Genomic DNA, 115,343 nt, shown 5'->3' with positions numbered 1-115,343 from the left:
TATCAAAAATCAAATTACACTTGAAAATGAATATATAATCACACAAGAAATGTATAATGAAAACTTAAAAAATAGCACTAATATTGTTATTCAAACACAATGATAATTTAATAAAATACAAAACATACATAGGAGGTATTAATGGATAAATTAGCAATATATCATAAAGATCAATCTAATTACTCTTTTGCTTTATCTAATAAACAAGTTGTATTAAGACTTAGAGTTAGTAAAAAAGATAGCTTTGATTATATAAAAGCTATATATGGTCTGAAATATGGTTATCAAGTTGAACAAAAAGAAATAGATATGTCAGTTAAATACACTGATAAATATTTTAACTATTATGAAGTGTTAATTGATATAGATGATGTTAGATTTGTATATATATTCAAACTAAAAATAAATAATGAAATTTATTATTACTCAGAAGAAGGATTAACAAAAGAATATGACTTTTCTAAAGCGTTTTATAGTCATTTTCAAATACCTTACATCCATAATATAGATACAATAGATAAAATAGATTGAGTAACTAAATCTATTTTCTATCAAATATTTGTAGATAGATTTAATATGGGTTCTGATAAATTAAATAAAGATTATATAAACCTAAATTGAGGAGATATTCCAAAAGGTCAGTATGATTATGCTGGTGGAGATTTAAAAGGTATTATAGAAAAACTAGATTATTTAAAAGATTTAGGAATAACATCACTTTATTTAACACCTATATTTTCAGCTAATACTAATCATAAATATGACACAGTAGATTTTTATAAAATAGATGAACAATTTGGTGACAAAAAAATATTTAAAAAATTAGTTGATGAGTGTCATAAAAGAGATATGAAAATAGTTTTAGATATGGTTTTTAATCACGGTAGTGATGAATCAAAAGAATTTAAACATGTTCTAAAACATAAAAAGAAAAGTAAATACTTTGATTATTTCATGATAAATGGTGATGAAGTAGATCAAGAAAAAATTAATTACGAAGTGTTTGCTCATTGTTCATATCATCCTAAATTTAATACAGAGAATAAAAAAGTACGTAAATATCTAATTAAAGTAGCGAAATATTATAAAAACAAGTTTAATATTGATGGAGTAAGATTAGATGTTTCTGATGAAGTTAGTCTTAACTTTTGATTCCATTTTAGAGAACAGTTGAAAAAAATTGATAAAAACTTCTTTATCTTTGGTGAAAACTGACATGATGCTCATAAATTTCTACAAGGTGATAAGTTTGACTCTATAATGAATTATTCTGTTACAAAAGCAATATTAGATCTTTTAGCATATAACAATTTAGATAGCGAGAATTTTGTTTATAGATTAAATGAACTAGTAGTAAGAAACACAACTAATGTAAATTTAATGATGATAAACCTAATTGATTCTCATGATACTAATAGATTTATAACTGATGTTGATGGTGATGTAGATAAATTACTATTAGCTTTATCTATAATATTTATATATATTGGAGTTCCTATGCTATATTATGGAACTGAAATTAAACTTGATGGTGGATATGACCCATTAAATAGAAAATGTTTTAATTGAGACCAAGTTAATAAAGACGAAAAATATACTTCTATATTAAAACAACTAATTAATTTAAAACATAATCAAGATTCATTAATTAAAGGTGATATTCAAATAGAATATAAAGACAATTTAATACATATAACTAGAACATATAATGATGAAAAAATAAAACTAATTATTAACTACAACAATACAGATATCAATTATATTAGTAAAGATTTAATTCTATCTAATAATTATCATGATAATATATTAAAACACAAAGGATTTATTATAGAAAAATAAAACACAAGATGTACATACAACCTTTAGGAAGTATGTACATTTTTTATGTTTATTGGTATTAGATATTAACGTGGGTTATTAAACAAAATTAACCTTTAAATTTTTAATTAAAACTTTATTGAAAAATTAACTATACAGAATTTTATTTACAATTTCTAAATTTATTTTTACTTTTTTCATTTCAATTCAATCGTTACTAATTCCATCGATTTTGATCTTTTTATACTGCTTAAACATTTTTATAATTTCACAATAAGTTTTAAACATCAGAGCACCTGATTTTTCAAACTTATTTTTACGGTTGCTATAGGCATGACTTTTTTCTCTTTATATAGTGCTTTAGCTACTATAATTTTTTAATTATTATTTTGTTTATTTTTTTGATTGTCTTTTTTGTCTGTTTTTAGTTGCTTTTTATACGTTATATTTTATGTAAAAACTAGATTTTGTCTTTGACTATTTAATAAATTCAATTAAAAAAATAACGTTTTAATAATTTCTATAGTGCTTTTATTAGAAACTTTTTACTGGTAAATAGATTTTTTTATAAACTTATAGAATAATATAATTGTTCACACTTATCAAGTGTTGATTTTAAATATCAAAAATAGCAAAAATTAGAAAGGTTTGCATTAATAATATGAAAAAAATACTATCATTGCTTTCTACATTAGCTGTTATTGGTGGTTCAACATTAACTGTTATGTCATGTAAAGGACGTGCTGCTAATGAAATTTATGTACAAACCAATCAAAAATGAATGCCAATGTATAAAAAAGCTGCAGAAGCTGTTAATAAATCTTTTGAACAAAGAGGATATGATTGAAAAATTAGATTAAAAGAAATTGATTTTTTCCAAGAAAAAGATTTAATCGATCAAAGAGGGGTTAAAGATAAAGGGATTTCAGATATCTTTACTTTCCCTTTAGATCAATATCCTAAATATGTTAACCAAAACACTTTAAAAGACTTAACTGAATATATTAAAAATGATTTAGTTAAAACTAAAGAAGATTCAGAACGTTTTGGATTAGAAATTGATAAATCAAAACAAGGAATTGAAGGAATTAAAGTAAAAGATAACGTAAACTCTTGAACATCTGCACGTGTTACTAATTTAGAAGGAAAAGAAATTTATGGTATGATTCCTATGTCAGTTGAAAACTTATTATGAGTTTTTAACAAAGATCGTGTAGGAGTTGAAAAAGAATCTGATGGACAAGGTAATTCATTCAGTTATTTAGTTGGTTCTGAAGTTGATAAAGTAAGTAATTTAGATAAATGAGGAAAAGAAGGGGTTCCAGAAAAAGCTCAAGGAAAACCAAAAGCAAGTATTGAAAATTTAGCTAAATTAAACCTAAATCAAAAAAACAACTATGAGTTTGAAGATGGTAAAGAAAGAGAAGATACTTCAAAAGGTGCACCTTTAGTTTATATGGACGCTGGTAATGCATTCTACGGAGGAACTTTCTTAAATTCTATTTTAAATAATAGAGAAGAAGAAATAAAAGAATTAAAAGCCGATTTCGCAACACCAGGAATGGTTTGAATTAATAAAGGTGCGAAAGCAAATACAACAACAAAAGCTGATTTTGATTCAATTTGAGAAAACAAAAAATTTGAAGCCGACTTTAATGAAGCTACAGATACAATCGTTGACTTTGTAAAATCATTCGGTAAACATATTGAAACAATTTATGGTGGTGCTAGTGGTCAAATTGGACAAATTATTGAAGATGCTCTAAAAGACGGAACAACAGCTATGTCTTTAATTGGTCCTTGAGAAGTTTCATCTAAATTAGAAATTATGAAAAAAGCTGAAAAAAATGCTGGTTCAACAAATTATGGATTTGCTTCAATAGGTGATATAACATTTGGATCACAAAATAGAAAATTAACAGGATTTGCTGGTGGATTTGGTCGAGGTGTGAAATCTACAATTGCAAATAGAGTTTCAAAATCAGAAAAAGATGGATCAGAACTTTCAAAAACACAAGCCGCTGTTGAATTTATAAACGAAATTTCTAAGGAAGAATATGCAACAGAATTAGCATTTGCTGATGGAAAAATCAGTGCTTATAAAAAAGTTGCTGATAATATAGTAAAAGAATTAGAAGAAGGAAAAAATGTTAAACCTGCATCAGGAAGTAGAACACAAACTGATGTTGATGCAGAAAAAGAAAATAGAAAATTAATTGGAGGTGCATATAAAGCTATTATAGATGGTTATGGAAAAACTGGTAAAAATGCCGATGTAGCCCCAAGAGCAAATAACGAATTATTTGGTATTTACTGAGGATCTTATGCAACAGCGTTTGGTTCAACATTCAACAAAAAACAAAATAGAGAAGGCGAAAAATTCCACCAAATTTTCAGAAGTACATATAAACAAGAAAAAGACAGATATAGATTCCATTAATAATAACCAAAACTAAAAAATAATAATTATTTACTGCCAACATAGTGTGTTGGTAGTTTTTAACAAGAGGTAAAAAATGGATACTCAACAAATATTTGGTAATAAAACTAATATTAATAAATGAAATGCATACTTTTTATTATTAATTTCTATGATTTTTGTGGCTATACTTAGTGCAACTATGTTAATTGACTATAATTTTATAGTTGTTAAAAAACAAAATTTACCAGAAGAGGCATTGAAAGACCCTTATATGTATTTTTTAAAAATTTGGATGTTTAGATATTTATTAAATGTGCTATTTATCATAATCTTTGTTGTGTACACATTATTTGCAATAAACAGATTGCGTGTAGGTTATGTTTATGTAGGATTGTGAATTATTGTTTGATTTGGATTTGCATTCGGTGAGTTGATATTAACAAAAAGAGCATCATATCTAAGCATAACAAGCATTGTATTATTTGTTTTAGTTTTAATTAGTTTCTATTTTATCGTTAAAGATATTTCAGAAATTAAAAAAAGCATAAGATATCAAAAAATGAAAAAAAGACAATATAAATTTTAGAAAGTGAGGTTAATATGAATAATGTAGAATTTTATAAATCTTTAAAAACCAAAGAAGAAGTTTTTACAGAATTACAAAAAATTAGTTATGTTGATTTTGAAAAAATGTTTGAAGAATTAGACCAAACTTCTAAAAATTTAGATAATTCAGTGTATACATTTACTAATAAAGAACTAGCTAAAATCTTTTTAGAATTTGCAAAAGAAAACATTCATCACAATATGCATGCAAAATTAAAAGAAAAATTTGCTTTATATTTACATAAAGATGAAAATAATAAATTTGTATTTGATGTTAAAGCTATCGAAGAAAGTTTTATTAATAAAGATGAAAAATACATTCACGATATGTTCAAATTCAGATCACGTATTGAACTAAGTGAAATAATTTATAGAACCAGACAACAAGAATTAAAAAATTTAAAAACTAGAATGAATAAACAATATGTTAAATATTTAGAGTTTTTAAATAAATTTGTTTACACATACAAAAAGAAATTCATATCAATCACATACAAAATAGCAAGAAGAAAAGTGAGAGAATTGCGTTTATTATTTAGTACTAACGATTATTCATACTATGTTAAATCACATAATAAAAACGCAACAGTATTTGAGCAAGAGAAAAATGAAATTTCTCTAAAAATCAAAAAAGAATTAAATTAAATTAAACATTTAAAAGGAATAGAAAAAGCAAAAGCTACCAGCGAAATATATAAACAAGGAATCGATTATAGTTATGATTGAGAAGTTAAATCATTAAATTTTGCTGCTAAAGAAAAATATTTAATCAAAAAAGATGAAATTGATTTAGAATTTATTCCTTTAGTTAAACAAGCAAAAGAAAAATATCAAGAAATATCAAAAGAAAAAAACAAACATAATGAAATTACTAAAAAACTTCTTCAACAAGAAAAAGAGTCTTATCAAACTGATTTACAATTTGCAACAACTAAAAGTGAAAAGAAAAATCTGAAATTAGAACATAAACAAAACAAAAAAGAAATCAAAACAAGAAATGCTGTTAAACAAGCAAAAGACAATTGAACTTATTTAAAACACAGTTTTAAAACAGAAAAAACTAAAAATAAGTTAGAGTATGTCGCAGAAATTGAAAACATAAAAAATAATTTACCAATCGAATACCCAGTATGAAAAGAAATTCTTTCTATTGCATTTGGTTGATTCCCTGGAGTTGGACCATTGATTAATGGTCAATATAAAAAAGCGCTGCTAATGTTTGCTGCACTGCCAATATTAATATCATTTATATTATATTCATTTGGAGTTGGAAACATTGAAGGGAAAGGTTTATTAGGATTAGTTGATTTTGGTGCTAGTGTTCACGATAGTGATGGACGTTTCTATCTAGTTGAAGGTATTATTGCACTTATTCTTACTTTTGGAACATGTCTTGCAATTCTTTCTACATGAATTGATTCAAGAAGTAACGCTAAAAAAATGAGAATAGGTGCAAGATCAAGTACTTTTAGTCAAACAAGAACATTCTTAAAATCACACGGAATTCCATACATCTTATCATTACCTGCTATTATAGGAATGATGTTTATTGTACTTGTTCCAATTATTTCAACAGTAATTATTGCATTCACTAATTATGGTAAAGGAAACGATCCAGGACGTCCTGGTCAAATCATCCAATGAGTTGGATTTGAAAACTTTAAATCTATTTTCGGAGGAGAATATTTCCCATCGTTCAAATACGTTATGGGATGAACATTTACATGAGTTATCTTTACTACAGTTTCAGTTATTGCAGTAGGTTCATTATTTGCATTACTAGTTAATCATGATAGATTAAAAGGAAAACGTATTTTCAGATTAATATTTTTATTACCTTGAGCTGTTCCATCGTTTATTATGGTGATGGTATTTGCGATCTTACTTTCAAGTGCGGATTTTAACAGATTCACACAAAGATGGATTGGAGTTAGTGGATGAACTTCAGAACAAACTCAAGCACGTATTGTTCTGATAATGCTACAAACATGATTAGGACACTCATACATGTTCTTATTAATTACTGGTGTTTTACAAGGTATATCAAAAGACTTATATGATTCATCAACAATCGATGGTGCTTCAAGATGAAAACAATTAATGAGAATTACAATCCCGCTAATTCTTGCTCAAGTTGCTCCGTTACTAGTCGGTCAATTTGTTTTCAACTTCGGTAACTTTGGTATTATTTATCTATTTGGAGCAAACGCTCAGGCTTTAAACCCTGCAGATAATAAACCATATCCAGGACAACCTGGTATAACAGATATTTTAATTTCATTCGTGTTTAAAATAGCAACACACCCAGATAGATATACTTATGGTATTGCTGCTTCATTTATTATAGTTTCATCATTTGTTGTTGTTGGAATCTCAGCAAATGGATTTAGAAGAATGAATGCTTTCAAAAATTAGGAGGTAAAATTAATGGCTATAAAAATTCAAGTTAAAAAAGAAGATGTAGTAGATAAATCTATACAATTTTCTAATCTTTTAAAACCAGTTAAAAAATACGATATATCAAATTTCAAAAGATCTGGTTATTCAGCTATTATAAGAACAACGCTTCTAAATCATGAAACTATTAAAAACACAAATAAAGTAAAAGATTATCAGCAATTTATAAAAAGTAATTACATTTTCGGGAATATCGTTGATGTTTATACAAAATTTACTGATGATAAAAAATTAATCGAAGGTTTATTATTATCATTAATTTCAAATGCATTTTCAACATTTAATGATAAAAATAATTTTGATGTTTTTGTCGGAAATCAAAACATGAACGAAGTAATTAAAGAAACTATTGATGAAGAGTTAATTAAAGAAATTGAAAATTATGCAAAAAAACAATCTATAAAAGATTTTAAACATTTTGGATTTAAAAATTTAGATACATATGAATTTATTTCTAATTGAAAAAAAATTAATGCTATTATTGTTTGTTATTTCAAAAAGATTAATCTTGAAGAATTAGGAAGAATTTTAGCTAGTGAATTCTTATTAACTTATGAAACACATAAAGAAGTAAAAGACTTTGTTTCTATCAATTTAATTGAGCATGAAAATCTATCAGAAGATTTCTCATTTAATAAAATCAATTCATTACTAGAAGAAGTTTTTGATGAAATGAGCAATCAAAATATTGATAGTTTAACAGTTCAAGAAATAATCATTTTATTACTAAAAAAATCATTAACTTACCAAATCGAAAATGGTGATAAAAAATGATGAACTAAAATAATCGACAACAGAAAATCAAAAGAAAAATTTAGATTATACTGTAGTGAAGAAATTAACGAAAAAATCGCAAGTGAATTGCGTATGTTAACTAATCCTCAACTTTTAGGTGAAGTTCAAGATAAAAAAAGTGAACAAAAGAAAAAATTTAATCATTACAATGTTTTAAAAATTAATAACAAAAATTACAAAATAGATCCTGAAGGATTAAAAAACGCTAAAACAATTTTTAAAACCAAAGATCTTATTGATTTCCAAGCTAGTTTAACTGAAACATACTTTAGATCTAAACACCTGAATTTCAATAAATATCATAATCATTTATTAATTGTAAAATTATCTACTTTAGCATATCTTTACCCATTAAAAAATAAAGATAAAAATATCAATTTTGATAAAGCTAGAGAAGTATTTGAAACATTAATATTAAAAACAGCAAGCCAAATTTCTGCTGAATTTACTATTTTATTAGAAAATATAATTTCAAGCGATCAAAAATTAAAAAACGATTTTTTTGAAAGCAAGGAAATAGATAAATTAGGACGTTATAAATATTGATCAAAATATGTTGCAATAACTAAAGTGATATATGAGAATTTAAACTTAAACACAAGAATAATAGAAGCAAGTGTTATATACGAAATTCTTAAAAATGAAGTATTCGCTTATGAAACTATGAAAAAATCTAATTCATTATTCAGTAATTGCGAAGTTTCATACAATGATATTTCAAAATATCAAAACGACTTATTATTTGTAATTGAACAAGAACTTAAAAAAGAAAAAAATAATGCTTATGTTAAATATGTTAGATTTTTAACTGAAACATTTGGAAAACTTTATCTATCAGATAAACCTCCATTAAATCTTTATGGAAAAATTGGTCTAGTATTTACTTACTTAGTATTAATTGCATGAGCATTAATAATTATTGTTCCAGTACTTCAAGTTGTTTCTCAAGCGTTTAACTATTACTCATCAAATGAATCAAGTTCAAGTGCAGGAAAAATCGGAACAATTGGTAGATTTGACTTTAAACAATTTGCATTTAGTGCTGCTAACTTTAGTTATTTATTTACTGAAACTAAATTTAAATTCTGAGTAGTAAATTCATTAGTTATAGCAATTATTACAATGCTAGCTATGGTATTGGTAACCGCTATGGTTGGATATGCATTCTCTCGTTTTAGATTTAAAGGTAAAAGAGTTAGTTTAATGACTGTTATGTTGATTCAAATGATACCAACCGTTTCAAGTTTTATTGTGTTTTATGTAATGTTCCAATTACTACATGAAAAATTCAAAATTCCAGGTCAATTAATGTTGGTATTTATTTATGTTGGTGGTGGAATTCCTGGAAACGTATTTATTCTTAAAGGATTCCTAGACAACATTTCAACAGATATAGATGATGCTGCTAAAATTGATGGATGTAGTATTTGAATGGTATTTACTAGAGTAATCATTCCATTAGCTAAACCTATGTTATCAGTTATTGCTTTATGATCATTTATTGGACCATTCGGTGATGTTCTATTACCAAAATTATTACTAGATGATCCTGAAGATTGAACAATGGCTACAGGATTAAACAGTTTACTAAATCAATCAGGAGTAATTGCGCAAGGTGCATTCGCTGCTGGTTCATTACTTGTTGCCGTTCCTATTAGTACACTATTTATAATGCTTCAAGGAAATATTACAAGCGGATTATCAGGAGGAGTAAAAGGTTAATATGAAAGTTGAATTAAGAAATATATCAAAAAAATACGAAGGTAACTCATTTTACACACTTGAAAACATTGATTTAACTATTGATGATAATGACTTTTGTGTAATTTTAGGACCATCTGGATGTGGTAAAACCACATTACTAAGAATTATTGCAGGTCTAAACTCAATTACAAAAGGTGACTTATTATTTGATGGAGTTAAAGTAAACAACCTTTTACCAAAAGATCGTGATATAGCTATGGTATTCCAAAGCTATGCTTTATACCCTCACTATAATGTTTATAAAAACCTAGCCTTTGGTTTAGAGATGAAAAAAGAGAAAAAAGAAATCATCAACCATAGAGTTAGAGGAGCTGCAAAATTATTAAATATTGAAAAATATTTATTCAAAAAACCTAGAGAATTATCAGGAGGGCAACAACAACGTGTTGCTTTAGGGCGTGCGATTGTTAGAAAGCCTAAGTTATTCTTAATGGATGAGCCATTATCAAACTTAGATGCTAAACTAAGAGAATCAATGAGAACTGAATTAGTTTCAATTCATAGAATTTTAGGAACAACTACAATTTATGTTACTCACGATCAATTAGAAGCTATGACTATGGCTACAAAAATTGTTTTAATGAACAACCAAGTTATTCAACAAGTTGGTAAACCAGAAGAATTCTATAATAAACCAAATAACTTATTCGTAGCAAAATTCATTGGTACACCAACAATGAAAGTTTTAGAAGGTAGACTTAAAGGACAAAGCTTCGTTTGTGATACTAAAGACTACAAAGTTAAGTTAACAAAAGAAGAAGTAGAGTTAATTAAAAAAGAAGGAACAGACAGATTATATTTAGGAGTCAGAAGTGAAGATGCAACTATCGTTGATTATGATGATCCAAAAGCTAATGTTCAAGGAACAGTTATTAACTCTGAGTTATTAGGTATGAACAAACAAATTACTTGTGAGATTGAACCATCAAATAATTTTATTATTACAGCAGCAAAAGATGTTTCTATTTCAATTGACAGTAAAGTTGGAATACAAATTAACAGATATCATTTATTCAATGGTATTACTGAAAAACGTATTGGATAATTTAACAATTTAAAAAAAGACATACTTTTTACTAGATATAATAATCTATAAGTATGTCTTTTTGAGTAAAAAATTAAAAATAAAATTTCAAATTATAATATTTAAATTTAAAATCTAATTATAGATATTAGATAGGTGAAGAAATGAATACAAAAATTGATGTAAATATTAAAAGATTATTTGAAGTAGACGAATGAAAATTAACTGAAAATAAACTACCTGAAGATGGTTTTGATTTCAGATTAAGTGAATCAATTACATCATTAGGAAATGAATATCTAGGAATGAGAGGAAATTTTGAAGAAACTTATTCTGGAGATACTCACAAAGGTTGTTATATTGGTGGATTATGATATCCAGATAAAACAATTGTTGGATGATGAAAAAATGGTTATCCAAAATACTTTGGTAAAGTAATTAATGCCGTTAACTTTTTAGGTTTAAATGTTGTTGTTGATGGAGTTGAATTAGATTTATTCAAACAAAAACCAACATCTTACAGCAGAACTTTAGACTTAAAACAAGGTATTTTAACTAGAAAATTCACAACAGTTGTTAATAATAAAAATATTAAAGTTGACGCAGAACGTTTTGTTTCAATTGCAAATAAAGAATTAACTGCTGTTAAATACTCAATTACTAGTGATCAAGATATGACTTTAGATTTAACTAGTTATATTGATGGAGATGTAATTAACCGTGATTCAAACTATAACACTAAATTCTGAACTCATTTAGACTCAAAAGCTACTGATAATTCTCAATTAGTAGTTTCAAAAATGATTGAAAATAACTATGGAATTGAACGTTTTAGTTATGCAAGTTTAGCAGTTAATAACTTTAATTTAACTCCTAGTAAAATTACTAGTGATCAATGCAATTTATATGCAAAAACTTCATATAAATTTGATTTAAAAGCTAATGAAACATTAACTATTTATAAGATGATTTCAACTGTTCATTCACTATATTATAGTGAAGAAGAACTAGCAGTTAAAGCTGGTGAAGTTTCATGTGAAATCAATAAATTAAGTTATGAAGAATTAAAACAAAAACACGTTGAATTATGAGCTAAACGTTGAGAATCTTGTGATGTTAAAATTATCGGATCAGATTTAGATCAACAAGCAATAAGATTTAACTTATTCCAATTATTCTGTACTTATTATGGAAACGATGATCGTTTAAATATTGGTCCTAAAGGATTTACTGGTGAAAAATATGGTGGAGCAACTTATTGAGATACAGAAGCTTACTGTTTACCTTTATACTTAAAAGCTTCAGATCCAAAAATCAGCCGAAACCTATTAAAATACCGTCACAATCATTTACCAAAAGCTATCGAAAATGCTCAATCATTAGGATTTAAAGGTGCATTATATCCAATGGTTACATTCAATGGTGTTGAATGTCATAACGAATGAGAAATTACATTTGAAGAAATTCATAGAAATGCCGCTATGGTTTATGCTATTTATAATTACACTAACTACACAGGTGATTATGAATACATTAAAGAACTTGGAATGGATGTAATGGTTGAAATCGCAAGATTCTGAGCAGATAGAGTACATTATCATTCAATTAAAGATAAATACTTTATTCACGGAGTAACTGGACCAAATGAATATGAAAACAACGTTAATAACAACTGATTAACTAACTTAATGGCTAGATGAGTATTAACTTATACTTTAGAAATGTTAGACAAATTACAATTAGATAAATCAAGATGAAATTTATCAGTTGATGAATTAAACAAGTGACAAGACATTATTAACAAAATGTACTTACCATATGATGAAAATCTAAAAGTGTTTGTTCAACACGATACTTTCTTAGATAAAGAATTAAAACACAAAGATTTATTAAGTAAAGATGAAAGACCTTTAAATAAAAACTGAAGTTGAGATAGAATTCTAAGAAGTGTTTATATTAAACAAGCTGACGTTTTACAAGGAATTTACTATCTATGAGATCAATTCACTAGAGAAGAAATAATTAGAAACTTTGAATTCTATGAACAATTTACAGTTCATGAATCAAGTTTAAGTCCATGTATTCACTCAATTATTGCTTCAAGAGTTGATTTAATGGATAAAGCTTATGAATTCTACAACCGTACAGCTAGATTAGATTTAGATAACTACAACAATGATACTGATGATGGATTACACATTACAAGTATGACAGGAAGTTATTTAGCTATTATTGAAGGATTTGGTGGAATGATTATTAGAGATGGTGTTCCTCACTTCTCACCAAAACTTCCACAACAATGACAAGGATATGAATTTAACGTTAACTTTAGATCACGTATTTTAAAAGTTAAACGCACTAAAACTGAAACTATAATTACACTAGTTTCAGGAGAAGCTTTAAAAATTAATGTATTTGATAAAGAATATCAATTAGAATCAGAAATTAAAATAGGAGCTTAGATGAATAATTATTGATGAAAAAATACTGTAGTTTACGAAATGTATCTTCAATCATTTAAAGATTCAAATAATGATGGTATTGGAGATTTAAATGGAGCTATAGAAAAATTAGAGTACTTAAAAAATCTTGGAGTTGGAGCTATTTGATTAACTCCAATCTACAAATCACCACTTGTTGATAATGGATATGACATTTCTGATTACAAAGATATTAATCCTATTTATGGTGATTTAGATAAATTTAAAGAATTTGTTGATAAAGCAAATTCATTAGATATTAAGATTGTTATGGATCTAGTTTTAAATCATACTTCAGATCAACATGAATGATTTAAACAAGCAAGAAGTTCAAAAGATAATCCTTACAGAGATTATTACATTTGAAGAGATGAACCATCTGATATTAATTCAGTTTTCGGAGGAAGTGCTTGAGAGTATGATGAAACTACAAATCAATACTACTTCCACTTATTTGCAAAAGAACAACCTGATTTAAACTGAGAAAATCCTAAAGTTAGAGAAGAAATTGCAAAAACAGTTAAATGATGATGTGATTTTGGTATCAAAGGATTTAGATTAGATGCAATTGATTTAATTGGTAAAGAAGTAGATAAAAAAATTCTAAACAATGGACCAAATCTACATAAATATCTTTACGATTTAAGAGCTAACAGTTGAAAAACAAGTGATGTTATGACTGTTGGTGAATGTTGAGGAGCAACACTTGATCAAGCAATACAATTTTCAAATGATGAAAACAAAGAGTTTTCAATGGTATTTAACTTTGAACCAATTTTAAGGTTCTTTAGCCAAGAACATAAATTTAAAAAAACACCCGTTGACTTTGTTAAATTCAAGAAAATCTTTGAAAAATGACAACAAGGATTATTCAATAAAGGTTGATCTGGATTATTTTTAACAAATCACGATATGCCTAGAATGGTTTCAAGATTTGGAAATGATAAAGAATACAGAATCGAATCATCAAAATCAATTTCAACAGCAATTTATTTAATGCAAGGAACTCCATTTATTCACCAAGGTGATGAAATTGGAATGACTAATGTAAATTGAACTGATTTAAATAAATATAGAGATGTTGAAATTCTAAACACTTATCAAACTGATGTTTTAGGTAAGAAAAACATTACTCATGATGAATTTATAGAAGGTGTTTTAGAAGTTGGAAGAGATCATTCAAGAACTCCAATTCAATGAGATGATTCAGAATTTGCTGGATTTAGTAAAACAAGACCTTGAATTGATGTAAATGATAATTATAAAGAAGTTAATGCAAAAAATGATTTAGCTAACCCTAATGGAATTTACAACTTCTTAAAATCATTAATCTCATTTAGAAGTAAAAGTCAATTTGCTGAAATTATTAACAATGGTTGATTTGAATTAATCAAAGCTGATGATCAAAACATATTTGCTTATTCAAGAACTTATGAAAATAAAACTATTAAAATTATTTCAAACTGAAGTGAAAACATAGTTGATATAAGTGATATAGTTAATAAAAATGATGATATTTTATTGAACACAGAATCATCATTTGATGATATGAAATTACAACCTTGACAATCAATTGTTGTAAAACAAAACTAATAACAAATCTCTGAAAATTTTCAGAGATTTTTATTTACACTTTAAAGATGTATTTTTTAATTAGAAATTGTAAAATAAATATTATATTAAAGGAGAGAAAGTATGGATTTTTCACATAAAGCAATAGAAAAGAAATGACAAAAATTCTGAAAAGATAATAATATTTATAAAACTACAAATAATAAAGATAAAAAATCATATGTTTTAGATATGTTCCCTTATCCAAGTGGTGCTGGATTACACGTTGGTCACGTTAAAGGTTATACTGCAACTGATGTTTTTGCACGTTTTAGAAGAATGCAAGGTTATGATGTATTACACCCAATTGGTTGAGATGCTTTTGGTTTACCAGCTGAACAATATGCTTTAAAAACTGGAAATGATCCTAGAGAATTTACTTTAAAAAATATTGATAACTTTAGAGTTCAATTACAAAAAATGGGATTTAGTTATGATTTTGATAAAGAAGTTAACACAGCAGATCCTAACTACTATAAAATAACTCAATGAATTTTTAAAAAGTTATATGAAAATAATTTAGCTGAAAATAGAGATATTGAAGTTAATTGATGTCAAGAACTAGGAACAGTATTAGCTAATGATGAAATCATAGAAAAAGATGGAGTCATGGTAAGTGAACGTGGTGAACACCCTGTTACTAAGAAAAAAATGCGTCAATGAGTTTTAAAAATTACTGATTATGCTGAAAAATTATTACAAGGTTTAGATGAATTAGATTGACCTCAATCAGTAAAAGATTTACAAAAAAATTGAATAGGTAAATCAGAAGGTGCTGAAATTATTTTCAAATCAAATGATATCGATATTCCAGTTTTTACAACACGTGCAGATACTATTTATGGAGTTAGTTATATTGTTTTAGCTCCTGAAAATGAATTAGTTTTAAAATTAACTACAGATGATAAATTAGAAGAAGTTAAAAAGTATATTGAATTAACAGCTTCAAAATCTGAAATTGATCGTAAAGATGAATCTAGACCAAAAACTGGAGTTTTTGTTGGAAGTTATGCAATAAATCCTGTTAATAATCAACCTGTTCAAATTTGAATTAGTGATTATGTATTGAATGATTATGGAACTGGAGCTGTTATGGCTGTTCCTGCTCATGATAAAAGAGATTGAGATTTTGCAACCACATTTAATTTACCAATTAAATTTGTTATTAAAGCTAAAGATGAATCTAAAGCATTTGTTGGTGAAGGGATTCATATTAACTCTGAAATCTTAGATGGATTAGATAGAATTCAAGCATTAGAAGTAATTTATAAATATATAGAAGAAAATAATTTAGGTACTAAAAAAGTTAATTACAAATTAAGAGATTGATTATTTTCAAGACAACGTTTTTATGGTGAACCATTCCCTGTTTTATATACAGAAAATCAAGAAATAGTTTTAGTTGAAGATGATAATCTACCAGTTACTCTACCTAAAACTGAATACATTAAACCAACAGGAACTGGTGAAAGCCCATTAGCTAATGTTGATAAATGAGTTAATGTTGAAAATGATGGTGTTAAATATAGAAGAGAAACTAATACTATGCCTCAATCTGCTGGATCAAGTTGATATTTCATTGCGTATGTTTTAACTAATATGTCAAATGATTTAATTGATATAAATTCAGAAGAAGCTTGAAAAAGATTAGAAAAATGATTACCTGTCGATCTTTACATAGGTGGACAAGAACACGCTGTAGGTCACTTATTATATGCAAGATTCTGAACACATTTCTTATATGATATAGGTGTTTGTCCTGTTAAAGAACCGTTTAAAAACTTATTTAACCAAGGTATGATTTTAGGACCTGATGGTAGAAAAATGTCTAAATCATGAGGTAATGTAATTAATCCTGATGATGTAATTGATACACATGGAGCGGACGCTTTAAGATTATATGAAATGTTTATGGGACCATTAGATGCTTCTCTTCCTTGAAGTTTTGATGGATTAGATGCTAGTTTAAAATGATTAAATCGTTGTTATAGAATGATTAATAAAGTTGAATTTTCAGATACAAATAATTCTAATTTAGATTTTGTTTATAATGATGTAGTTAAAAAAGTAACTGAAATGATCAGTTCATTAAAATTCAATACTGCAATTAGTCAATTAATGGTTTTAGTAAATGCGATTTATAAAGAAAAAGAAGGAACAGTATATAAACCTTATGTTGAAGGGTTTGTAAAAATGTTAAGTTTATTTGCTCCTCACTTAGCTGAAGAATTATGAGAAAAATTAGGACACAATTCAAGTATCACAACTCAACAATGACCAAGTTATGATTCATCTAAATTAGTTAAAAATACAGTTGTAGTGGCAATTCAAGTTAACGGAAAACTTCGTAGTACTGTAGAAGTTGAAAAAAATACCGATAAAGAAACTCTACTTAAATTAGCTAAAACTGATGAAAATGTTATGAAATTTATCGATGGTCATCAAATTGTAAAAGAAATTGTTGTAGTTGATAAAATTGTAAATATTGTTGTTAAGTAAAAGGTTATAAAAACCTTTTTTTCTTTTCCAAAATTATATAATTTAATATAGAAAGGAAAAACAAATTATGAGAAAGACTGTCAAATTAACAATTTTATTATTAGTAGTTGCAGTGATATATTTCGGTTATTCAGCATGAATTGATAGTGTTGCTATTTATGCGATTAGAAATACCGATCCTAATGATCCTACAAAATCATTCTGATCATCAATGACAAGTTCTCCAGCTTGAATTGCTCAATGAAAAGCTATTTTAGAAGCTAGATTTACTGAGTTAGGTAAAAACGAACTTGTTGAAAGAGTTAAAACTTTCAATGGTTCTACTGCTTGAAGTGCTTGAACAGATGTAATTGCTCAAAGTGGTTATAGATTAACTGGATTCATGGCACCAGATTCGCTACTATATACTTTACTAAGTCCTTTCAAACTTATTTTAGTTGGGGGGGTATTTGCAATGTTTATCCCTCTATTAAAACAACTTTTATTTAACACTATTATAGGAATTAAGGCGTACATTAAAAATCGTGATATGAACGTTTTATTTAACTATAGTAAAACTATTGATTATGTTAAAGATTTAAAAACTAAAATTGAAGCAAACGATTTTGAAGGTGTTAAATCAGCTTATCTAAGTTATTCAGGATTAGCTTTTAAACCGATGTTTCTAACCAATTTAATGAATGAAATATATAAAAAATTAATTAAATTTGGCGACATTTCAATATTTGCAAGTGGATGTGATTCAGTATTAGAATCAATAAATGAAATGTACACTAAAGAAAAAAGAAGAGCTATGAACAATGGTCGTGGAGATGAGATGTTTTATGATATTAAACGTGGATTCGAGTACTCATCACATAGTTCTAAATACTTTGTTAAATACTATGAAGCAATGTCTAAAAATAATAAAGATTTAGGATGAAGAATCTTTAGTATTGAAATATCAAGATTCCCATTATTCTTATTATTTTCAGCTTTACCTTCAGCTTTATTATCTGGTATTTTAAGTACAGTAATTTTAAAATCTATAACTTCTCCATTATCTGCTAGTGTAGTTACACTAATAACTTTTGGATCATTTGTTCTTCCTTGAGTTTTATTTGCAATTCTATTACATTGATTCTATGCAATTTTAAAAACTGAATATAAAATAAATAAACGTTTATTATTCAAACCTGCATTAGTTTGTTATTCACTATTATTACTAGCAGCAATTACTGTAACTGCTGGATGTATTGGTATAGCTCAAGTTGGAAATATTGCTGAACCATATACTGCAGTGTTAATGACAAAATGATTCGGTGCTTTAGCTTATCTAGTTTTAACTACATGCTTAGTAATGTATGTTCTAGCAACTTTAGTTGATAATCATAGAAAAGGTAAAGAATTAAAATTAAATGTAATTATTAGTAACATCATATTACCATTGTTTATTTGAGTAATAACAACAGGAGCTAACTTCTTTGCTATTTTTGCAACAACAATTGCAGAAGATATTACTAATTGAATTTCAGGAACTAATATTTTAATTATGGTTCTATTCTGAATTTATCTATTTACATCTAATTTCTTAATTAATAACCTAATTACTAATAAAACAGCTAAAAGATTAAGTCAAACTAAAATTATAGAAACAGCAAAAACAAGAAAAACTAAAAAACAAACAACACAAGAATAATTGGTCATAAGCCAATTATTTTTTTTAATATTTTAAGATATTTTTTAAAATTAAATTTTTAAATTTTTTATAATTTTTTACAGGAGGGCGTTGAGATATATGAATACATTTGCAAACATTATTGAAAAGAAAAAACATAATATTAAATTAACACAAGATGAAATCAATTGACTTATAAAAGGTTATGTTGATGGATCTATTACAGATTATCAAATGGCTGCATTTTGCATGGCTACTTATTTTACTGATATGAATGATTTAGAAACTTCACATCTAACAAAATCTTATATTGAATCAGGATCACAATATGATTTAAGTTCAGTCAAAGGATTTAAAGCTGATAAACACTCAACTGGTGGAGTTGGAGATAAAACTAGTTTAGTTTATGCTCCACTTGTAGCAAGTTATGGTATTAATATTTGTAAACTAACAGGAAGAGGATTAGGTAAAACTGGTGGAACTGCTGATAAATTAGAATCATTTCCTGGTTGAAAATGCGAATTAGAAAACGATGAATTTACAGGTGTAATTAATAAAACAGGATTAAGTATTATTTGTCAATCTGATGATGTTGTTCCTGCTGATAAAAAAATCTATGCACTACGTGATGTTACTGGAACAATTGATTCAATGCCATTAATTACAGCTTCAATTATGAGTAAAAAACTTGTTGTTGAAAACGATGGATTAGTTTTAGATGTTAAAGTCGGAAACGGTGCGTTTATGACTAACTTAGATGATGCTATTGATCTTTCTAATAGAATGATTGATGTAGCTAAAAATTATAATAGAAAAATTGGTGTCATTCTTTCAAATATGGAATGTCCACTAGGAAAAGCAATTGGTAATGCTATTGAAGTTAAAGAAGCTTGAGATACACTTAACGGAAAAGGACCAAAAGACTTTGTTGAATTAATTACTACAATTGTTGGTGTAACACTATTACAAGCTAAAATGTTTAACACTTTAGAAGAAGCTAAAGCTGATGTTTATAAAAAACTTCAATCAGGAGAAGCTGCACATTATTTTAAAGACTTTGTTATCGCTCAAGGTGGAGACTGATCTGTTTTAGAAAATTATGATAAAGTATTTAAATGTAAAAATAAACTTGAAATCAAAGCAACAAAAAGTGGTTATGTAAAATACACAAGAGCTGAAGAATTAGGTTTAATTTCAGTTCAACTAGGAGCTGGACGTGCTAAAAAAACCGATACTATTGATCACGCTGCTGGAATTTATTTAGATAAAGAATATGGTGATCAAGTTAATGTTGGTGATGTAGTTATGACTTTATATACTAATAAAGACATAAATCCATTGTGAGAAAAAGAAGTATTAAAAACTTTTGAAGTAGTTGAATCTCAACCTACAAAACAAGTTATTTTCAAAATCATTTCAGATGATGTTAAATAATAGAAAAAACACAAGCAATCAAAGCTTGTGTTTTTATAATGGTAAATCTTTTTTGATATAAACAATTGATGAAATAGAATAACAAATAACACTAATAGAAGATAAAACAATAAAATTATAAATAAATTTAGAAACGTCTTTTGATTCTATTTTAGTGTAATCAAATAGTGAAAATAATGTTAAATATTTAAGGTTTTTAAGTAGTTTAAGATTTTCAGCATCAGTTTTTGAAACAACTGAAGAAGTAATATAAAGAGTGTAAAATAAAACAATTAATATAGAACTAAAAAGCAGTGTAAGCGATGATTTATTAAATATAGAACTAAACATAAAACATATTGATCCAACTGAAGATAAAAATAATCAATAACCTAAACATTGCAGTGTTCAACTTGCTGAGTTTATATAAGTTGATTTTTTAATAAGTATAAAAATAAAAACTATTAAAAAATTAATAAATACATAACTAGTAATACAAAATATGAAATAAGTCATTTTATTTAAAATTATTTTTAACCTAGATAATTTTGTTGATAATGTATAAGTTAAATATCCTCTATCAATTGGTCTTGTGTTTAACACGTTAGGAACAACAACAAAAAATATTGAAATAGCAACAATGCTTAAACCAGCTATATTTGAAAAAAATAAAAGTTGAATAGTTGAAACAGAATCATCAATATTTTTATTAAATATCAATATTAAAAAGTTAATTAAAAATATAAAAGGTAAAATTAAAAATCAAAATGATTTTGTAGATCTAAAAGAATCTTTTCATAATTGAAGATTAAACATTGTTTTCAACCTCATTTCTTTTATAAAAATTCAAGAAATATTTTTCAAGTGAAAAAGGTATTTCTTTCAACATTTCAATTTCATAATTTTTTAATTGTTCAAAAAAGTTATTAACATCACTTGTTGGAACAATATATAACACTTTATTATCGTTAACTTCTTTTAAAAATTTAGATTCTAAAATCTGATTATTTTTAAAACTAATTTCATATCTTCTATCACTTATTTGTTTTAAATTTTCTAAATCAATATCAGCTATGATTTTTCCTGATTTAATAATTGCAACTTTATTACAAGTTTTTTCAACTTCTTCAAATATGTGTGAACTTAATAAAATAGTTGCACCATTATTTTTACATTCTAAAACTAAATTAATAAATTTATTTTTCATTAAAGGATCTAATCCAGTTGTCGGTTCATCTAAAATAAGTAATTTAGGATTATGCATAAAAGCAATTACTAGAGCAACTTTTTGTTTCATACCTTTACTCATTTTTTTAATTTTAATATTTGGATTAAATTCAAAATAATTAATTAGTTTTTCAACATAATCTCAATTAGTTTGATTTCTTAATTTAAAGATTTGTTTAATAAAATTTAATCCATTAACATATTCTGGTAAATTAATTTCTCCAGGAATATAACCAACTTCCGATTGAATTAAATGAGATTGTTTTCAAGCATCTTTATTCATAATATTAACTGAACCTTTTAAAGGTTTAATATATCCCATCATATGTCTAATTGTTGTAGATTTACCACTACCATTTGGTCCTAAATAACCATAAACATCACCTTGTTTAACAACTAAATTAATATCAAAAATACCATATCCTGATTTAAACTTTTTAGTTAAATTATTTATTCTAATAATTTCTTGATTCATTTAACGTCCTCCTATCTAGTTATCTAGTTTAATATTAAATGATAATATAATATTATAATGTTAAATAAATTATATGTTTATATTGACATTAAACATAGTTTTTTAGATAATATATTAGTCACGGCGTCGGTGGTGAAGTGGTTAACACATCAGGTTGTGGCTCTGACATTCGCGGGTTCGATTCCCGTTCGACGCCCCATTTAGAAAATAATAACAACACTTAGGTGTTGTTTTTTTATTTTTTCCTAATACTTTAATAGAGGTGAGAATATGAATATAGTTCATAAAGAAATTGAAGTATCAAATAGACAAATTATTGCAAAGCCAGATTATTGTTGTGATGTAATATTTTCTAAGAAAAAATATCAAATTAAAAATGATGAGTTTTATAAGTTAAATCTAATCATATCTAAAAACTATAAAACTAAAAGAAATTTAGATTTTATATCTAATACGTTAAACAACTTTAAATATAAAATAGGTTATAAATTAGATAATCAAGAAATTGAATTATTTAATAATTTTAAAAATCCAATTAAATATCAAGTAAATGATGATAAAAAAGAATTTATTGAAATTCAATTACCAGTAAAAATATTTAATAAAGATGTGATTGATTTAATTTTTAGTTGTGAGTTTGAAGCAGATCATAAAGTTCAAAAATTTACTAGTGATATTAAATTAGATACCTTAGCTAGTGATAGTAAAGATATTTATCAAAATAATTTAATTAACTATTATAAAAATTATGATAAATATTCTAATAAAACAAATACAACTTTTAATCTTTTAAATTACCAATTAAAATACATTATTAATAAATTTACTGTTAATAAAATATATGATAAATTAATGAAATTTAATTATGCTTTTAAAGTTAATTTAGATAGAGAATTAAACAATAATTCAGAAGTTAACAAACTTATTAATGATGTTATGAGTCAACAAACTAAAAACTATTTTAAAATTGAAAATTTAAAACTAAATGATCACGTTAAAGCAAATAAAGAATATAAACAATTACCTGAACTATCAGTTGGACATGATGCTGTTTATTTTGTAAATAAATTAGAGACTAATTCAGATCAAGATTTAGTAATTGAAAATAATAATCAAGCTAGAGGTTTTATTTTTAATCCTGAACTTACAAATAAATTAGCTTTTGATTTTAAAATTTTTAACGATACTTTTTCAGTTCAAACTAAAGTTAAAGATATCGATATTATAAGAGTTAATCAAATGAAAATTAAAAATCCTACCGTTCAACATTATGAATTTTCAAAAGAATTCTTTTCAAGTTTAAACTTAATTGAAGATGAAAAATTAGAAAGAGAGATAGATAAATATGAAGTTGAGTAAAAGATTAAGAATTTCAATATCTACAGCATTAATTGCTTCTTGTATTGCTTCAACTTCAGCTTCAATTTATTTTTCTAAAGTTTTTACAGTAAATAATAACTTAGTTGAAAACTACCAACATATTAATCAACCAATTATTAATAAAAGCCATATTAATAAATTATTAACAGATCAAAACCAATTAAATATTAATAATTTTAAAGTAACGTTTTTAAATGAATTAAAAAAACAAAATAAAGATTTAAAAGTTTTAGATGATTTAGTTAGCTTTACATATAATAAAACTGAAGTTTGTGTGAATTATAAAAACTATAAATGGTTCTATAAAATTGTATATAATTAAAATAGAAAGACATTAATTGGTGATTATATGAACATTTATGATGAAATTGTTAAAAAACTAAAAAGTAAAGGTGCAAAAGGAAGTATTAACATTAACTCTGAATTTAAAAAAATGGGTCTTGATTCTTTAGATTTGATGGATTTAATTGTTGAGTTAGAAGATAAATTAGATATTAGAATTGATGATGATGCATTATTAAGCATTAAAACTGTTTCTGATTTATTAAATGTAATTGAAGAGTTGAAAAAGTAATGATAAATTTAAACCAAACTCAAAAAGAAAAGTACGAAAAAATAATTAAAAAATTCAAAAATAAAAAGATTAGATTAACTGAAGTTAGAACTGCAATTATTAAATTGTTAATAACTTCAGAGCATCTAACAATTCAAGATATAATAACAAGTTTAAATCAAGAACTTGGTAATATAAATGTTATGAGTGTTTATAACACAATGGATTTGTTGTTAAGTGAACATATAATTTTTGCTAACACTTTTAATGGTAAAACAATTTGATATGAAATTGCTACAGAAAAATCTGTACATTTAAAATGTGATAATTGTTTAAAAGTAATTCATTTAACTGATAAACAAACTGATGATTATAACTTTTTAGAGTTATTAGAATTATGCCAAGCAAACAAAATACAACTTGATCACTTCAAAATCGAAGGTCATGGCTATTGTAATGATTGTTTAAAAAAACCAATTAATAGTTTATAATTTATATTTAGTTAGTTAGATAGGAACAAAACGTATGGTTGTTAAGGTAATTTTTAATGTTTTTAGAGTTATAGCTTGAATTCTTTTCTGTTTAGTTTTACTTGTTATTGGAATAGCACTTTTAGGTTTTACAACTAAAACTGATTATGTGCTTTCACTACCTACAATATTAAAAGAGTCAGATTGAATGTTTTTTATAGATTCAGCTAAAGAAGCTTTAGCCGGAAAATCAATTATGGATATTTGATCTCTAGATTTTGAATTATTAAATCAGAAAATAGGAGCGGTATTAATTTTTTACATATTACCAATATTTAACATAATTTATATAGCACTATGATTTACTTCTGCATTCTTATCATCAAAGAAAGAAGAAAAACAAAAGAATAAAAAAGAAAAAAAACAAATAGAAGAAGTAGAAGATTAATTTAAATTGAAATTGAATGGAGTTTAATTTGTTATGAAATTAAAAAAAATTTGAGCACCAATATCATTTCTAATTACAGCTGTTCCTATTGGATATGCAATAGTATCAACCGATGTTTTAAATATGCCTTTATTTCCTGCTGTCTCAACACCTGATAGTCATGATCGTGAATATAATAGAGCGATAGTTACTGAAAGGTTTAATAACGTAAAAAGCATAGTTGAAGATATTCTAAAAGATATCGACGACAATGAAAAATTGAAAAAAAAGATTCCACAAGAAGCGATTAATTGATTTAAAAATAATAAAGATATAATTGAAAAAATAGATGAAAAAATACCAAATTTAGATGACAATGTTTTAAGAAGTATAAGATCATTGTCTGATATAGTTTTTGAACAAGATATTTTTACATTCATAAGAGACGAGAAAAAAATAAGTAAACTAGTTGATGATGTTAAAGCGATTTTAGATAGAAATGGTATAAAAATAGATGGAATATTACCAAATGCACCATCTGGAAGCACACCTTCTACAACATAGATATAAGAAACACCTGATATTTATTAAAATGAAAACTAAAATATTGAAAATAAAATAAAGTTTCTTTATAATAAATAAGGTAATCTTATAGGGGCATAGTTCAGTTGGTAGAACATCGGTCTTCAAAACCGAGTGTCACGAGTTCGAGTCTTGTTGCCCCTGCCATATAGAAAAAAACAATCACACTATGTGTGATTTTTATTAGGAGAGTAGTTCAACGGTAGAACATCGGTCTCCAAAACCGAGTGCTGAGGGTTCGATTCCTTTCTCTCCTGCCAACGATAAGAGAAAATTAAAAGCTGGTTGTAAAAAACCAGCTTTTATTTATTTTTTAATAGCAATAAATGCAATAGTATCAATTCCTGCATGAACAGTGTAAATATTCGGAACAACATCATAACTAAATTCGATTTTAGCTTCATCTAATGTTTTTTTGACTATGCTAAATGTTTTTTCATTTGTTAGAGGAGTTTTTAAAACAAATAATTCAAATTCAGAATCGTTATATTTATCTTTTAAATTTTTTATAACCCTTTCAGTTAAACTTGAATAAGTTCTACCGAACGCTTCTTTTTTAGGTTCTTTTCCTCAAACCATTAATAATTTAGTTTTTAAAATGTTTAACACACTTGTTAATATTCCAAGAGCTCTTCCTCCGCTTAACAATCTTTTTAAATCTCCAGGAATAATTGAAACATAAACTCGAGATTTGTTTTTGTCAATGAATTTTATTGCTTCAGTTGGAGTTTTAATTTCATTGTTTTGAATAGCTTTACTTAATTCAAGAGCTATTAAACTAATACCTTGTGCAGCTAAATCAGCGTTTTCATAAACTGTAACTTTGTCTGTGAATTTTTCATCATTACTTACTAATAATGCAGTTTGTAACATAGAAGATAAGTTTTTAGTGATCGGAATGTGAATGATGTGATCATATTCTTCTAACATTTTGCTATATTTTTGTTCTAGCTCACCTGGACTAGCTTGACTAGTTTTTATATTTTCACCATTATCAACTCTTTTTAAAATATTGTTTTTAGTAACACCGGATTCAGAATCTAAAATTTCACTATTGTCTGGCATAACTATATGTAATGGTAATAAATCAATGTTTGTGTCTTTTAATTTTGATGCATCATAAATGGATGAACTATCTATTAAAATTCCTATTTTCATAATATGTTTCACCTACTTTTTTCACGCAACTAAAGCAATAGTTTCTTTTCCTGTATGTGCAGCAATAACATTTGTTAGTTCAGATTTAATTCTAATTTCTAAATCATATTCTTTTATTATTTCTTCAATTGAACATAAACATTCGTTATCCATTTTTGAATATGAAATATCAATATGTTTTAAGTCTTGAATCTCATCTTTTAATAGCTCTAAAGCAGTTGATATAGCTTTTTTAAATGTTCTTGCTGTAGTTTCTTTGTCGATACTTCCATCATATCTTAAAATTGGAGTTATCTTTAACATTTTAGCAATTGCAGCGGCCGCAGGTTTAATTCTTCCACCCTTTTTTAAAGTTTCTAAATTTTTTGGTATTATAAATGCAATAAAATCATTTGAAGCTTGCTCTACTAGTTGTTGAATTTCTGATCCAGTTTTTCCTTGATTAATTCATTCTGATACTTTTCTTATCATTTCTTGTAAAACTACACTGACTGATTTTGTATCGCAAACAAATACTTTATCTTTATATTTGTCTTCAGTTTGACTTAGCATTTTAAAAGTGTTAAATTGACCACTTAATTGACTTGAGATAGGTAAAAATACAATTTGATCATATTGTTCTAATAAGTTATCTCAAATTTTAAACATATCACCAGGTGCACTTTGACTAGTTTTTAGTGTTTGATTTTCTAATAGTTCGTAAAAATAATCCTTTGTTAAACTTTCGTTATCATAAAAAGTTTGACCATCTTCTGTTGTGATCATCAAAGGAATTACGTATAAATTTTCATATTTTGAAACTCTTCCATCAAAAGAAGAATCTGTAAGAATTGCTACTTTAATCTTACATCACCTTTTCTATACATATTTATTTAAATTATATAAATTGGTATAATTAAAATCAATTAGATAGGGGAATTATTTATAATGAATAGTTTAAAATTTGGGGTCTTTTATAACAAACAATTTGATACATTATTAGTTAGTTTTTCAGACAAACCAGCAACTGATACAGAAATTATCAATAACGTTGTTGTTTTAAAAAATAAAAATCAAGTAGTTGGTGTAAATATCTTTGAAGTTTCAAAAGATATACAAATCAAAGATTCATTTTGTTCTGAAAAACAAGAAGTAGTTGAATATGTAGAAAACGTTTTAAAAGACATTTATCCGGTTAAACAAGAAAAACAATTTTTAATAGGTAAAATATTAAGTTGTAAGGCTATAGAAGGTACTCACCTTCATTTATGTGAAGTTGATATAAAACAAGAAGTGCTTCAAATTGTTTGTGGTGCTTCTAATGCTAGAAAAGGTTTAGCCGTTGTTGTTGCAACTTCAGGAAGTTGAATGCCTAATGGATCACTAATAACTGAAGGAAAAGTTAAAGGAATAGATTCTTTTGGTATGTTATGTAGTGCAAGAGAATTAAAATTAGAAAAAGAAAGTCAAGGTATCATTGAACTAGGTTCTGAATATTCAAACAAGATAGGTCAGAGTTTTTGAGGTGTTTATTATGATGAACAAAAACAAGTTTAAATTTGATCAAAAAGTTAAAGAAAAATATTATGTAGCTGACTATTTTAAAAAAACAATTCAAATCATGGAAGAATTTGAATTGAAACAAAGAATAACTATGCAATTTTTCCAAAGAAACGATAATGTAGTTTTATGTGGAATTAAAGAAGTTTTAGATCTATTAGAATTTGTGTGTCCTAATTATAACGATTTAGAAATTTGATCATTAAATGATGGAGATATCATTAATTCAAAAGAACCGGTTTTAAGAATAACTGGTCTATATAAAGATTTTGGTTGATTAGAAGGAATGATTGATGGTATTTTATCTAGAAATACTTCAATTGCAACTAATTCTAAAAAAGTTATTCAAGCTGCAAAAAATAAAACAGTAGTTAGTATGTTAGATAGAGCAGATAGTTATGAAACTTTAGCAAGTGACGGTTATGCTTGTTATATTGGTGGATTTAGACATTTTGTAACTCAAGCCGCTTTAGAATATATAGATGATGAAAATGTTAAACAACCTTTAGGTACAATGCCTCATGCTTTAATTCAAGCTTTTAATGGTGATACTTTAAAAGCTGCCCAAGCTTTTTATAAAACTTTTCCAAATAACAATTTAACAGTTTTAATCGATTATAATAATGATTGTGTTAATACAGCAATTGAAGTAGGAAATTATTTTAAAGATAAATTATATGCTGTTAGAATAGACACTTCTTTAGCACTTGTTGATAAATATTTACAAGAAAATAAAGATAAATATCCAAAAGATGCAAAATTAAATGGAGTATCACTTCAATTAGTTCAAGAAGTTAGAAATGCATTAGATAAAGTTGGATGTAATCATACTAAAATAATTGTTTCTTCAGGATTTACAGCAGAAAAAATTAGTGAATTTGAATCTTTAAATGCTCCTGTTGATATTTATGGAGTAGGTAGTGCTCTATCTGAAATAAATATTAACTTTACTGGAGATGCAGTTTTAGTTGACGGAAAAGAACAAGCTAAATTTGGTAGAAAATACATTGAAAATCCAAGATTAAAAAAAGTTAAGTAGGAGAACAAATGAAAAATAATATTATTAATGAATTAACTTGAAGAGGATTAGTAAAACAAATAACAAATCAAGAAAAAATTATATCAGCACAAAATAATAACGATTTTGTTTATTGTGGTTTTGATCCTACTGCCGATTCTTTACATGTGGGACATTTAATGATGATTGTTACTTTAAAAAGATTTGGTCTAGCTGGTTTTCAACCAATTGCTTTAATTGGTGGAGCAACAGGAATGATCGGTGATCCTTCTTTTAAATCTGCTGAAAGAGTTTTACAAACTGATGAACAAGTTAATCAAAATATTAAAGCTATTAGTAAACAATTACAAAGAATTATTCCTAATGTTACTTTTGTAAATAATGCAGATTGATTAAAATCTATTAGTTTAATTGATTTTTTAAGAGATGTTGGAAAACATTTTAATATAAGTTATTTATTAGCAAAAGAATCAATTGCAACAAGAATTCAAACAGGATTATCAGTAACAGAATTTTCATATACTATGTTACAAGCTTATGATTTTTATCATTTATATACAAATAATAATTGTACTGTTCAAATTGGTGGATCTGATCAATGAGGAAATATAACAAGTGGTATTGATTTTATTGCTGATAAAATTGGTCGTGATAATAGTAAAGCTTCAGGATTTACAATTCCATTATTAACAAAATCAGATGGTAAAAAATTTGGTAAAACTGAATCAGGAGCAGTTTGATTAGATGCTAATAAAACTAGTGAGTATGATTTTTACCAATTCTGGTTCAATCAAGCTGATGAAGATTGTGAAAAAATGTTAAAATTCTTAACTTTCTTAAGTGAAGATGAAATTAATGATTTAATTGCAAATCATAAACAAGAACCTTTTAAACGTGTTATGCAAAAAGCATTAGCAACTGAAATTACAAAATTTGTTCATGGTCAAGAAGGATTAGAAAAAGCTATTAAATTAACTGATGCATTTTTTAAAGGAGATTTATTTTCTTTAACAGATGATCTTTTAAAAATGGCTATAGTTTCATTACCAAGTGTTGAACTAGAAAAATCAACAAAAATTATAGATGCACTAGTTTCAGTTTCAGCATCAAGTTCAAAACGTGAAGCAAGAGAATTTATTAATTCAAAAGCAATTTATGTAAACGGAGAACTAGTAGTTGATGAAAATCAATTACTAAGTGATTTTAAAACTGTTGAAGAAAAATACCTTTTAATCAAAAGAGGTAAAAGAAAATATTTCTCAGTAATATTAAAGTAAAAAAGAATACAAAAAAATCATAGGTTAAACCTATGATTTTTATTTTTCTATCTTTCTTCTACAATTTGTGTTGTACTTCCAATATTTGCCATTTTGTTTTGGCGTTGTAAAACGAAATGTAGAATAATTCCTGAAAGTAATCCTATAGCCGCAAATCCTAAAACAACAGCAAGAATTAATTGATTACCATATGTATCGGCTACAACTTTAGTATTAGTTAAATCTTTACCATTTGGATTTATTATGAATTCGATTATGTTACCCTCTGCATCTTCTCTAACTCGCATGTGGTGTTTTGCTTCGATAGCTGATCTTATTTGTTTAAAGAATGCATCTGGAGTGAAGGCAATAACACTAACGATGTTAACAGCTGCGGCATAGTTATCATTTTGAACTTTTAAGTCTGTTCCAATTGGAGATCATCTAATTGTAACAACAGCTCAAGTTACAGCTCCCATTAATATTAAGTTAAATGCAGCAGCAACTTGTAAAATGATAACAGAAGCACTGTTTCTATCTAATTTTGATGGATCTTTTATATTATCTCCTGTGAATACTGGTAATAAAATACCAACTGAAATAAGGATCATACCAATAAATAGTCCACCACAGATTAATGGAATGTATGATTTTCTAGTATCTGCTCATTTTCCGAATCATCCTGATATTAAGAAACGCATTGCGTAAGTTCTAAAAATACCAATGATCATAACAATGATAGCTGGAATTCAGAATACGTTACTTAAGTAGTTAACGTATGAACTTAATCCCATTTGTAACATATAAACTCCTAAAACTAGAAGAGATAATAGGATTATAGTTTTTTGTTTTAATACGTTAACAAGAGCTTTAACAGAGAATGATAAAGGTTCTTGAACTTTAGGTTCTTTAATAAAGAATATTGCAAGAATAGCAGAAGTTAAAATAATTCCTGCGTAAATAGAAATTAATATTAGGAAAGCAACGGCAACCCCGTTTTCTCCACCAATTTTTCCTAAAAGACTGCTTTTTTGTAAGAAGACTAATAGTGTTCCAAATAACGCAATTAATAAACCTGTTAAACCGTTAATCATTCCTTGGATACCATTGTTTTTTCCAACTTGTTTTTCTTGTAATTCAGCTGGAAGTCCTTCGGTATTAACGTTTTTAACTAATTTTCATAATGGAGCTCAGAATAATGCAGTTGTTGCAAATGCGAATCCAGCAAAGATAATACATAATTGAGTTAACATCATGTTTCTTGCTGCTCCTGTTAGAACTGTTAAATGTCCATTTCCTGTCATCATAGGAATGAATGGTAGAATAACATATCAAACCCCTAAAATACCAGTAATAACAACTCCGGCAACAACTAGAGATTTAGCTCTAAATTTGTCTCCAAATCAAGCACCAAGTATATAACAAGGCATTGCTACATATCCATACACAGCACCAGCTTGTGAGTAGTCTGCAGGAACTAATTTAAAGTTGGCGTTCATGTTAGGAATATAGTTTTCCATGTAGAATGGAATAGCGAAAATTGCAACGTCAGCGATAGCTAATATAAATAAAACAAAGTTACGTTTAAAAAACATTGGAATGTCTTTTATTGTTGTAAACACTTTATTTGATTTACTATTATCCATGTACACAACTTCCTTTCTATTTGTTTGTTCAAATTAAATTAACGTTTTGTCATATTTATTTTGAAGGTATTAAATGAAAATTTAATACAACTTTATATTATCACATATTGAAATTAATTTCTAAACCATAGTGTCTGTAACAACTTATCACTGTGTATCTAATGTATATACTAGATAAGAGTTTTATATAACAATCTTAAAATACTTACAAAAATGCAAATCTAAATTTATAAGTTTTAACCCTTGTTTTTTTATGCTTAAAGTGGGAAACATAAAAAAAGCAGGACATTGTCCTGCTTTTACTATTTATTAATTATTTTTTAATTAAACGGTTGTATCATTCAACGATGAATGCTTCGTTGATTTCAGCATTTAATTCTTTTCTTTCTGGTAATCTTACAAATTCACCTTTAACGTTGTTTTTGTCAACTTTAACAAATTCAACTGTTGATTCATTGTTTTGTAATGCTTCAAGAACTTTTTCATTTTTCTTAGTAGCTTCTTTAACTTCAACTACATCTCCAACTTTTAATTGGTATGAAGGAATATCAATTTTTTTACCATTTACTAAGATGTGACCGTGATTTACTAATTGTCTTGCACCTTGTCTTGTCATTGCAAATCCTAATCTGTAAACGATGTTGTCTAATCTTGATTCTAATAATACTAAGAAGTTTGTCCCTAGGATTCCTTGTAATTTTTTAGCTTTAGCAAAAGTGTTTCTGAATTGTCTTTCGCTTAATCCATACATGAATTTAACTTTTTGTTTTTCTTGTAATTGTTGTCCGTAACCAGATAATTTGATTTTAGCTTTATCTTTTCCATGTTGACCTGGAGTAGTTACTCTTTTTTTACCTTTTGAAAATTCTTTACCAGTTTCAAGAATTGAGAAACCAAATCTACGAGCTTTTTTGAATGTTGACCCTGTATATCTTGACATATCTAATTCTCCTTTTTATATGGTTATTAAAAAATATTTTGAACAGTTCCTAAACTAACCAGTCTATTAATTCGCTCTTACTGCTAAGAGTTACTACTTTTATTTAATATAGACAGAATTTAATCTATAACTGAATGCAGAATATAGTTAAATAACTTTTATATTATAAACTTTTTTTAAAGATATTCAACTCGTTTGGAAATAAACGATCAAATATAGTGTCCAAAATTTAATATATATAACTAAGTTTAAAAAAATACATATATAACCCGAGTTTTGCAGTTGTTGTGCTAAAGTAAAAAGTACAACAACTTTTTAAGTGCTATTTAAATCTTATAGAATTCAAAATTTTATCAAATTCAACGTCTGTCATTAGCGATTTTATCGTGTTTGTTTTTTCAAATAGTTGCGATAAAAGTTTAAAATCTTCAACAGTTTGTGAACTATCATTAATTATTTTTGTAGTTGAATAATCCTTTCCACTTTGATCTTGTTTTATTTCAAAACCTTGTTTTTCATCGTTTTTGTAAACATAAACAATTCCACCACTTATGTTACTGCAAGAGCACATATTAAGTGCTTCAATAATTCTTTCTACACTAAGTTTTCCGTTTAATTTATGAAAAATTATTCTAAGTATAACCAGTGAAACATAACATATTAAAATGTGAGCATTTATGTGTTCTTTGGTTCTAACAAACATCGGTCTTGTTGCTAGATCGTTTTTGTTATTCTAAAAGCATCTTCTATTTTTGATAATCCGTGGTATAAATCACGGATTTTTTGTGATCATATTCAAGTTCTGAAGTCACAATACAAGAATAACCTGCAAATTTTAGATCTTTTTCTATTTTTTCTACATCAATTACAAGTTGTTTTTATCAGCTATTTCACCTGTTATTGATGAATAATTTTGTGTTGCTATATATTTTGTGTAGCTATGTGTAAGATTAGCAACCCCATATTTAATTGCATTTTGTGCTTTTAGCACTTTTTCGTTAATTTTTCTAATATCTCTTCTTGCTCTTTTTCCATCTCATCAAATTAAAACTTTTTGTTTAACTGTAACTTTTTTGTTATTTTCATCAAAATAAGTAAATGGTTCGATAAATTCTTGGTATTTGTAGTCTGAAGAAACTGTTTTATACAATGATTCATCAAACATTTTTCTTGGTATTTTTTACCTTTTTACCTTTTAGAATTTGTGAAAATAAGTAACCATCACCATTTTTAACGATAGATTTTATGTTTTCTTGACAGTTTATTCCTTTATCGGCAACTATTACAGTTCGTTCTAAGTTATAGCTACTTTTTACTTCATTTAAAATAGGTAAAAGAGTTTTTGAATCTGAAGTATTTCCTGGAAAAATCTTATAGCTTATTGGAATTCCATTCGAATCCATCATAAGTCCCAACTGAACAATTGGATCAACAACATGTTCTTTACTAACTCCACGTTTTAATAAACCTGTAATTTTTTGTATTGTTTTTCTGTATTACCGTCTTTAATTGAAATCATTTGTTGATCATTTATGATTTTTTATTAGTTTCAAGTGGAAAAACTTCTTCATAAACATCTGCATCTTCAAAGTCTTTTTCAAAATAAAAATTTGTTGAATCAAAGAATGTTTCAACTGCATTTCTTCCTATTTTTGATGAAATAACCTTATTTAAATGTTTTTGAAGTTCATCTGAGTGCTTATCAATGTAATCTAAGCACCTGTAAACAGCATAAATAGAAAAATTAAGTTCTTTATTATAAAAGGATTCTATCTTTTATATGTAGATCTCTTAGACGCTGGTGACATTATTCTTTGCAGAACTAAAAACTTGAAAATTTCATTTATAGAATATGTTGTTTTGTAGTTTAAGCTAGCAAAAAAATCATCTAATTCCAAGAATTGATATACTGCTTCTAAATATTTGTAACCAAAATTATATGAACTTGAACTTGGATCATCTAAAAATGATTTATCTTTAATTTCACTAAAAGTTATTCTAGGTATCTTAAGTGCGTTTTTGTTAAACTCTTCAACCTCTTTTATGAATTTATCTTGATCTAGTTGATCTTCTAGATATCCAAAACTTTTAACGATTTCTTGTTTAACTTTTCCGTCTTTGTCTCGATATCCTCTAACAACTCTAAAATATGTCTTAACGGTTCCGTCTTTAAATTTTATCTCATCTCGTTTTATCATAATATCTCCTATAAATATTTTAGCATAACTTTGGAAAAAGTAAATAGGCATAAGAAAAAGATGAAAAAGCCCTTAAAATCTGAACTTTTCATCTTTTTATTTATTTGTTAGCACAACAACTGCAAAACTCGGGTATAACTGAATGCAGAATATAGTTAAATAACTTTTATATTATAAACTTTTTTAAAGATATTCAACTCGTTTGGAAATAAACGATCAAATATAGTGTCCAAAATTTAATATATATAACTAAGTTTAAAAAATACATATATAATAGAATAATAAAATAAAAATCAATAAAAGAGAACGAGGATAATGATGATACATATTAAAAAGAAGAAAAATAAGACACTACTTTTATTAATAATTGGTCTTGTTAGTTCTTCAACTGTTTTATCTGCAATTGTATATAACGCTGTTTCTGATGGATCTATTGCAAAAATTACTTCAACAATTGGTCAAACTGATGCTGAATTACAACCAGTTAATGGTAATGTTAATGTCAATGTTGCTGCTAGAGATACTAATATTGATAAAATTATAAAAGAAGAGTTAGTAAAACCAGAACCAACTAGAAAAGAAGAAACTGAAACAGTTCCAACTCCAGAAGTTCCAAGAGTAGTTGAAAATGAAACTAAACCTAAACCAGAAATTAAACCAGGAGAATATGAAACAACAATTGAAATTGCAGGAACATCAGTAAGAGCTGTTGTTAGCGGTAAACCAACTTTTACTCCAACTACATATGATACAACTAATGGTATTGCTAATCCTAGCGGTTATACAAATGTTACAGTTGAAAGAATCGTTAGTGTTAATGTAACTCAAGAACTAAGAGACGCTGTTAGAAATCAAGCCTTAAATGCACAAGGTACTGGATTGTTAAATGATAGTGCTTTTAAAGTTATTACTGATACTTTTGCTAGAAATGAAGGATCTGAAACTGCTGGAGCAATTTTAAGAAATAATAAAGATACTTGAGAGAATTTAGTTCAAAGATTTGGTAAATTATTTGATTCTCCAAATGTAAAAAAATTCTTAAAAGATGATGCTCAAAAAATATATGATCAAATGATAGCAACATTCAAAACTAAAGAAGCCAAATATGCATGATTATTAGCTAATTTAGATAGTACAAAATTTACAACAATTGGATCAAGAGCTGAAGCTTATTTAAAAGAAGGTTTAGCTTTAGATCCTAGAAATGCATATATTAATGAAGATGGAGTAATTGATTCTTATGGATATAACATTCCAGATAGATATAACACTGTAACTAGCCGAATTACTAGAGACAATCTTGAAAGAAGGGTTTTTAATTACAACTCACCATACACAAGATCTGCTGAAGATGTTAGAAACGGTACTTATCCTGGATGAACAAAAGGAAAAATTGATGTAAATACCGATCCAACATTTAATAAATATAATATTGAATCAAATTCAGGAATAAACATTTTTGAACTAACAAGAAATCCAAAAATCGAAGGTTTATTAAATAATGGTTATGTTGTTGAAGTTGATGCTGCTAATACTAAAGCATATCAAAGAATAGAAAGCCTAATTAAAGAATTACAAAAAGATGGTGTTGAAATTACTTCATATAGAATTTTTAACATGGGAAGAGATGATGGTGGTCAACCATTTAGACATATTTTAAGAGCTCTTCCTGAGAACTTACCACAGCTAGAATTATTCTTTTCAGATAGACAAACAAATACCTCAAGTTTAATAGCTTTAGAACATAAAAAAATTAAAGAATTATCATTATATACAACAGGAAACTCATTAAGAGATAGTTGATCATTTAACCCTTGATCTTTAAGAAATACTTCATTTATAAACACTTTAGACTACAATGTAAGTGCAGATTATGCTAGAGGATTAGAAATTGCTACAAGAATTACATTTGATACAATCGCTTTTGATGAAGAAGATTATAGTAATATAAACGATTTTAGAAGAATTAATCTAGGATTAAGAATGGTGTATTATGCTAGAAATAATGAACCATTCTTCCAAGGAAGACATGGATCAGGACTAAATCCAGATCAACAACAAGGTGATAATAGTTATCCAACTGGTTTAGATTTTAGCCGAGTTACAAAAATAAAATCTTTAAGAGGTTTAGAATTCCATGATTCACAAAATTCTACTAACAAAGCAAGATTAATTAAAAGATTAACTTTATTTAATAACCAAGAAGCATTTGAAATTTCAACAGACGAATTAAATAACGCTAACTTACAACACTTAGATACTAGTAATCCTTTTGAAAAACCTAAGATAATGTTTAGCAATGGTGCTGGAACAACAAAAATAGAAATAAAAGGAACTGATAAATTAGAACGTTCTGGTTTAGATAATTTAGCAAAATATTTTGAATATAATGAAATCTTAAAATCAAGAAAACAAATTGTAGTAGACCCTAGTGCTACTGGTTTAATACAACAGTTAAAAGAATTTGGTTATGATGTTATAACTGAAGATTACAGTTTCAGTTAATTGTTTTTGAAAAGAAAGGAAATTAAATATGAAGTTACTAAATAAACTATTAGTGTTAACAGGTGTATCATCAGTAGTTGTTCCCAGTTTATTAGTTGTTTCATGTAATAAAGTTGTTGATAGTTCAGTAAATTCTGAACTAACAAATGAACAAATTAACGATTTTATAAATTCAATAAATTCAGAACAAAAATTAAAAGAAGTTACTGATATTAGTTTTAAAACAAAATTTGGATCAGAAAAAACTTTATCACAAACACTTCCTAGTGAAGTTGAAGAAAGTCCATCAAGTTTAAAAATTACTTTTAAAGAAGCTAAGTATAATGAAAACATAGTCGTTTCTGTTAAAAGTGCAAAAACAGAAAAAAATGCTTCAACAAACATTTCAAATACAAAAGGTGAAGTTACTATATTTATTGAATTTTTAAATAGAAAAGAAAATAAATCTCAAAATAAAAAAATGCTTCTAACAGGTTTAATGAGAAACAGTGGATTTGATCACAACAATAGACAAGAAACAGATCCCACCGCTTCTTTTGGTGGAAGAGAAGAATTAAAAAAATATGATAAAGCAGATCAAAAACAACGCTTTAATATTGATAATGAAAAATACATAAAAATACTTGAATCTATGTATACTCAAGGTTTAAGTAAAAATGTTGATATTAAAAAAGAGTTTGGTTTAGATTTATCAGATGAACAAATCGAAGAATTTAATAAATTAGCTGAAGAAGTTAGTTTTGATAGCTATTACAATTCAGCATTAAAAGGATTCACACTTCCTGTTTTCGAAGGCAATAAAAAGAAATTAAAAATTAATGATCGATCTGAAGTTAATAAAGGACCTTCTTTTACTGATTCACTTGGTTCAGATCATGTTAAATCACACGGTTTAGCTAGAACATTAATAAATCAAACTTATAAAACAATGGCTGAACAAACATTTCAAGTTAAATTTACATATAAAAAAGATTTTAGTGTTGAGATTGCAAACTTAAAGAAAAATATAGAAATAATTCGTTCTTGAGATGATGATAAACTTAACGATTTTATAAACGGTGAAGTTAGAAAACTAGAACTTCAATATAATTTTGAAATTCAAAAATTACAACAAGAAATTAATTCTATAGATAGTAAAGAAAAAGCAAGAATAGCAGAAAAACAAAAAGAACTACAAGATCTAAAAAATAAACTTGAAAAAGAAAAAAATGAAATACTTGCTCACACAAAAATTTCATTAATCAAATTACAAAAAGATGAATTAGATAAACTAATTAAAAAAAGAGATGATGGTAAAGAATTTGCTAATGAATCTGGAACAATGTGAATAATGGATTATCAATTAGATAATACCAATAGTCCAACAACATTTTATTTTGGAACAAACTCTCACGTTGCAAAAGCTATAACAGATAATTTAACAAGAGTATCAATTACTAGAATTAAAGATTCTGTACAAGTTGGTCAAACTCTTAAATTAAATTCTTTTGATCCAAACTTTGAAACTTTTACTTTTGAAATAAATGATCAAAATAGAAATTCTGTATCAGCAATTTTCCATGCAACAGATTTTATTGATAAAAAACCAGCTGATTATTTAGTTAAACAACAAGCAGAAAAATACAAAGATGCAGGATTTTTTGCAGATTTTGCAGTAGTTGAATTTGATTTTAATAGTTTATTAAATAATAGTCATTTCACTGCATTTAGTGCTAGAAAAGAAATTGATCAATATAAAACTTTAGATGCCAAAAAACTATCGGCAATAATTACAAACAATTATGCAACAAAAGGGAATTATATTAAATTTAAGTCCGATTCATATTTAACAGACTATGAAAAAGTTGATAGACCTATTTTAGTTAAAGATAGAAACGATAAAGAAAAACTTAATAAATTAGAAAATATCTATGTTTTAGGATATCCAACTTCAGAAAGTGATTATTATTTAAGACAACATTTAGATGATGATCAAATAAGTGAAAAGAAAAATGATTTTTCACTTTGAACAAATTCTGATAGTAAATATTTTGATTCAGTTTCTAAACAAGAAGGATCCAGCGGTCGTTATTCAGAAGAAGAATTATCAAGAGGTAATTTCTTATCATATCAAATTGGTTATCGTTCGTTTACAAATAAACCAGGATTAACTGATGCATTTTTAGCAGCTCATAGAGTAGGAAATGAACTTTACACACTTACTTTAGATGGAAAAACAAAACAATATTTCAACTTTGGATTGGAATTAATGCCAAGATTTTATTCTCCTGCTGGAGGAGCATCTGGATCTAGTGTTAGAAATAAAAATAATGAATTAATTGCAGTTTATCACGCATCAAATGGTAGTGCAAAAACCGGGTTAGCAACTATGTTTAGATCACCAGGATATAACTATAAAGGACTATTTGGAGAATATAATTTACCTGAATATGATCTAATTTATGGTAGCGGACAAAATCAAATTAATTCATACAGACATGCATTAGAAAAGAAATTTAAAGACAGCAACATAAAAACAAAATTATTTGAAAATGGATTCAGTATAAACAATATACCTGATAATTTTAAATTTGATAAAAAAACTAACTAAAATAAATAACAAAGGTGATAAAGCAAAAGTTTATTACCTTTTTGTATAAGGAGCAAAAATGATACAAAACTCTATCAAATTAACTGATAGTAAAAGTTATGGAGAAATAACTAATTTAGTATTAGAAAAAGATAAAAATAAAATTATAACGTTCTATAAATTTATATCATTAATATTTTTTTCTACTACGTTTATTTTATTGTTATTTTTAATTAATAAAACAGTCTTTTATAGTAAAGATTTACTCTCTATAGCTTTTAACTTTTCAACAGATAAATTTAAAGAAATAAACTGAACATTTTTATTAAGATTATTTACTTTAAGTTTTTATACTTATATGGTTTTAAAAAGCTTATTTAAATATTTATCAAAATAAAAATTATATAAAAATATATGCAATATGATTTGTACTATATTTATCAATTTCATTATTTGGATTTATTATGTTTTTGCATTTAAAGATATTACTAATTTCTATAAAACATACACTCTTTTATACAGTTTAATCGCTTTATTAATAATTGATATTTCTTATCAATTATTTAACTTTTTTACTAAGAGAAAAACAAATCCTTTAATTTATTCAAATAAAAAATTATTAGTAATAAATATATTATCAAGAGTTATTTTAGTTAGTTTAGTATTAGTATTTTTCACTTTATGAATTCAAGCAGCATCTAAAACAGGATCATTAATTATTAATAATTTATTTTATAATTCAATTTATAAAATCTTTAAATTTAAAAGCTTATTAAACTTCATGATTATTGTTTTTAGTTTCTTAGTTTTAATGATATTGTTAGTTGGATTAAATATTTATTTAGTTTATTCAATAATTTATAAACAATTAAATATAAGTAATTTAAAAAATAGATTTGATTTTTATTTAGTATGTTTAAGTGTTGTTGTTATTTGATTTATAAGCTTAACAGTTTTAAAAATAAAACCAACTCATAATAGATTTAGTGATGATGAATCTTTAGATTATTTAAATTTATTATTTTCAGTATTTAATATCTTAATATTTATGATTTTTATGTATTTACACTTTTTAAAAAACATAAAATAGTAAACAATAAATTATTAAATAATAATTATTTAATTAGTTTTTATGAATTATTTGAACTATGTTTATGATTTCAAATTTTTTAACAGATCAAGTATTAGTTTCTTTAATTAATTTGATAGTTAATATCGTTTTAACAGTTATTAGTTTTAAATTGTATTATATAAAAATAAATTTAATAGTTATTCTAATTTATTACTAATAGTTATTAATATCAACATATTATTTATTGTTGGATTAATTTATGGATTAAATCACATATTATTAGCAAATCAAAATAGATCTTTATATATCTTAAATAGTAGTTTAAATATTAATCAGATCATTTCATTAACTATACTTTTAATACAAACAATTTATTATCTTTATTATTTAATTAGTTCAACAATTTTAATAAATCAAATTAAAAAGATTAACATATAGTTTAAGGAGTAATTATGAGAAAAAATGATAAAAATTTAATTATAAACTTAGAAACATTTGATGTATTTAATTTGTTTAAAAAAACTAAAGCTTCACAAAACTATATTAGTTATAAAAAATTAATAGCTAGTGTTTTATTAGAATCTAATTTAGGATTTAATTCTGATCAATATCTTGAATTTGAAAAAATGACAAATAAAGCATTAGAAAATAAATTTGATTTGTTATTAAAAGATTTTGTAATTTCATTTAATGTTGATCTTAAATACGGTTTAAATATTTTAGTTCCAATTTTAACTGATAAAGAATCAACAAATAATGAAGCAATTAGTTTTATAAATAGCAGTGATGAAAAATTAAATAACTTTTTAAATGTATTTAACTTATATATTTCTAAATTAATTAATGATGATAAATGTCTTGAAATTTTTCCTGAAATTATTGTTTATAGATCAAAAAATACTACTTCATTAAAAATACTTTTTAATGAAAAATATTTAGTTATTAGAGGTAGTTAATGGATTTAAAAAAAGTTGAAAGTAAGTTAAATAATTTTAAAAAAATTCAATCAAAAGTTATTAATGATAAAAACATTCTACAAATTGAAATTATTAAACAAAACAGTTTACTAACTCATTATTTAGATAATGCATTATTAAATCAATACTTAATATTATCAATTAAACAACAATATCAAATTAAAAATAATTTAATAAGTTCTACATCTAAAACTAAAAATAAGTTTAAAAACTTTTTAATAAAACCTAAACAACTATGAATTTATTTAACTGAAGAACAAAAATATCAAACAGATTCTTATTCAAGATATGAAAATCATATTTTAAATAATACTAAAAATAAAAATATAGACTTTATAACAATAGGAAAACGAGCACTTGAGTTTTGTTTAGATAATAAATTAAATGCTATTTATAATTTAGATTTACATGAATCTGATTTGTCTTATAAATTAACTGAAATAATTAAGTTATTATTTAGTCAAAAAAATTATCAATCACTTTGTTTTGTAATTAACTCAAATAAAAATAAAACAAATCAATTTACAATTTTACCTTTATCTGAATTTGATATAACAGCATTAAGTGAAAAACAATTTGATCATGATTCAATAGATATTTCTAAATTTAGAATTTATCCAGATATTGATACTTATTTAGAAATTCAAGTAGATAATTTTATTAAAAATTCAATTGAATCATTATTAGTTGAATCATCATTTTATAAAGCAAAAAATGAATTGATTAGAATTAATAAAATCATTAATGAAGTTGATGAAGAAATTCATAATTTAAATAAAAAAGTTACTAGAATCAAACGAGAAAAAGAAATTGAAGAATTAGTTTTATTAGCTAGTGCAAATAAACATTTTTTCAAAAAGGAGTAGTATGTTTAATCTATCAATTAATTTTATAGAAAATAAAAAAACTATTAATTTTAACAATGTATCAGTTTCTTTTAATGTCGATCAACAACAAGAGTGAATTGAATTATCTAATAACTTTTTAGTAGGATATGAAATTATTTTATTAAGAATTTATGATTATAAAACTAGAGATTATAAGTTCTTATTTTGTAAAAATGCTCATATTATAGTTAAAAATAATCACATAACTGTTAATGCTTTTTCATCAGACGAATTTTATATTCAAAACAAATTAAAGAAACAAAATGATAGTTTATTAAAGCAAGTCAATAAAAAAATATCAGCACTACTAGCAATTGAAAAAATCGGATTAGATATAGAAAAAATATTTGAACTTAAGAAATTAAAACAAAAACAATATGTTTTAAAAATGATTAAAGAGTTAAGTTTAAAAAAGGAGAATTATGAAGAAATTTAAGCCAAAATTCATCTTATTATTTAACATAACTTTATTTTCAATAATAACTCCTATTTGTTTATCTTTGATAAATCAAAATAAAGTAGTTAATAAAAATATTCTTTCTTTATATCAAAAAGATCCAACTAGTGAAAACTTAACCGATAGTTCAACAACAAATGAAACTAATCCAAAACCTGATGCACCTAAAAAACCTGAAGTTGACAAATCATTTAATACTTTTAAAAATACTTTAGATAACAAGTTAAAAGAAGAATTATCAAAAATATTTGATAAAATTCAAAAGTTTATTAATGATGAATTAGAAAAAGATAAAGACAAATTAAAAGAAGAATCTAAAACTGAAGAATATACAGCAAATATAGAAAAAAGAGTATATTTAAATTCATTAAAAAAACTTTATGTTAGTTCTAAAAAAGATGACTTTATATCAGATCCATCTCAATTTGGATTTCATATAACTTTTCCTTACATTTTAGCTGTTAAAAAAGAACATAATACAGGAACAGTAATTTTTAATAATAAGAAATACGAGAACGTTAGATTAAGTTTAGATGATGCTTATGATTATTCAAAAATTATAGATAAAAAATTAAAAGAAGAAGTTATAAAAAATAAAGATCAAATTGTTAATACTATAAGTTCACACATTTTTAATGTTGAGTTAGATGAATATTTTAAAAAATTTGATAAAGAAGTAATTGGTATGATTTTTAATGAAAAAGAATTACCAAAACTTGGACAAGATTTTATTTTAGAACCAATTAAAAATGAAGATAATGATGAAATTTATGTTGGATCTGCAAAAATTTTAGATAAACATAAATCTTGAAAAGATTATGTTATTAACAAAATAAAACCTAAATTTATTGATTTTGATTTAACTAAAAATCAAGAATATAAAGACAAGAACGAATCAGAACCAACCCCAGCAACAACTCCAACTATTCCCGATCCATTAAAACCAGTTGTTCCAAATGATAAAAGACCAAGTAATATTAATCCAACTCAACTAATCCAAGCACTTCCAAAATTAAAACCATATGTAAGTTATAAATATGCAAACACCAATTCAATTAGTGAGATTATTAATAGATTTGAATCAGAAAATAATCAAGAAAATAAGAAAAACTTTTTCTTTTTTAAAAATCCAATTAATACAAGATTTGAATATACTGTTGAATCAAAAGCACAATCAACTTCATCAGACAGTCAATTTGTAACTGTTAAAATAAGAGATCTATTAAATGAAGCTAAATTTAGAACTTATCAAACAGAAATCATTAATCCAAATAAAAATGTAAAATATAGCTTCTTATTAGAAAAACAAAATAAAGAGATTAGTAAAACATTTTTAAAACTATATAAAGCACTAATGTTAGATGAAAAACTAAACTATAAAACTATAGGTCATGGAGATTTGCAATCATCTGTTCTAGGTTTTGTTGAAAGCGCGAATAAAATAATTAATGATCAAAATTTTAACAACTTGTGATCTAAAGTTCTAAACAATTATTACAATTCAATTGATACTAATCAAATTAATAATCCACATTATAATCCAAAAGCAATTTGGTCAAGCTCAAGAATTTTAATTGATAAAATTTTAAGTTCTTTAATATCATCTAATTTAAATAACCAACCTGTGTTTCATAGTTTATCTAATGCATTTTTAGTTTTAAAATCAGATTTAGATCAATTTACAACTCACACTGCTTCTAGAGAAAAATTTCTTCAAAAGGCTAAAAAATACAACATTAATCTTAAATATGTAGATAATGTTTTTATAAATTTTGATAAATCTAACACTAGATTAATATCTACTGCAAATGACAAGTTTAAAAACTTTAATACAATAAAATGATTTGATGATTATATAAAGAATGTTAAAGATAGTAGAGAATATGTTGAAATAATTAAAATTTTATTAGCTCCAGTTGATTTACAACCAAACTCAAAAGAGTATGAAGAATTTAATAAATATTATCAATTAGCAATACAAAAAAATAAAGATGAACAAAAAATTTTAAATAATTATTCATTAATAATAGGAATTAGTTTGTTAGTATTAAGTACTTTATTTTTAATAACAAATACTTATATATACCTACATAAAAACAAAAATAAAAAGCAATTAAAATCAACATTTATCATTTTAACAATACTTAGTTTAAGCGTTACATTAATTTCAATTATCTTGATATTAGTAGGAGTGAAAGGATAAAAATATGAACACAAAAATAAACAAAAATGTTTCAAATATCAATCCAAAAATTGTAGCTATTTATGATTATATTGTTCAAGTTGAAGGAAAATTTGATTACTGTCAACAACAAGTTTTTACCTCAGTAAAAAATAAAGAAGTTAGATTATTTTTAATTAGTGCTTCAGAAAATTTTGCATATCTACTAGCTAACTTAGAAGGTCAAAAATTATCTATTGGTGATGAAATAGAATTATCAGATCAATCAGATGAAGTATTTACTAGTAAACAACATTTTAATAAAGTAATTGATATTTATGGAAATGCAATTTTACCTACTAATGAAGTTATTAAAAAAGATAAAAACGATGCTTCAAGTAAAATATTTAAAGTAAATCAAGATTTAATGAGAGTTCAAAGATTAAATGAACAACTTTATACTGGATTAACTGTGATTGATTTATTGATTCCTATAGGAAAAGGCCAACGTGAATTAATTATTGGTGATCGTCAAACAGGAAAAACACATATAGCATTAAATACAGTAATTAATCAATCTCAAAAAGGTGTTAAATGTGTTTATGTTGCAATTGGTCAAAAAAGAGAAACTATTTCAAGAATTTACAATACTTTAGAAAAACACGATGCTTTAAAAAATACTATTATTATTGATGCTCCTGCAACTAGTGCATATGAACAATATCTAGCTCCTTATATTGGAATGGCTCATGCTGAAAATATCTCACTTACTGATGATGTGTTAATTATTTTTGATGATTTAACAAAACATGCCAATATTTTTAGAGAAATAGCATTACTAAGTAACCGACCAGTAGGAAAAGAAGCAATGCCAGGAGATATGTTTTTTGCTCATTCTCAATTATTAGAACGTGCTGGATCATTTAAAAATACAAAAACAATTACAGCACTACCTATTATTCAAACAACAGATAATGATTTAACTAGTTTAGTTGCATCAAATGTGATTTCAATTACTGATGGACAAATTGTTACAAGTAGTAAGTTATTTTCTCAAGGAGTACTTCCTGCTATTGATATTGACTTTTCAGTTTCAAGAACTGGAAGTAGTGTACAAAATAAATCAATGACAAAAATTGCTAGCGATATCGGTAAAACTTATAGAAAATATAAGCGCCAATTAAAACTCGCTTCATTAGATTATAAGTTAAATGATCAAGTTGCTGATTTGATGTATAAAGGAAAAATGATAGATAAACTATTTTTACAAAAAGGATATTTATTATACACTTACAATTTCATTTTAATGATGAGCAAAATCATTCAATGATCATTAATTAAAACTGTTAAAGATGAACAAAAAGCATTATTATTTTTAGATTATTTTATTAATAATCACAACGAAGGACAAAGACAATTTGAACTTATTAAATCAAGTGATCAGTATGATGAAGAAATGACAAGAAACTATTTCTTATTTGTATTAAAACAATATTCTGATTATTTAGATTTAAATTGAGATATAGAAAATGATTATGATTTTTTAGAAATAGATAAATTATTCTTAGAAAAAGCTGCACAGAAATTAGGTGATAAATAATGGATGGAAAAATTATTAGTATATCAGGAGATGTTATAGATATCGAATTTGATTCTAAACATTTACCTTTAGTTAATCACTTACTAACAACTCATAATAACACTACATACTTACTAGTTAAAAGCATTATTAGTAATACTCATATTAGAGCGATTGTTATTTATTCATCTAGATCAATTTCAATAAGTGATGTAGTTAAAAACACAAATAAAAGTTTTATGGTTCCAGTTGGAGATAAAGCAAAAAATAATATTTATAGTTTTTCAGGAATTTCATTAAATAATGAGAACAATAAAGATGTTGATTTAATTGAAATGAATTCAATTATTAATAATAAAAGACAGATAAATGTTGAAAATGAATTTATTGAAACAGGAATTAAAGCAATTGATTTTTTCATACCTATTTTTAAAGGATTTAAATTAGGTATTTTTGGTGGGGCTGGTGTTGGTAAAACAGTTCTTATGAAAGAGATTATTTTTAATGTAAATAATAGATATAAAAATACTTCAAATATTTTTATTGGTTCAGGAGAACGTTCTAGAGAAGCGATTGAACTTTATGATGAATTAGTTCAATCTGATCTTATGAAAAATTCAACAATGTACATTTCAAAAATGAATGAATCTCCTGGAGCTAGAATGTCAATTGTACCAATTGGAGTAACTGCTGCTGAATATTTAAGAGATTATAAAAAAGAAGATGTTTTACTATTTATAGATAATATTTATCGTTTTATTCAAGCAGAAAATGAAGTTAGTGCAACACTTGGTAAAAAACCTTCGATTGGAGGTTATCAATCTACATTAGAAAGTGATGTAGCAAATATCCAAGATCGTTTATTTAAAAATCAAAATGCATCAATCACTTCATTTCAAACAGTGTTTTTACCGATGGATGATTTAAGTGATCCTTCAGCTGTTGCAGTTTTTAATCATTTAGATTCAAATTTAGTTTTATCAAGAGATCAAGTTGCAAAAAATATTCTTCCTGCTTTTGATCCATTAGCAAGTTCATCAAGTTCATTAGATGAATCACTTATTGGAAAAAGACATTTTGAAGCTATTTTAGAAGTTAAAAAAATCTTAAAAGCATATAAAGATTTAGAAGATGTAATTCTAATTTTAGGATTTGATGAACTAGATGCTGAAAATAAAATTATTGTTAAAAAAGCTTTACAATTAGAAAATTTCTTCACTCAAAACTTCTTTATGACTGAACATTTTACAAAAAGTCCTGGTCAATATGTACCATTAAAAGATACTATTGAAAGTGTTATAAGAATATTAGAGGGTAAATATATAAAACAAAGTCCAGAAATATTTGCTTATATTGGTTCAGCTTTAGAATTAAAAACTGATGAAGAATTAGGGTTATAAAACTATTAAAAAAAGACTCAAATCAAATGAGTCTTTTTATTATGTATTACATTTTTTCTAGTCTTTTTAAAAGAGCAACAAACTCTTTATCGCTAGCTATTCTTTTCGATACTCTTTCAACTTGTTCTGAAAGTTCTTCTTCAGAAATTGAATCTCACGAAACAAATCTACTATTGTATTTATTTTCTTTCATTAGTTGTCACTCTTTATATATTAATGATAATGTTTTAAGATTCTAAATAAATAGTTATTCTTGAATATATTCACTCTTTAACCTCTTTATGACCGACTTTATTTTGTTGTAGCATTTTAACAAAATTTTCCAATTCCTTTTCAACAGTTTGATAGTATGAATGTTTAGAAAAGTTGAAATCATCAGAAAAATAGAAATGCTGGGTACGAAATCCGGACTTTTTTAAGCGGTAGGCTGTCTTGTATATTCAACAGGTGTTAGTCCGCTTAGTTTTAAGCTAATTCTTATTATTTAAACGTGTTATTTAATAGTGATATAATAAAAAAAACAAGTCAACTAATGTTGTTCTTGAGTTTTTGTTGTAGGTAAAAAGAAATTATTGAGCAAATATCTATGACAACTTATAATAAAATCTATGAGAGATTACTCAAATAAGGAGTCGCAATGAAATATAATGTAAAAGATAATCTATTCAAGGCTATTAATAATGAATGATTAGAAACAGCTAAAATTCCATCAGATCGCTCTTCAATAAGTGAATTTGATGAACTAGAAATTCGCAATGAAAAAATAGTTACACGTATAGCAAAGAAAATTTTACAACAAAACAAGACAAACAAATTAAGTGATGTTAACTTAATTAATTTTGCCAATTTCTACAAATTAACAAGTGATATTGAAAAAAGAAACGAGTTAGGTGTAAGTCCACTAAAGCCTTATTTTGATGAAATTTTGAATCTTTCATCACTAAAAGAGCTACAAGACAACTATGTGAAATTTATGTTAAGAGGCTATGAGTTACCTATTAGTTTTGGTGTTTTTTTAGACTTTTTAGATCCATCAATCCAGACTCTTTATGCAAGTATTGCTAATCATATTCTTCCTGACAAAAGTCACTATGATACAAAAGAACAAAAAGCAGTGTTTCTAAAATCATTTAAAGCAATGGCTAGAAAGTTATTAACACTATTTATTAAAGACACTTATGAAATTAATAAAATCATTCACAAAGCTTTAAAGTTTGACGAAATTATTGCTAAATACTCACTAACTTCGCTACAAAAAGTTCGTTATACTGAACTTTATAAACCTTATGATTACAAAAAAATTGTTGCTAAGACCAAGTATTTTAATATTGCTAGCATAGTAAGTAAAGTAATTAATGATGAAGTTGATAAAATAATTTTTTCAGATGATAATTTTGCATTAAATATTGATAAAATCTTAAACGAAAAAAACTTTGAATTAATTAGAGCTTGAATGCTTATTAAATTAGTTTTAACTTTTGCACCATATCTAGATGAAAAAACTCGTACTTTAGCATCTAAATATTCGCTATTTGTAAGTGGTCAAGACAAGGTTGAAAATAAAAATAAACATGCCTTAAATTTAGCATTAAAATTCTTTTCTATGCCAATAGGTGTATATTTTGGTAAAAAACAATTAGGTGCAAAAGCTAAAAGTGATGTTGAAAAAATGGTTAAACATATGATTGAAATATACAAAAAAAGATTGCAAAAAAACACCTGATTGAGTCAAAATACAATCGATAAAGCAATTTTAAAATTGAATACTTTAAATGCACATATTGGATATCCTACTGAATTAAGACCTTATTATAGTGAACTAACAACATCATCAAATTCATTGATTGAAAATGTTTTAAAATTTAATGAAATATTACATAAATACAACTTAAATCAATATAAACAACCAATTAATAAAAACTATTGAATTATGACCCCATACCAAGTTAATGCCTACTACCACCCAATGTACAACCACATTGTTTTTCCAGCTGGAATATTACAAGGTGCCTTCTATTCAATTAAACATACAACCTCAGAAAATTATGGTGGTATTGGAGCTATAATTGCTCATGAAATTTCACATGCATTTGACAATAATGGTGCTAATTTTGATGAAAAAGGTTGTTTAAAAATGTGATGAACACAAGAGGATTTTGCTAAATTTACCAATAAAATCAAAGCAATGATTGATCTTTTTGACGATGTTGAAACTGATTATGGTAAATGCAATGGTCGACTAACTGTTAGTGAAAATATTGCTGATGCTGGTGGTGTAAGTTGTGCATTAGAAGCTGCTAAAAGAGAACCTGACTATAGTGCTGAAAAATTCTTCATTAATTGAGCAAAAGCTTGAAAAGCTAAATTTAAACCTGAACGTGCTAAACGTTTACTAGAACAAGACCCACATGCACCTGCTGAATTAAGAGCTAACATCCAGGCAGCTAATAATGAAGAGTTTGTTAAAGCTTTCAACATTCAACCAGAAGACAAAATGTATATTTCTCCTAAAAAAAGAGTTAAAATTTGATAATAAAAACAGATCTATGTTTCTTTTTAATATTAAAGTCAGAAATGTTTTTTGATTTTAAAAAGCTGTATGAAAACAAACTTTCAACCAATTAAAAAATGAAATCAAATAATTTATTAAATGATATAACAATAAAAAAATTAAAACATTTAAAACAAAAACACCTAACAGATGTGAAGCACTTATATAAAAAACCAACACAACTATTTTGTCTTAAAAATTGTCTTAAAAATCTTAGTTTTTTTATTTGACTTAGTAATTTTTCAACCATTACTATGACTTCAAATATTTAAGTAGGTATTTACTTTTTATAGTTAAGAGCTTTTGTTAAAATTTGATTTTAAAGTACGGTTTTATTTTTTACTAGTTTAATGTTTGCTAAAGTAAGTAAGAATCAAATGCTATCAACAACTATCGTTATGAACAGTATTCATCCTGTTTATCAATCCAAACTATTAAAAGTATTGACAATAGTATTGATAAAAGTACCAATAAACCAACTTTTATCAATACAAATACAAAAAGTATTGATAAAAAAGACTCAAATGAGTCTTTTTTTATGTATTACATCTTTTCTAGTCTTTTTAAAAGAGCAACAAACTCTTTATCGCTAGATATTCTTTTCGATACTCTTTCAACTTGTTCTGAAAGTTCTTCTTCAGATATTGAATCTCATGAAACAAATCTACTATTGTATTTATTTTCTTTCGTTAGTTGTCACTCTTTTTTTATATATTAATGATAATGTTTTAAGATTCTAAATAAATAGTTATTCTTGAATATATTCACTCTTTAATTTCTTTATGACCGACTTTATTTTGCTGTAGCATTTTAACTAACAAAATTTGCCAGTTCCTTTTCAACAGTTTGATGGTAAAAATGTTTAGAAAAATTGAAATCATCAGAAAAATAGAAATAATACCCAAAGTTTGTTAGTAGTTGAATTAACAACATTAAAGCAGTTCTTTTATTTCCATCAATAAAATAATAACCAGTTAAAACTTTAATAAAAATTTCAGTGACAAAATCAAATACATCATAATTATCAGATTCATAGCTGTATTTAAATATAGTTGAATTTATCCCACTTAACAAACTTCATTTGGAAGTAAAGACTATTACTTTTTGAAAAGAAAATCTCATTAAGCTCTTTCATAGATCGTCTGTATACATCACCAATAAAGCTACAAAACTTTTCATTAAATTCTAAAACTAAAAAAATAAAGTCAAATGATATTTTATTATTTTTCTTAGTTAGCATATAAAAATTATCTTTATCATAGAAAATATTTTTATTATTAGAAATAACAAAATAATCTATACTCTTTTCTGTTATTAAATCAAAATTAAAATCGTTGTTCTTTAACTGATTATATGTTTTATTTGTTATACAAATTCTTATAGGAATACTTTTCATTTAAACACTACGCTTTTATCTTTTGAGTTAATATTATTATAATATTCATAGTTTATATTTGTATGCGAGGACAATTAAAACTTAATTGTTTAACAAAACCAACTTTTAACTATTATCAATAATTTAACAAGTAAACGGATTGTTTTAGATAACTTAAAAGTTAATAAAGAAGCACTTACTCAAAAACAAGAAATCATCAACAAAACAAGTTCAATCAACACTTTAAATTGAAAAAAGATAACATCATAAAAACTAGCAAAAAAATAACCAACTTAGTAAAATTCTAAACTCTAACATAATCATCAACAACTTTATTTTCACTTATCTTATTACCTAGTCTATTTTGGTATAACTTAATTTAGAGTAAAAGGGGCAAAAGCAATGTAAATAATCATAAATCCTATATTTTTTTATTTCAAATAGAATTATTGAACTTATTTCATATGTTGCTTTTGGAGTAGGTTTTCTCCTACGTTTTCCATTTAAGCATAAAAATAAAAGGTTGAAACTTACAAGCTAAAACTCATAAGTTAATTGTTATTCAGTTTTTAAAACTTCTAAAAGAGTGTGATAAGGAATGACCATTTTATTATCTTCTTTTCTATAGTGTATTATATTAAAATAGGACATTTTTACTATTATTTTTAGTGAATGATCGAATATTATTTAGTGAATAATTTTGTTTATTTTTATATTTTTTATAATAAAAAATAGAGTTTGGAAACTCTATTTTAAAATTTTTCGATTTTTATCATAGATGACTGTAAAATCTTTCTTTTCAACCTTTTTATACCATTTTATATAGTGTATTTTATGAAATTATTTAATTAATATTTTTTTCAATAGGTTCTAACAATTACCAGATGCTCTTATATAAATAGGATTTCTTTGGTTTTCTCCTTCATTTGCAGTAAGTCCAGTATATCTATCACGAATTACTTTTGGCAAATTAGCTTCTCAATAAGGTTGTCTTCAATTTCCAGAAGCTGGGTTTACAAAGTTAGTTGTATCAGCTCTACATAAATCTCAATGGACAATAGATTCATTAAAACTTTGAGCTTGTGAAAACATAAAACTAGCATCTTCAACATTAGAAACATCTCAATTTGATATGTCTCGGTTAAAAGCTGATGTATTTTGAAATGTACCTGACATATCTTTTATATTTGAAGTATCTCATTTTTCCATATTTGTTATTCTGACAGTGTGCTCATCGAAGTAAAGCATTTCTCTTAAGCTAGTAATAAACCAAGGTAGTCTTTCTGGAACGGTGCGTATAGAACTATCAAATACAATTTTTACACGTGTTTGACCTTTTATTCTTTCTTTTTATAACCAAATTTTTTAAAACACCATTTTGTATAACTGGATTAGGTCTTTCTTCTGGATTAATTTCTCCTACTTCTAAATTTAGCTTTAAATGATTATATTGTTCAGCTTCCATATTTAAAAAATCGGTATTTGAAACTTTGCTATTTAAATTTGAGATATTACTTAGTTTAAATTTTAAATCTTTAAACGTTTTATTTATTACTTTATTAAAACGGTTTACTACACTTTTCTCCTGCATAAATAGTATCTTTCATGTTATCATTTCAAAGTTCAGTAATTTTTATTCCAAGTAATTTATTTAAAGCGTCATTTTCTCTTTTTGTGGATTAATTCTAGGTCTTAACTCTCTAATTTCTCTTTCTAATCTTGTTTCTTCACCAACTAATGAACTTATTTGTGTATTAACTTGGGAATGAGTTTCTCTTAGAGACTCTATACTAGATTCTATTTGACCAATTTTGCTTTTTTCAGCATCTATTTTTTCTTTAATGTTGTTCGCTTCTAGAATATAACCATCTATTGCGTCTTGGATCTTTTTTGTTCACTAAGTAAGGTTTTATGATGATCTAATAATCCATTTAATTTTTCTTGCAACTTATCTTTTCTAGATATAAGTTGTTCTAATTGAGAAGATACACGCAAATGTTCTGCTTCAATCCCTTCTTTTTCTTGTTTTAATTTAGGAATTTGTTGTTGTATTGATGATATATCTTCATCTAGCTGGCTTTTTCTGCGTTCTAATATAAATATTATTTGTTTCAAATTCGCATCATGTGTATGCAATGATGCAATTGACGCACTCAGCATATCTCTTTCTGATTCAATGATCTTAATTTGTTGTTCTAAATTAGATATGCTTTGTTTTTGTTCTGATAATTTTGTTAAAAGTTTTTACTTTCTTTTTAATTTCTTTTACTTTTGAATCGATGCTGGTAATTAATCCGTTAAAATTATTAATCTTTTCAGTGATTGTTTGATTAGAATCTTGTTTTAAATATGCAAAAGAACTTATATTTGGTATGAAAATCGATGATGGTATAAAAATCGTGCTTAAAGCAATTAATTTATATAATTTCATAAAACCACCCTCCTTATTAATTAGCAAGTTCAATGATCACTAGGCATCTCGTATTCATTCTAGATTAGCTCCACCATCCGAACCATCCTCACCTTTTAATCTATCAAAACCACCAGGTGTTATTCCTGAAGTAAATCTATTTCGAACAATTTGTGGCGTATTATTACTCCAATAAGGTTCTGTTCAATTACCTGATTTAATAGTTACAAAAGCAAAAGTTTTTACATCTCCTACAACATTTCATTTTGAGATATTTTGTCTAAAACCTTGTGCACCTGCAAAAGTTCTACGCATAAATCTCACATTTGAAACGTTTCAATTACCAATTGGATGATTAAATTTTGTAGCAAGTCTAAATGTATAGTTCATAACTATTATGTTTGAAACATCTCATTTTTCCAGATTTTTTATAGAAGAGAATTTATTTCTAAGAAATGCAGAATCTAGAGATTGAATAAACCAAGGTAAATACTCAGGCACTTCATTGACATCAGTTAATGGTTCATATATAGAAATTAAATTTTCTCCTCCTTGAAGTCCTTGCGTACCACTGTTAATTCCATCTTGTAAAAATTTTTTCTATAACCTATTTCAACTAATTTATTACCTTCTATCTTATGAGGTCTACTTTCAGGGTAAATAAAATCTATATCTAAATCTAAATTGATTATTTGAAGATTTTGTATTCCTGTTTGTATTGTAAGATCATCAACTACTATTTTAAATTTTCCAACACTAACTCTTTCTTTAGATTCACTTCGTTCTCTCAATTTAAAATTTGAAATTGATAAGTTTTTTTGTGTTTCAATGTTAAAACGAGATAGAATATCAAAATAAGTATCAAGTGCTCAAATAGTTTTTTTGGTAGTTTTTTCTCAAACTTCATTTACCATTTTTGAAAAAACAGTAACATAATTTTTATTCATTTCTTGTTGTCAAGCAAAATCTCTTTTTAAGTTGTTAAGCGTTCTTGTTAAACTAGGTATTATTTCTTCTTTTAATTCTTTATGTCTGTCTTGTATATTTTCTAAGTCCTTTTCTAAAGCAGCTTGTTCTTTTTGCTTTTCTTTAACTTGACTTTCAATATCAGATAATTCAGTTCTAATTCTATTAAGGTTTGCTAATTCTCTAGGTGCGTCAATTCTCCTTTTATCTCCGTTACTATTGTTTAAATTAATATTTGTTACTTCTTGTTTAGATATAGCAGAAGTTAAATCTCCTATTTCGCTATTTATACCATTTATTTGTTGTTTTAATTGATTAATAAGGTCTCTTTTTTCTTGGTTTTCTTTTACTAAGTTTCCATGTTCTTCATTAAGATCTTTAATTTGAGATTCTAAAACATTTATTTGCAATTGATATTCTAATAAACCTGTACTACTACCAGCTCTTTGTAGACTTAAATCATTCAAAGTTTCTTTCAATGAATCTCTTTGAGTTGTAAGTTGTGTAAGTGATTGATTAAATTCCTTAATTTTAGTTTCATTAGATTGATATTGTCGAGTTAGTGATTCTGTTTTTTCTTTAAGAGTTTTTATCTTTTCTTTTACTTGTGAAATACTTGTTTCTAATTGTTGTTTAATATCTTGTGTATTTGATTGGTTATTTGATGATTCATAATTATTTTTATTAATTTAGAAGTAGTAATAATTGGTACTGTAACAAAACTTCCTATTAAAATAATAGACAAAGAAAATCATTTAAATAGTTTCATATATTATCCTTTCTTTACTTAAAAAATACAATCACTTTCATAAGAAGAGAGTAGGACAAAGTTATTAGACTCCCTAAGGGATAGACCCCTAGGGGGTCTATTTTTTCAAAAAGGAGTATTTATGAAAAGAGGAAAGCAACTAAGTGTAAGTGAGTGGTTAGAAGTATTTAAGCACTACAAAGAATATTTATCTCAAAATATTACTAAAAAGAATTTTGTTATATTTATAGCAAAATTAGAAATTCTGAAAATTATTTACTTTCAGAAGAAGCCTTCTGATATTTATCTAGAAAATATAAAGATTATAATTTAGGTATGGAACTAAAAGAATCACAAACAGGAAAAGCACCTAAAAAGGTAAAGGATCAGGTAGACCTAGAAAGAACAAAGAAGAATATGATAAACAAAGAAACGAAGTGATTAAAGAGATTGATCACGAAGTTTTAGAATGGTTAATAACAGACCTTTTAAAGAAGATATTTTAAAGAAAAATAAGGTTGACAATCTAGATGAACTGATAGAAAAAATTAAGAAAAAATTTGGAGAAAATATTTCTAACAAGGAAATAATGAAAATTCTTGGAATACCTAAATCAACTTTTTACTACAAAATCAAGAAACAATCAAAAGATAAGAAAGAAGCTGTTATAGAACACGCAGAAATAATTAGAGAAGCTTTTGCAAAACAAAACGGAAGATATGGTAGAGAAAGGCTATCAGCATATATTTTCAAGACATATGGCATTATTATTAACCCTAGAACACTAGGAAGAGCAATGAATAAATTAGGTCTTTTCTGTCACGTAAGAACAACGTGCAAGAAAAAGCGTGAATCAAAAAATACTAACGTGTATTATCCAAATATTGCTAATAGAGATTATAATGGACTACAAAACGATATTTATGCAAGTGATGTTAGTTACATTCCTGCTCCAATAGATGTAGAAGGAAGACATGTTTATTTATCTATCGTAATTCATCACAAAACAAAGAAAATTGTTAGTTATAATTTATCCATATATAACGACACTAATTTAATTATGACTCACATTAGAAAAACAAAATTTCCTAAAAACTTTATTATTCACACAGACCATGGTGTAACATATTCATCGAATGAATATCTTGAGTATATAAAGCAACGAGGTGGAGTGGTGTCAATGTCAAGAATAGGTAACTCTCTAGACAATAGAGAAGCTGAATATTTCTTTTCAATTTTAAAATCAGAAATGTTTTATAACTTTGAAAAGAAAGTAAAGAAATGACTTTTAGTGAACTAAAAGAATGTATTAAAAATTTCATTGAGTGATATAACAATGAAAGAATATTAAAAAATTCAAATGAAAAACACCTCAAGAACTATGAGGTGTGTATAATAAACATAACTATTTAGTCTAATAATTTTGTCCCGGTTTCGAAGAGAGTTTAACTGTGTGATTAATACTTCATAATTTTTCATAAATTAATTGTAGTTATTGATAAAAAATAACTTAAAATTTTAATTGTATTTAAAAGAAATCTTATTTAAACTGTATAAATACACAACAGATGGTATATAAAAAAATGTATATAATCATGCTTTTATATTTTGTATCTCTAGTGTTCTTAAATTATGTAATTTATCTTTTAAATTCTAGATTAGAATTACAAAATAAAAATAGAATTACTGAACATAAACGTTAATAAAGACGTTAAAGAAATTGATGTATTTTATTATCCTCTTTTCTATAGTGTATAAAATAGCATATTTTACTATTATTTTTTAGTGAATAATTTTGTTTATTTTTATATTTTTTATAATAAAAAAATAGAGTTTCTTCTTTAAACTCTATTTTAAAATTTTTAGGTTTTAGCATAAATGGCTGTAAAATCCTTTTTTAACCTTTTTACACCATTTTATATAGTGTATTTATGAAATTATTTAATTAATAATTTTTCAATAGGTTCTAACAATTACCAGATGGTCTTATATAAATAATAGTTCCTTGGTTGTTTATTTCTCCTTCATTTCTAGTAAATCTATGATGAATTACTGTTGGTAAATTAATACTTCAATAAGGATCATTTCAATTTGCAGATCTTGGGGTTACAAAGTTTAATGTATTAGCTCTGCATAAATCTCAATGTGAAATATCTTGTCTAAAACTTTGAGCTCGGCGAAACATATTAGTAACATCTTCAACATTCGAAACATCTCAATTTGATATGTCTTGGTTAAAAGCTCTTGCACCTTCAAAGGCACTTGACATATCTTTTACATTTGAAGTATCTCATTTTTCCATATTTGTTATTTTGACAGTGTGCTGATTCAAGTAAAGCATGTCTCTTAAGCTAGTAATAAACCAAGGTAGTCTTTCTGGAACGGTGTGTATAGAATTATCGAATACAATTCTTATATATGATTTACCATTTATTTCTTCTTTTATATAACCGAATTGTTTTAAAACACCATTTTCTACAACCGGTTTAGCTCTTTCTTCTGGATGAATTTCTCCTACTTTTAAATTTAGCTTTAAGACAATTTTATTATTTTGTTCAATTCCCATAGTTAAAAAATCAGTGTTTGAAACCTTGCTATTTAAATTTGAGATATCACTTAGTTTAGATTTTAAACCTTTACTATTTCCTTTACTATTTATTACTTTATTAAAACGGTTTACTACACTTTGATATGTTTCTCCAGCTCAAATAGTATCTTTCATGTTATCGTTTCAAAGTTCAGTAATTTTTCCTACAAGTAATTTATTCAAAGGACCATTATCTCTTTCTAGTTCATTAATTCTAGGTATTAAATCTCTAATTTCTCTTTCTAATCTTGTTTCTTCACTAACTAATGAACTTATTTGTGTATTAACTTGGGAATGAGTTTCTCTTAGAGACTCTATAGTAGATTGTATTTTACCAATTTTAATTTTTTCATCGTTTATTTGTTCATTAATATTGTTCGCTTCTTGAATATAAGAGTCTATTGTTTTTTGGATATCTTGTTGTTCATCAAGTAAGGTTTGATGATGCCTTAATAATCCATCAAATTCTTCTTGTAAATCTTTTTTTCTAGATCTAAGTTGTACTAATTGAGAAGATACACCCGAATGTTCTTTTTCAATTCCTTCTTTTTCTTGTCTTAATTTAGCAATTTGTTGTTTTATTGATGATATATCTTCATCTAGCTGGCTTTTTCTGCGTTCTAATATAAATATTATTCGTTTCCGATTTGCATCATGCGTATGCAATGATGCAATTGACGCACTCAGCATATCTCTTTCTGATTCAATGATCTTAATTTGTTGTTCTAAATTAGATATGCTTTGTTTTTGTTCTGATAATTTTGTTAAAAGTTTTTTACTTTCTTTTTCAATTTCTTTTACTTTTGAATCGATGTTGGTTATTAATCCGTTAAAATTATTAATCTTTTCAGTGATTGTTCGACTAGAATCTTGTTTTAAATATGAAAAAGAACTTATAGTTGGTATGAAAATCGATGATGGTATAAAAACTGTGCTTAAAGCAATTAATTTATATAATTTCATAAAACCGCCCTCCTTATTAATTAGCAAGTTCAATGATCATTAGGCATCTTTATCTATTATTCATTCTAGACCAGCTCCACCATCCGAACCATCCTCACCTTTGAATGGGTCAAAACCACCAGGTGTTATTCCTGAAGTAAATCTATTTCGAACAATTTGTGGCAGATTATTATCCCAATAAGGATTGTTTCAATTACCTGATTTAATAGTTACAAAAGCAAAAGTTTTTACATGTTCTACAACATTTCATTTTGAGATATTTCGTCTAAAACCTTGTGCACCTGCAAAAGTTCTACGCATAAATCTCACATTTGAAACGTTTCAATTACCAATTGGATGATTAAATTTTGTAGCAAGTCTAAATGTATAGTTCATAACTATTATGTTTGAAACATCTCATTTTTCCAGATTTTTTATAGAAGAGAATTTATTTCTAAGAAATGCAGAATCTAGAGATTGAATAAACCAAGGTAAATACTCAGGCACTTCATTTACATCAGGTAATGGGTCATATATAGAAATTAAATTTTCTCCGCCTCCAAGTCCCGCATTGCCAATTCCATCTTTTAAAAATCTTTTTCTATAACCTATTTCAACTAATTTATTACCTTCTATCTTATGAGGTCTACTTTCAGGGTAAATAAAATCTATATCTAAATCTAAATTGATTATTTGAAGATTTTGTATTCCTGTTTGTATTGTAAGATCATCAACTACTATTTTAAATTTTCCAACACTAACTCTTTCTTTAGATTCACTTGGTTCTCTCAATTTAAAATTTGAAATTGATAAGTTTTTTTGTGTTTCAATGTTAAAACGAGATAGAATATCCCTATAAGCATCAAGTGCTCAAATAGTTTTTTTAGTAGTTTTTTCTCAAACTTCATTTACCATTTTTGAAAAAACAGTAACATAATTTTTATTCATTTCTTGTTGTTGATCAAAATCTCTTTTTAAGTTGTTAAATCTTGTTGTTAAATTAGGTATTATTTCTTCTTTTAATTTTTTATGCCTGTCTTCTACTTCTTTTAAGTTCTTTTCTAAATCAGCTTGTTCTTTTTCCTTATTTTTAACTTGACGTTCAATATCAGATAATTCAGTTCTAATTCTATTAAGTTTTGCTAATTCTCTAGGTGCGTCAATTCTCCTTTTATCTCCGTTACTATTGTTTAAATTAATATTTGTTACTTCTTGTTTAGATATAGCAGAAGTTAAATCTCCTATTTCGCTATTTATACCATTTATTTGTTGTTTTAATTGATTAATAAGGTCTCTTTTTTCTTGGTTTTCTTTTACTAATTTACCACGTTCTTGAGTAAAATTTTCAAGTTTAGATTCTAAACTATCTAGTTCTAATTTATATGTTATTAAACCTTGATTCCTATTAGTATTTTGTAGCAATAAATCATCTAAAGTTTCTTTCAATGAATCTCTTTGAGTTGTAAGTTGTGTAAGTGATTGATTAAATTCATTAATTTTAGTTTCATTAGATTGATATTGTTGAGTTAGTGATTCTGTTTTTTCTTTAAGAGTTTTTATCTTTTCTTTTACTTGTGAAATACTTGTTTCTAATTGTTGTTTAATATCTTGTGGATCTGATTGATTATTTGATTCATGATTATTTTTTACTATTTTAGAAGTAGTAATAATTGGTACTGTAACAAAACTTCCTATTAAAATAACAGATAAAGAAAATCATTTAAATAGTTTCATATTTATTTATCCTTTCTTTACTTAAAAAAATACAATCACTTTTATAAAAATTGTACTCGCAAAAAAAAAAAAAAAGACTTGAAAAAAGTCTAAACGTGTGATTAATACTTCATAATCTTTCATAAATTAATTGTAGTTATTGATAAAAAAACTAGAACCGTATGTTAAGAACGAAGTTAATAATTACTGGAAATAACTTTATTTCTACTTATCTTAATAGCTAGTCTATTTTGGTATAATTTAATTTAGAAAAAGGGAGCAAAAGCAATGGAAATGATCATAAATCCTATATTTGTTTTTAGTTCAAATAGAATTATTGAACTTATTTCATATGTTGCTTTTGGAATAGGTTTTTTTGGTTTACTTATTAGTTTATCTATGTTGATAATTTATAAAAATATTATTAGTAAAGCTTTTAAAACAACAAATATTATTGAAAGAATTTTAAAACACCCACTACCTAATCGTTTAAATAGAATGAATTTTATTGTTCAAAATTCTAGTAATGAAAATTTAAAACAAGATATTGAAATATGAAAAGTAAAATACTATGAAATTTATAAAATTCAACTACCTGAATTAATTGAAAATGTAAGTCAATATTTCGGTGTCAATAAATGAAGTTTTAAATCAAAAAGATTTCCTTCTATAAAAAATTTACATAGAGCAAATAAACTTTTAGAAGTATCTAAAAACTTAGAATTAAATGTTAGAGATATATATTATGAAACTCAAAAAGTAACTGAAGTTGAGTTTTTATTAAGAGATACTAAAATTATTATTCAAGAAACTGCTAATGAAATTTTTGATTTTGTAGATCTAAAAAAAGAACAAAATGAATTAAAAGTTAACGTGTCAATTATTGAAGAGTATAAACAAATAATTAATAAAAAAATTACTATTTGTGATTATTATATTAAGATAGGTAAGTTTGAAGAAGCGTTTAGAAAAATCATTAATTTATCTGAAGGAATTTCTAGATTTATTAAGTTTATTGATAAAACTCACAGAATGGCTATGTCATTAGAAAAAAATGGTGCTTTATATCAGAAATTAGAAGAAATTAATAAACAATTAATTTTTAAAAATGATAAAGATCATAAACTTGAAGATATAAATAATAATTTTAAAGAACATAAAGAAAAAATATTACAGTTTATATATAATGGAAAAATTGATTCAGCAACAAATCAATATCAACAATTATTTAGTGATATTGATAGATTAAGTTCTTATTTAAAATTTGAAGATAAAGTTTTTATATTCTTTGAAAATAATATTGGAAAAATTCAAAACATTATAAAAGAATTTGAAAACGAAAGTAAAAAAATAGAACAATTAATTCTTTTAAATACTTCATTAAAAAACAACATTGATATAGCTAAAGAAAAATACTATGCTATTAAACCTTTTATTGATTCGATTAATGATGAATATAAAATTATTTGTTCTAAATTTATTAAGTTTAAATATTCAATAAAAGCTTATTCAGTGTTATATAAATGTGCTTATCAAATAAAAAATATTTTAACTAGATTAGAAAGTTATTATAATGACTTTATAGAAATTTATTCTATTTTAAGAACTAAAGATTCATTCTTAGAAGAAGTCGAATCAAAACTAGATAACATTAGAACTACATTATTGTGTACTGAATCAATTATTTACAGACATGGTGATATTAAAAACTTACAACAATATAAAAATAAAATTAAATCTAGATATCAAGATTTAGAAGATATTGAAAAGAAAAATAAATTCATTTTATCTTCACCAGATAATTTTGATGCATTATTAAAAAAATTAGATGTTCAATTAAGAAAAACAATTTATATTAAACACAATGTTATTGATGAAGTTATGTTAGATAAATTAGCTCAGTATGTTGTGACTTACGCTAATCGTTATTTAGATTATAAAAACAATTCTAATAAGAAAATAAATGAAATAATGAATGCTTATGAGTTAAAAGATTATAAAAGAACTATTGAATTAGGTATAGATTTATTTAAAGAAAATAAAATTTAAGAATTAGGAGAAAACATGAAACACATTTTAATAAGATATGGTGAATTAACATTAAAAGGAAATAACAGATTCAGATTCGTTGATAAGTTAATTTCTAACATTAAATTTAAATTAAAAAGATTTAATAAAGATGATATTGAATATATTAAAGATAATAATTCTTTAATATTAAAAGTTAATGATGAAATTTCAAATGATGTTTTAGAAGAATTAAAAACTGTTTTTGGAATTTATTCATTATCAGTTATTCAACACACAAAAAAAGATCTTGAAGATATTAAAAATGCTATTTTAAAAATAGTTGAACAATCTAATGCAAAAACCTTTAAATTAGAAGCAACTAGAAAAGATAAATCTTTTGAGCTAACAAGTATTGAAATTAAACAAAAATTAGCTCCAGAAATTTTAAAAGCTTGTTCTAATTTATCTGTTGATGTACATAATCCCGATTTAAAAGTAGAAGTTGTAATTAAAAAAGATCACGCTGAAGTTTTTGATAATAGAATTAGTGGTTTAAAAGGATTACCAGTTGGAATTAGTGGTAAAGGTTTAAGTTTATTAAGTGGTGGAATTGATTCACCTGTTGCTTCATTTTTAACTTTAAAAAGAGGTATGCATATTGATTTTATACACTTTATGACTCCACCTCACACTTCAGCTGAAGCATTAAAAAAAGTTTTTGATTTAGCTAAAAAATTATCTAGATATAATTCATCAACTTTCAGATTATATGTTTGTGATTTTGCTTTAATGTTACAAGAATTACAACATATTCCTGAAGAAAGTTATAAGATAACTATTATGAGAAGAATGTTTATGAGAATAGCAAACGCTATTGCTGATAAATACAATTATAAAGCTCTAATTACAGGTGAAAGCTTAGGACAAGTTGCTAGTCAGACTATTGAAAGTATGGATGTAATAAACAGAACAAGTTTAATACCTATTTTAAGACCAGTTATTACATATGATAAAGAAGAAATTATTGAAATTTCTAAGTTTATTGATACATATGAAACTTCAATTCTTCCATTTGATGATGTATGTAGTATGTTTGTGCCAAAACAACCTGTTACAAAACCTAGACTTCACACAGCGATCGCTCAAGAAGATGCTATTTTATGACCTGAACTTTTAGAAGAAACAATTCAAAACCATATAACTGAATTTGTATTCAAAAATGGAGAAGTTGTAGAAAATAAAGAATAAAAATTAAAACAAAGGAGATAAATCATGAATTTTACACCACTGTTTACAGTTAAAAGTGAATATAATTTTTTAGATTCATTAATTAAAATTGATGATTACATTTCTTTTGTTAAAAAGCATGACTTTGATTATGCTTTTTATTGTGAAAAAAACACTATGTTTGGTGTTGCTGAATTTATTAAAAAATCTCAAAAAAATAATATTAAACCAATTGTTGGATTAAACATAGATTTTGACGATCAAACTAGATTATGTATTTATGCAAAAAATAGATTAGGTTATCAAATTATTTGTCATATATCTAGTTTTTTACATGACGGTTTTACTCATTCTGATCAAGATATTAAAAATTATATTTATCAAAATATAAATACCAATGTTGTAGTTATAGCTAAATTTACTGATCAAGAATTTAAAACTAATTTAAAAATAATTTTAAATGATGATTTGTATGATGCTGATGAATTGAAATTATACTTAGAACCAATTAATTATTTAGATCCTGATCAAAAAGATGTTTATAAAATTTTAACTGCAATAAGAGAAACTAAAACTCTTGATGAAATAAACATTAATTCTTTTAATTGTTATCCTGATATAACTTTTTTAGAACAAAATAATTATAAAGTAAGTATTGAAATACTTTCAAAAGTAAGTTTTGATCTTTTTGACAATGATACAAAATATTTAATAAAATACAAAACACCAGATAATATTTCAAGTAATGAATTTTTAAAACAAAGATGTGAATTATCTTTAAAAGCATTTATTAAATATAACCAAAAAAATAATCAACAAATTAATGCAAAAGAGTATTTTAAAAGATTAGAATATGAACTAAATGTCATAAAAAATATGGGATTTAGTGATTATTTTTTAGTAGTTGCTGATTATGTTAATTTCGCTAAAAAACAAGATATTATGGTCGGTCCCGGACGTGGTAGTGCTGCAGGTAGTTTAATTAGTTTTTTATTAAGAATTACTGATGTTGACCCCTTAAAATATGATCTATTGTTTGAAAGATTTTTAAATCCTGAACGTCAAACTCTTCCTGATATTGATGTAGATTTTCAAGATAATAGACGTGAAGAAGTTCTAGAATATTTATTTGAAAAATATGGAAAATACAATGTTGCAACAATTACAACTTATCAAACAATTGGTTATAAGATGGCTTGAAGAGATGTATGTAGAGTTTTTAAAATTGAAATGAATATTGTAAATAAAATATCTAAACTTTTAGATCATGATAAAGATATTAATTTTTTAGATTTTGTAAATGAAAACAAAATACTAAAAGATTATTATCAAGATGAAAATTTCAAAACTATTTTTGATGCTATGAATATGATTGTTGGATTACCTAGACAATCTGGAACTCACGCTGCTGGAGTTATTTTATCTGATGTTGATTTAAGGCAAATTGCTCCAATTAAGATCGGTTATAATGGTATTTTTCAAACTCAATATGATATGAGTTATTTAGAAGAAATAGGTTTAATTAAAATGGATATTTTAGGTTTAAAAAATCTAACAACATTACAAGAAATTAAACATTTAATACAAAAAAATTACAATATTAATGTTAAATTAAACCAAATTCCGTTAAATAATTGAAAAACATTTAATCTTTTACAAAAAGGACATACTTCAGGTATATTTCAATTAGAATCTAAAGGAATGACTGATCTAATAGTTAAGATGAAAGTTGACTCTATATCGAGTATCTCTGATGCTTCTGCTTTATATAGACCAGGACCTCAAGAAATGATACCTCAATATTTATCTAATAAAAAATTACCTAATCTTAAAGTTATCGATGATAGTGTTTATGATATTTTAAAATCAACTTATGGAGTTATTGTTTATCAAGAACAAGTTATGCAAATGCTTAAAAAAATCGCCAATTTTTCACTAGCAAAAGCTGATATTGTAAGAAGAGCTATGAGTAAGAAAAATGCTGATTATATGCATCAAGCAAGAGAAGAATTTGTTAATAATGCAATAAAACTAAATAACTTATCACCAAATAAAGCTAATTTAATTTGAAACTGAATTGATAAATTTTCTAACTATGGATTTAATAAATCTCACTCAATTTCATATTCTTATGTGAGTTATTGATTAGCATATTTTAAAGCTAATTATACTTGTGAATTTTACAGTAGTTTATTAAGTGGAGTGATTGGAAGTGAATTAAAAACACACCAATATATTAAAGAGTTAAATGAATATAATATTAAGATAAATAAACCGATTATTTTAAATACTTCACTAACTTATCAAATAAGAAATAAACAAATTTATATGCCACTAACTACAATTAAAGGAATAGGTATAGAAATTGTTAAAAAAATATCACAAGCAAAAAAAGAAAATAAAGAGATGTTTAAAGATATCAATAGTTTTGTTTTAGCTATGATTAATCAAAAAATATCAATAAGTACAATTCAAATTTTAATTAAAGCTGGAGCATTAGATAATTTGTGAAACTTAAATAAACAAACTATGTTAAAAAATTTAGATATTATTTATAATCAAGCAGTTGCTTTTAAAGATTTAAAAAATATAAGTGATGAAGAAAAAGTTATTCTAATTGATTATGATGAATTTGATGATGAAACATTAGCTATGTTTGAAAAAGAATTGTATGGATTTTTCATTGATTCAAATCCTATTTTAAAAATTAAAAACTCTAATTTAAAATACAACCCTGTTGATATTTCAAAATTAACAGTAAATCAAAATCAAATTATTGTTGGATTTATTTCAAACATTAAAGAAATTAAAGATAAGAATAATAATACAATGGCATTTATTTCAATATTTGATAGTACTTCAGAAGTTGATGTGACTATTTTTGCAAATGATTATGAGCAAGTTAAAGATAAACTTATTGTTAATAAAGCTTATATTATTGAAATTCAACCTAACACAAGACAAAATAAAATATCAGCAAAATTTGTAAAACTAATTAAACAAATCTAAGGAGAAAATTATGAAAAAAATATTAATAATAGACGGTAACTCATTATTATTTAGAGCATATTATGCAACGGCATATTCATCAAGTCCAATTATGAGAACAACAAGTGGAACACCTACAAATGCAGTTTATTCTTTTATAAATATGATGTTATCTGTTTTAAACTCGCGAGGTCCTTATGATTGTTTATTTATCGCTTTTGATAAAGGTAAAAAAACTTTCAGACATGAAATGTTAAAAGATTATAAAGCAGGAAGACAAAAAACACCTGAAGAGTTAATAAAACAATTACCAATAATTAGAGAGTTTTTAACTTCTGCAAACATTTGTTGATTTGAAAGAGATGATGTTGAAGCCGATGATATAGTTGGAACTATTGCAAAAGTTGCTGAACAAAAATTTGATGAAGTTAGTGTTGAAATATTAAGTAGTGATAAAGATATGTATCAACTAATTAGTAATAAAACTGTGTGTGTTGTACCAAAACAAGGTATTGTAAATCCAGATGTAATTAATGAACAAGAACTATTTAAATTATGAGAAGTTTTACCAAAACAAGTTCCAGATTTAAAAGCTATTATGGGAGATAGTTCAGATAATTTAAAAGGTGTTAATGGAATTGGTCATAAAGGAGCAAGCAAACTAATAAATACATACGGTAGTTTAGAAAATATTTATAATAATATAAATGAAATTAAAGGAGCAACAAAAACTAAATTAGAAAACGATCAAGATTCAGCTTTTTTATGCAAGAGATTAGCAACAATTAAAACTGATGTTAATATTGAAGAGCTTGAATTTGATCCAATAAATTTAGATCCAAAAAATATTAAAAGATTCTTAACTAAATATGAAATGTTTTCTTTAATGAATAAATTCGATTTTATTTGTGATCTTAATAAAGAAAATGAAACTAAAGAAGAAAAACCTAATATCACTATTTTAAAAAAATGATCTAAAGAATATAGTGATGAGAAAAATTATATTTATGTTGAATCACTAGAAGAAAACTATCATTTAGATAATATGATTGGAATTGGTATTTCTAATAGTAAAGGAAATTTTTATATTGATTTTAAAAAACAAGTTCAACAATTGAGTATTTTTGATGATCTAGTTGATGGTTTAATTGATGCTGAATTAGAAAAATTCTTAAAAGATGATAAGTTAGAAAAAATCACATATGATATTAAAAAAACAACTTATTTATTAAAAAATCATGGTTATGATGTTTATGTAACTGATTTTAGTTTTGATTTTATGGTTGCTTGTTATTCATTAAATGCTTTTGCTAAATCAGAATTAGAACATCAAATTAAAATGATCGATCTAAAAATATATTTAGAAAGTAAAGAAGATATTTTCGGAAAAGGTGTTAAGAAAAATCCAAATATTGATTTAGACAAAAAATCTGAATATATTACTAAAAAAGCGATTATTTTAAAAAATAATTTCGATAAATTAATCGATCAATTAAAACAAACTAATACATTAGATCTTTACTACAAATTAGATCATTTATTAATTGAAGTATTATATGTTGCTGAACGTCAAGGAATTTATATTGATAAAAAAGAATTAAAAACTCAAACTCAAAACATTTTAGTTAAACTTCAAAACATTGAAAATGATATGAAAGAAATTTTAAATGACATTATAGATGATGATTTTAATTTTGCTTCTCCAAAACAAGTTCAAGAATTATTATTTGATAAACTTAATCTTCCAAACCTAGATAAAAATGCTACATCAAAAGATGTTTTAGAAAAATTACAAGCTTATCATCCTATTGTTAATCTATTAATTGAACATAGAAAATTTCACAAATTATATACAACCTATTTAAAAGGTTTTGAAAAATTTATTTATGATGATAATAAGATTCACACAATTTTTAATCATACTTTAACAAATACTGGAAGATTAAGTTCAGCTTATCCTAATATTCAAAATATTTCTATTCAAGATGAAGATCAAAAACAAGTAAGAAAAATATTTACAACTTCAAGTGATAAAACATTTTTAAGCTTTGATTATTCTCAAATTGAACTAAGAGTTTTAGCTCAAATGTCAAAAGAACAAGTTTTAATTGATACTTTTAATGCTAATAAAGATATTCACGATCAAGCTGCTAGATTAATTTTTAATATATCAAAAGATCAAAAAGTATCACCTGAACAAAGAAGAATGGCTAAAGTATTTAATTTTGGTATTTTATATGGTTTAACTGATTATGGTTTAGCAAATGATTTAAATGTTGATGTTAAAACTGCAAAACAAATGATAGAAGACTACTATAAGTCATTTCCTGGATTATTACAATTTAAACAAGATCAAATTTCAAAAGCAAAAGAAAATAAATACTCTTCAACATTAACAAATAGAAAAAGACATCTTTTAGAATTAGAATCTAAACAATATTTAGTTAGAAAATTTGGAGAAAGAATTGCTGTTAATATGCCAATTCAAGGAACGGCTTCAGATATTTTAAAAGTAGCTATGATATCTATTTTTAAAGAATTAAAATCAAATAATTTAAAAACTATTATGATCGGTCAAATTCACGATGAAATCATTTTAGAAGTTCCTTTAAATGAATTAGATCAAGTTAAACAAATTGTAGTTGATAAAATGAGTTCAGCTTTAGTTGATATGATTAAATGATTAAATATTGATGATGAAGCGATTATTAATTTAGAAGTTTCACAATCTCAAGCAAATACTTGATATGGATTAAAATAGGAGTTTATATGCCAGAATTACCAGAAGTTAGTACAGTTGTAAAAGTTATCAAACCAAAAATTACAAACAAAATAATTAAAGATGCAAACATATTTTCAGAAAAAATTATCAAAACTAAATCAGCATTTGATTTTAAAAATCTAGTTAAAAATCAAAAAATAAATAAAGTTTTTAATAAAGCAAAATATATCGTTATCCAACTAGATGATTATGTAATTATTTCTCATTTAAGAATGACTGGAAAATGAGTAGTTGAACAACAAAACAATTATAGTTATAAACAATCTTGATTAAGAGCTGAAATTTTATTAGATGATGATATGCTCTTTAGATTTTATGATGCTAGAGGTTTTGGAACTTTAGATATTTATAATAAAGATAATTATTTAGTTGAATCTAAATTAGATAAACTAGGACCAGTTCCATTAAATGGACAAACAACTGTTGAGTATTTATATTCAAAAACAAAAAATAGTAATAAAGCAATTAAAACTTTATTATTAGATCAAAATATAATTGCGGGATTAGGTAATATTTATGTAAATGAAGTTTTATTTTTATCAAAAATTCTACCAGATAAAACTTCTAAGTTATTATCAAAAGAACAAATAAAAGATATAATATACAATGCTGAACAAGTTTTACAAAAAGCTATTGAAATGAATGGAACTACAATTAATGATTTTGAATCTTTACCAGGAGTTAAAGGTCAATATCAAAACGAATTAAAAGTACATTTACAAAATAATAAAAATTGCAAAGTATGTGGATCAAAAATTTTAAAAATTCAAGTAAATCAAAGAGGAACATACTATTGTAATAACTGTCAAAAATAACTGTTGTTGAAAAGTGGAAAACATATAATAAACACTATGTTAAATAGTTATTTTTAATCATGTTATAAAATGAAAATAACATTGAAAAATATTTAAATCTTTTAAAAATATTTTAAGGTTAAAACATATTAATATTATTAATATAAAGGCATTAGGGGGATTATTATGGAAGTTTTAAAAAAAGGCTTTAAATATTCAGTAGATACTCCGCCGATTCTAGATGCTGAAGAATACAAAACCTTAACATGTTTATATCAACCATTAATTGGAGCTAAAACAGTTAGTTTATTTTTGACATTGATTCAAGAACATATGATCACTTCTAAATTAAAAAATCAAGGATTAGACGAAGAAAGGTTATGTAGCATTACTCAAATGACTCATAAAGAAATTGTTGATGCTTTAGATATTTTAAACGCATTAAATCTTGTTAGAGTTTATGTTAAAAAAGATCAATCAAAACTAGTTAAATTTCAAATAATTTCTCCTTTAAAAAGTAAAGACTTTTTTAATAATGAATATTTAAATAATTTATTAGAAAAAACTTTAGATGAACAAAATTATGAAATTACTAAGTTTATGTTAAAAGGTGTTAATAAAATTAATCAAGATGAATTTGAAGAAGTTCATATTGATTTTGCTGATATTATTGATTATTCTTTTATGAATGATTCTAAAAAATATAAAACAAGCTTAAAAGTTAATTCATCAAATTGTGAAAAATTAAAAGAAGTTTTAGATTTAAATTATATTGATACTAAATTAAAAGAACAAAATATTAATATAGATCTATGTTCTGAAAATCTTGCAAAAATACTTGTTGATGTTTTAATTATTAAAAAATTAACTGAAAATGAAGTAATTTTATTAATTAATAATTCATATGATTTTGATAAAAAATCAATTGATTTAATCTTACTTGAAAGAGAATTAATTTCTTTAGTTACAAGTGAAAAACAAAAAAATAAAACTAATACTAAAAAAACTAAAAACCAACAAAACATGATTCAAATCATTGATAACATGCATTGAAATGATTATTGTAAAGCTAAGTATAAAATTGATCTATCAGATTGAGCTCATGCTATTGATAATATTAAAAACACATACAAATTTAATGATGGAATTATTAATTGTTTAATTGATTTTAGTTATAAAAAAAATAATGGATCTATTGTAGTTAAATATATTCAAAAAATAGCTAAAACTTTATATGAAAAAAATATAAAAAGCACTGAAAAAACAATGACTTACTTGAAAAAGATCAAAAATAGTTCTAGTCAAGTTGATAAAACAATTCAAACAAACGATCTATTAGAATCTAATTTAACAAATGATTTTTTAAATGAACAATTATCTCAAAATACAACTATTTTCGAAGAACTTGAAGCACTTTTATAGGAGAATAATATGCAACTAGAAAAATATAAGAATAATAAAAAAATAAATAGTTTAATCATTGAATCGCAAAAAAGTCAAACACCTATCACTGATGAAGTGCTTTTAAAAAATCAAGATATATTAGATGATTTTTTATTATTTTATAAAGAGTGCGATATTAACAAAGAATGTGTGCAAAATCCTAAGGGTAATCAAGTAAATATTGTTTTTGAAAATGGTCGTTTTTATATTCAAAATACCGCTTGTGTTCATAAACTTCAACAACAAGAATTAGATAAAATTATAAACAATTATTTATATACTGATTTTGATGTTAAAGATTTTTCTATAGTTGCAAAAGATTATTATTTTAGTGAATTAACAAATCAAGAATTTAATTTATTAACTAATAATGAAAAAAAAGAAAAAGCAAAGATTTTAAAATACGCTTTAGAAAATCAAAAAAAAGGTAATTATAAAGGTATTTATTTATATGGTGCTCCTGGAGTTGGTAAAACTTATATTTTTAAAATCCTAGCCAATACTTTTGCATCTAAAGATTATAAAGTTGTGTTTTGTACATTAAGATCAGTTATTGATAAAGTAAGAAGATCTTTTAATGCAACAAGTAAAAAAGGAATAGAAATCGTTGAAAATTTAAAAAATGTTGATGTGTTATTTTTAGATGATATTGGTGGAGAAAACTTATCATCTTGATCACGCGATGACTTTTTATTTGAAGTATTAAACTATAGAATGGAAAATAAAAAAATGACATTCTTTACTTCTAATTTTTCAATTAAACAACTAAAAGAAAACTTAAGAATTAAAACTACTAATAAAAAGTACGCTGATAATATAGATCCATCAGTTGAAGATATTAAAATTGAAAGAATTGTTTCAAGAATTAAAACACTAGCATTCGAAAAAGAAATTAAATGAAAAGTTAAGAGAAATTCTCAATAACTTTTCTTTTTTTATTAAAAACAAAAATCAAGCAAGTGCTTGATTTTATAAAAGTATTCAATCATCTTTTGAAAACATAGGATCTTGTTTATTGATTCGATCATAATATAGTTTTCCAATATTATGTTCCATTTCATGTTGAAACACTATTGCATGATACCCTCTTAAAGTTAAAGTCAGATATTGTTTAGTTAATCAATCATAACCTTCAACAACTATTTTATAAGATCTAGGTACAATTCCAGTGTGATCTTGATCGACACTTAAACAACCTTCTCCATCTTTTAAAGCTACAATTTGAGATGATTTTGAAATAAGTTTTGTATTAATCATTGCATATTCTTCAATATCATCTTCATCTCAATTAAATCTAACATAAAACATATCAATATTTGATCCGATTTGAGGGGCAGCCAATCCAACTGCTGGTCTTAAATAATCATCTGAATCTTTTTTATTTTCATTTTCATCTTGACTAACTACAACAAAATCAATTAATTTTTTCATAACTAATTCTTCTTCTTGAGTTAGATTTGTAGGATCCTTAATTTGTTTACAAGTATTTCTAATCACTTCTTTATTTGTATCTTTAAACAATCAAGAATTTGAAGGCCTATCGTTTTGTAATAAATCCTTTTTAATATCCATATTTACACCTCATTTATTCATATTATAGCAAACTAGTATTTGTTATAATATTATAAATTATCTATAGGAGAATAAGTATGCATATAATAGCTGGTAAGTATAAAAAGATGAAGCTAAAAACTTTAGATTCTCGCCAAACGCGACCAACGCTTACAAGAATAAAAGAAGATATGTTTAACATTTTAAATAACTATTTTATTTTTGAAAATAAAACTAGTTTAGATTTATTTGCAGGTAGTGGATCGTTGTCAATTGAAGCTTTAAGCTGAGGTGTGAGATATGCTATAATCAATGACAATAGCAAGCACGCAATTGAGATAATAAAACAAAATTTATCTAGAATTGATAAATCAGATTATGTGTTATATCAAAATGATTATCTACAGCTTTTAGAACTATTAAAAGTAATGAATCAAAAAGTTGATCTAGTGTTTTTAGACCCACCGTTTGCTCATGAAAATTACATGGATTATTATTATGAAATTATTAATTATTTAATAGATAACAATATTTTAAATCCTTGAGCAATTATAGTTTGTGAAGCTGGTGAAAAATTAGATTTAGAGAAATTATCTAAACTAGAATTATTACGTTTTAAAGATTGCAAAAATAAATTTTTATACTTTTTAAGATGAGGAGAAGAGTAGAATTATGGCTAGTAAAAAAGGCAAAATGATTATTATTTCAGGACCAAGTGGAGTTGGTAAAGGTTCAGTAAATTCAGTATTATTAAACAATCCAGATTTAAAATTAAAATATTCAGTTTCAATGACAACACGTGAACCTAGAGTTGGTGAAGTTGATGGAGTTAATTACTTTTTTGTTACTAAAGAAGAATTTGCAACAGCAATTGTTAATAATGAATTAATTGAATATGCTCAATTTGTTGGTAATTCTTATGGAACACCTAGAAAATATGTTGAACAAGAACTAGAAAAAGGTTATAACGTAATTTTAGAAATTGAAGTAGATGGAGCTACTCAAGTTTTAAATAAAGAAGGAAACACTTTATCAATATTTTTAATGCCTCCAACATTAAATGATTTAGCTCAAAGAATTAGAGGAAGACAAACTGAAACTGAAGATAAAGTTAAAGCAAGACTAGATAAAGCTTTATTAGAAATTCCTTTAAAACACAACTATCAGTATGTAATTGAAAATGATAGTGTTGATAATGCTGTTGCTAAAATTACTGATGTTTTACACTTAGAAGGATTAACTAATATTAAAGGTCCTACAGTTTATGAAAGATTAGAAAAAATAGTTGAAGAAATTGTAAAAGAAAATTACATGTATTTTGTAAACAACTGAGAAACAAACGTTAAATTACTTGCAAGAAATGAAAAAGAAAAACAAGAAGCTAAAAAATTTGACGCAGAAAAATATTTAATCAAACTTTTAACTCGTAAGGTTTATCATAAAGTTTTAGGTCATGGAGATTTTTCTAAATTATTAGATAAAGAATTTGTTGATTTTAAAATTCAAAAATTAATGTTTAAGATTAATTTCTTTAGTATCGAACAAAAACACCACAATGATGAATTCTAGACAAATAGCTTTTAATATTTTAAAAAAAGTTTTTATTAATAAATCTTATTCTAATATTTTATTGAACTCTTTATCAAATCAAACTAATATTTCTAAACAAGATAAAGATCTAGTTTTTAATATTGTTCATGGAGTTATTTCTAATCAAATTTATTTAAAACATATTACTGATAAATTAATTGATAGTAAGAAAACTAATAAAGAAATTCAAATACTTTTATGACTTTCAATTTATCAATTTATTTTTTTAGATGCAATTCCTAATTATGCAATAGTTAATGAATCAGTTGAAATGGCTAAAAAAATAAATCGTAAAACTTCAGGTTTTGTAAATGCTGTTTTAAATAAGTTTAGTAGAAACATCACTGAGTTTAGCAATGTTAGTTTAAAAAATAAAGATTTAGAATTATGTATTAAAAATTCTTTTCCATATAATTTGTATTTAATGTTAAAACAACAATACGATAAAGATATTTTAGATCAAATTGTAGTTGATAATATTACAATTCCTAGAATTTATTTTAGAGTGAACACTTTAAAAATTTCAACTGATGAGTTTTTTAATAAGTATAAAGATGAGTTTAATTTAGAAAAAACTGATGTTAGTGATTGTTTGATTTCTAACAAGTCAATTGTAAATACTGAAATGTATAAAAACGGTTTAATCACTATTCAAGATAAAGCTTCAATTTTAGTTGCAAATATTTTAAATCCTAGCTTAAATTCCAATGTATTAGATATGTGCTCTGCTCCTGGTGGAAAACTTACTCATATTAGCAGTATTTTACAAAATACAGGTAGTGTTATTGGTAATGAAATTAGTGAAAATAAATTAAGTTTAATTAAAGATAATATTAAACGTTTAGGATGTAATAATATTGAACTAATCAATATGGATGGTCGAGATATTAGTAAACAAGAATTTTTTGATTATATTTTATTAGATGCTCCTTGTTCAGGATTTGGAGTTTTTAAAAGAAAGCCTGAAATTAAACTAAATTTAGATTTTAATCAATTAAAAGCTACTGTTAAACTTCAAGAACAATTACTTGAAAATGCTTATAAAAATTTAAAAGTTAACGGTGAAATGGTTTATTCTACTTGTACAATTAATAAACAAGAAAATGATAATCAAATTAATAAGTTTTTAAATAAACACAAAGATATGATTAAGATTTTTGAACAACAAATTTTTGGTTTTGAATCAAACACTGATGGATTTTATATATGTAAAATGAAAAAGGTGAAGTAATGAAAACTTTTAAAAGTATTGAACTTTTTGCTGGTGCTGGAGGTTTGGCTTTAGGATTAGAACAAGCTGGATTTGAACACATTGCATTAGTAGAATTTGATAAATACGCTGCAGAAACATTGAAGTTTAATAGACCAAATTGAAATGTAATTTGTGAAGATATACAACAAGTTTCAACACGTGATTTAGAAAAAGAATTTAATATTAAAGCTAAAGAATTAGATTTATTATCAGGTGGTGCTCCTTGTCAAAGTTTTAGTTATGCCGGAAAAAGATTAGGTCTTGAAGATACAAGAGGAACAATGTTTTATCATTATGCAACTTTTTTAAATAAGTTAAAACCTAAAATGTTTTTATTTGAAAATGTTAAAGGATTGTTAACTCATAATAAAGGTGAAACTTTTAAAACTATTATCGATATTTTTTCACAACAAGGTTATCAAGTTAGTTATCAAGTTTTAAATGCTTTAGATTATCAAGTGGCTCAAAAAAGAGAAAGACTAATAGTTGTTGGTATTAGAAATGATTTAACAAATCATGTAAAATTTGAATTTCCTAAAAAGAATGAAAATCGACACTTAGTTTTAAGAGATATTTTAAAAGATGTACCAAAAAGTGAATGTGCAAAATATTCAAAAGAAAAACAAGAAATATTTAAATTAGTACCTGCTGGTGGTTGTTGAAGAGATATTGACGAAAAAATTGCTAAAACATATATGAAGAGTTGTTGATATATGGAAGGCGGACGAACAGGTATTTTAAGAAGATTAAGTTTAGATGAACCTGGACTAACAGTTTTAACAACACCACAAATGAAACAAACAGAAAGATGTCACCCCATAGAAGTAAGACCGTTTAGCGTAAGAGAAAACGCTAGAATACAGTCTTTTCCTGATGATTGAATTTTTAAAGGATCAATAGCTAATCAATACAAGCAAGTAGGAAACGCTGTACCTTGTAACTTAGCTAAATATGTAGGAATCAGTATCATAAACTCTTTAAAAGGAGATTGTGAAAATGGATAATGAATTTAATCTAAATTTTATAAGTCAAAAAGATTTTGAAAAACATGTAATAGATACTATCAAACAATATAAGTCTTCATTGAAATCTATTAACTTAAAAAGATTCAATAAAAATCTTATTGATCCGATTAAACTTATTTTTGATAAAAATGTTTTTAATAAGGAATTTGAAGAAATTATAAAATTAGAAATTTCTAGACAAAGAGATAAAACCAATAACAATATAATAGGTTATTTTCATCAAAATATTTTTAAGTATATTAAAAATTGTAAAGTTCCTGTTCAAGGATGAGATGTAATTTTTAAAGATGATGATTATACTTATTATGTTGAAATGAAAAACAAACATAATACAATGAATAGTTCTTCAGCGGCAGAAGTTTATATGAAAATGCAAAATCATTTATTAAATAATAAAAAAGAAGACAATATTATTTGTGCTTTAGTTGAAGTTATTGCTAAAAGATCACAAAATATACCATGAGTTATGAAAATTGATAATCAAAAAATGATTGGTAATAAACAATTGAAAAGAATATCTATAGATAAATTTTATGAAATTATCACAAAAGATAAACACTCATTTAAAAACTTATGTTTGCAACTTTCAAAAACATTAGAAAAACTTGTTAGTCAAAACGATAATATTAAAGTTGAAAAAGATAGCGTATTTGAAGAATTAAAAGAAATTGATAATGATATAGTTATCTCATTATATAAACTAGCGTTTGCTACATATGAAGGATTTGATTTTTAAATATTATTAAAAAATTATCATTTAAAGGGTAATTTTTTTTATTTTTTATCTAACACTTTAATGAGAGGTGTAAATATAAACATGAAATTCTTATTACCATTACTTTTAACAACTAGTCAAATAGTTCCAACTTCAATAAATTACAGTACTAATCAAAATATCAAAATTGAATCTGAAAAAAATAGTTTTGAGTTTGTTGAAAAATTAGATCACAAAAAAACGGTTTTATTTGATGAAAATGCTAGAGTTGATGAAAACACATACAAATACAACAAAGAATGACTAAGAAATAGAAGCTTGCTAAAAGACTTCTTTTTAAAACATTTTACTTTTAAAATATCTGATAAATTTTTAAATTATCTAAACGATGGATTAAATATGAAAATATCATTTGATATTGATGTCGAAAGACATTATATATATCAATATAAAGATAAAAAAATTCAAAAACAAACTAAAAAAGTTGTATGTAATTTTTTAGATGAATTTAGTTTTAGATGTGAAAATCAAAAAGAATATGAAGGAATTGTACGTATGGACTTTTTAAAAGATCCAAAAGATGTCAGAAGTATAAGTTCTGCTTTTTATGACTTTAATACGCAATGAAAATGTGGTTATGATAAAAATCTAAAACTTTTAAATATTTATGAAGCAATGGATTTTGAAGTTTATAAAAATTGAGAATGAAATCATAGCAATTTTCCAGTTCCACCATTTTCACAATTAAAATATTCAGTTAAAGAAGTGAAATATGAGTTTTTAATTCCTAAAACTGTTTTAAATTCGATTAAAACAATCCCTTATCAAATAAAAGATTATAAAAATATCGATCAACTTGAATATCTTGTAGCAGATCTTGAAAATGAATTTAAAAAACAATTACAAAAAACAAATAAAAATTATTTAGATAAAATTAACAATATTTTTACTACTTGAAAATTAACAGATTTTTCAAAAAGAGAATTTGGTAAATTCAAATGAAGTGATAAAAGTGAAATTATTATAGAAATTCCTATTAGTAAAAAATATGAAAAAGATTTTAAAAATCTATACTTAAAATTACCAATCATTCAAAGAATTGATATAGGTAACTTAATTGAAATTAATGAGTTAAATATTAAAAAGAAGATATTAAAAACATTAAAAATTTCATACCAAATCTAGCGTTTTGATTAAATACTGCTTTAGATTATAAAATTGAAAAAGATCAGTTAATACTTACTGTAAAAGATAATTTCAAAACTAAATTTTATGGAGAGAAAATAATTAAACTTAACATAACTGAAACAAAACCGATTAATTATTCAAATCCAAATCAAAATACAAATAATCCTCAAATAAATAACTACAAAAAACCAAGAAGTAAAAATCTATATTCTCAACATAAAACTTTAATAACAAATCCATATCTTTACATGACAATATCTTTAGTTTTAGCGCTTGTTATATGTAGTCTGTACTTTTTAAAAGATAAAAAAGAAAATATGAAAGACTAAAGAATCTAGATAAGAAAGTAAATGAAGTATTTTGTTTAACTCAGTATAAATTCTATTGTAAATACATGTCTACATTACAAAAATAATAGTAAAGACAATAGACATAGTAGTATATAATCTGACTATCGTATAGTTGAATTTGCTCATGATTAAAATTTTTTTAAAATTAGCGATTATTATATTGTTGGTTATGGTTTTGATTGCGATGAAATATACCATACATAGCTTTATATGAACCAAGTAAAATTAATAATTTACACAAAAAAAGATTGGTAATAACTACCAATCTTTTTTATTATCATTATTCTTATAAAGCCATAGCGATTAATCCAACAACAACGGCTGCTGAAATTGGTGCTGCTACTGGAATTCATGAGTATTTTCAATCTGAACTTCCTTTTGCTTTACATGGTAATAATGCATGAACGATTCTAGGTCCTAAGTCACGAGCTGGGTTAATAGCGTATCCAGTTGTTCCTCCAAGAGATAGACCTATTGAAAATACTGCTAATCCTACTGCTAATGGACCATATGAACTAAATGCAGTTTTTCCTACTCCAATAATTGCGAATAATAATACTGCAGTTCCAACAAATTCCATTAAGAAGTTTAATGAAATTGATTTTTGAGTAGCTCCAGTTGAGTGAATTGCTAAAAATCTAGTTTGGAAATCTTCGTCTTGTTTTGTTAATTTAATGTGGTTTAAGTGTAAAACGTCAACAACAATTTGTCCTAACATAGCTCCGATTAATTGAACTATTAGAACTACAAAGAATAATCCTGCTCCATTAAATCCTGATTTAATACCTGCAAATTCTCAACTTTTTGATGAAATTGCACTCATAACTGTTACTGCTGGGTTTAAATGAGCAACTCCTCCAAGAGCACTTGAAATCATAGCTGCAACAAACACAGCAAATCCTCATCCTGCAGTAATTGAAATTCAACCTGCATTTTGACCTTTTGTACCTTTTAAAACAACGTTAGCTACAATACCATTACCTAAAATAATTAAAAGCATTGTACCAAATAACTCTGTTAATATAACACTTTGCGATGTCATATAACTACCTCCTATTCAATTTCTGTTGTTCAACTAAATGTTCTTTGAACTGCAACTTTTCAACCTTTAATTAGTTTTTCAACTTCTTGTTTACTAATTTCTGGTGTTAATTCGAAGTCAACTTTATAAGTTTGTTTAATTTCTTCGATATCTTTTCAGTAACCTACAGCTAATCCTGCCATAAATGCTGCTCCCATAGCTGTTGTTTCAACATTAGTTGGTTTAATTACTTTAGATTGACTAATGTTTGATTGGAATTGCATCATAAATTTATTGTTTGCAGCTCCTCCGTCAACTTTAAAGATTTCGATAGTTTTTTTCATATCTTTTCCCATTGCTTCAACAACGTCGTTTGCTTGATAAGCAATAGCTTCTAATGTTGCTCTTACAATGTGTTCACGTCTTGTTCCTCTATCTAATCCAAAAATAGCTCCACGTGAGTATGAATCTCAGTATGGTGAACCTAATCCAGTAAATGATGGTACAACATAAACTCTTCTATCATCTTTTACTTGACCTGCATATCATTCTGTTTCAATAGCGTTGTAAATAATTCTTAAGTTATCTCTTAATCATTGAACAGCAGCTCCAGCAATCATTACTGAACCTTCTAGTGCATAATACACTTTATCTTTAAATGAATAAGCAACAGTTGTTAATAATCCGTGATTTGATTTAACTATTTCTTCACCTGTGTTAGTTAGAATGAAACATCCTGTTCCATAAGTTACTTTTACTTGACCTTTTTCAACACATAATTGACCGAATAGTGCTGATTGTTGATCTCCGATTGATGAAGCAATTCTGATTTGGTGTTCATCACCTTTTGAGAATAATCCTTTGAATGTTAACCCATAAACTTCACTTGTTGATTTAATTTCTGGAAGTATGTTTTTTGGAATATCAAATAATTTTAATAATTCATCATCTCATGTATTTGTTTTAATGTTGTATAATAATGTTCTTTGAGCATTTGTATGATCAGTTACAAATACTTCTCCACCTGTTAATCTGTAAATTAATCAAGTGTTAATTGTTCCGAACATTAATTTTCCTTCTTCAGCTAATTTTCTAGCATTTTCAACATTATCTAAAATTCATTTTACTTTAGTTGCAGAAAAGTAAGGATTAATAATTAAACCCGATCTTTCTTTTACCATATCAACATCTTCTTGGCTAAATGTTTGGCAATAGTCAGCAGTTCTTTGATCTTGTCAAACAATTGCATTATAAATTGGTAAACCAGTTTCTTTATTTCAAACTACAACAGTTTCACGTTGGTTAGTGATACCGATAGCTTCAATTTGTTCTGGTGAAATATTTGATTTATTTAAAACTTGAATTAATGTTGAACGTTGAGTATTTCAAATTTCAATTGCATCATGTTCTACTCACCCTTCTTTTGGAAAGTATTGAGTAAATTCAGCTTGTTCAACAGCTATAATTTCACCTTTTTTATTAGTTATTAAAGATCTGGCACTAGTTGTACCTTCATCTAGTGTTAATATGTATTTTTCCATGTTATTTCCTCCTATTAGTTTCATGGAAGAATTGCTTCTTCTTTTGGATTTCAGTCTGTTCTAACTTCAAGATTAGTAAATGCATCTTTTACTAAGTCACACACCATATCAGCAATTGCTGGACAGCTTGCAATCGCTGGCGATTTTGTTCCTGCTACATTGATAAATGATTTGTCATCTTTTGCAGGTTTAATTCAAAAGTCATTTGTTGAAGGTTCGATAGGACGTGATCCAGCATACACTGTACAAGTTTTTGTCATATCTATATTTGGAATTAATTGTTGGCCAATTGCTCCTATTTTGTCATACATTTCAGGAGTTACTAATAAAGTATCTTCTTTAGCAACATTATCTTCGGCAGTTGGTCCTACCATTATTCTACCATCTAACATAGGAGCCACGATAACTCCTTTACCATGAATTGTTGGAACCATGAATATAACCGAATTTACAATACCTGCTTGAGATTTATCTAAAATTCTATATTCACCACGTCTTGTTACTAAATTAAATTCATCATATCCTGCTAGTTTAGAAATTACATCAGCATAATGACCAGACGCATTAACAACAACTTTAGCTGTGATTATTTCATCTTTGCTTGTAGTTATTTTGAAAAGATCATTTTCTTTTTTGATATCTAAAACTTTTGAATTAACTCTTAGATCAACACCATTTTTAATAGCATTTCTCATTAAAGTTTTAGTTAAAACAACAGGATCAATTGCAATAGAAGAATTACATACTAAAGCTCCAATTGTATTTTTACTTACATTAGGTTCGCGCTTATGTAGTTCTTCAGCATCAATCACTTCTAGTTCACTAGGATCTAATCCATTGATTAATCCACGTTCATATAGCATGTGAACATGTTTCATTTCTTCTTCATTAAAAGCAACAACAGTTGAATTAATTCTTAAATAAGGAAAATCCATTTCTCTAATTCAATCTTCATAACGTTTTTTACCTAAAACATTTAACTTAGCGTTTAAAGTTTCAGGACGTGGATCGAATCCACCATGAACAAGCCCAGAGTTATGACCACTAGTTTCTAAAGCAAGTCTAGGGTTTTGCTCTAATACAACTATTTTTTTATTGTATTTTGCAAGTTCTCTACTAATAGCAGATCCGATAATTCCTCCACCAATTATACATATATCTGTTTTAATTTCTTTCATATGATTTCTCCCTTACAAATATATTGTAAATAAAAAAACTATTTTTTTGTGAGTTTAACCAGTAGCTTATAACATTAAACAAAATAAATACAAAAATAAAAAAACTAAACAATAACTGTTTAGTTTAATAATTAATCTATTATTTTAAAGATATCTTTAACTGATTTTTTCTTAGATTTTTTAGCTTTTTTCTGTTTTTCTAATTCTTCTTCTTTAAGTTGTTTAATATCTTTTTTAGTTAATTTTTTTAAAGCATATTTCATTTTTTCGTGTTCTCATTTATTTAAATTTTCTTGAACAGTTTTTTGAACAAATCTAGTTAGATCTTCAGTTTTTAATGAAATATGTTTTGAAGGTAAAATAGGTTTTCCAAAAACAACTTTAATCTCAACTCTTTTTGGTCTATCTTTTGCAAATACTTGATAAGAGTTGATAATTGAAACAGGAATAATTGGTGCATGTGCCATTTGAGCAACTTTTAATGAAGCAGGATGGAATTCATTCATTTCTTGAGATTGACTTCTTGTTCCTTCAGGGAAAATTACTAATGATCTTTTGTAATCTACAACTAATTCTCTAGCTTCTTTAAATGCTTCTAATGCACTTCTAGGACTGTTTCTATCTAAAGGAATACAATCAATTAATCTTACAAAGTTTTTGAACTTTTTATCAGTTCATAATTCTTTTTTTGCAATAAATGCTAATGGTTGTTGTTTTGAGAAATTATTAATTGCAAGTAAAATTGCAGGATCAATATTTGATTGATGGTTAACTGCTAAAACAACACCTTTATCTAATCAGTTTTCAATTCCTTCAACTTTTATATCAACATCTAAAACATATAATAATTTGTTTACTGCTTTTTTAACTCATGTGTAGCAATATTCTTCAGTATAAGTGTCAGGATATTTTCTATTTTTTCTAACAATTTTTGAAGCTTTTCTTTTTATATTTAATAAAGGTGCTCACATGTAAAGCATTTTTCATTTATTTAAATGTAAATAATCTTTTTTCTTTTCTTTTACCACAACAGTTGGAGTTTGTTGATTTTCAACAACATTAGTTGTTGTTTCAATTTTAGTTTCAACAACTTGTTCAACTTTTTTTGGTGCTGATTCAACAACTTTTTTATCTACAGATTTAGCTATACTTGATTTTGGTTTTGTTGTTTTAGTGCTACTTGATTTTGGTTTTGTCGAACTTTTAGTTGTACTAGATTTTTTTGTTGTAGCTTTTGTAGTTGTTTTTTTAACTTCAGTTTTAGTTGAACTAGTTTTTTTTGCAGGTGCTTTTTTAGCTGCAGTTGACTTAGTTTTAGTTGAAGTACTTTTAGTAGTTTTTTTAGTTTCTTGCATTATTTTCTAACTCATCTTTCTATATAAAATTCTTCATAATCTTCTTGAGAAATTTTATCAAATTTATTCACATCAAGATCACGCATAAAAGTATCACCTTGATAATCTTTTTTAATAATTGATCTAATTATTTCATCTGCTGAATCTAAGAATAATTCATAAATAATTTTACCACCAATTACAAATATTTCATTTTCTTGATTTTTAGCATATTTTTCAATTATAGGATCAACGCTATTTATAATAATCAAATTATCAAATTCTTTTTCTAAATCTTTATATTTATCAACATTATTTGTAAGAACATAATTTAAACGATTTTTTAAAGGTTTATAGTTTAAAGAAGCAAATGTTTTTCTACCCATTACTAAATCTTTTTTTGTTGTAGTTCTTCTGAAATGTTGCATTTCTTCTTTAATATCTCAAGGTAAAGAATTATTGTTTCCAATAACTCCATTTTTAGTTTGTGCTCATATTAATTTAATCATCAACTCTTACCGCCATTCCTACTGAATATTTTTTTTCATGAGAAATTGATATTGATATATTTTTTAATCCTTCATTTAAAATAACAGGTTTTGAATTTATATAATTTATATCTATTTTATTCATACTAATAGGATCATCTAAACTTTTTATAATAGCTTCTTTAACAGCTCAACGTCCTGAAACAAATTCTCTTTGTTCAGCTTTAGTTTTAGTTTTAAATATCTTAATTTCATTTTCAGATAATATTTTACAAATAAAATTATCATTTAATTTAATTCTTTTATTTTCAACAATATCTATTCCTATTTTCATTAATTCACCACACTCTATTAGTAAAATAAAAACAATCTGTTGATTGTTAAAAGCTTTAATTACATAGATATTATAATATAGAAATATTATTGGTAAATAAAAATCAGGTAATCTCCTGATTTTTAATTTATTTTAACTTCTAATTCAATATCTGGTAATTGTTCATATTCTATTTTAGCTGCATCAAGCATTCTTCTTGCAGCAACATATTCTTTTTGATCGTGATATTTATCTAAAGAATAATATACTTTTTTAATTCCTGCTTGAATAATTATTTTTGTACATTCATTGCAAGGAAATAAAGTAACATATAAATCACAATCAGTTAAATTAGTTCTAGCACTTACAATCGCATTAACTTCAGCATGAGCAACATAAGCATATTTTAGATCAATTCACTCAGCACCTTGGCGTTGTCATGGAAATTCATCATCACTAACTCCTCTTGGAAAACCATTATAACCTGTTGACATAATTTGATTTAATTTATTAACAACAATAGCTCCAACTTGAGTTGAAGGATCTTTACTTCTCATAGCACTAGCTTTAGCAATTAACATAAAGTATTGTTTTCATGTTAAATAATTTTGACGTTTTGACATATTAAAATCCTGTTATTCAATTACCAGCGGTATTAAAGCTTCCTTCTCATCCAATTTTATTAGTAATAGAGTTTACAAATTCTGTACTAAATCATTTATTTTTAATGTAAAAAGATAAAGCGTTTAAAATGTTAGCATCAACAGCTGTTGTAAATTTTGTAATCATTATAAATACAATTGGAATAGTAATAATTGATATTATTAATCCTACTTGAATCATTTCGATTCATTTTCATTCTTTAACTTGAGTTTTTAATAAACCTGTAAAACAAGTTCCTAAAACCATACCAACTCCAGTGATTAATAATGAACTTAACCCACTTCCATATAGTAATGAAAATAAAACTATCATTATAATGTATTTTCAAGCTTTAGATTGACTGAACTTAGCTACAGGAGTATTTTTACCTGATGCATCTGTTAATAAAATTCCTAAAAAGATTCCGATAGTACTTATAATTCCACCTGTATAAGTTGCTGGTAAAACACAACTTGCAAATAATCCTAATACTAAGTAACTTAAAAATGAACTAACAGCAAATGATCAAGTTTTTCCTATTGAAATTTCACACATTTTAGAAGCGTTGAAAAACATTGATCCTAAAATAATTAAAAGAAGAACACTTAAAAATGGAGATCCAATTTGTTGCATAGGAGCAAATCCATAAGTAAAGACTCTTCATCATTGTCCACCTAAAATTGTTAGATTTCAGTTAGTTGCACCAAACGCTAATGAAAGAGTGTTTGGATTAATTTGAGCATCTTTTAATAAATAAGGAGCAAAAAGTTGAATTGATCCTGGAAGTAAAACTAAAAGAATTAAAACGATTCAAGAAAATGTAATTTTATTTGATTTAATACTTTGAATAAATTTATTAAGACTTTTTAAATTTTCTTCAAAACTATTTTGTTCATTTAACTCTTCTTTTATTTCTTGTTGTTGGTGTTGATTAAAATTTAATAAATCACTTTTTTCAAAAAATGGTTCTAAATTGTCTTTTAAATTTTCTATTGATGAGTATAAAATCTTTTTATTTTCTTGTTCAATAAGATCGTTATTTGCATTTTCATCAACAACTATCATAAAAATTTGCACAGGTTTATTAACTGCTTTTTGCATTTTTTGAACAACATAATCTAATTCTTTATCGGCACTAATACTTCTATCAAAATTAATAACAACTATTTGGAATTTATTTGAAGAATTATATAAATAACTTATATTAGAATTTACTTTTGATTTTAATAATTTAGCATTGTAATTTTTAATAAAGAAATTTTCTAAAATCTTTTTATTTTCATTCATCTTAAACACCTCCTAATTCTTTAATTTTATCATTAAATTCTTTAGGTAGCTCTGCAATTACTTCAATTCGTTTATTTGTGATTGGATGATTAAATGATAATTTGTATGCGTGAAGATATTGTCCAAAATCAGTAGTTTTTTCACTTAATCGACCATAAACAGGATCGTTTATAATCGGGTGTTTAATAAAGTTAAAATGTACTCTGATTTGATGTGTTCGTCCAGTTTCAATATTACATTTAATTAAAGTTGCATTATCAAAACGTTGGATGACTTCAAAATTTGTTTTAGCATGTTTTGAATTTTTAATTGTAACTGCCATTTTTTTTCTATCATTTTCATGTCTTCCAATAGGAGCATCAATAATACCTTTATTTTTAGCAATTACACCTCAAACTAAAGCATAATATTCTTTATAAATTTCATGATTAGTTAACATTTCAGTTAGTCTTTTATGAGCTTTGTCATTTTTAGCAATAATTAATAATCCTGTAGTTTGTTTATCTATTCTATGCACTATTCCTGGTCTTAATTCACCATTAATTGATGAAAGTTCAACTCCACTTCCAAGTAAAGCATTAACAATAGTATTATCAAAATTACCAGCACCTGGATGAACTACAATATTGTTTTGTTTATTAATAATTAAAATATCATCATCTTGATAAACAATATCTAAAGGAATGTTTTGAGCAACAATATCAGTTGGTTTAGGATCATCAATATTAATAATTATTTCTGTATTTGGTTTTACAACAAAATTATTAGCATTAATTATTTCACCATCAACAATAACATTACCTTCTTTAATTAATTTTTGAATATATGATCTAGAAAAATCTCTATCAGATAACAGTTCAACTAAAAGTTTATCTAATCTAGTTGATATTTCATTAGAATTTAAAATTATTTGTTGCATTCTTCTTCACCTTTTTGTTTTTTAAATTTAGTTTTAATAAATTCGATAAATTCTATTACTATAACTAAAGCACTAACTCCAATTCCAACATTAACTCATAAATCAGCTAAGTTAAAAATATAACTAGCTTTAACTCAAGATATATCTCATACTAAAAAGTCAATAACTCCACCAGGTTTTGAATTTTCATTTAAAGGAGCTCATGATCTAGCAATTAAATTAGCAAAACTTCCAGATAAAATAAACACTAAAGCAATCAATCATTTTTTATTATTTAAAAATATGAAAAAGATTATTAATAAGAAAGTTATTATACTAGCTATTGAAATTACTAAGTATTGTTTGTCTTCTAATCCACCATAAGCCATACCTAAATTAATTGTATATTTAAGTTTTATAAATCCTGGAATTAGTTTAGCTTCTTGACCTAGTTCAAATTTGTTTGCAACGATAATTTTAGTTATTAGATCAGATCCTATTAGAAAAATCAAAATAGGAGCACAAACAAAAAGTTTATATTTTCATTCAAAATTATATTGTTTTAATTTAACTTTTCATTCTAGAATTTTATCTTTAAATATCATATTTTCTCCACTATAAACTTTTAACTACTTTGTCACATTCTAAACAAATTTCATCATCAATTAAATTATCAAATATTTGTCAACATCTTTGGCATTTCATACCTTGTTTTTGTTCAACTTTAATTTCACTTAAATTACAGCTAATAAATTCATTATTAGTTTGATCAACAAAATTAATTGAATTTACAATAAAGATTTGAGCTAGATCTTTTTGATCTGATAAATGTTTAAATTCATCATTTAGTTTAATTGTTACAATAGCTTCAAAACCTTTGTTGATTGTTTTATTTTCTCTTGCAATTTCTAATGCTTTATTTACATCATCACGTAAATTCATTAGACTTTCTCATTTGCTAATAAATTCTTGGTTTTGATCAAATTTTTGCTCTCTATTATTTAATAAGTGAACTGATAATTGTTTATCTGAAATGTTTAATGATTGGTATGCTTCTTCAATTGTATGAACTAAAATAGGACGTAAAACATCAATTAAGCATCATAATTGTTCATATAAAACAGTTTGAACTTGTCTTCTTCTTTTTGAATTTTTAGCATGAATATATAAAATATCTTTAATGAAATCTAAATAGAATGATGATAGGTTTTTAGTTACATAATTCATTGTTAAATTATAAACTTGGTTAAATTGTAAGTTTTGATAAAAATCATTTGCTTTATCTTTAAATTGAGTTAAGTTAGCTAAACTGTATTTATCAACTTCTTCTAAATCATTTTGATAATCTTTTAATGGATCAAAATCATGTAAATTAGCTAAAATAAATCTAATTGTGTTACGGATTTTTCTATATGATTCACTAATTTGTTTAATAATTTCAGGACCAATTTTTTGATCATCAGTAAAATCAGTTGAACTTACTCATAATCTTAAAATATCAGCACCTAGATCATTTGAAAATTGAATTGGATCAACACCGTTTCCTAATGACTTAGACATTTTGTTTCCTTTTTCATCAGTTGTCATACCGTGAGAAACTAATTTTTTATAAGGAGATTTTGACATATAAATAGTTGAGTTAATCATTGAAGCATTAAATCATCCTCTGTATTGATCATTTCCTTCTAAATACATATCAAATGGTAGATCTAATTCTTTAAATCTTTCAATCATAGCAATTGCACTTGATCCCGAATCAAATCAAACATCTAAAATATCTTTTTCTTTTTTCAAGTTTTTATTTTTGTATTCATCAGGTAAGAAAATATCAGCATCATCATTGAATCAAGCATGAGTTCCTAATTCATCAATTTTATTAATTGCATATTGTAAAATTTCATTATTTAAAACTAAATTATCATTTTGATCATAAAATGCAACAATTGGAACTCCTCATAATCTTTGTCTTGAAATAGTTCAATCTGTTCTTTCTTCTAAAACTTGATATAGACGTCTTTTTGCTCATTTTGGATGAGTTTCAATTTCATTAACATTTTTTAAAATTTCATCTTTAACTGGTGCTAAATTAACAAATCATTGTAATGTACATCTATAAATAACTGGTTTTTTAGTTCTTCAGTCATGAGGATATGAGTGAGTTACAAATTTTAGTTTTAATAAGTTGTTTTTATTTGCTAATCTTGTTGTGATGATTTTGTTTGTATCATCATAAAACATACCAACTAATTCAGGATCTAAATGATTAATTTCTTCAGTAAATTTACCTTGATTATTAATTGGAGCAAATGGTTCGATTTTGTGTTGTTTTACAATTAAATAATCATCTTCACCAAATCCACCAGCAATATGAACCATACCAGTTCCAGATTCACTAGTTACGTGATGACCTAAAACAACTTTACTAATTTTTTGATCATATAAAGGATGAACGTATTGTGTATCAACTAAATATGAACCATCAACTTCATTTAAAACACTAACATTTTCTCATCCAATTTCTTGACTTGCTTTTTCAACTAATTCTGAAGCTATAACAAATTTTCTATCATCATTTTCAGGTTTAACAACACTATATTTAATATTTTCTCCAACTGCGATTAATTGGTTTGAAGGTAAAGTTCAAGGTGTTGTTGTTCAAATCACTAGTTTAGTTTCTGAATCAAATTTATCAGAATTTACAATATCACAAGCTACATAAACAGTTGGTGATTTAACATCTTTATATTCAATTTCAGAATCTGCTAATGCTGATTCACTTGATGGAGATCAGTAAATTGGTTTTAATGCTTTATAAATTAATCCTTTTTCATACATTTTTTGAAATAATCTTAATTCACTCATTTCAAAATCATGAGTTAAAGTAACATATTTAACATCATAATCAGTAAACATACCTAAACGTTTAAATTGACTTGCTTGATTTTTAACTTGATCTAAAGCATATTTTTCACATAATTTTCTAAACTCAATTTTATCCATACTTTTACGATCAACACCAGTTTTAGTAACAGCAGTTTCGATAGGTAGACCATGAGTATCTCATCCCATAATAAAAGGAGCATAATAACCTGTTGCATTTTTAAATCTAATGATGATATCTTTTAAAGTTTTATTTAATGCATGACCAATGTGTAGATCTCCATTCGCATATGGTGGACCATCATGTAAAACAAATTTAGGTAGATCTTTGTTTAGTTGCATTTTTTTGTCATAAATTTTATTTTCTTCTCAGAATTTTTCAAAAACAGGTTCTTTATCTTTTAAACCAGCTCTCATATCAAAAGAAGTTTGTCCAATTAATAATGTATCTTTGAATTTATTAGCCATAAATATAATCCTTTCTTAAAAATAAAAATCGCCCTATCTAAGGAGCGATTAAACCGCGGTGCCATCCTAATTAAATCATAAAATATACTATGATCCATCTCTGTTGGTATTAACGGTTCCACCGCGAAATTCTACTAAGCTGAATGCCGTTCTTTTTCGGTAAGAAAAAGTGATATTTTATAAAACACTTTACTAATTCACACCACACATTAGCTCTCTGAAAAAGTTAATTTTATAAAACTTGTCTTTTAATTTTATTTATTTTATTCTATATTATTTTAATTGTTTTTTCCACTATTTTCATGACTTCTAACAAATTTCAAGCTTCTAGCTATGTAATCATTTTCAAATTCAATAATTGATTTTGTATGATGAACACCTTGATCATAAATTGTTACTTTATTTTCATTAGCTTGTTCAATATTATTTTTAATCTTACACATTCTAACACTATCTAAATAATTAGTAACTTTATCATATCTGTTGTGGAAATATAAAACTGGTATGTATTTATTTGAAGTTTGAATTAACTCTCTAAAGTTTAAATCACTTAAATTAACTTTATATTCTTGTTTATAAACTTTTAAAATATCTTTTAAAATATCATTTCCTAAACCTTGTAAAAACTTAGGAGTATTATTAGTAACCATTTTTTTTAATAAATGTTTAACTGACATATAAGATGAATCTGAGATCGCTCATTTAATGTTTGCTTTTTTAATTAAATCAGGTTCAGTTAATAAAAAGTAATTAATTGTAAATGCACCCATACTAGTTCCAACTAATCCTAATGTTGAAACGTTATATTTTTGAATTAATCACTTAATAATAGTGATTAAATCACCTTTTTCTTGATAACCTCAAGTAGTAACTTTTCCTTCGCTTACACCATGATTTCTAAAATCAAAAGTAATGATGTTATAACCTAATTGACGATAGTGTCATAATAAATATAAAACCTCTACTCTATTAGAATTATAACCATGAACACCAACAACTCATTTATCAGATTGTTTTGAATTTAATCATATACTTCCAGCAATTCTAGTTCCGTCAAATGAATTAGTAAAAAAATTAATAGTTGGAGTTTTATATTCTTTAATTTTTAATTTTTTATTTGAATTTCTATTTGTTGGATTTAATCAAGAAAAAGCTTTAATAGGATTGAAATTAACTGAAAATCCATCTTCTCTTTTATAAATAGTTTTTGAGAATTTAGAATTTCACATCGTTATCATCGCTAAAGCAATACTTGAATATTGACTAGTTATCTCTTTTTTCATCTTTTTATAACTTTCTATTTTCTATATATTTAATTATAAAATACAAACTTAATATCATATTATTTTAATTTGTAATTGATTTAAGTCTTTTTATAAAATCATAAACTTTATTAATTTCTGTTTTATTGTAAGCATATTCTTGTTTAAAGTTAGGATTATATCTTTTTAAAATACTTTTATAAGCTTTTTTAATATTTTTAGTTTTTGATAAAGTACTGATTTCTAATAAAGCATAAGATTGATTTACTATATTAAATTTCTTTGAAAAAATTTTCTTTTTAGAACGTTTTTTGATTGTTAGATCAGCTTGATAAATATCAATTTTTAATTGTTTAATTAAGTTTAAAGTTTGTTCTAATAAAGTATCATTAATCTTTTTAATTTCATCTTCCACATCACATGAAATATTTTTAATAGCACATGAAATTTCATTTTTTAAAATATTTTCAACAAAATCGTTTACCATTAATTCTCTAAAGATAGTTCAATATTGTTTATAGTATTTAGATAAAAATAAAACACTTTCTTTGTTATATTCTAAATTTAGTTCATCAAAAGCAAATAATAATAATTTTTCACAATGTAAAAAGTTTAATAATAATTGATTTTCACTAGATTTTAAATTATTAATAAGTTTTTCAGTAGAAGTAAAACGAACTTTTGCATTTTCTAAAAATTTTTTAGTTTCTTTGTATTCACCAAAAAATGGAATTCGGTTAAAGTTTTCATAATAATCGTATTCTTTTATTAAAATGATTGTTTTATTATCAATGATTCAACTTCTTCTATTTTGAATAAAAATTTTATCAATTTCACTATTTGATTCTTTTGTTTTTTGATCTTTTCTATTTAATAGGTATCTAAACACAACAACAAATGTGAAAAACAAAATCCAAATCACTAAAAGCGATATTAAAAATACAATCATCATGTCGTTTTTCTCCTGTATAAATAAAATTATAATAAAAAGTTCTCATATTTGAGAACTTTTGAAATTAATTAGTTTCTTTAGCTATAACACTAACTCTAGTACGGTTTTTTCCGAATCTTTCGTATTTAACGATTCCTGAAGTTAAAGCAAATAGAGTGTCATCTCCACCACGTCCTACGTTGTTACCTGGGTGGATTTTTGTTCCTCTTTGTCTAAAAATAATTGAACCAGCGTTAGTAAATTGTCCGTCTGATTTTTTAGCACCTAAACGTTTTGATTCAGAGTCACGTCCGTTTTTAGTTGACCCTACTCCCTTTTTAGAAGCAAAGAACTGTAAACCTAATAAGAAACGCATATTCATATTAACTTACCTCCTTAAACTGTGTATTTTTAGGATATTGAGTTGTTATTGTATGAATTTGTATTTTTAACATATTCAACATAGTTTGTAGATATTTATCATTTAAGTCAAGTGCTTGAATAATAACTTCATTATCTAAAACTTCCAACCTCACCTTGTCACGATAATTAATATCAAGTGCATTTAAAGCACCACTAACAATTCCTGTAATTGCAGCACACACAAGATCTTGACCATAAGGTCCGGCATTTGCATGACCACTTATATTAAATTGTTCGATATTTTTATCATTATATTTAATTACTATCTTTATCATAATTATTTAGTAGTAATTTCATCAATTTTTACTTTTGTAAAAGGTTGTCTGTGACCGTAAATTTTATTAACGTTTTTCTTTGGATGATATCTAACAACACGGATTTTTTTACCTTTTCCTTGTTTTACGATAGTTCCTGAAACTTTAGCTCCAGCGATTGTTGGGTTACCAACTGTTCCATCGATCATTAATACTTGATCAAATACAACTTTTGCATCAACTTCACCTTCGATTTTTTCGATGAAGATTTCTTGTCCTGGTTCAACTTTAATTTGTTTTCCACCAGTTTTAATGATTGCAAACATCTTTCTTCCTCCAGTCTAGACTCGCCTCTGTATGTGAGTGTGAACTTCTTTTAAGACATACAAAAAGAGCGGTTGAAACTTTTTTCAACATAAAGATATTACTACATATAATTAATCATTTCAATATATGATTACAATTTAAGAAAGTTTTGTTTTCTAATTAAGTTTTTAAAAAGTGTTAAAGCTAAATTAAACTAAAAAATTCCTTGATCGTCAAATGAGTATTGAGCAATTGAATCAACACTATAATCACCAAAATTATTTGGAATAGCAATTTTTTGCACGCTTTTACCTGATCCTAATTCTAAAACAGGATAACGAGATTGCATAGAATCATATTTTAATTTTTCTATTTGATAATCAATTTTTTTAGTATTATCTACTTTTATTAAATTGTTTCCAAATTTAAATTCAGCTTTAGCTGGATTTGATGCCATAACAAACATTGATACAACTGTTGATGATATAGTATCAAACAGACCAATATAACTATTAGAAACACTTGTAACAAGTTTTGCAGCACCCTCTAAAAGAGCACCAGTAATATTTAAACCAGCTCCAGCAATAATTTCTTTTGTATTTTCTATTTTTATTTCTTTCATTCATATTTACCTCCTATTAATGTATTAGGAAGTTTTATTTAAAATGTACATGTTATATAACTCATTTTTTGATTTATTTGTTTTTTGACTAATTATCTCACAAGCTTTTTTTAACTTAATATCATTTAAATTCATTTCATCATCAATTAATTTAATAATTTCTTGATCTGAATAATCATTATTTATTAATTTTTGATTCTGTTTATCAATTACAATTACAAATTCACCTTTACTAATAAATTCATCTGAATTAACATAGTCATTAATTTCACTAATTGATCCATAAATAATTTCTTCGTTAATTTTAGTTAGTTCTCTAGCTATAACTATTTTATGATTTGAATCTAATATTTCATTTAAACATTCAACAGTTTGTTTGATTCTGTGAACTGATTCATAAAAACTAATGACAGTATCATTATAATTATTAATTAAATTAGTTAATTCTTTAATTTTTGATTGTTTATTTTTATTTTCAATAAAACCATAAAAGTAATTTGTTTTACTATTAAAACCACTACAAATTAAAGCATGAATATAAGCTGAACCTGTTCCAATTGCAGTAATATTACAATTTATATTTAACTGTTTTAATTGATTAATTAAATATCCTGCTGGATCACTTATAATAGGAACTCCTGCATCACTTATAATAGCTAGACTTTTATTTTGATTAACTAGATCTATTATTTGATTAATTCTTTGATCTTCATTGTACATGTGAAAAGAAATTAAGTTATTTGAAATATTATATTTATCTAATAAAACTTTACTAGTTCTAGTATCTTCACAAAATATAAAATCAACATTTTGTAATGTTTGTAAACTTCTTTTATTAATATCATCTAAATTACCTATTGGAGTTGTTATTAAATAAATTGTAGGTTTATTATTTTTAAAAGTTTTTTGTAAAATCATAATTTCTCCTTATAAACTATTTTAATTTTAACTTAAGATTGTTATAAATAGATTTGAGTTTATTTTATTTTAGAATAATACGTCTTATATTAAAATAAAACCATTTAGATAAAAGGAGAAGAAAATGAATAGTACACAAATTTTATTAATAGTTTTAATAGCTTTATTAATAATTGCATTATCAGGTATTGTAGTTTTATTAATTAAAAATAAAAATCAAACTTATCCAGTTCAAGATCAAAGTCAATTAACTAATAAAATACAACAAATTATTACTGATCTAACAGCTAAAACAGCAGCTGATAAAGAAAAATTTGAAAATCTAACAAAAACAGTTGGTGAACAAAAAACTGATTTAACAAATTCAGTAAATCAACAAAAAAATGAATTAAAAGATTCTGTTGATAAACAAAAACAAGAACTAACTGAATCAATTAATCAACAAAAATCAGAGTTAAAAAAATCAATAGAGTTATTAAATGAACAATTTAAAATCTTAAATAATACAGCTATTGAAAGTAAAACTAAACTAGAACAAGTAAATAAAGATATTAATGCTTCTTCTGATAAAATAGCTGATATTTCTGCTATTTTTAAAAATAGTAAAACAAGAGGAAATATTGGTGAATATACACTAGAATGAATACTAACTAATATTTTAGGTGATGAATCAGTTGATGGAATTTGACAAAGAGAATATCAATATAAAAACGGTAGTGAAAAACCTAGAATTGATGCAATTATTAGAACTGGAATTAATGATAAAAAAATTGCAATTGATTCAAAATTCCCATTACAAAAAACTGATATTTTACTTTCAAGTGAAAAAGAAACTTATGAATATAAACAAGCTCAAAAAGAATTTAAAGACTCAATTAATCAAAAAATTAAAGATCTTTCAAGTAAATATATTAACAAACAAGAAGGAGTTGATAGTGTTATTATGTACATTCCTTCTGAAGTGATTTTTGAATTAATTATTAATGATTTTAGAGATGTTTATAAATCAGCTTTAGATAAAAGAATTTGAATAACTTCACCAACTACTTTACCAGTAATGTTACACGCTCAACAAATCGCTATTAAAGATTATAAAATTTCAAAAAATATTGATGAAATTCAAAAAACTATGAATTTAATTTTAAAAGATCTAGAACGTTGAGATAAAAGAAATACTATTTTAAAAAAAGCTTATGATAAATATGTTAAAGATACAAATGAAGCATTCGAAGATTTAGAAACTTCTAAAAATAAAATTATTAGTAACATTGAAAATATCAATAAAGTAAAAATAACAACTGAAAATGATTTATCTACAGAAGATATTAAAGCAGACTACAAAAGTCTGTTTTTTTATTTGTTAATTGTTATTTCTGACTTTTTATATCGTTTACTTGTCTTTTATTAGATTTATCTCATATATATTAGATAAGCAAAAAGTGTGGAAATACACGCAAATTGCTTGTGTAAATAAAAAGTAGTATAATATAGGCGAGCAAAAAGTGTGGAAATACACGCAAATTGCTTGTGTTTGGAGTGAATTATATGAGTATAGATATAAAAAGAGATTTTTATCTTAATAAGTTAATATCTAAAATGCATAATAAAAGAATAAAAGTTATTACAGGAATTAGAAGATGTGGTAAATCTTATCTACTTTTTAATACGTTTTATAATTATTTAAAATCAAATCAAGTAAGAGAAGATCAAATAATTTCTATTTCTTTTGAAAATATTAAAAATAAAAAATACACTAATCCAATAACTTTATATGAATATATTTCTAGTCAAATAGTTGATGAAAATACTAAGTACTATATTTTAATTGATGAAATACAAATGTGTGAAGAAATTGATAATCCATATGTAGAAAATAGTAGTTATAAAATAACTTTTGTCGATACTTTATTAAGTTTTTATAATAAAGAAAATATTGATGTTTATGTAACTGGAAGTAATTCTAAAATGTTATCAACTGATGTTTTAACTCAATTTAGAGATAGAGCTGACGAGATTTATATTTCACCTTTATCTTATGATGAAATCATTCCATTATATGAAAACAAATATCTAGCTTTAGAAGAATATATGATTTATGGTGGTTTACCTTATGTATATTCTTTAAAAACTCATCAAGAAAAAAGTAAATATTTAAAAGATCTTTTTAAAGCAACTTATATAAAAGATATTATAGAAAGAAATAAAATAATGAACGATTCTCATGTTTTAGATTCTCTTTTAGATTTTATTTCTTCAGTTATTGGTTCACTTACAAATCCAACAAGACTAACAAATATGTTGATTTCAAATAAAAAGATAAATATTTCTCATTCAACAGTTTTTAAATATTTAAATTATTTTGAAGAATCTTTTTTAATTTCTTCATGTAAAAGATATGACATTAAAGGACAAAGAGCTATTGATTCTCCTTTAAAATATTATTTTTCAGATATAGGTTTAAGAAATGCTAGATTAAATTTTAGAGATGATGATAAAGGTTTTATTCAAGAAAATATAATATATAATGAACTAATTAAAAGAGGTTATGAAGTAAATGTGGGTGTTGTTAATTATGAATACAACGAAAATAACGTAAGAAAAAGATCTCAACTAGAAGTTGATTTTGTTGTTAATATCGCTCATCAAAGATACTATATTCAATCAGCATTAAATATAGGCACTGCTGAAAAAAGAGAACAAGAAATATCATCATTAAAAAGAATAAATGATTCTTTTAAAAAAATAGTAATTGTTTATGAAGATATTATTCCAAGACATGATGAAAACGGAATTTTATATATAGGTTTAAAACAATTTTTATTGGAAAAAGATGTTTTAAAATTAATCTAGACAAGCAAAAAGTGTGGAAATACACAAAAAATGCTTGCGATCATCAAGTTATAATATAATGATTAAAAAATAAAAATAAAAATTGACAGTAATTTCTGTCAATTTTTTATTTTTTAACAACAATGTATCTATTATTTAACTCCTGGTTTATCTAATAGTTTAAACATATTGTATTTGTAAACTTCAACACCTGGTTGATCGAAAGGGTTAACATCTAATAGATATCCACTCATTGCAACAGCTAATTCAAAGAAGTAAACTAAGTATCCAAATTGTTCATCATCCATTTTTTCAAATTCTAAAATAATGTTTGGCATTTGTCCTGTTACTGCATGAGCTTGAACTACTCCTTTTAAAGCAGTTTGGTTAATTTCATGTAAACTTTTTCCTACTAAGTAGTTTAATCCATCATAGTTATCTTTATCAGGTAAAATGTCAATATCTTTAACTGGTTTATTAATTTTAATAACAGTTTCAAACATAACATTTCTAGGACCTTGTTGAACTCATTGTCCTAATGAGTGAAGATCTGTTGAAAATACCATTGATGTTGGGTATAAGGCTTTGAATTCTTTTCCTTCTGATTCACCAAATAATTGTTTTCATCATTCAGCTATCATTTGTAATTGTAATTCATAAGTAACTAATGCTTCAGTTCTGTAACCTTGGTTGTATAAGTAATTTCTTACAAAAGCATATTTGTAAGCTTCATTTGAAGAATCGTTTGCAACTAAATCAGCTTTTGCTTTTCTAGCTCCTTTAAAGATATTATCTGTATTAATTCCAGCAACTAATAATCCAAAAATACCAACAGGAGTTAAAACTGAGAATCTTCCACCAATGTCATCTGGAATAACAAAAGTTTCATATCCTTTTTCATCAGCTAATTTTTTTAATGCTCCTTTTTGTTTATCAGTAACTGCAACGATTAATTCTTTTGATTTTTCAATTCCAACTTTATTTACTAGTTCTTGTTCTAAAATTCTAAATGCAACTCCTGGTTCAGTAGTTGTTCCTGATTTTGAAATTACACAAATTCCGAAGTTTTTATCTTTTAAATATTCAACTAATTGAGCTGTATAAGTTGAACTCATAGTGTGTCCTGCGTAAACAACTTCAACTTTGTCTTTGTGTTTTAATCCACGAATCATTTCATCAGCTGCACGCATTCCTAAATATGATCCACCAATCCCAATGATTACTAATGTATCAATTTTGCTACGTAGTTCACCAGCAACTTGTTTCATTTTTTCATATTCAGCTTTGTCATAATTTTCTGGTCAATCCAATCAACCTAAAAAATCGTTTCCTTTTCCAGTTTTGTTAACAATCATTTCATGAACTTGCTTGATTTTATCTTCATCAACAATTTTATTAAAATCTAAGCCAGCATAATCTAAGTTTACTTTAATCATGTTCTACTTGCCTTTCTTTTATCTTCATCGTATTACTACACTATTTAATTATAGATACATTTTTCTGTAATTATAATATCTAATTTAACATCATGTTCATCTTTTAAAATATCATCACTTATTAGTTGTTGATCAAAACTTAACCCTACTTTTAAATAGTTATTTTTATTTAAATTAAAGAACTTATCATAAAAACCTTTACCCATACCAATACGGTTTAAATTTTTATCAAACCCTACTAGAGGAGTAAAAATACAATCTATATCACTACTATTTATTGTTTGATCACTACTAGGTTCATAAATATTAAATTTATTTAAACTATTATGATCGTGATCTAAATATCTAATCATTTCCATATCATTGTTTTGTAAAACTTTAGGAACAAAAACTTTAATATTATTTAAAAAACAATAATCAATAATTTTTCTAGTTTCAACTTCATATTTAGTAGAAAGATAAATGCAAATATTTTTAAAGTTATGATTTTTAATAAATTCAATAACTTGATTAGTAATAATTAAATTACTACTCTCTATATATGTATTAGAAAAATTTTTTCTTTTTTCTAACATAATTTTTCTTAATTGTAATTTATTCATAATCTTTTAATATTTCTATTAAACCATTAATAGGTAAACTAGCACATAATATTCTATTTTTTTGTTTATGTATATTTTTAAATACTACTAGTTCATTTAAATCATTAATATTAGTTAAATCACCATTATCAATTAGATCTTTATATTTATAAATAATATCTAGACTTTCAGTAATAGTTTTATCTTTAATTTGATTAATTAATATATCAGTTGAACTGGTTGCAACAACACAAGCACTTCCTGTAAATCTAATAGATTTAATAATATTTGATTCAATTAATACTTGTATAGTTAGTTGATCTGCACATGTATTTGATTTTAATAATTTAGTAATAGCGTTAGGATTATCTAATAAAGTTTTATTATCTGAATTAGTAAAATGCTTCATTAATATTTGTCTTAATAAACTATCGTTATTAATATCTATCATAACTAAAATAAAGCATCTAAGAATTTATCAGCATTTTTTAAAGCATCTACTAATTTATCAACATCAGTTTTAGTATTATAAACTCCAAAAGTTATTCTAACAGTGATTTCAGTTCCAATTACATCAGCTAATCTTCTAACACAATGCGCTCCAGCTCTTGAAGCTATATCATATTTAATATCTAAAAAGTGAGCTATATCTTGAGGGTTAATATTTCTAACATTAAATATTAATAAAGGAGAATAATTATTAATATTATAAAAAGTAATATATTTATCTAGATCGTTTAATTTGATTTGTTCTATTAAATATTTTTTTAAACTATGTTCATGTTCAGCAATTTTATCAACATTTAAACTAGTAATAAATTTAATTGCTTGGTTAAATGCTACTATTCCTGAAATATTAGGTGTTCCTGCTTCTAATTTATTAGGTAAACTTGCTAGTTTATAATCTTTAAAATCTTTTGAAATTTCTAAACTCATTCCTCCACCATAAAAAATAGGTTCTAGTTGATCTAATAAGTGATATTTACCATATAAAACACCAACTCCAAAAGGTCCATACATTTTATGTGATGCTATTGCTAGAAAATCAACATCTCAATCAACTACATCAATTTTAGCGTGAGCTGCTGATTGAGCTGCATCAACTACAACTATTACATCATCTTTTATGCTTCTAATTTTTTTAATAATAGCTTTAATATCATTTACATAACCTGTAGTGTTTGAAACATGAGCAAAAGTAATGATTTTAGTTTTTGAATTAATCACTTGATCTAATTTATCAATATCAATACCATACTCACTAGTTAAAAATAAAGGTTTAACAACTGCTTTAGTTTTTTTAGCTACATTAACTCAAGGTAATAAGTTAGCTGAATGCTCTAAACTAGTTGTTAGAATTTCATCACCTTCATTTAATAAATGACTTAAACCATAAGCTATTTGATTTAATGCATGAGTTGCTCCGTTTGTAAAAATAATTTCACTTTCATTTTTAGCATTTATAAATTCTTTAGTTAGTTTTCTAGTTTCATTTAAAAATTCAATTGATTTGTAACCTAATTTATAATCAGTTGAGTGTGGATTAGTACTAATATAATTTAAATAATCCATTTCAGCTTGAATTACACTTTGATGTTTTAATGTTGTAGCTCCACTGTCAAAATAAACTAATTCTTTATTGTTATTAAGAACCGGAAACTCTTGTTTAATATTTTTAAATATATCCATAATTTCACCTACATTTATTTATATTTTAAATTTATATCTTTTTTTATTGTATACAAATTTTAATTTTTCATAGTTATCAAAATAATATTATTATATAATTATTGATGATTCTATAAAAAGAAGTTTTTCGTATTGCTTAAATTTCAAAGGAGGTTAAATAAATGAAAAAACTTATAACATTACTGTCGACTTTTACTTTTGCAGCAACTGCTATGACAGGAGTTGTTTCATGTAAAAAAGAAGAAGAACGAACAAACTCTCAATTTATTAAAGATAATGGAGAATTTGATATCGATGCAAAAGCTTTATTAAGTTGATATAAAGAATGAAATGGTGTGAATCAAGACGAAGGGTTTATTAACAAGTTTTATAATATTTTAGCTGTAGGACTTTTAAAAGGTATTTCTGAAAAAGGAGAATTTAAATTACCAACAGGAAAAGAAGCGCAAGAACGCGGTTGAGATGAAAGCTTAAATACTGAACTTGAAAATCTTTTAGGTAAAAAAGACGGAACAACTGCTAACAGTTTATATAGTTTTGCTCATAATGCTTTAAAAGATAAAAGAGATAATGAGTTTAAAGATAAACACAAAGACTATATTAAATTCTTAGAAGATAAATTCAAAGGAGTTAAAAGAGATCAAGAAAGTTTAGAAAACGCCTTTTTATCAGACTACATTTTAAACGATCCTTCAAATAGTGCTTTTATCAGATTAAAAAATACTTTAATGTTCAATTCAACAATTTCTAATTCATTATGAAGAAAAGGTATTCAAACTAATGATTTAGATATTAATGTTATTGTTAAAAAGTTTGCTGGTGTTGATGTTTATAAAAATAAAAATACTTTAGATGATTTAGCTAAAGCAGTTAAAGAAGCATTTAGTAAAGAAGAAGGTAAAATGAATTGAAATGATTCATCAATCACTTCATTTACAGATTTAGTAAACTCAGTTGGTGGTATTGAATTTGGAAAAGATAACATTTCAATTACTTATAGTTCACCAGAACAAATTCAAAAGAAAATTAAAGATGAACAAGATAAAGTTGACTGAATTAAAACTATTTTAAAAAGATTCTCAAACAAAGATGATAGTTCAAATAAAGGTATAATCGAATTCTCAAATTATGTTCAATCAAATAACTATGATGGATCAGATAAATTCGTAAACTTTGAAGGTTTAAGACCTCAATCTTGATCTAAAATAGTAAAACAAATTCCTGTTTTAAATGGAAAAGATCTAAAAAGAGATGATATTAAAGGAAACTTTGGTTCAATTACTGATTCACAAAAATTCTCTATAGATAATTACTTTAATACTGAAAAACCAGTAATGGTATCAGACTTAATATTTAATTTTGCAAATTCTAAGAAAAAAGAAGATGTTGAAAAACAATTAACATTAGAAGCATTAATTCCAATTTCATCTAGTGGAACTGATTTAACAAAAGAACTTGTAGATAGATTCCAAGGTATTGCTGCAACACTTCAAGCTTATGTAAATGATGATGAAAAAGAAAATGATAATGATATTCCTGATACAGCTGGATTAAGTCGTTTTGATACTATTTTCAGAGGAGCAAACCGTACTATAAGAGCTGATGTTAACGGTGGAGCAAAAAGTTTTAAAGATTGAACTCAATGAGATAAAGAAAACACTTATCATAAAATTAATAAAACTGGAGACTTACTAACAATCAGTGACACAACATTTTCTAATGTAGCTAAATACTCAGTATATGATTTCATAACAAATCAAAAAGATAATAAATCTAATACTTTTAAATGAGATGGTGAAGCTCAACTAGAAAAAAACGATCTAATTAAATATGGTATAAACAGTGGTCAAGCAGATTTAATTATTAGTGCACTTGAAGGTCGTGACACAACAAAAACTGCTATTGCAAACGTTATTAAATTATTTGAAAAAATAAACCAAAAAGCACTAAGTGAAAAAGATTCAGATAACAACGGTAAAAACATGAATAAAAATATGTTTACTGTGTTAAATAAAGATAATGGAATAATCGCTTATATTGATGGTGATGGATTACATATTACTAAAGTTGATGGATACAAATTAATGAATACTCAACCTAGTGATAAAAAAGAAATTGATATTAATAAACAAACAGCAGTATTGAAAAAAATAGATTCTCTATATACTTCAGAATTTGGTAAAGATTTAGTTCCTTACTTAGTAAACTCTATGTTAAAAGATGCTAAACCTAAAGTATTATTAGGAGAATCAGAAACAGCTCCTGCTGAAAACGCAGCTGTAAATCAAGTTGCAGATAAAGTATGAGATTGATCTGAAAGTGATAAGAAAAATTCTATAGCCGTTTCAAACATGGGAGTAGAAATTGAACACTTAAATAACAATATTAAAAACAATTACGAAAGATTCTTAGTTAACACTTCTTTAATTGACAATACAAAAACTAAAACATTCTATAATACAAACATCTTAAATGAAGCGTCTAAATCAACTGATTCATCAGATAAAAATTTAGGTTCACAAGCAAGTTGATTATTAGGATTATTCTCAAAAGTATTTAATAATAATGAAATTATAAATAAAATAATTAAAATTCCTGCTGAAGAAAGTGTTGAACCTAATAACGATAAAAAATTAGGTGCAGATGTTAAAACTGAATTTGATCATTTAGTAACAAAAGTTATTTTAGATAGACAAAAAATGGAAAAAACTGCATCTATTGGACAATTCTTATCAGAAAACCAAAAATGAGTAAAATCAATCTTAGAAAATTGAGATGCTCAATCTAAAGGTGATATTAATAAAGAAGAATTTATTCCAGATCAAGCAATCGATTTAACTTCAGATAACAAAAAAAGATTTGAAGCATTGTTAAACTCAGATATTTTTAACCCAAATCAAGAAGTAAAAAGTGAAAAGGAGGAAAGATAATATGAAAAAATTACTAGGTTTTATAACATCTCTTTCTCTTATTTCAGGTACTGCTATTACTGCTGTTTCATGTGGTTCAGTTCAAAGATTTAAAGACGTAACAATTACTGATGAATTAGCAAATAAAATTATTTATGGTTTAACAAACGACGAAAACTTCAAATTCGATAATGGAGATATTTTCTATAAAGATATTGATTATAAAAATAGAATTATTGATATGATGAATGAAAGAATTTCAGCAGCTAACTACAAGAGTTCTATAATCAATCTAAACAATAATCTTGGTTTAACTGGTGATTCTGATAACGCTGGATTTGAAAGAAATAAAGAAGTTTTATCTAACTTAGCAACATTCAATTTATTTAATGAATATACAACAAAAAGAATTGAATCAGGTGCTGATATTGATGAAACTGATAAAACTTATAGAGATAAAATTCACCCATTAAATCCAATTAAACTAAAAGTTAATGGTAAAGAACAAGCTGGTAAATATGCTATATATTTCAAATCAGAAAATGATAAATGATTAAGATGACAAATGACAGGAGAATTTGATGTTCTTAACTCTGGATCAAAAATAAGTATTTATCAAATTCCTTCTATTGAACTATTAACTAACTTAGGAAAAAACTTTAGAATTGGTATTTTAGATAATGAAAAATCTAAAAATCAAGACTATATTACAAATACAAATAGTGTTGATAAAAATGGTAAAGGTGACTCTGAAAGTTCAATCACATGATATACAAATGAAGAAAATAAAACATTTGAAACAAATGGTGAAGGAATTATCAAACACAGATTCGCTTATTACTTTAAAACTAAAATTGAATCAAAATTATTCTCAAACTTATTAGGTAGTTCATACTTAGATGCAAAATTATATGATGATATTTTTGATAACTCAACAGCATCATCAAGAAAACTTGTATTAAACGTTACTAACCAATTAATTAGTAATATTCAAACAAATTTCAACCAACAATCTAATACAATTTCTAACATTAAAATGGTTTGATCATTATCAACTGAAGAAAAAAATATAGGTCAAATAGATAAATTAATTAATGACAAATTTGCAGTTGGTCCAAAATTAAAAAATAACAAAATACAATTAAAATCTATTTACAACACAATCACAACAGATAACTCAGCTGAAGGTAATAAAGGTTTAAATATCCAAAACGAAAGTAAACAAGGATCAGATCCATTCTTAGCTATGTCAGGATTTAATGGATTTGTTCAAAATGATAAAGATACTGTTAAAAGTTTAAATGGAGATTTAAAAATATCTGATGATGCTAAAAAAGAAGTATCAAAAACTAATACACCTATGGTATTAACAAATAATGGTAAAGGTTATGATTCAGATGTAAAAGGTAACAAAGATGTTGTATTTGTATTACCAATTTATCTAAATGATGTTTTCTCAACAAGTGATATTCAAATTAAAAAAGATAAAGATCAATACAATTTAAACGTATTAGAAAATACTTGAACAGATATGAGTCAAAAATTTGATATTACTAATAAAAATAACAATGCAGAAGAAGTTATAATAAGTGATATCCCTAACGCTGATGCAAATAATGTTGAAATAGCTCATAAAGATAAAAAATGATACGTTAAATTAAAAAACGGTCAAGCAGAAGGTAAAATCAAAGTTATTTACAATAACAAAGATGAAAAAACTATTACACTTAAAAAAGTTGAAAAATCTGAATATAAAACTTTAGATGTAACTAAAAAATTAAGTGACAAGAATAACAATAATAAAGAGTTATTTAGTAGTGTTGATGCTAACTTTGCAAACTCATTTATAACTTATGATTACAACATTAAAAACTATAGAGACGTTTTAGATAAACAAAACTCAATTTTTGATTGATTTAACTCAGATAAAAGTTCAGCTGACGTTTTAAGTTTATCTGTTGAAAATAAACAAACATTATTAGATCAATTAAAATCAATTATCTCAAATAATGATGATGTTAAAAACTCAGCTAAAACTGAATTATACAGTCAATATCTAAAATCAGATAGTGTTAAATATGAAGAATTATTTAAAGAAATTAAAAAATTCATACGTGATGATGAAGTAACATTTGACTAATAAGAGGTATAAATTATGGATTGCATATTCTGTAAAATAATAAACAACGAAATTCCTTCATATAAAGTTTATGAAAATGATAATGTGTTTGCATTCTTAGATATACAACCAGCAAGCGAAGGTCATTGTATAGTTATTCCTAAAAAACATTTCAAAAACTTCAGTGAATGTGATGATAACTATTTAAAAGAAGTAGCTATTGCTAAAAAACAAATAGTTCAAATTTTAAAGGATAAATTAAATGTTCAAGCATTTAATTACTTATCAAATCAAGAAGCAATTGCTGGTCAATCAGTATTTCACTATCACGAACACATTATTCCTAAATATAAAGAAAATGAAGGTTTCATCTTAAGTGCAAATAAAGTTGAAACTAAAGATGTTAAGTCTGTTTATGAATCTCTTAAATAATTAAATTACATTAAAACACCTCATGCTTTTGAGGTGTTTTTTTTGCGCTTTTAAACAATTTTAATTGTAAATACTTCTATTCATTTTTCTTCCTACGTTTCCCACTTAGCTACAAAAACAGCACGTTTTTAGTAGCTATATTTTTTTATAAAAAAATATAAATATCTATACTTTTATGCTTAAATATGATATAATACAAATATGAAAAAGTCAAGAAAAGATACAAAAAGACAATGAAAGAACATCAATAGCAAGAGTTAAAAAGGGTGAATATTTATCAATTGGGGTGCCAAGAAGAGATAACAAGGGGTATGAATTCAGATTTGGTTATGGTTATTTACATGAATTGAAAGAATATCACGATGATCCACTAAGTGTGATTAAAGCAGTTATTGCAAACTTCCCGCTATCTTGAACAAAAGAACAAGCTAAGACAAAGTTAGATGAAATTTTCAAAGAGAAAAAATCGCTGAAAAAAGAGGTTATAGAAAGGTATAAAGGTTACGAGATTATTGAAAAACTCTTTGATTATTTCGATATTTTCGATAATTGCTCTACTACAAGATCAACAACACTAAAAGATGTTATTATGCAGTTAATTTATCAAAGAATTAAAAATCCAATTAGCGTATTTAACACTTACAAAACAATAAAAAAGAAAGAATTGATACTCATTCAAAAAATTCATTTTATAGATCATTAGATTACATTGCAAAAAACAAAGATGAGATTTTAAAAACTTAAACAAGAAAATTTGCGATAACACAAACAGAAAAATTGATGTATTGTGATTTGATGCAACAACCGCATATTTTGAAACATTCTCAAGAGAAGGTTTTAAAAACCTGGTTATTCAAAAGATGGAAAATTCAAAGAAGATCAAATTGTAATAGGAATGGCAACTGATGAAAATGGAATTCCATTACATTACAAAGTTTTTCCTGGAAATAGTGCTGATTCAAATACATTTATCCCTTTTATGCTAGAAATTGCGAACCTTTATGAAATAAACACAGTAACTATCATCGCTGATAAAGGTATGAGCATTAACAAAAACATTAGATTCTTAGAATCTAAAAATTGAAATTACATAATTTCTTATAGAATGAAAGCTGGTAGCAAACAATTTAAAGAATACGTTTTAGATGAAAAAGATTATATAAATGATGGATCTTTTAAATACAAAGTTCGTGATATAGCTTCTTTTACAACAAAAAACGACCAAACGGTCATTTCAGAAAACAAATAATAACTTATAGTAAAAACGTGCAATAAAAGACAAAAATGATAGAGATATCTTAGTTCAAAATTTCATAAAAAGATGAACAAAGATAATCTAGTTTCTTATGAAAATTTAGCTGGTTCAAAAAAATATAAGTTTTTCAAACCTATAAATAAAGGTGCTTTTTATGAATTGGATTTAGCTAAAATACAAGAAGATGAAAAATACGATGGATATTATGTTTATGAAACAAATAGAACTGATTTATCTGTAGTTGATATTGTAAATCTATATTCGAAACAGTGACAAATTGAATCTAATTTTAAAACATTAAAAGGTAAATTGTCACTTCGTCCGATGTATTTATCAACATGAAATCATATTGTTGGATATATATGTCTATGTTTTGTATCTTTAGTGTTCTTAAATTATGTAATTTATCTTTTAAATTCTAGATTAGAATTACAAGGTAAAGATAGAATTACTGAACATAAAATGATTAACGTTATTAAAGATGTTAAAGAAATTGAGGTATTTGTAAACAAACAAAAAACAGAAACAATACAAGTGTTTAATGATGAGTTAAAAGAAAGTTGAGATACTTATCACACTATTTTAGAAGTTTTAAAAAAATAACAGTTGGCTTATAAATTTAGGTTTATAAGTTTAAACTGTTATTTTATGCTTAAAGTGGGAAACGTAGGACCTCATGCTTTTGAGGTGTTTTTTTGCGCTTTTAAACAATTTTAATTGTAAATACTTCTATTCATTTTTCTTTTTAGTTTCATATAAATAATTCTATATAAACATAGCTACATTTATCTAGACAAGAACTTACTATATTTATGGCGAAGTATTTATATGAGATCAAAAAGAGAATCATAAAAGAATTATTAAGTGGTAAGACTATTACTCAAGTGTCTAGAGAGTATGGAATAAACATTAACACGATAGTTAATTGGAAATGTCAATATGAATCTTTTGGTATTAGAGGTATTAGGAAGAGTAAGAATAAATCTATATACACTTCTGAGTTTAAAATTGCTGTTATAAAATATAAAAATGAAAATAATTTAAGTTTTTAGAAACAGCAAAACATTTTAATATAAAGAACGCATCGACAATATCTTTGTGAGAAAGCAAATATTATAGACATGGTGTTGCTGGTATTTCTAAATTAATTGGAAATGCAGGAGATATTGATAACATGCCATCACACAGTAGGGACTTTGTCAAGTCTTTTTTTTTTTTTTTTGGAATTGTAAAATATTTATAAATATGTACTAATAAACATTAATAATTATTTTATTAAAGAGGTCATTTAATATGAAAATACTTAAATTAATAACATTAGTTTCAGTTTTAATACCAACAGCATTAACAGCATCTTCTGTTATTAGTCATAGATTTAATGAAAAAAATGACCATTTTATAAGTGACCAATCAAACGAGAAAAGTGAAAATGAAATATTGACATCTTTAAATAAGCATATTAACGACTTGAGAATTAAGATTATAGAAATTCAAGGAAAAATAAATGCATTAAAAGATGAAAAACAAAAAGTAGAAAAACAAAAATTTGAAATCGATCAACAAATACGTACTATTAAAGAAGAATTTGAAAGTTCTGGAAGCAATGAATCTTTAAAAGAAAAGCTAGATGCATTACTTAAAGAATCAGATAAATTAAATAATCGCCCTCGAGACATTGATGACGAACTAGCAACACTTCAAAGAGATAAAGAAGGGTTTGAAAGACAAAAAAGTGATAACGAATCCAAGCTTGAAACTTTTAGAAAAAATGAAGAAGCATATAGACTTATGGTTCTTCATATTTGAAATAGTAGATTTAAAAATACTATTTGAGAGAAAGAAACTTGTTTTTCTTTATTACAAAGATTTGAAAAAGAAACTGGAATACGTCTTGAATTACAAGATTTAAGAATAAAAGATGACCCAATTCACATTAATAATAAAAAATTTAATAATAACCTTAAAGTTAAAACGTTCAATATAAGGTTTGATTTACCTTCAAATGCTGCATACAAACTTAGTCAAGATAAAATAGAAAACGGCGATGAATTAGTGCAATTTGGATATGACGATAAGGGTAAAATTCAACCAATAAGTCCTAATATTAATAAAGTACCTATAACATTACCTTGGTTCATTACAGATCTCAGCAGAGCTTTTTACAAAACTAATCATGGAGAAATTGATGGAATACAACATTGAGATACTTCAAATGTAACTAATATGAGTCATATGTTTTTTGAATCTTGAATCAATCAACAAATAGGTCATTGAAATGTAAAAAATGTTATGAATTTTGAATGAATGTTTTGATCATGCACTCTTTTTGAAAAGTCAATAGGTTCTTGAGAAATATCTTCAAATGCAAAAACAGAAAGATTTATGAATAATCCAGTACCTATTTGAAGTAACGGGGCAATGCGAGAAGCTTGTGTGCCTAAAATAATTCGGGAACGTCATGTTAATGATGCTAGACACATTAAATAATAAAAATTAAAGAATTTTAATAATTAAAACTAATAATAAATTCAATAAGGAGGTTTTTTGATATGAAAAAGTCTAAATTAATTGCATTGATTTCAGTTTTAATACCAACAGCATTAGCTATACCTACTTTTGTCGGTTTTAATTTTTCAAAAAGACATAACCACTCTATTAATAACCAGTCGGATAACGCAAATGCAGAACAACTTAACAATTCATTGAACGGTTCTATTAGAAGATTAAGAGAAAAAATTTCAGAAATTAGTTCACAAATAGGTAGTTTAAAATCAGACAAAGATAGTATGGAAGCAGAGTTAAATAAAGCTAAACTAGAATTAGAAGAGCTACAAAAAATTAAAGATGAAAATGTACATATACAACAAGAGATTGTTAGAGTAGAACAAGCGATTACTAGAATGAAAGATGAAATTAAATCCATTACTGAAAATATAGAAAAATTAAAATTAGAAAATGAGCAAAACAAATCTGTTGTAGAAGATTTACAAGGCAAAATTAGACATTTCGAAGCAAACGAGAGAGTAATAAAAGAAGTTGTTGAACGTGCTTGATCTCAAAAAATTCGAGAAACTATCTGAGGAGGAGAAAGTTGCCAAGATTTGTTACAAAGATTTGAGCGAGCTTCCGGTATTAAACTTGAATTAGAAGATTCAAACAAAAAATTTAATCTTATTGAGACTCATAATATGTCGAATGGTCCAACATTAAAAGTTAAACTGAACTCTATAGAAATCGAGTTATTTACAGCTATAACTTATCCAAGACAATTAAAGAAACACGAAGGTGCTACAGCATTAGATACAATCGGATACACTTTAGAAGGCCGAATTGAGCCAATAAGCCCTCACATTACAAAAGTGCCAGAAGAATTACCATGGTTCATTACAGATCTTAGTAATGCATTTGAACACACTCAAGCTACAGAAATAGAAAATTTAGAAAAATGGGATACTTCAAATGTAACTAATATGAGTCATATGTTTCATGAGTCACCAACATTTAACCATAAAATAGAGCGTTGAAATGTTTCTAAAGTTGAAAATTTTACTAAATTTTTATGATCTGCACAAAATTTTAGACAATCTCTTGCTTCATGAAAAATGCATCCAGATCCAATAGTAACAAGTTTTATGAATCCAGGTGTACCTATTTTCAAAACTGTCAATGCTGAATTATGAGAAGCTTTTTTACCAATACAAGTAAAAAGAAATCTTGCCGAAGGAACTATACACTGAGTTGATTAATTGAGAGAAATTTGATTATATACAGGTAGTTTATAATGTTGTTTAATCGTTTCTGATTAATTAAAAAATATATAAATATCCAAAATTAAAAAAGTAACATTCAACACTGTTAATAAAATAAATAATTAAAAATAGAAGTCACATGACTTCTATTTTTTATGTTTATAAAACATTCTATTATCAACTGAAATTATTCTTTGTGTTCAATTATTTACTGATTCAACTTTTCTAAGTTCATCATTAATTTTAAATACTTTAGCATCTAAATCATCTAACATTGATAAAATAATTGCTTCAATTAAAACCGGTTCAACTGGTGATCCGAATTCTTTTTTACCATGACTTGCTAATA

Annotated in this window: 98 protein-coding genes, 3 tRNA genes, 4 pseudogenes and 2 other annotated features (2 of these 107 running past the window's edge); of the genes and pseudogenes, 59 read left to right on the top strand and 46 right to left on the bottom strand. The window is 25.2% G+C overall.

Annotated features, from left to right (window positions below):
• The 13 genes from NX779_RS03735 to NX779_RS03675 form a co-directional block, all read left to right on the top strand.
• Positions 1 to 106, top strand: the 3' portion of a protein-coding gene (locus NX779_RS03735) for an alpha-amylase family glycosyl hydrolase (protein ID WP_259430074.1). It extends 2,345 nt beyond the left edge of the window; the window shows 106 of its 2,451 coding nt (coding positions 2,346-2,451); the start codon falls outside the window, past its left edge; the stop codon is at positions 104 to 106.
• 35 nt (positions 107 to 141) lie between these two features.
• Positions 142 to 1,839, top strand: coding sequence for a glycoside hydrolase family 13 protein (locus NX779_RS03730; protein WP_259430073.1), 1,698 nt, complete (start codon positions 142 to 144; stop codon positions 1,837 to 1,839).
• Positions 1,840 to 2,479: 640 nt separating this feature from the next.
• A complete protein-coding gene (locus NX779_RS03725) occupies positions 2,480 to 4,258 on the top strand; it encodes a lipoprotein (RefSeq protein WP_259430072.1) in 1,779 nt (592 codons plus the stop codon).
• A 76-nt stretch (positions 4,259 to 4,334) separates the two neighbouring features.
• Positions 4,335 to 4,826 (top strand): hypothetical protein, encoded by a 492-nt coding sequence (locus NX779_RS03720; protein ID WP_259430071.1) that lies wholly within the window; start codon positions 4,335 to 4,337, stop codon positions 4,824 to 4,826.
• Positions 4,827 to 4,840: 14 nt separating this feature from the next.
• Positions 4,841 to 5,491 (top strand): hypothetical protein, encoded by a 651-nt coding sequence (locus tag NX779_RS03715; protein ID WP_259430070.1) that lies wholly within the window; start codon positions 4,841 to 4,843, stop codon positions 5,489 to 5,491.
• Between the two features lie 570 nt (positions 5,492 to 6,061).
• Positions 6,062 to 7,261, top strand: coding sequence for a carbohydrate ABC transporter permease (locus NX779_RS03710; protein ID WP_259430069.1), 1,200 nt, complete (start codon positions 6,062 to 6,064; stop codon positions 7,259 to 7,261).
• Positions 7,262 to 7,273: 12 nt separating this feature from the next.
• Positions 7,274 to 9,820 carry a sugar ABC transporter permease gene (locus tag NX779_RS03705; protein WP_259430068.1) on the top strand — a complete coding sequence of 849 codons (2,547 nt, stop codon included), beginning with the start codon at positions 7,274 to 7,276 and terminating at the stop codon, positions 9,818 to 9,820.
• A 1-nt stretch (position 9,821) separates the two neighbouring features.
• The gene (locus NX779_RS03700) at positions 9,822 to 10,907 is read left to right on the top strand and encodes an ABC transporter ATP-binding protein (protein ID WP_259430067.1); all 1,086 of its coding nucleotides are present in this window, start codon (positions 9,822 to 9,824) and stop codon (positions 10,905 to 10,907) included.
• 143 nt (positions 10,908 to 11,050) lie between these two features.
• On the top strand, positions 11,051 to 13,348 hold the full coding sequence (locus NX779_RS03695) for a glycoside hydrolase family 65 protein (RefSeq protein ID WP_259430066.1): 2,298 nt from the start codon (positions 11,051 to 11,053) through the stop codon (positions 13,346 to 13,348).
• Complete coding sequence (locus tag NX779_RS03690; RefSeq protein WP_259430065.1) at positions 13,349 to 14,959, top strand: glycoside hydrolase family 13 protein; 1,611 nt, start codon at positions 13,349 to 13,351, stop codon at positions 14,957 to 14,959.
• A gap of 102 nt (positions 14,960 to 15,061) precedes the next feature.
• The gene (leuS, locus tag NX779_RS03685; protein WP_259430064.1) at positions 15,062 to 17,476 is read left to right on the top strand and encodes a leucine--tRNA ligase; all 2,415 of its coding nucleotides are present in this window, start codon (positions 15,062 to 15,064) and stop codon (positions 17,474 to 17,476) included.
• A 67-nt stretch (positions 17,477 to 17,543) separates the two neighbouring features.
• Complete coding sequence (locus NX779_RS03680; RefSeq protein WP_259430063.1) at positions 17,544 to 19,154, top strand: hypothetical protein; 1,611 nt, start codon at positions 17,544 to 17,546, stop codon at positions 19,152 to 19,154.
• 99 nt (positions 19,155 to 19,253) lie between these two features.
• Positions 19,254 to 20,567: a thymidine phosphorylase gene (locus NX779_RS03675; protein ID WP_259430062.1), complete on the top strand. Its 1,314-nt coding sequence runs from the start codon at positions 19,254 to 19,256 to the stop codon at positions 20,565 to 20,567.
• Between the two features lie 33 nt (positions 20,568 to 20,600).
• Here NX779_RS03675 and NX779_RS03670 read toward each other — a convergent pair whose 3' ends face one another.
• Positions 20,601 to 21,362 (bottom strand): ABC transporter permease, encoded by a 762-nt coding sequence (locus tag NX779_RS03670; protein WP_259430061.1) that lies wholly within the window; start codon positions 21,360 to 21,362, stop codon positions 20,601 to 20,603.
• On the bottom strand, positions 21,355 to 22,248 hold the full coding sequence (locus tag NX779_RS03665; protein WP_259430060.1) for an ABC transporter ATP-binding protein: 894 nt from the start codon (positions 22,246 to 22,248) through the stop codon (positions 21,355 to 21,357). The genes NX779_RS03670 and NX779_RS03665 overlap by 8 nt, the downstream gene beginning before the upstream one ends.
• Before the next feature lie 123 nt (positions 22,249 to 22,371).
• Here NX779_RS03665 and NX779_RS03660 point away from each other — a divergent pair.
• The 9 genes from NX779_RS03660 (at position 22,372) to NX779_RS03620 (ending at position 25,920) form a co-directional block, all read left to right on the top strand.
• Positions 22,372 to 22,447 (top strand) — tRNA-His (locus NX779_RS03660).
• Between the two features lie 71 nt (positions 22,448 to 22,518).
• Entirely contained in the window at positions 22,519 to 23,607 is a 1,089-nt protein-coding gene (locus NX779_RS03655) for a hypothetical protein (RefSeq protein WP_259430059.1), read from the top strand.
• Positions 23,594 to 23,950, top strand: a complete 357-nt coding sequence (locus tag NX779_RS03650) for a lipoprotein (RefSeq protein ID WP_259430058.1) — start codon at positions 23,594 to 23,596, stop codon at positions 23,948 to 23,950. The genes NX779_RS03655 and NX779_RS03650 overlap by 14 nt, the downstream gene beginning before the upstream one ends.
• Before the next feature lie 27 nt (positions 23,951 to 23,977).
• On the top strand, positions 23,978 to 24,202 hold the full coding sequence (locus NX779_RS03645) for an acyl carrier protein (protein ID WP_004429118.1): 225 nt from the start codon (positions 23,978 to 23,980) through the stop codon (positions 24,200 to 24,202).
• Positions 24,202 to 24,672 (top strand): Fur family transcriptional regulator, encoded by a 471-nt coding sequence (locus tag NX779_RS03640; RefSeq protein WP_259430057.1) that lies wholly within the window; start codon positions 24,202 to 24,204, stop codon positions 24,670 to 24,672. The genes NX779_RS03645 and NX779_RS03640 overlap by 1 nt, the downstream gene beginning before the upstream one ends.
• 34 nt (positions 24,673 to 24,706) lie before the next feature.
• Complete coding sequence (locus tag NX779_RS03635; protein WP_259430056.1) at positions 24,707 to 25,099, top strand: hypothetical protein; 393 nt, start codon at positions 24,707 to 24,709, stop codon at positions 25,097 to 25,099.
• A 33-nt stretch (positions 25,100 to 25,132) separates the two neighbouring features.
• Entirely contained in the window at positions 25,133 to 25,642 is a 510-nt protein-coding gene (locus NX779_RS03630) for a hypothetical protein (RefSeq protein ID WP_259430055.1), read from the top strand.
• Between the two features lie 89 nt (positions 25,643 to 25,731).
• Positions 25,732 to 25,807, top strand: a tRNA-Trp gene (locus NX779_RS03625).
• Between the two features lie 38 nt (positions 25,808 to 25,845).
• A tRNA-Trp gene (locus tag NX779_RS03620) sits at positions 25,846 to 25,920 on the top strand.
• Positions 25,921 to 25,966: 46 nt separating this feature from the next.
• Here the strand turns inward: NX779_RS03620 and NX779_RS03615 are convergent.
• On the bottom strand, positions 25,967 to 26,818 hold the full coding sequence (locus NX779_RS03615) for a DegV family protein (RefSeq protein ID WP_259430054.1): 852 nt from the start codon (positions 26,816 to 26,818) through the stop codon (positions 25,967 to 25,969).
• A 12-nt stretch (positions 26,819 to 26,830) separates the two neighbouring features.
• Complete coding sequence (locus tag NX779_RS03610; RefSeq protein ID WP_310795086.1) at positions 26,831 to 27,661, bottom strand: DegV family protein; 831 nt, start codon at positions 27,659 to 27,661, stop codon at positions 26,831 to 26,833.
• Positions 27,662 to 27,745: 84 nt separating this feature from the next.
• Here NX779_RS03610 and ytpR point away from each other — a divergent pair, with 84 nt between their 5' ends.
• The 3 genes from ytpR to tyrS are packed head-to-tail and all read left to right on the top strand — an operon-like array spanning position 27,746 to position 30,652.
• A complete protein-coding gene (gene ytpR / locus NX779_RS03605; protein ID WP_259430053.1) occupies positions 27,746 to 28,354 on the top strand; it encodes a YtpR family tRNA-binding protein in 609 nt (202 codons plus the stop codon).
• Complete coding sequence (locus NX779_RS03600; RefSeq protein WP_259430052.1) at positions 28,332 to 29,396, top strand: nicotinate phosphoribosyltransferase; 1,065 nt, start codon at positions 28,332 to 28,334, stop codon at positions 29,394 to 29,396. Before ytpR ends, NX779_RS03600 begins: the two co-directional genes overlap by 23 nt.
• A gap of 8 nt (positions 29,397 to 29,404) precedes the next feature.
• Positions 29,405 to 30,652 carry a tyrosine--tRNA ligase gene (gene tyrS, locus NX779_RS03595; RefSeq protein WP_259430051.1) on the top strand — a complete coding sequence of 416 codons (1,248 nt, stop codon included), beginning with the start codon at positions 29,405 to 29,407 and terminating at the stop codon, positions 30,650 to 30,652.
• Between the two features lie 47 nt (positions 30,653 to 30,699).
• On the opposite strand, the gene NX779_RS03590 is transcribed toward tyrS, so the two are convergent.
• The 6 genes from NX779_RS03590 to NX779_RS03565 all read right to left on the bottom strand — a co-directional run bounded on the left by NX779_RS03590 (position 30,700) and on the right by NX779_RS03565 (position 35,415).
• Positions 30,700 to 32,277 carry an MFS transporter gene (locus tag NX779_RS03590; RefSeq protein WP_259430050.1) on the bottom strand — a complete coding sequence of 526 codons (1,578 nt, stop codon included), beginning with the start codon at positions 32,275 to 32,277 and terminating at the stop codon, positions 30,700 to 30,702.
• Positions 32,278 to 32,590: 313 nt separating this feature from the next.
• Positions 32,591 to 33,217, bottom strand: a complete 627-nt coding sequence (gene rpsD / locus NX779_RS03585; protein WP_259430049.1) for a 30S ribosomal protein S4 — start codon at positions 33,215 to 33,217, stop codon at positions 32,591 to 32,593.
• A 322-nt stretch (positions 33,218 to 33,539) separates the two neighbouring features.
• On the bottom strand, positions 33,540 to 33,920 hold the full coding sequence (locus NX779_RS03580; protein WP_259430048.1) for a hypothetical protein: 381 nt from the start codon (positions 33,918 to 33,920) through the stop codon (positions 33,540 to 33,542).
• Positions 33,921 to 34,082: 162 nt separating this feature from the next.
• A complete protein-coding gene (locus NX779_RS03575) occupies positions 34,083 to 34,382 on the bottom strand; it encodes a hypothetical protein (protein WP_259430047.1) in 300 nt (99 codons plus the stop codon).
• Positions 34,360 to 34,683 carry an IS1634 family transposase gene (locus NX779_RS03570; protein ID WP_445738812.1) on the bottom strand — a complete coding sequence of 108 codons (324 nt, stop codon included), beginning with the start codon at positions 34,681 to 34,683 and terminating at the stop codon, positions 34,360 to 34,362. Before NX779_RS03570 ends, NX779_RS03575 begins: the two co-directional genes overlap by 23 nt.
• Positions 34,684 to 34,986: 303 nt before the next feature.
• A complete protein-coding gene (locus NX779_RS03565) occupies positions 34,987 to 35,415 on the bottom strand; it encodes an IS1634 family transposase N-terminal domain-related protein (protein ID WP_259430045.1) in 429 nt (142 codons plus the stop codon).
• A gap of 321 nt (positions 35,416 to 35,736) precedes the next feature.
• On the opposite strand from NX779_RS03565, the gene NX779_RS03560 reads away from it, so the two are divergent.
• From NX779_RS03560 to NX779_RS03515, 10 genes and pseudogenes are all read left to right on the top strand, one after another.
• Complete coding sequence (locus NX779_RS03560) at positions 35,737 to 37,920, top strand: putative immunoglobulin-blocking virulence protein (protein ID WP_259430582.1); 2,184 nt, start codon at positions 35,737 to 35,739, stop codon at positions 37,918 to 37,920.
• Positions 37,921 to 37,948: 28 nt separating this feature from the next.
• Positions 37,949 to 40,510 carry an Ig-specific serine endopeptidase MIP gene (gene mip / locus NX779_RS03555; protein WP_259430044.1) on the top strand — a complete coding sequence of 854 codons (2,562 nt, stop codon included), beginning with the start codon at positions 37,949 to 37,951 and terminating at the stop codon, positions 40,508 to 40,510.
• Positions 40,511 to 40,568: 58 nt separating this feature from the next.
• Positions 40,569 to 41,579: pseudogene (locus NX779_RS03545) on the top strand (MSC_0624 family F1-like ATPase-associated membrane protein).
• Positions 41,580 to 41,729: 150 nt separating this feature from the next.
• On the top strand, positions 41,730 to 41,999 hold the full coding sequence (locus NX779_RS04530) for a hypothetical protein (RefSeq protein ID WP_510755878.1): 270 nt from the start codon (positions 41,730 to 41,732) through the stop codon (positions 41,997 to 41,999).
• 14 nt (positions 42,000 to 42,013) lie between these two features.
• A complete protein-coding gene (locus tag NX779_RS03540) occupies positions 42,014 to 42,517 on the top strand; it encodes a DUF2714 domain-containing protein (RefSeq protein ID WP_259430041.1) in 504 nt (167 codons plus the stop codon).
• Positions 42,517 to 43,404 (top strand): MSC_0622 family F1-like ATPase gamma subunit, encoded by an 888-nt coding sequence (locus NX779_RS03535; RefSeq protein WP_259430040.1) that lies wholly within the window; start codon positions 42,517 to 42,519, stop codon positions 43,402 to 43,404. The genes NX779_RS03540 and NX779_RS03535 overlap by 1 nt, the downstream gene beginning before the upstream one ends.
• Before the next feature lies 1 nt (position 43,405).
• Positions 43,406 to 43,861: an MSC_0621 family F1-like ATPase epsilon subunit gene (locus NX779_RS03530; protein ID WP_259430039.1), complete on the top strand. Its 456-nt coding sequence runs from the start codon at positions 43,406 to 43,408 to the stop codon at positions 43,859 to 43,861.
• On the top strand, positions 43,848 to 46,085 hold the full coding sequence (locus tag NX779_RS03525) for an MSC_0620 family F1-like ATPase-associated subunit (RefSeq protein ID WP_259430038.1): 2,238 nt from the start codon (positions 43,848 to 43,850) through the stop codon (positions 46,083 to 46,085). The genes NX779_RS03530 and NX779_RS03525 overlap by 14 nt, the downstream gene beginning before the upstream one ends.
• 4 nt (positions 46,086 to 46,089) lie before the next feature.
• Positions 46,090 to 47,643 (top strand): MSC_0619 family F1-like ATPase alpha subunit, encoded by a 1,554-nt coding sequence (locus NX779_RS03520; protein ID WP_259430037.1) that lies wholly within the window; start codon positions 46,090 to 46,092, stop codon positions 47,641 to 47,643.
• Positions 47,643 to 49,022 (top strand): MSC_0618 family F1-like ATPase beta subunit, encoded by a 1,380-nt coding sequence (locus NX779_RS03515; RefSeq protein WP_259430036.1) that lies wholly within the window; start codon positions 47,643 to 47,645, stop codon positions 49,020 to 49,022. Before NX779_RS03520 ends, NX779_RS03515 begins: the two co-directional genes overlap by 1 nt.
• Positions 49,023 to 49,068: 46 nt before the next feature.
• Here the strand turns inward: NX779_RS03515 and NX779_RS03510 are convergent, their stop codons facing one another.
• Positions 49,069 to 49,215 (bottom strand): hypothetical protein, encoded by a 147-nt coding sequence (locus NX779_RS03510; RefSeq protein ID WP_259430035.1) that lies wholly within the window; start codon positions 49,213 to 49,215, stop codon positions 49,069 to 49,071.
• Between the two features lie 444 nt (positions 49,216 to 49,659).
• Between NX779_RS03510 and NX779_RS03505 the strand changes: the two genes are divergently transcribed.
• Entirely contained in the window at positions 49,660 to 51,555 is a 1,896-nt protein-coding gene (locus NX779_RS03505) for a M13 family metallopeptidase (protein ID WP_259430034.1), read from the top strand.
• A gap of 828 nt (positions 51,556 to 52,383) precedes the next feature.
• Here NX779_RS03505 and NX779_RS03500 read toward each other — a convergent pair.
• The 9 genes from NX779_RS03500 to NX779_RS03460 form a co-directional block, all read right to left on the bottom strand.
• Entirely contained in the window at positions 52,384 to 52,695 is a 312-nt protein-coding gene (locus NX779_RS03500) for a type II toxin-antitoxin system death-on-curing family toxin (RefSeq protein ID WP_259430033.1), read from the bottom strand.
• A complete protein-coding gene (locus NX779_RS03495) occupies positions 52,616 to 52,969 on the bottom strand; it encodes a hypothetical protein (RefSeq protein ID WP_259430588.1) in 354 nt (117 codons plus the stop codon). The genes NX779_RS03500 and NX779_RS03495 overlap by 80 nt, the downstream gene beginning before the upstream one ends.
• 849 nt (positions 52,970 to 53,818) lie before the next feature.
• Entirely contained in the window at positions 53,819 to 54,196 is a 378-nt protein-coding gene (locus tag NX779_RS03490; RefSeq protein WP_259430032.1) for a BspA family leucine-rich repeat surface protein, read from the bottom strand.
• Positions 54,197 to 54,251: 55 nt separating this feature from the next.
• Positions 54,252 to 54,539 (bottom strand): hypothetical protein, encoded by a 288-nt coding sequence (locus NX779_RS03485; RefSeq protein WP_259430031.1) that lies wholly within the window; start codon positions 54,537 to 54,539, stop codon positions 54,252 to 54,254.
• A 278-nt stretch (positions 54,540 to 54,817) separates the two neighbouring features.
• Positions 54,818 to 55,108 (bottom strand): hypothetical protein, encoded by a 291-nt coding sequence (locus NX779_RS03480; RefSeq protein ID WP_259430030.1) that lies wholly within the window; start codon positions 55,106 to 55,108, stop codon positions 54,818 to 54,820.
• 40 nt (positions 55,109 to 55,148) lie between these two features.
• Positions 55,149 to 55,379 carry a hypothetical protein gene (locus tag NX779_RS03475; RefSeq protein ID WP_259430029.1) on the bottom strand — a complete coding sequence of 77 codons (231 nt, stop codon included), beginning with the start codon at positions 55,377 to 55,379 and terminating at the stop codon, positions 55,149 to 55,151.
• Positions 55,380 to 55,418: 39 nt separating this feature from the next.
• Positions 55,419 to 55,859, bottom strand: a complete 441-nt coding sequence (locus tag NX779_RS03470) for a BspA family leucine-rich repeat surface protein (protein WP_259430028.1) — start codon at positions 55,857 to 55,859, stop codon at positions 55,419 to 55,421.
• A 35-nt stretch (positions 55,860 to 55,894) separates the two neighbouring features.
• Positions 55,895 to 56,803 carry a GumC domain-containing protein gene (locus NX779_RS03465; RefSeq protein WP_259430027.1) on the bottom strand — a complete coding sequence of 303 codons (909 nt, stop codon included), beginning with the start codon at positions 56,801 to 56,803 and terminating at the stop codon, positions 55,895 to 55,897.
• A gap of 143 nt (positions 56,804 to 56,946) precedes the next feature.
• The gene (locus NX779_RS03460; RefSeq protein WP_259430026.1) at positions 56,947 to 57,093 is read right to left on the bottom strand and encodes a hypothetical protein; all 147 of its coding nucleotides are present in this window, start codon (positions 57,091 to 57,093) and stop codon (positions 56,947 to 56,949) included.
• 121 nt (positions 57,094 to 57,214) lie between these two features.
• Here NX779_RS03460 and NX779_RS03455 point away from each other — a divergent pair.
• Positions 57,215 to 58,490, top strand: a pseudogene (locus tag NX779_RS03455) (IS3 family transposase).
• A 548-nt stretch (positions 58,491 to 59,038) separates the two neighbouring features.
• On the opposite strand, the gene NX779_RS03450 reads toward NX779_RS03455, so the two are convergent.
• On the bottom strand, positions 59,039 to 60,622 hold the full coding sequence (locus NX779_RS03450) for a BspA family leucine-rich repeat surface protein (protein ID WP_259430025.1): 1,584 nt from the start codon (positions 60,620 to 60,622) through the stop codon (positions 59,039 to 59,041).
• 39 nt (positions 60,623 to 60,661) lie between these two features.
• On the bottom strand, positions 60,662 to 62,335 hold the full coding sequence (locus NX779_RS03445; protein ID WP_259430024.1) for a BspA family leucine-rich repeat surface protein: 1,674 nt from the start codon (positions 62,333 to 62,335) through the stop codon (positions 60,662 to 60,664).
• 267 nt (positions 62,336 to 62,602) lie between these two features.
• Between NX779_RS03445 and NX779_RS03440 the strand changes: the two genes are divergently transcribed.
• From NX779_RS03440 to NX779_RS03410, 7 genes are all read left to right on the top strand, one after another.
• Entirely contained in the window at positions 62,603 to 64,363 is a 1,761-nt protein-coding gene (locus tag NX779_RS03440; protein WP_259430023.1) for a hypothetical protein, read from the top strand.
• A gap of 15 nt (positions 64,364 to 64,378) precedes the next feature.
• Positions 64,379 to 65,572 carry a tRNA uracil 4-sulfurtransferase ThiI gene (gene thiI, locus NX779_RS03435; RefSeq protein ID WP_259430022.1) on the top strand — a complete coding sequence of 398 codons (1,194 nt, stop codon included), beginning with the start codon at positions 64,379 to 64,381 and terminating at the stop codon, positions 65,570 to 65,572.
• A 24-nt stretch (positions 65,573 to 65,596) separates the two neighbouring features.
• A complete protein-coding gene (gene dnaE, locus NX779_RS03430) occupies positions 65,597 to 68,560 on the top strand; it encodes a DNA polymerase III subunit alpha (RefSeq protein ID WP_259430021.1) in 2,964 nt (987 codons plus the stop codon).
• Between the two features lie 10 nt (positions 68,561 to 68,570).
• The gene (gene polA / locus NX779_RS03425) at positions 68,571 to 71,300 is read left to right on the top strand and encodes a DNA polymerase I (protein WP_259430020.1); all 2,730 of its coding nucleotides are present in this window, start codon (positions 68,571 to 68,573) and stop codon (positions 71,298 to 71,300) included.
• Between the two features lie 8 nt (positions 71,301 to 71,308).
• Complete coding sequence (gene mutM, locus NX779_RS03420; protein WP_259430019.1) at positions 71,309 to 72,136, top strand: DNA-formamidopyrimidine glycosylase; 828 nt, start codon at positions 71,309 to 71,311, stop codon at positions 72,134 to 72,136.
• 165 nt (positions 72,137 to 72,301) lie between these two features.
• Entirely contained in the window at positions 72,302 to 73,537 is a 1,236-nt protein-coding gene (locus tag NX779_RS03415; RefSeq protein ID WP_259430018.1) for a DnaD domain protein, read from the top strand.
• A 9-nt stretch (positions 73,538 to 73,546) separates the two neighbouring features.
• Positions 73,547 to 74,482: an ATP-binding protein gene (locus NX779_RS03410; RefSeq protein ID WP_259430017.1), complete on the top strand. Its 936-nt coding sequence runs from the start codon at positions 73,547 to 73,549 to the stop codon at positions 74,480 to 74,482.
• A gap of 45 nt (positions 74,483 to 74,527) precedes the next feature.
• Here the strand turns inward: NX779_RS03410 and def are convergent, their stop codons facing one another.
• Positions 74,528 to 75,130, bottom strand: coding sequence for a peptide deformylase (gene def / locus NX779_RS03405; RefSeq protein ID WP_259430016.1), 603 nt, complete (start codon positions 75,128 to 75,130; stop codon positions 74,528 to 74,530).
• Positions 75,131 to 75,207: 77 nt separating this feature from the next.
• On the opposite strand from def, the gene rsmD reads away from it, so the two are divergent.
• From rsmD to NX779_RS03375, 6 genes are all read left to right on the top strand, one after another.
• Positions 75,208 to 75,777, top strand: a complete 570-nt coding sequence (gene rsmD, locus NX779_RS03400; protein ID WP_259430015.1) for a 16S rRNA (guanine(966)-N(2))-methyltransferase RsmD — start codon at positions 75,208 to 75,210, stop codon at positions 75,775 to 75,777.
• Between the two features lie 4 nt (positions 75,778 to 75,781).
• A complete protein-coding gene (gene gmk, locus NX779_RS03395) occupies positions 75,782 to 76,678 on the top strand; it encodes a guanylate kinase (protein ID WP_259430014.1) in 897 nt (298 codons plus the stop codon).
• Positions 76,668 to 77,930, top strand: coding sequence for a 16S rRNA (cytosine(967)-C(5))-methyltransferase RsmB (gene rsmB, locus NX779_RS03390; protein ID WP_259430581.1), 1,263 nt, complete (start codon positions 76,668 to 76,670; stop codon positions 77,928 to 77,930). The genes gmk and rsmB overlap by 11 nt, the downstream gene beginning before the upstream one ends.
• Positions 77,930 to 78,955, top strand: a complete 1,026-nt coding sequence (locus tag NX779_RS03385; protein WP_259430013.1) for a DNA cytosine methyltransferase — start codon at positions 77,930 to 77,932, stop codon at positions 78,953 to 78,955. Before rsmB ends, NX779_RS03385 begins: the two co-directional genes overlap by 1 nt.
• Entirely contained in the window at positions 78,948 to 79,712 is a 765-nt protein-coding gene (locus NX779_RS03380) for an Eco47II family restriction endonuclease (protein ID WP_259430012.1), read from the top strand. Before NX779_RS03385 ends, NX779_RS03380 begins: the two co-directional genes overlap by 8 nt.
• An 81-nt stretch (positions 79,713 to 79,793) precedes the next feature.
• A complete protein-coding gene (locus NX779_RS03375; protein WP_259430011.1) occupies positions 79,794 to 80,876 on the top strand; it encodes a hypothetical protein in 1,083 nt (360 codons plus the stop codon).
• Positions 80,877 to 81,515: 639 nt separating this feature from the next.
• Here NX779_RS03375 and NX779_RS03370 read toward each other — a convergent pair.
• The 18 genes from NX779_RS03370 to rsmI all read right to left on the bottom strand — a co-directional run bounded on the left by NX779_RS03370 (position 81,516) and on the right by rsmI (position 97,995).
• Positions 81,516 to 82,271 carry an MIP/aquaporin family protein gene (locus tag NX779_RS03370; RefSeq protein ID WP_259430010.1) on the bottom strand — a complete coding sequence of 252 codons (756 nt, stop codon included), beginning with the start codon at positions 82,269 to 82,271 and terminating at the stop codon, positions 81,516 to 81,518.
• An 11-nt stretch (positions 82,272 to 82,282) separates the two neighbouring features.
• Complete coding sequence (glpK, locus tag NX779_RS03365; protein WP_259430009.1) at positions 82,283 to 83,791, bottom strand: glycerol kinase GlpK; 1,509 nt, start codon at positions 83,789 to 83,791, stop codon at positions 82,283 to 82,285.
• A gap of 14 nt (positions 83,792 to 83,805) precedes the next feature.
• Positions 83,806 to 84,969, bottom strand: a complete 1,164-nt coding sequence (gene glpO / locus NX779_RS03360; RefSeq protein ID WP_259430008.1) for a type 2 glycerol-3-phosphate oxidase — start codon at positions 84,967 to 84,969, stop codon at positions 83,806 to 83,808.
• 131 nt (positions 84,970 to 85,100) lie between these two features.
• Complete coding sequence (locus NX779_RS03355; RefSeq protein WP_375162449.1) at positions 85,101 to 86,045, bottom strand: lysophospholipid acyltransferase family protein; 945 nt, start codon at positions 86,043 to 86,045, stop codon at positions 85,101 to 85,103.
• Positions 86,046 to 86,323: 278 nt separating this feature from the next.
• Positions 86,324 to 86,812, bottom strand: coding sequence for a dihydrofolate reductase (locus tag NX779_RS03350; RefSeq protein ID WP_259430006.1), 489 nt, complete (start codon positions 86,810 to 86,812; stop codon positions 86,324 to 86,326).
• The gene (locus NX779_RS03345; protein WP_259430005.1) at positions 86,805 to 87,125 is read right to left on the bottom strand and encodes a holo-ACP synthase; all 321 of its coding nucleotides are present in this window, start codon (positions 87,123 to 87,125) and stop codon (positions 86,805 to 86,807) included. The genes NX779_RS03350 and NX779_RS03345 overlap by 8 nt, the downstream gene beginning before the upstream one ends.
• A 122-nt stretch (positions 87,126 to 87,247) precedes the next feature.
• Positions 87,248 to 87,727 carry a deoxycytidylate deaminase gene (locus NX779_RS03340; RefSeq protein WP_259430004.1) on the bottom strand — a complete coding sequence of 160 codons (480 nt, stop codon included), beginning with the start codon at positions 87,725 to 87,727 and terminating at the stop codon, positions 87,248 to 87,250.
• Position 87,728: 1 nt separating this feature from the next.
• Entirely contained in the window at positions 87,729 to 89,033 is a 1,305-nt protein-coding gene (locus NX779_RS03335) for a hypothetical protein (protein WP_259430003.1), read from the bottom strand.
• A 1-nt stretch (position 89,034) separates the two neighbouring features.
• Positions 89,035 to 89,952, bottom strand: a complete 918-nt coding sequence (locus NX779_RS03330; RefSeq protein ID WP_259430002.1) for an RluA family pseudouridine synthase — start codon at positions 89,950 to 89,952, stop codon at positions 89,035 to 89,037.
• Positions 89,940 to 90,536, bottom strand: a complete 597-nt coding sequence (locus NX779_RS03325) for a signal peptidase II (protein WP_259430001.1) — start codon at positions 90,534 to 90,536, stop codon at positions 89,940 to 89,942. Before NX779_RS03325 ends, NX779_RS03330 begins: the two co-directional genes overlap by 13 nt.
• A gap of 10 nt (positions 90,537 to 90,546) precedes the next feature.
• Positions 90,547 to 93,279: an isoleucine--tRNA ligase gene (gene ileS, locus NX779_RS03320; RefSeq protein ID WP_259430000.1), complete on the bottom strand. Its 2,733-nt coding sequence runs from the start codon at positions 93,277 to 93,279 to the stop codon at positions 90,547 to 90,549.
• A 37-nt stretch (positions 93,280 to 93,316) separates the two neighbouring features.
• Positions 93,317 to 93,541 (bottom strand) — a binding site (T-box leader).
• 16 nt (positions 93,542 to 93,557) lie between these two features.
• Entirely contained in the window at positions 93,558 to 94,550 is a 993-nt protein-coding gene (locus NX779_RS03315) for an alpha/beta hydrolase (RefSeq protein WP_259430580.1), read from the bottom strand.
• Positions 94,551 to 94,626: 76 nt separating this feature from the next.
• Complete coding sequence (locus NX779_RS03310; protein ID WP_259429999.1) at positions 94,627 to 95,493, bottom strand: J domain-containing protein; 867 nt, start codon at positions 95,491 to 95,493, stop codon at positions 94,627 to 94,629.
• A gap of 64 nt (positions 95,494 to 95,557) precedes the next feature.
• Positions 95,558 to 95,848 (bottom strand): 50S ribosomal protein L27, encoded by a 291-nt coding sequence (gene rpmA, locus NX779_RS03305; protein WP_004429822.1) that lies wholly within the window; start codon positions 95,846 to 95,848, stop codon positions 95,558 to 95,560.
• A 7-nt stretch (positions 95,849 to 95,855) separates the two neighbouring features.
• Positions 95,856 to 96,170: a ribosomal-processing cysteine protease Prp gene (locus NX779_RS03300; RefSeq protein ID WP_042733400.1), complete on the bottom strand. Its 315-nt coding sequence runs from the start codon at positions 96,168 to 96,170 to the stop codon at positions 95,856 to 95,858.
• A gap of 2 nt (positions 96,171 to 96,172) precedes the next feature.
• Positions 96,173 to 96,475: a 50S ribosomal protein L21 gene (gene rplU / locus NX779_RS03295; protein ID WP_004429818.1), complete on the bottom strand. Its 303-nt coding sequence runs from the start codon at positions 96,473 to 96,475 to the stop codon at positions 96,173 to 96,175.
• 7 nt (positions 96,476 to 96,482) lie between these two features.
• Positions 96,483 to 96,559 (bottom strand) — a sequence feature (ribosomal protein L21 leader region).
• Between the two features lie 110 nt (positions 96,560 to 96,669).
• Positions 96,670 to 97,077 carry a hypothetical protein gene (locus NX779_RS03290; RefSeq protein ID WP_259429998.1) on the bottom strand — a complete coding sequence of 136 codons (408 nt, stop codon included), beginning with the start codon at positions 97,075 to 97,077 and terminating at the stop codon, positions 96,670 to 96,672.
• A 24-nt stretch (positions 97,078 to 97,101) separates the two neighbouring features.
• Positions 97,102 to 97,995, bottom strand: coding sequence for a 16S rRNA (cytidine(1402)-2'-O)-methyltransferase (gene rsmI, locus NX779_RS03285; protein ID WP_259429997.1), 894 nt, complete (start codon positions 97,993 to 97,995; stop codon positions 97,102 to 97,104).
• A 124-nt stretch (positions 97,996 to 98,119) separates the two neighbouring features.
• On the opposite strand from rsmI, the gene NX779_RS03280 reads away from it, so the two are divergent.
• Both NX779_RS03280 and NX779_RS03275 read left to right on the top strand, forming a co-directional pair.
• Positions 98,120 to 99,403: a DNA recombination protein RmuC gene (locus NX779_RS03280; protein ID WP_259429996.1), complete on the top strand. Its 1,284-nt coding sequence runs from the start codon at positions 98,120 to 98,122 to the stop codon at positions 99,401 to 99,403.
• A gap of 188 nt (positions 99,404 to 99,591) precedes the next feature.
• Entirely contained in the window at positions 99,592 to 100,845 is a 1,254-nt protein-coding gene (locus tag NX779_RS03275; protein ID WP_375162443.1) for an ATP-binding protein, read from the top strand.
• A 131-nt stretch (positions 100,846 to 100,976) separates the two neighbouring features.
• Here NX779_RS03275 and NX779_RS03270 read toward each other — a convergent pair whose 3' ends face one another.
• Genes NX779_RS03270 through NX779_RS03255 form a run of 4 tightly spaced genes read right to left on the bottom strand, consistent with a single transcriptional unit; the run spans position 100,977 to position 104,530 of the window.
• Positions 100,977 to 102,260 (bottom strand): glucose-6-phosphate isomerase, encoded by a 1,284-nt coding sequence (locus tag NX779_RS03270; RefSeq protein WP_259429995.1) that lies wholly within the window; start codon positions 102,258 to 102,260, stop codon positions 100,977 to 100,979.
• 44 nt (positions 102,261 to 102,304) lie between these two features.
• Positions 102,305 to 102,862 carry a 5-formyltetrahydrofolate cyclo-ligase gene (locus NX779_RS03265; protein WP_259429994.1) on the bottom strand — a complete coding sequence of 186 codons (558 nt, stop codon included), beginning with the start codon at positions 102,860 to 102,862 and terminating at the stop codon, positions 102,305 to 102,307.
• The gene (locus tag NX779_RS03260; protein WP_259429993.1) at positions 102,855 to 103,292 is read right to left on the bottom strand and encodes an iron-sulfur cluster assembly scaffold protein; all 438 of its coding nucleotides are present in this window, start codon (positions 103,290 to 103,292) and stop codon (positions 102,855 to 102,857) included. The genes NX779_RS03265 and NX779_RS03260 overlap by 8 nt, the downstream gene beginning before the upstream one ends.
• 2 nt (positions 103,293 to 103,294) lie before the next feature.
• Positions 103,295 to 104,530 (bottom strand): aminotransferase class V-fold PLP-dependent enzyme, encoded by a 1,236-nt coding sequence (locus NX779_RS03255; protein WP_259429992.1) that lies wholly within the window; start codon positions 104,528 to 104,530, stop codon positions 103,295 to 103,297.
• Positions 104,531 to 104,691: 161 nt separating this feature from the next.
• Here NX779_RS03255 and NX779_RS03250 point away from each other — a divergent pair, with 161 nt between their 5' ends.
• The 7 genes and pseudogenes from NX779_RS03250 (at position 104,692) to NX779_RS03220 (ending at position 114,991) form a co-directional block, all read left to right on the top strand.
• Positions 104,692 to 107,460, top strand: coding sequence for a lipoprotein (locus NX779_RS03250; protein WP_259429991.1), 2,769 nt, complete (start codon positions 104,692 to 104,694; stop codon positions 107,458 to 107,460).
• A gap of 1 nt (position 107,461) precedes the next feature.
• Positions 107,462 to 109,579 carry a hypothetical protein gene (locus NX779_RS03245; RefSeq protein WP_259429990.1) on the top strand — a complete coding sequence of 706 codons (2,118 nt, stop codon included), beginning with the start codon at positions 107,462 to 107,464 and terminating at the stop codon, positions 109,577 to 109,579.
• A 15-nt stretch (positions 109,580 to 109,594) separates the two neighbouring features.
• Positions 109,595 to 109,990 carry an HIT family protein gene (locus tag NX779_RS03240; protein WP_259429989.1) on the top strand — a complete coding sequence of 132 codons (396 nt, stop codon included), beginning with the start codon at positions 109,595 to 109,597 and terminating at the stop codon, positions 109,988 to 109,990.
• Positions 109,991 to 110,191: 201 nt separating this feature from the next.
• Positions 110,192 to 111,848 (top strand): annotated as a pseudogene (locus tag NX779_RS03235) (IS1634 family transposase).
• Positions 111,849 to 112,057: 209 nt separating this feature from the next.
• Positions 112,058 to 112,452 (top strand): annotated as a pseudogene (locus NX779_RS03230) (helix-turn-helix domain-containing protein); the annotation flags it as partial.
• Between the two features lie 86 nt (positions 112,453 to 112,538).
• A complete protein-coding gene (locus NX779_RS03225; RefSeq protein ID WP_259429988.1) occupies positions 112,539 to 113,732 on the top strand; it encodes a BspA family leucine-rich repeat surface protein in 1,194 nt (397 codons plus the stop codon).
• Positions 113,733 to 113,794: 62 nt separating this feature from the next.
• The gene (locus NX779_RS03220) at positions 113,795 to 114,991 is read left to right on the top strand and encodes a BspA family leucine-rich repeat surface protein (RefSeq protein WP_259429987.1); all 1,197 of its coding nucleotides are present in this window, start codon (positions 113,795 to 113,797) and stop codon (positions 114,989 to 114,991) included.
• Positions 114,992 to 115,140: 149 nt separating this feature from the next.
• Here the strand turns inward: NX779_RS03220 and NX779_RS03215 are convergent, their stop codons facing one another.
• Positions 115,141 to 115,343, bottom strand: partial view of a 3'-5' exoribonuclease YhaM family protein gene (locus tag NX779_RS03215; RefSeq protein WP_259429986.1) — the final stretch only. The gene runs 781 nt beyond the window's last position; only the last 203 of its 984 coding nucleotides appear in the window; its start codon lies beyond the right edge, outside the window — the gene reads right to left on this strand; its stop codon occupies positions 115,141 to 115,143.

Origin of the sequence: Mycoplasma cottewii (assembly GCF_024918975.1) — a bacterium.
GTDB classification, from domain to species: Bacteria; Bacillota_I; Bacilli_A; order Mycoplasmatales; family Mycoplasmataceae; genus Mycoplasma; species Mycoplasma cottewii.
Note: the sequence above shows the minus strand (reverse complement) of the source record. Positions and strands in the feature narration are given on the sequence as shown.